95 protein-coding genes, 1 tRNA gene and 3 pseudogenes (1 of these 99 running past the window's edge) are annotated in these 115,343 nt (G+C 59.4%); 50 read left to right on the forward strand and 49 right to left on the reverse strand.

Going from position 1 to position 115,343, the window contains the following annotated elements; genetic code table 11:
* From repA to AB8B33_RS24350, 3 genes are all read left to right on the forward strand, one after another.
* Nucleotides 1-1,167 (forward strand): plasmid partitioning protein RepA (repA, locus tag AB8B33_RS24340; RefSeq protein ID WP_439017307.1); only part of this gene is annotated, 1,167 nt, incomplete at its 5' end.
* Nucleotides 1,164-2,153: a plasmid partitioning protein RepB gene (gene repB / locus AB8B33_RS24345; RefSeq protein WP_439017308.1), complete on the forward strand. Its 990-nt coding sequence runs from the start codon at nt 1,164-1,166 to the stop codon at nt 2,151-2,153. The genes repA and repB, both read left to right, overlap by 4 nt.
* Before the next feature lie 196 nt (nt 2,154-2,349).
* On the forward strand, nt 2,350-3,477 hold the full coding sequence (locus AB8B33_RS24350) for an RHE_PE00001 family protein (RefSeq protein WP_439017309.1): 1,128 nt from the start codon (nt 2,350-2,352) through the stop codon (nt 3,475-3,477).
* A 141-nt stretch (nt 3,478-3,618) separates the two neighbouring features.
* On the opposite strand, the gene AB8B33_RS24355 is transcribed toward AB8B33_RS24350, so the two are convergent.
* The 9 genes from AB8B33_RS24355 to AB8B33_RS24395 all read right to left on the reverse strand — a co-directional run bounded on the left by AB8B33_RS24355 (nt 3,619) and on the right by AB8B33_RS24395 (nt 15,415).
* Complete coding sequence (locus AB8B33_RS24355) at nt 3,619-4,335, reverse strand: Bax inhibitor-1/YccA family protein (RefSeq protein WP_113185105.1); 717 nt, start codon at nt 4,333-4,335, stop codon at nt 3,619-3,621.
* Nucleotides 4,336-4,355: 20 nt separating this feature from the next.
* Nucleotides 4,356-5,123, reverse strand: a complete 768-nt coding sequence (locus tag AB8B33_RS24360; RefSeq protein ID WP_439017310.1) for an anti-sigma factor family protein — start codon at nt 5,121-5,123, stop codon at nt 4,356-4,358.
* Nucleotides 5,110-5,649 carry a sigma-70 family RNA polymerase sigma factor gene (locus AB8B33_RS24365; RefSeq protein ID WP_439017311.1) on the reverse strand — a complete coding sequence of 180 codons (540 nt, stop codon included), beginning with the start codon at nt 5,647-5,649 and terminating at the stop codon, nt 5,110-5,112. The genes AB8B33_RS24360 and AB8B33_RS24365 overlap by 14 nt, the downstream gene beginning before the upstream one ends.
* A gap of 232 nt (nt 5,650-5,881) precedes the next feature.
* Nucleotides 5,882-7,132 (reverse strand): oxalate decarboxylase family bicupin, encoded by a 1,251-nt coding sequence (locus AB8B33_RS24370; RefSeq protein WP_439017312.1) that lies wholly within the window; start codon nt 7,130-7,132, stop codon nt 5,882-5,884.
* Between the two features lie 31 nt (nt 7,133-7,163).
* Nucleotides 7,164-10,280 carry an efflux RND transporter permease subunit gene (locus tag AB8B33_RS24375; RefSeq protein WP_439017314.1) on the reverse strand — a complete coding sequence of 1,039 codons (3,117 nt, stop codon included), beginning with the start codon at nt 10,278-10,280 and terminating at the stop codon, nt 7,164-7,166.
* A gap of 3 nt (nt 10,281-10,283) precedes the next feature.
* Entirely contained in the window at nt 10,284-11,471 is a 1,188-nt protein-coding gene (locus AB8B33_RS24380; RefSeq protein WP_113324425.1) for an efflux RND transporter periplasmic adaptor subunit, read from the reverse strand.
* A 341-nt stretch (nt 11,472-11,812) separates the two neighbouring features.
* Nucleotides 11,813-13,429, reverse strand: a complete 1,617-nt coding sequence (locus AB8B33_RS24385; protein ID WP_439017315.1) for an MFS transporter — start codon at nt 13,427-13,429, stop codon at nt 11,813-11,815.
* Complete coding sequence (locus AB8B33_RS24390; protein ID WP_113324419.1) at nt 13,426-14,574, reverse strand: HlyD family secretion protein; 1,149 nt, start codon at nt 14,572-14,574, stop codon at nt 13,426-13,428. Before AB8B33_RS24390 ends, AB8B33_RS24385 begins: the two co-directional genes overlap by 4 nt.
* A 7-nt stretch (nt 14,575-14,581) precedes the next feature.
* Nucleotides 14,582-15,415 carry a formate/nitrite transporter family protein gene (locus AB8B33_RS24395; protein ID WP_439017316.1) on the reverse strand — a complete coding sequence of 278 codons (834 nt, stop codon included), beginning with the start codon at nt 15,413-15,415 and terminating at the stop codon, nt 14,582-14,584.
* A gap of 529 nt (nt 15,416-15,944) precedes the next feature.
* Here AB8B33_RS24395 and AB8B33_RS24400 point away from each other — a divergent pair.
* The gene (locus tag AB8B33_RS24400) at nt 15,945-16,415 is read left to right on the forward strand and encodes a DUF992 domain-containing protein (RefSeq protein ID WP_439017317.1); all 471 of its coding nucleotides are present in this window, start codon (nt 15,945-15,947) and stop codon (nt 16,413-16,415) included.
* Nucleotides 16,416-16,752: 337 nt separating this feature from the next.
* Nucleotides 16,753-20,064 carry a Ti-type conjugative transfer relaxase TraA gene (gene traA, locus AB8B33_RS24405; protein ID WP_439017318.1) on the forward strand — a complete coding sequence of 1,104 codons (3,312 nt, stop codon included), beginning with the start codon at nt 16,753-16,755 and terminating at the stop codon, nt 20,062-20,064.
* Nucleotides 20,065-20,161: 97 nt separating this feature from the next.
* Here traA and AB8B33_RS24410 read toward each other — a convergent pair whose 3' ends face one another.
* Nucleotides 20,162-21,052, reverse strand: coding sequence for a LysR family transcriptional regulator (locus AB8B33_RS24410; protein WP_439017319.1), 891 nt, complete (start codon nt 21,050-21,052; stop codon nt 20,162-20,164).
* A 103-nt stretch (nt 21,053-21,155) separates the two neighbouring features.
* Here AB8B33_RS24410 and AB8B33_RS24415 point away from each other — a divergent pair, with 103 nt between their 5' ends.
* Both AB8B33_RS24415 and AB8B33_RS24420 read left to right on the forward strand, forming a co-directional pair.
* Nucleotides 21,156-21,422, forward strand: a complete 267-nt coding sequence (locus AB8B33_RS24415) for a helix-turn-helix domain-containing protein (protein ID WP_439017320.1) — start codon at nt 21,156-21,158, stop codon at nt 21,420-21,422.
* 262 nt (nt 21,423-21,684) lie between these two features.
* The gene (locus AB8B33_RS24420; RefSeq protein ID WP_439017321.1) at nt 21,685-21,990 is read left to right on the forward strand and encodes a hypothetical protein; all 306 of its coding nucleotides are present in this window, start codon (nt 21,685-21,687) and stop codon (nt 21,988-21,990) included.
* Between the two features lie 44 nt (nt 21,991-22,034).
* On the opposite strand, the gene cueR is transcribed toward AB8B33_RS24420, so the two are convergent.
* The 5 genes from cueR to AB8B33_RS24445 form a co-directional block, all read right to left on the reverse strand.
* Entirely contained in the window at nt 22,035-22,427 is a 393-nt protein-coding gene (gene cueR, locus AB8B33_RS24425) for a Cu(I)-responsive transcriptional regulator (RefSeq protein WP_439017322.1), read from the reverse strand.
* Between the two features lie 12 nt (nt 22,428-22,439).
* Complete coding sequence (locus AB8B33_RS24430) at nt 22,440-24,989, reverse strand: heavy metal translocating P-type ATPase (protein ID WP_439017323.1); 2,550 nt, start codon at nt 24,987-24,989, stop codon at nt 22,440-22,442.
* Between the two features lie 109 nt (nt 24,990-25,098).
* Nucleotides 25,099-27,708 carry a malto-oligosyltrehalose synthase gene (gene treY / locus AB8B33_RS24435; RefSeq protein ID WP_439017324.1) on the reverse strand — a complete coding sequence of 870 codons (2,610 nt, stop codon included), beginning with the start codon at nt 27,706-27,708 and terminating at the stop codon, nt 25,099-25,101.
* 62 nt (nt 27,709-27,770) lie between these two features.
* Entirely contained in the window at nt 27,771-29,852 is a 2,082-nt protein-coding gene (gene pbpC / locus AB8B33_RS24440) for a penicillin-binding protein 1C (protein WP_439017325.1), read from the reverse strand.
* Nucleotides 29,849-35,329, reverse strand: coding sequence for an MG2 domain-containing protein (locus AB8B33_RS24445; protein ID WP_439017326.1), 5,481 nt, complete (start codon nt 35,327-35,329; stop codon nt 29,849-29,851). The genes pbpC and AB8B33_RS24445 overlap by 4 nt, the downstream gene beginning before the upstream one ends.
* 203 nt (nt 35,330-35,532) lie before the next feature.
* Between AB8B33_RS24445 and msrA the strand changes: the two genes are divergently transcribed.
* From msrA to AB8B33_RS24480, 7 genes are all read left to right on the forward strand, one after another.
* Nucleotides 35,533-36,243, forward strand: coding sequence for a peptide-methionine (S)-S-oxide reductase MsrA (gene msrA / locus AB8B33_RS24450; RefSeq protein WP_439017328.1), 711 nt, complete (start codon nt 35,533-35,535; stop codon nt 36,241-36,243).
* 225 nt (nt 36,244-36,468) lie between these two features.
* A complete protein-coding gene (locus AB8B33_RS24455) occupies nt 36,469-36,909 on the forward strand; it encodes a response regulator (RefSeq protein WP_439017329.1) in 441 nt (146 codons plus the stop codon).
* Nucleotides 36,910-37,769: 860 nt separating this feature from the next.
* A complete protein-coding gene (locus AB8B33_RS24460) occupies nt 37,770-39,107 on the forward strand; it encodes an O-antigen ligase family protein (protein ID WP_439017330.1) in 1,338 nt (445 codons plus the stop codon).
* Nucleotides 39,108-39,292: 185 nt separating this feature from the next.
* Nucleotides 39,293-40,417, forward strand: a complete 1,125-nt coding sequence (locus tag AB8B33_RS24465; protein ID WP_439017331.1) for a glycosyltransferase family 4 protein — start codon at nt 39,293-39,295, stop codon at nt 40,415-40,417.
* A 224-nt stretch (nt 40,418-40,641) separates the two neighbouring features.
* A complete protein-coding gene (locus AB8B33_RS24470) occupies nt 40,642-41,646 on the forward strand; it encodes a glycosyltransferase family 2 protein (protein ID WP_439017332.1) in 1,005 nt (334 codons plus the stop codon).
* On the forward strand, nt 41,633-42,262 hold the full coding sequence (locus tag AB8B33_RS24475) for an acyltransferase (protein ID WP_439017333.1): 630 nt from the start codon (nt 41,633-41,635) through the stop codon (nt 42,260-42,262). The genes AB8B33_RS24470 and AB8B33_RS24475 overlap by 14 nt, the downstream gene beginning before the upstream one ends.
* Nucleotides 42,214-42,858 carry an acyltransferase gene (locus AB8B33_RS24480; RefSeq protein ID WP_439017334.1) on the forward strand — a complete coding sequence of 215 codons (645 nt, stop codon included), beginning with the start codon at nt 42,214-42,216 and terminating at the stop codon, nt 42,856-42,858. The genes AB8B33_RS24475 and AB8B33_RS24480 overlap by 49 nt, the downstream gene beginning before the upstream one ends.
* An 8-nt stretch (nt 42,859-42,866) precedes the next feature.
* Here the strand turns inward: AB8B33_RS24480 and AB8B33_RS24485 are convergent, their stop codons facing one another.
* On the reverse strand, nt 42,867-43,628 hold the full coding sequence (locus tag AB8B33_RS24485) for an SGNH/GDSL hydrolase family protein (RefSeq protein WP_439017335.1): 762 nt from the start codon (nt 43,626-43,628) through the stop codon (nt 42,867-42,869).
* Nucleotides 43,629-43,807: 179 nt separating this feature from the next.
* Between AB8B33_RS24485 and AB8B33_RS24490 the strand changes: the two genes are divergently transcribed.
* The 15 genes from AB8B33_RS24490 (at nt 43,808) to AB8B33_RS24560 (ending at nt 59,644) form a co-directional block, all read left to right on the forward strand.
* On the forward strand, nt 43,808-44,680 hold the full coding sequence (locus AB8B33_RS24490; RefSeq protein WP_439017336.1) for a class I SAM-dependent methyltransferase: 873 nt from the start codon (nt 43,808-43,810) through the stop codon (nt 44,678-44,680).
* Complete coding sequence (locus AB8B33_RS24495; protein WP_439017337.1) at nt 44,677-45,546, forward strand: ABC transporter permease; 870 nt, start codon at nt 44,677-44,679, stop codon at nt 45,544-45,546. The genes AB8B33_RS24490 and AB8B33_RS24495 overlap by 4 nt, the downstream gene beginning before the upstream one ends.
* Entirely contained in the window at nt 45,543-46,889 is a 1,347-nt protein-coding gene (locus tag AB8B33_RS24500; protein WP_439017338.1) for an ABC transporter ATP-binding protein, read from the forward strand. The genes AB8B33_RS24495 and AB8B33_RS24500 overlap by 4 nt, the downstream gene beginning before the upstream one ends.
* Before the next feature lie 15 nt (nt 46,890-46,904).
* Complete coding sequence (locus AB8B33_RS24505; protein ID WP_439017339.1) at nt 46,905-47,645, forward strand: methyltransferase domain-containing protein; 741 nt, start codon at nt 46,905-46,907, stop codon at nt 47,643-47,645.
* 71 nt (nt 47,646-47,716) lie between these two features.
* Nucleotides 47,717-48,523: a class I SAM-dependent methyltransferase gene (locus AB8B33_RS24510; protein ID WP_439017340.1), complete on the forward strand. Its 807-nt coding sequence runs from the start codon at nt 47,717-47,719 to the stop codon at nt 48,521-48,523.
* Nucleotides 48,523-49,407 (forward strand): class I SAM-dependent methyltransferase, encoded by an 885-nt coding sequence (locus tag AB8B33_RS24515; protein WP_439017341.1) that lies wholly within the window; start codon nt 48,523-48,525, stop codon nt 49,405-49,407. Before AB8B33_RS24510 ends, AB8B33_RS24515 begins: the two co-directional genes overlap by 1 nt.
* A 2-nt stretch (nt 49,408-49,409) precedes the next feature.
* Nucleotides 49,410-50,744 carry a glycosyltransferase family 2 protein gene (locus tag AB8B33_RS24520; protein ID WP_439018840.1) on the forward strand — a complete coding sequence of 445 codons (1,335 nt, stop codon included), beginning with the start codon at nt 49,410-49,412 and terminating at the stop codon, nt 50,742-50,744.
* Nucleotides 50,741-51,874: a glycosyltransferase gene (locus AB8B33_RS24525; protein ID WP_439017342.1), complete on the forward strand. Its 1,134-nt coding sequence runs from the start codon at nt 50,741-50,743 to the stop codon at nt 51,872-51,874. Before AB8B33_RS24520 ends, AB8B33_RS24525 begins: the two co-directional genes overlap by 4 nt.
* 7 nt (nt 51,875-51,881) lie before the next feature.
* Nucleotides 51,882-53,072: a glycosyltransferase gene (locus AB8B33_RS24530; protein ID WP_439017343.1), complete on the forward strand. Its 1,191-nt coding sequence runs from the start codon at nt 51,882-51,884 to the stop codon at nt 53,070-53,072.
* An 18-nt stretch (nt 53,073-53,090) separates the two neighbouring features.
* Entirely contained in the window at nt 53,091-54,929 is a 1,839-nt protein-coding gene (asnB, locus tag AB8B33_RS24535) for an asparagine synthase (glutamine-hydrolyzing) (protein ID WP_439017344.1), read from the forward strand.
* Nucleotides 54,930-55,020: 91 nt separating this feature from the next.
* Nucleotides 55,021-55,953, forward strand: coding sequence for an NAD-dependent epimerase/dehydratase family protein (locus AB8B33_RS24540; protein WP_439017345.1), 933 nt, complete (start codon nt 55,021-55,023; stop codon nt 55,951-55,953).
* A 44-nt stretch (nt 55,954-55,997) separates the two neighbouring features.
* Nucleotides 55,998-56,879, forward strand: coding sequence for a glycosyltransferase family 2 protein (locus AB8B33_RS24545; protein WP_439017346.1), 882 nt, complete (start codon nt 55,998-56,000; stop codon nt 56,877-56,879).
* Nucleotides 56,876-57,958, forward strand: a complete 1,083-nt coding sequence (gene gmd, locus AB8B33_RS24550) for a GDP-mannose 4,6-dehydratase (RefSeq protein ID WP_439017347.1) — start codon at nt 56,876-56,878, stop codon at nt 57,956-57,958. Before AB8B33_RS24545 ends, gmd begins: the two co-directional genes overlap by 4 nt.
* A 4-nt stretch (nt 57,959-57,962) precedes the next feature.
* The gene (locus tag AB8B33_RS24555; protein ID WP_439017348.1) at nt 57,963-58,901 is read left to right on the forward strand and encodes a GDP-L-fucose synthase family protein; all 939 of its coding nucleotides are present in this window, start codon (nt 57,963-57,965) and stop codon (nt 58,899-58,901) included.
* A gap of 11 nt (nt 58,902-58,912) precedes the next feature.
* The gene (locus AB8B33_RS24560) at nt 58,913-59,644 is read left to right on the forward strand and encodes a glycosyltransferase family 2 protein (protein ID WP_439018841.1); all 732 of its coding nucleotides are present in this window, start codon (nt 58,913-58,915) and stop codon (nt 59,642-59,644) included.
* Between the two features lie 41 nt (nt 59,645-59,685).
* Here AB8B33_RS24560 and AB8B33_RS24565 read toward each other — a convergent pair whose 3' ends face one another.
* The 5 genes and pseudogenes from AB8B33_RS24565 to AB8B33_RS24585 form a co-directional block, all read right to left on the reverse strand.
* Entirely contained in the window at nt 59,686-59,991 is a 306-nt protein-coding gene (locus tag AB8B33_RS24565) for a glycosyltransferase (protein ID WP_439017349.1), read from the reverse strand.
* A 487-nt stretch (nt 59,992-60,478) separates the two neighbouring features.
* Entirely contained in the window at nt 60,479-61,918 is a 1,440-nt protein-coding gene (locus AB8B33_RS24570) for a class I SAM-dependent methyltransferase (RefSeq protein WP_439017350.1), read from the reverse strand.
* A gap of 192 nt (nt 61,919-62,110) precedes the next feature.
* Nucleotides 62,111-62,761, reverse strand: a pseudogene (locus AB8B33_RS24575) (IS3 family transposase); the annotation flags it as partial.
* Nucleotides 62,762-62,890: 129 nt separating this feature from the next.
* Entirely contained in the window at nt 62,891-64,735 is a 1,845-nt protein-coding gene (locus tag AB8B33_RS24580) for a hypothetical protein (RefSeq protein WP_439017351.1), read from the reverse strand.
* A gap of 129 nt (nt 64,736-64,864) precedes the next feature.
* On the reverse strand, nt 64,865-65,806 hold the full coding sequence (locus AB8B33_RS24585; protein ID WP_439017352.1) for a glycosyltransferase family 2 protein: 942 nt from the start codon (nt 65,804-65,806) through the stop codon (nt 64,865-64,867).
* A 274-nt stretch (nt 65,807-66,080) separates the two neighbouring features.
* On the opposite strand from AB8B33_RS24585, the gene AB8B33_RS24590 reads away from it, so the two are divergent.
* Nucleotides 66,081-66,209 carry a hypothetical protein gene (locus AB8B33_RS24590; protein WP_439017353.1) on the forward strand — a complete coding sequence of 43 codons (129 nt, stop codon included), beginning with the start codon at nt 66,081-66,083 and terminating at the stop codon, nt 66,207-66,209.
* 145 nt (nt 66,210-66,354) lie between these two features.
* On the opposite strand, the gene AB8B33_RS24595 is transcribed toward AB8B33_RS24590, so the two are convergent.
* Nucleotides 66,355-66,430, reverse strand: a tRNA-Val gene (locus AB8B33_RS24595).
* A 159-nt stretch (nt 66,431-66,589) separates the two neighbouring features.
* Here AB8B33_RS24595 and AB8B33_RS24600 point away from each other — a divergent pair.
* Nucleotides 66,590-67,207, forward strand: coding sequence for a class I SAM-dependent methyltransferase (locus AB8B33_RS24600; RefSeq protein WP_439017354.1), 618 nt, complete (start codon nt 66,590-66,592; stop codon nt 67,205-67,207).
* A gap of 11 nt (nt 67,208-67,218) precedes the next feature.
* Here the strand turns inward: AB8B33_RS24600 and AB8B33_RS24605 are convergent, their stop codons facing one another.
* From AB8B33_RS24605 to AB8B33_RS24625, 5 genes are all read right to left on the reverse strand, one after another.
* Nucleotides 67,219-68,244, reverse strand: coding sequence for an NAD-dependent epimerase/dehydratase family protein (locus tag AB8B33_RS24605; RefSeq protein WP_439017355.1), 1,026 nt, complete (start codon nt 68,242-68,244; stop codon nt 67,219-67,221).
* A gap of 399 nt (nt 68,245-68,643) precedes the next feature.
* Entirely contained in the window at nt 68,644-68,967 is a 324-nt protein-coding gene (locus AB8B33_RS24610; RefSeq protein WP_439017356.1) for a hypothetical protein, read from the reverse strand.
* Nucleotides 68,968-69,300: 333 nt separating this feature from the next.
* A complete protein-coding gene (locus AB8B33_RS24615) occupies nt 69,301-69,426 on the reverse strand; it encodes a hypothetical protein (protein ID WP_439017357.1) in 126 nt (41 codons plus the stop codon).
* Complete coding sequence (locus tag AB8B33_RS24620) at nt 69,423-69,761, reverse strand: hypothetical protein (protein WP_439017358.1); 339 nt, start codon at nt 69,759-69,761, stop codon at nt 69,423-69,425. The genes AB8B33_RS24615 and AB8B33_RS24620 overlap by 4 nt, the downstream gene beginning before the upstream one ends.
* Nucleotides 69,762-69,905: 144 nt before the next feature.
* Nucleotides 69,906-70,151 carry a hypothetical protein gene (locus AB8B33_RS24625; protein WP_439017359.1) on the reverse strand — a complete coding sequence of 82 codons (246 nt, stop codon included), beginning with the start codon at nt 70,149-70,151 and terminating at the stop codon, nt 69,906-69,908.
* Nucleotides 70,152-70,680: 529 nt separating this feature from the next.
* Between AB8B33_RS24625 and AB8B33_RS24630 the strand changes: the two are divergent.
* The 3 genes and pseudogenes from AB8B33_RS24630 to AB8B33_RS24640 all read left to right on the forward strand — a co-directional run.
* Nucleotides 70,681-70,915, forward strand: a pseudogene (locus AB8B33_RS24630) (sensor histidine kinase); the annotation flags it as partial.
* Nucleotides 70,916-71,004: 89 nt separating this feature from the next.
* The gene (locus AB8B33_RS24635) at nt 71,005-71,898 is read left to right on the forward strand and encodes a DUF3313 domain-containing protein (RefSeq protein ID WP_439017360.1); all 894 of its coding nucleotides are present in this window, start codon (nt 71,005-71,007) and stop codon (nt 71,896-71,898) included.
* 303 nt (nt 71,899-72,201) lie between these two features.
* Nucleotides 72,202-72,771 carry a hypothetical protein gene (locus AB8B33_RS24640; protein WP_439017361.1) on the forward strand — a complete coding sequence of 190 codons (570 nt, stop codon included), beginning with the start codon at nt 72,202-72,204 and terminating at the stop codon, nt 72,769-72,771.
* Nucleotides 72,772-72,845: 74 nt separating this feature from the next.
* Here the strand turns inward: AB8B33_RS24640 and AB8B33_RS24645 are convergent, their stop codons facing one another.
* From AB8B33_RS24645 to AB8B33_RS24660, 4 genes are all read right to left on the reverse strand, one after another.
* On the reverse strand, nt 72,846-73,607 hold the full coding sequence (locus tag AB8B33_RS24645) for an ABC transporter ATP-binding protein (protein WP_439017362.1): 762 nt from the start codon (nt 73,605-73,607) through the stop codon (nt 72,846-72,848).
* A complete protein-coding gene (locus tag AB8B33_RS24650) occupies nt 73,604-74,644 on the reverse strand; it encodes a FecCD family ABC transporter permease (protein WP_439017363.1) in 1,041 nt (346 codons plus the stop codon). Before AB8B33_RS24650 ends, AB8B33_RS24645 begins: the two co-directional genes overlap by 4 nt.
* A complete protein-coding gene (locus AB8B33_RS24655; RefSeq protein ID WP_439017364.1) occupies nt 74,641-75,663 on the reverse strand; it encodes an ABC transporter substrate-binding protein in 1,023 nt (340 codons plus the stop codon). Before AB8B33_RS24655 ends, AB8B33_RS24650 begins: the two co-directional genes overlap by 4 nt.
* 221 nt (nt 75,664-75,884) lie before the next feature.
* Nucleotides 75,885-76,931 carry a LacI family DNA-binding transcriptional regulator gene (locus tag AB8B33_RS24660; RefSeq protein WP_439017365.1) on the reverse strand — a complete coding sequence of 349 codons (1,047 nt, stop codon included), beginning with the start codon at nt 76,929-76,931 and terminating at the stop codon, nt 75,885-75,887.
* Nucleotides 76,932-77,097: 166 nt separating this feature from the next.
* On the opposite strand from AB8B33_RS24660, the gene AB8B33_RS24665 reads away from it, so the two are divergent.
* The gene (locus tag AB8B33_RS24665; protein ID WP_162747948.1) at nt 77,098-78,045 is read left to right on the forward strand and encodes a dihydrodipicolinate synthase family protein; all 948 of its coding nucleotides are present in this window, start codon (nt 77,098-77,100) and stop codon (nt 78,043-78,045) included.
* A 228-nt stretch (nt 78,046-78,273) separates the two neighbouring features.
* Nucleotides 78,274-79,656: an MFS transporter gene (locus AB8B33_RS24670; RefSeq protein ID WP_439017366.1), complete on the forward strand. Its 1,383-nt coding sequence runs from the start codon at nt 78,274-78,276 to the stop codon at nt 79,654-79,656.
* A 267-nt stretch (nt 79,657-79,923) separates the two neighbouring features.
* On the opposite strand, the gene AB8B33_RS24675 is transcribed toward AB8B33_RS24670, so the two are convergent.
* Nucleotides 79,924-80,907, reverse strand: coding sequence for a zinc-dependent alcohol dehydrogenase family protein (locus AB8B33_RS24675; RefSeq protein ID WP_439017367.1), 984 nt, complete (start codon nt 80,905-80,907; stop codon nt 79,924-79,926).
* Between the two features lie 157 nt (nt 80,908-81,064).
* Between AB8B33_RS24675 and AB8B33_RS24680 the strand changes: the two are divergent.
* Nucleotides 81,065-81,354 (forward strand): annotated as a pseudogene (locus tag AB8B33_RS24680) (hypothetical protein); the annotation flags it as partial.
* 47 nt (nt 81,355-81,401) lie between these two features.
* On the opposite strand, the gene AB8B33_RS24685 reads toward AB8B33_RS24680, so the two are convergent.
* From AB8B33_RS24685 to AB8B33_RS24695, 3 genes are all read right to left on the reverse strand, one after another.
* A complete protein-coding gene (locus tag AB8B33_RS24685; RefSeq protein WP_439017368.1) occupies nt 81,402-81,722 on the reverse strand; it encodes a chaperone modulator CbpM in 321 nt (106 codons plus the stop codon).
* Between the two features lie 2 nt (nt 81,723-81,724).
* Nucleotides 81,725-82,651, reverse strand: coding sequence for a DnaJ C-terminal domain-containing protein (locus AB8B33_RS24690; protein ID WP_439017369.1), 927 nt, complete (start codon nt 82,649-82,651; stop codon nt 81,725-81,727).
* Between the two features lie 259 nt (nt 82,652-82,910).
* Nucleotides 82,911-83,342: a universal stress protein gene (locus tag AB8B33_RS24695; protein WP_439017370.1), complete on the reverse strand. Its 432-nt coding sequence runs from the start codon at nt 83,340-83,342 to the stop codon at nt 82,911-82,913.
* 62 nt (nt 83,343-83,404) lie between these two features.
* On the opposite strand from AB8B33_RS24695, the gene AB8B33_RS24700 reads away from it, so the two are divergent.
* Complete coding sequence (locus AB8B33_RS24700) at nt 83,405-83,665, forward strand: hypothetical protein (protein WP_439017371.1); 261 nt, start codon at nt 83,405-83,407, stop codon at nt 83,663-83,665.
* A 442-nt stretch (nt 83,666-84,107) separates the two neighbouring features.
* Here AB8B33_RS24700 and lysA read toward each other — a convergent pair whose 3' ends face one another.
* Nucleotides 84,108-85,379, reverse strand: a complete 1,272-nt coding sequence (gene lysA, locus AB8B33_RS24705; RefSeq protein WP_439017372.1) for a diaminopimelate decarboxylase — start codon at nt 85,377-85,379, stop codon at nt 84,108-84,110.
* 151 nt (nt 85,380-85,530) lie between these two features.
* Between lysA and AB8B33_RS24710 the strand changes: the two genes are divergently transcribed.
* On the forward strand, nt 85,531-86,454 hold the full coding sequence (locus AB8B33_RS24710; protein ID WP_439018842.1) for a LysR family transcriptional regulator: 924 nt from the start codon (nt 85,531-85,533) through the stop codon (nt 86,452-86,454).
* A 54-nt stretch (nt 86,455-86,508) separates the two neighbouring features.
* Here the strand turns inward: AB8B33_RS24710 and AB8B33_RS24715 are convergent, their stop codons facing one another.
* From AB8B33_RS24715 to AB8B33_RS24740, 6 genes are all read right to left on the reverse strand, one after another.
* Complete coding sequence (locus AB8B33_RS24715) at nt 86,509-87,570, reverse strand: ABC transporter ATP-binding protein (RefSeq protein WP_439017373.1); 1,062 nt, start codon at nt 87,568-87,570, stop codon at nt 86,509-86,511.
* A gap of 21 nt (nt 87,571-87,591) precedes the next feature.
* On the reverse strand, nt 87,592-88,446 hold the full coding sequence (locus AB8B33_RS24720) for a sugar phosphate isomerase/epimerase family protein (RefSeq protein ID WP_439017374.1): 855 nt from the start codon (nt 88,444-88,446) through the stop codon (nt 87,592-87,594).
* Nucleotides 88,447-88,477: 31 nt separating this feature from the next.
* Nucleotides 88,478-89,716, reverse strand: a complete 1,239-nt coding sequence (locus AB8B33_RS24725; RefSeq protein ID WP_113321264.1) for an ROK family transcriptional regulator — start codon at nt 89,714-89,716, stop codon at nt 88,478-88,480.
* Nucleotides 89,717-89,757: 41 nt separating this feature from the next.
* The gene (locus AB8B33_RS24730) at nt 89,758-90,600 is read right to left on the reverse strand and encodes a carbohydrate ABC transporter permease (RefSeq protein WP_113321265.1); all 843 of its coding nucleotides are present in this window, start codon (nt 90,598-90,600) and stop codon (nt 89,758-89,760) included.
* Nucleotides 90,597-91,526, reverse strand: a complete 930-nt coding sequence (locus AB8B33_RS24735) for a carbohydrate ABC transporter permease (RefSeq protein ID WP_113321266.1) — start codon at nt 91,524-91,526, stop codon at nt 90,597-90,599. Before AB8B33_RS24735 ends, AB8B33_RS24730 begins: the two co-directional genes overlap by 4 nt.
* Before the next feature lie 68 nt (nt 91,527-91,594).
* Entirely contained in the window at nt 91,595-92,893 is a 1,299-nt protein-coding gene (locus tag AB8B33_RS24740; RefSeq protein ID WP_113321267.1) for an extracellular solute-binding protein, read from the reverse strand.
* Nucleotides 92,894-93,168: 275 nt separating this feature from the next.
* Here AB8B33_RS24740 and AB8B33_RS24745 point away from each other — a divergent pair, with 275 nt between their 5' ends.
* Entirely contained in the window at nt 93,169-94,215 is a 1,047-nt protein-coding gene (locus AB8B33_RS24745) for a Gfo/Idh/MocA family protein (RefSeq protein WP_439017376.1), read from the forward strand.
* Nucleotides 94,216-94,230: 15 nt separating this feature from the next.
* Here AB8B33_RS24745 and AB8B33_RS24750 read toward each other — a convergent pair whose 3' ends face one another.
* The gene (locus tag AB8B33_RS24750; RefSeq protein WP_439017377.1) at nt 94,231-95,367 is read right to left on the reverse strand and encodes an ROK family transcriptional regulator; all 1,137 of its coding nucleotides are present in this window, start codon (nt 95,365-95,367) and stop codon (nt 94,231-94,233) included.
* A gap of 211 nt (nt 95,368-95,578) precedes the next feature.
* On the opposite strand from AB8B33_RS24750, the gene AB8B33_RS24755 reads away from it, so the two are divergent.
* Together AB8B33_RS24755 and tkt are read left to right on the forward strand one after the other, a co-directional pair.
* Nucleotides 95,579-98,605 (forward strand): alpha-mannosidase, encoded by a 3,027-nt coding sequence (locus AB8B33_RS24755; protein ID WP_439017378.1) that lies wholly within the window; start codon nt 95,579-95,581, stop codon nt 98,603-98,605.
* Between the two features lie 147 nt (nt 98,606-98,752).
* The gene (gene tkt, locus AB8B33_RS24760) at nt 98,753-100,783 is read left to right on the forward strand and encodes a transketolase (protein WP_439017379.1); all 2,031 of its coding nucleotides are present in this window, start codon (nt 98,753-98,755) and stop codon (nt 100,781-100,783) included.
* A 106-nt stretch (nt 100,784-100,889) separates the two neighbouring features.
* Here tkt and AB8B33_RS24765 read toward each other — a convergent pair whose 3' ends face one another.
* The 5 genes from AB8B33_RS24765 to AB8B33_RS24785 are packed head-to-tail and all read right to left on the reverse strand — an operon-like array spanning nt 100,890 to nt 106,098.
* Nucleotides 100,890-101,651, reverse strand: a complete 762-nt coding sequence (locus AB8B33_RS24765; protein ID WP_439018843.1) for an ABC transporter ATP-binding protein — start codon at nt 101,649-101,651, stop codon at nt 100,890-100,892.
* A gap of 5 nt (nt 101,652-101,656) precedes the next feature.
* Nucleotides 101,657-102,505, reverse strand: coding sequence for an ABC transporter ATP-binding protein (locus AB8B33_RS24770; protein WP_439017380.1), 849 nt, complete (start codon nt 102,503-102,505; stop codon nt 101,657-101,659).
* Nucleotides 102,498-103,409, reverse strand: a complete 912-nt coding sequence (locus tag AB8B33_RS24775) for an ABC transporter permease (protein WP_439017381.1) — start codon at nt 103,407-103,409, stop codon at nt 102,498-102,500. Before AB8B33_RS24775 ends, AB8B33_RS24770 begins: the two co-directional genes overlap by 8 nt.
* Before the next feature lie 4 nt (nt 103,410-103,413).
* On the reverse strand, nt 103,414-104,475 hold the full coding sequence (locus AB8B33_RS24780; RefSeq protein ID WP_439017382.1) for an ABC transporter permease: 1,062 nt from the start codon (nt 104,473-104,475) through the stop codon (nt 103,414-103,416).
* Nucleotides 104,476-104,496: 21 nt separating this feature from the next.
* On the reverse strand, nt 104,497-106,098 hold the full coding sequence (locus tag AB8B33_RS24785; RefSeq protein ID WP_439017383.1) for an ABC transporter substrate-binding protein: 1,602 nt from the start codon (nt 106,096-106,098) through the stop codon (nt 104,497-104,499).
* A 123-nt stretch (nt 106,099-106,221) separates the two neighbouring features.
* Here AB8B33_RS24785 and AB8B33_RS24790 point away from each other — a divergent pair, with 123 nt between their 5' ends.
* Genes AB8B33_RS24790 through AB8B33_RS24800 form a run of 3 tightly spaced genes read left to right on the forward strand, consistent with a single transcriptional unit; the run spans nt 106,222 to nt 109,005 of the window.
* A complete protein-coding gene (locus AB8B33_RS24790) occupies nt 106,222-106,932 on the forward strand; it encodes a GntR family transcriptional regulator (RefSeq protein ID WP_113323840.1) in 711 nt (236 codons plus the stop codon).
* A 13-nt stretch (nt 106,933-106,945) separates the two neighbouring features.
* Entirely contained in the window at nt 106,946-107,854 is a 909-nt protein-coding gene (locus tag AB8B33_RS24795; RefSeq protein WP_113323839.1) for a dihydrodipicolinate synthase family protein, read from the forward strand.
* 11 nt (nt 107,855-107,865) lie between these two features.
* Nucleotides 107,866-109,005 carry a mandelate racemase/muconate lactonizing enzyme family protein gene (locus tag AB8B33_RS24800; protein WP_037109672.1) on the forward strand — a complete coding sequence of 380 codons (1,140 nt, stop codon included), beginning with the start codon at nt 107,866-107,868 and terminating at the stop codon, nt 109,003-109,005.
* A gap of 178 nt (nt 109,006-109,183) precedes the next feature.
* On the opposite strand, the gene AB8B33_RS24805 is transcribed toward AB8B33_RS24800, so the two are convergent.
* On the reverse strand, nt 109,184-109,567 hold the full coding sequence (locus tag AB8B33_RS24805; protein ID WP_439017384.1) for a nuclear transport factor 2 family protein: 384 nt from the start codon (nt 109,565-109,567) through the stop codon (nt 109,184-109,186).
* A 275-nt stretch (nt 109,568-109,842) separates the two neighbouring features.
* On the opposite strand from AB8B33_RS24805, the gene AB8B33_RS24810 reads away from it, so the two are divergent.
* From AB8B33_RS24810 to AB8B33_RS24830, 5 genes are all read left to right on the forward strand, one after another.
* Complete coding sequence (locus tag AB8B33_RS24810) at nt 109,843-111,180, forward strand: epoxide hydrolase family protein (protein ID WP_439017385.1); 1,338 nt, start codon at nt 109,843-109,845, stop codon at nt 111,178-111,180.
* A gap of 301 nt (nt 111,181-111,481) precedes the next feature.
* Nucleotides 111,482-112,627, forward strand: coding sequence for an extracellular solute-binding protein (locus AB8B33_RS24815; RefSeq protein WP_439017386.1), 1,146 nt, complete (start codon nt 111,482-111,484; stop codon nt 112,625-112,627).
* Nucleotides 112,627-113,517 (forward strand): ABC transporter permease, encoded by an 891-nt coding sequence (locus AB8B33_RS24820; protein WP_439017387.1) that lies wholly within the window; start codon nt 112,627-112,629, stop codon nt 113,515-113,517. Before AB8B33_RS24815 ends, AB8B33_RS24820 begins: the two co-directional genes overlap by 1 nt.
* Nucleotides 113,514-114,335 (forward strand): ABC transporter permease, encoded by an 822-nt coding sequence (locus AB8B33_RS24825; protein WP_113323833.1) that lies wholly within the window; start codon nt 113,514-113,516, stop codon nt 114,333-114,335. Before AB8B33_RS24820 ends, AB8B33_RS24825 begins: the two co-directional genes overlap by 4 nt.
* Nucleotides 114,336-114,359: 24 nt before the next feature.
* On the forward strand, nt 114,360-115,343 hold the 5' portion of the coding sequence (locus AB8B33_RS24830) for an ABC transporter ATP-binding protein (protein ID WP_439017388.1). 96 nt of this gene lie beyond the right edge of the window; 984 of the gene's 1,080 nt are visible here — the first part of the coding sequence; its start codon is at nt 114,360-114,362; its stop codon lies off the right edge, out of view.

The following is a 115,343-nucleotide window of genomic DNA, read 5'->3' on the forward strand; positions in this document are numbered from 1 at the left end:
GTTCGCATCGAACGGCACGCCACGCAGCTTTCACGCCAGCTGAAGCTGCTGCGAGAAAGGCTCTTCCCGCCGCTTTCGCAAAAGACGCTCCGGACATTCACCTCGGGTGAGGCGGCGCAGATGATCGGCGTCTCCGATGGCTATCTTCGCCAGCTTTCCTTGGACGGTAAGGGTCCGCAGCCAGACGTCTCGCAGAATGGTCGTCGCTCCTACACGCTCGGCCAAATCAACGAGTTGCGCCAACATATGGCGAAGATCAAGCCGAAAGATGCGCTCTCCTACCTGCCCCGGCGGCGCGACAGCGAAAAGCTGCAGACGATTGCGATCACCAATTTCAAGGGCGGTTCGGCCAAGACGACGACGACGCTTTATCTGGCACAGCATCTGGCGCTGGAAGGCTATCGTGTTCTGGCGATCGATCTCGATCCGCAGGCCTCGCTTTCCTCCCTGCTCGGCGTTCAGCCGGAATTCGATCTCGGCGACGGCGACACGCTCTATGGTGCGATCCGCTACGATGCGCAACGGCGCCCGTTGAAGGATATTGTCCGCAAGACCTATTTCGACGGTCTCGATATGGTCCCGGGCAATCTCGAACTGATGGAGTTCGAGCATGAAACGCCGCGTGCCTTGAATGATCGCCAGAAGCCGGAGGAGCTATTCTTTCGGCGCGTCGGCAATGCAATCGCCGAGGTTGAGGCGGATTACGATATCGTCGTCATCGACTGCCCGCCACAGCTCGGCTATCTCACGCTCGGCGCCGTCTGCGCCGCCACGTCGCTTCTCATCACCATCCATCCGCAGATGGTTGATGTCGCCTCCATGTCGCAATTCCTGTTGATGACGTCCGACCTCTTGTCGGTGGTGCGCAAGGCCGGCGGCGACCTGCAGCATGATTTCATCAAATATGTCGTCACCCGCCATGAGCCTTTTGACGCGCCGCAGTCGCAGATCGTGGCACTCTTGCGCAGTCTCTTCGGGGATGATGTGCTGACAGCGACCATCCTGAAATCGACGGCAATTGCCGATGCGGGCCTGACCAAGCAGACGCTCTATGAAATTGAGAAGGGGCAGGTTCGCCGCTCCACCTATGACCGGGCACTGGAATCGGTTAACGCCGCCAACGGCGAAATTATTACCAGCATCCATAAAGCATGGGGCCGCACATGAGCAGACGAGATCGACTGAAGGGATTGTTCACCGACACGGCGCAGGAGTTGGCCGCGGCCAACTTCGAGGAAACCGCTGCGCGCGGTGCAGCCGGTCCGGTGCGCACCATGGCCCTGACACTCGGCCGCATGGAGGAAGAGAGCAGGGCGATGGAGGAGGCCCTGCTGTCAGGCGAACATATCGTCGAACTCGACCCTGAGCTGATCGATTCGTCCTTCATCCGCGATCGCCTCGCTGATGAGCCGCTCGATCTCGAAGACGAACTCGTGCAGTCGATCGCCGAGAACGGCCAGGAAGTGCCGATCCTGGTGCGGCGCAATCCGCATCACGACGGGCGCTACCAGGTCGCCTATGGCCATCGCCGCCTCCAGGCCGTCAAGCTGCTCGGCCGCAAGGTGCAGGCGGTCATCCGCAAGCTCGACGATACAGATCTCGTCATTGCGCAAGGCATCGAAAACTCTGCGCGCCGCAATCTGTCCTATATCGAGCGCGCCGTGTTCGCGCTCAATCTTGAACTGAAGAAGTTCGATCGCCCTGTTATCATGAAGGCGCTCTCGACCGACAAGACGGAACTGTCAAAACTCATCTCCGTGGCAAGGGCTATTCCCGCCGATATCATCCAGGCTGTCGGAGCCGCCCCCGGTATCGGCCGCAGACGCTGGATGGCGCTTGCCCAAGACTGGACCGAAGCCGCGGCATCACGTCTGACCAAGCTGATTGGCTCTTCCACCTTTAACGCCGTCGAGAGTGACCGCCGCTTCGAGCTGGTGATCGCCGAGCTTTCGAAGAAGGAAGGGACAAAGCCCGAGGGCACGGAATATGACTGGAAGCCTGCCAGCGGCGGCAAGATCGCCGGCCGCATCAAGAGTTCCGGCACATCCTTCACCATCGCCCTGAAGACCGGTGACGCGCCGGATTTCGGCGCCTATCTCTCTGGTCGCCTCGATGAGCTCTATGACGCCTATAAGGCGGGGAAAGCCGATTGAGGCAGGATGGACGGGGTGAGCCGTTTGCCCTGTGCGCGCAATTCATCAACGCTCGTAAATGGTCCCATCCGAAAACCCGGTGGAAACTTCCGGGGCGCGGGGATCGCGCCATTGTCCGTGTCTTTGCGCCATGAGATAACTGACGGAAGGAAACGCGGGTTTCGCTTCCCTTTGTGAGAATCCACCAAGCCTAACAATGCGATACGATATCGACTCCGCAATGCTCCAAACGCTGCTTCCAGCCATTGCCGGGGCGGAAGATGGCTTGGCACGGCTTGATGAGCGGGTAGCGCGCTCGCCGGTAGGGCAGGGCTTTGCCGAGCGCAGCCATTATCTCGATGCGGCAGGCGCCCTGTGGGTGGCGGGCGAGCTTGTGCATATCGAGGACCTCGTTTTGCACGATGCGCATATGGATAGCCGCGCGCCAAGCCATGAACTGACGATTGCCCATTCCGTGCTGCGTACCCGCAGGCGCATCGAGACGGCCGATCCCGGCTGGGCGCTAAGCCCAGCAGGTCTTAGTGTTTTGACTGCCAGCACATTGGAAGGGCAGGAGAGGCTGCCAGACGCGGGAAGTGCGGAGCCTGGGAGCGAGCCTGATGATGAGGACGATGAGGCGCCGCTTGCCGCCGAAATCGCCGCGCTCGATGCGCTGCTCGCCCGCTCGCAACAACTTCTCGACCGTCATGCCGGAAAGCCTGTTGCGGAAGAGCCGGAGGGGGCCGCGCCCTCGCAGCGCGATGACGATCCGCTCGGCCTGTTCGGTGACGACGAATGGAACGAGGAGGAACGGCTTCGGGAATGGCGTGGTCTGATCCCGCTCGTCGAGGAGCTGCCGCCCAGCCTGGCCGCCGCCATCCTCTTCGACGCCTGGGAACGGATCGAGCCGCTGCGTCGCCAACATTGGCTGGGTGGCGTGCTGATTGCCAGCAGCCTGCGTCTCAGAGGCAAGGTCGCCTCGCATCTCTTTTCTTTTCACACAGGGCTGAAGCAGATCCGTCATGAGCGCCGCCGCTCGCGTGACCGGGTCACACGCCTGCAGGCCTTTCTCGATGCGATGCGGGAGAGTGCGATCACCGGTCTCAAGGAGATCGATCGCCTGTCGCTGGCGCGCACGCAGATGGAGCTGCGCTTTCGCGGCCGACGCTCCAATAGCAGCCTGCCGCAGCTTGCCGATTTCATTCTGTCGCGGCCGATGGTGTCGGCCGCCATGATCGCCCGTGAGCTTGGCGTCACGCAACGTGGCGCGCTGAACCTGATCAACGAGATCGGCATTCGCGAGATCACCGGTCGCGGCCGCTACCGGGCCTGGGGTATCATCTGAAACCCACGGGCCGTTGCCACAAACGAAAACGGCCGGGCGTCAAGCCCGGCCGTTTCTTTAGGGTGAGCACCCGATCCGCCATCCTGTCACAGATTTCGAACCGGGCGCTCTGCGCTTCCATTGCCCCCAGAAGCGCAGTCCTTATTCCCGCTCGCCCGTGAAGTTGAGCAGAAGCTGGAAGATGTTGACGAAGTTCAGGTAGAGCGAGAGCGCGCCGAAGACGGCCAGCTTCTGGTTCGATTCCTGATCGTAGTTTTCCGAATACTGTTCCTTGATGCTCTGCGTGTCGTAGGCGGTCAGGCCGACGAAGACGACGATGCCGATCACCGAGATGGCGAATTGGAGGGCCGACGAACCCAGGAAGATGTTGACGATACCGGCGATGATGATGCCGAACAGGCCCATCATCAGGAACGAACCCATCTTCGAAAGGTCACGCTTCGTCGTGTAGCCATAGAGGCTTATTGCGCCGAACATGGCAGCTGTGATGAAAAAGGTCTGCGCGATGCTCGTCTTGGTGAAGACCAGGAAGACGGAGGCGAGCGACAGGCCCATCACGGCGCAGAAGGCCCAGAACGTCATCTGTGCGGTGCTTGACGACATCGACTGGATGCGGAACGAGAAGAAGAACACGAAGGCGAGCGGGGCCAGCATCACCACCCACTTGAGCGGGGTCTGGAAAATCGGCACGTAGAGCGCCGGCGTCGAGCCGACGATGAACGCAACGATACCGGTTATGACGAGGCCGAGCGCCATGTAGTTGTAGACGCGCAGCATGTGCTGGCGCAGACCTTCGTCGAAAAGGGTCTGTGTTTGGGCGCCGGAGCCGTAACCATAGCGGGGATTGATCGGGTTCATGACTGATCTCCTCGGTTGAACTAGTAGAGCGAGCGGGCAAGCCGTTCGGCTGCCTGATCGAGATTGGTGCCGCTGTTGTCGGCGATCAGCGCATAAGCGACGTCGCCGATCTGCCAGTAGGCGGCCTCTGTCTTTTCAAGGGCAACATGGCTGACCGGCTTCACCTCGAAGGCGCCCGGCCGCACCGCGAAGAGCGACAGGCGCTTGCCGTCGGTCTCCTCGATCGCCATTTCGACGCTCGGGCCAAAATCCGACGGGAAGATTTGCACATCGGCAACCTTCCAGCCCTTTGGCAGCTCGGGCATCACGATTGCGGTCGCAGCGCGGATTTCCTCGGCGCTATAGGCCGGCGCCGTCTGCGACGGGATGGTTTCACGAAGCGCTGCCGTGCGATAGGCGCGCACCGCATCCTCGACATAGGGCGGGGCCGGAACAGAAGCCGAAACCTCCGTTGCCGTAAAGGCGCCGAAGGAATTATGCGCCACCCAGCCGGCGGCAAGCAGAACACCGACAGCAGCGATGCGCTGCACCGAATGCAGGATGCGACCATAGGAAAGACCGCGTTCCAGCTTTCGGGCGGCATCGCGCGTTTCGGGGCGGCCAAAGGCGCTTTCGCCTGCCAGCGCCAGGCGCAACTCGCCCTTCATGCTGAGATCGGCCATGACCTTGGCGGCGATCGCCGGATTCTCCGACAGATAGGATTCCACCTGGATACGCCGTGCAACATCGAGCTCGCCGTCTACATAGGCGTCGAGATCGGCATCGATGATTGGATCAATCGCCTTCATTGCCGTTCCCTCCAACTAATTTCAGATGCGCAATGCGCGGCATCTTCTCTTCGAACTCGCGCAACTGGGCGCGGGCGCGAGAAATACGCGACATCAGCGTGCCGACAGGAATGCCGAGCGCATTGGCTGCTTCCTGATAGGACAGATCCTCGATCGCCACGAGATGCAGCGCTTCACGCTGCTCTTCCGGCAAATTGAAAAAGGCGTTGCGCACTTGCTGCAGGCGCACCGCATGCTCCTGTCCGGCCGGCAGCGACTGCTCCGCCTCGACCGCCGCCTCGTCATGGCGGCGCGTTAGCGAGCGGGTCTGCCGCACGCGGTCGATATGCGCATTGTGCAGAATGGAAAGCAGCCAGGTGCGCAGGTTTCCGCCGCTGCGGAAGCTCTTGCGCTTCTCGAAGGCCCGAACCAGGGCATCATGCACAAGATCCTCCGCCTCGTCCGAATTGCGCACCAGCGAGCGCGCGTAGCGACGAAGCGCTGCGAGCTGACCGATGACATCGAAGGGGCGTTCTTTCCGTTCCATGATTGAGTATACGAAAGCTTCGCAGATTTTATTCCGAAGCGATGCAGATTTTTTTATATCGGCCGGCAAGGGAGTGCGGTTTTCGGCAAACGCCAAAAACCTCCGCCCTTTGCCACGGCGGAGGTGGTATCTCGCAGCCTCAATGCAAGGAAGTAACCCTTGGGCAGATACCCCGGGGTCAGCCCTGGGGCATGATACCCGGGGGTCAGCCCTGGGGCATGATACCCGGGGCTCAGCCCTCGGGCATGATCCCCGGCTGGTCGGAAGGGAATTTCGCAATGTCCTGGACGCTGACATTGAGATGTTGGGCAACGAGGGCGGCCGGTGTATGCGTGAGCCACGAGGAGAGCCCGACTTCCTGATATTCGGCGACCTTGAAGACGGCGACGAATTGCAGATCGGTCTTGCCGGTATTCTCGATGATGTGGCCCTGGCTGCGCTTGACATAGCCGATATCGCCTGGTCGGAAATCGGCGGTCTGGCTGCGCGGGCCGGCATCGAACACCGTCATGCGGCCTTCGCCCTTGATCCAGTACTGCCATTCGTCGGCATTCGGATGCCAGTGCATTTCACGCACGCCACCCGGCTTGATCGTCTCGATCGCCGCAGCGATCGTCTTGGAGACCTTGAAGATGCTGCTGTCGGCAAGCTGGATCGTGCCCGACGTATTCTGCTTCAGCGGTGCCGATGCCGTCAGCCGGTAGGTGAAAGGGTAGGGCGGCAGGCCAGCAGAAGCAACGGCTTCCTGGTCGGCCGAAAGCGGACCCGGCTCCTTGCCCTGGAAGATCCAGAGATCCTGCAATGGGATGTTCTTGAAAGTGTCCTGCGGTACGCCGAAGTTCTTGGCAAGCAGTTCGGGCGACGTATGTGCCAGCCAGTCGGTCAGGAGCAGCGTGCCGTATTCGGACTGGTCGCCCTCGTCGAAGACGAGGACGAATTCGCAGCCCTCGGGCCCAAGGCCCTGCAGTGAATGCGGGAAACCGGCTGGAAAATACCAGAGATCGCCTGCCTCGACGTCCTGCACATAGGCGCGGCCCTGCGGATCAAGCACGGTCACCCGGCAGCGGCCATTGGTCATGATCGCCCATTCGGAGGCCCGGTGCCAGTGCATCTCGCGGATGCCGCCGGGGCCAAGGCGCATGTTGACGCCGGAGACCGCTTCGGAAATTGCAAAATCGGCCTTCGTCACCTGCCGTGCCCAGCCGCCGTTCTGGATGCGCTTGGGCGCATTGTTGAACGAGCCCCAGAAGAGCTGCATGTCGCCGACATCGGTTGCCGGCGGACTGCCGAACGAGGGAAACTGGTCGTTGATGGCAGGGTTCTTCGGGCCGGGATCGGAAAGGCCGGCTGGATTGGCGTTGATCGCGCCCTCGGCCGGCTGGTCGGGATTGCCGAAACTCGCCGCGCGCGCAGCACCCGCCGCAAGTGCCGTTCCGCCCATCGCTCCGAGGGCAAGGACCGTACGTCTAGAAAGAGGTTCCATTGTTTTAATCCTTTCGTGTCGATTGGGAGGGTTATTCCGCCGGGGCGTCTGCGCGGGCGATGGCGATGGCGGGTCGTTTTCGGCTGACGAATTCGCTCAGCTTTTCCAGGTAGAGGTAAACGACCGGGGTGGTGTAGAGCGTCATCACCTGGCTGATGAGCAGACCGCCGACCATGGCGTAGCCGAGTGGCTGGCGCAGTTCCGAGCCGGTGCCGTGGCCGAGCATCAGCGGCAGGCCGGCAAGAAGTGCCGCCGCTGTCGTCATGATGATCGGGCGGAAGCGCAGGAGACAGGCCTGACGGATTGCGTCGTCCGGCGACAGTCCCTGCTCGCGCTGGGCGGCGATGGCGAAGTCGACGATCATGATGCCGTTCTTCTTGACGATGCCGATCAGCAGGATCACGCCGATCAGCGCGATCACTGTAAAGTCGAAGCCGAAGGCCCAGAGCATGGCGAGAGCACCGAGGCCCGCGGAGGGGAGCGTCGACAGGATCGTCAGCGGGTGGAAATAGCTCTCGTAGAGTACGCCGAGGATCAGATAGATCACGGCAATCGCTGCAAGCACCAGCAGCGGTTCGCTTGAGAGCGAGCTCTGATAGGCCTGAGCATTGCCCTGGAACGTGCCGATGACGGTTGCCGGCTTGCCGAGATCGGCCTCAGCCTTGCTGATCGCGGCAACCGCCTGGCTGAGCGCGGTCCCCTTTGCAAGGTTGAAGGAGAGTGTAACGGCCGGAAACTGGCTCTGGTGGTTGACGGCAAGCACGGCCGTCGGCTCCGTCGTCTGCTTGACGAGCTGGCTCAAGGGAACCTGCTCGCCGGTCAGCGGCGATTTGATATAGAGACCGTTGATCGCCAGCGGCGACTTCTGGAACTGCGGCGCAAGCTCGAGAACCACATGGTAGCTGTTCAGGTCGGTGAAATACTGGGTGACCTGGCGCTGGCCGAAAGCATCGTTAAGCGTATCGTCGATCGTTTGCGGCGCAATGCCGAAGCGCGATGCCTGGTCACGGTCGATCGTAAGCGTCACGGTGGCGCCGCTATTCTGCTGGTCGGTGGCGACATCGGTCAGTTCCGGCAGCGTCTTGAATGTGGCGAGCAGCTTGGCTGCCCAGTCGTCGAGTTCTCCGGCATCACCGTCCTGCAGCGTATATTGGAACTGCGTGGCCGAGGCCCGTCCGCCGACATTGATATCCTGCGCTGGCTGCAAGAAGAGTTCTGCACCCTGCATCTGCGCGAGTTTCGGACGAAGCCGGTTGATGATTTCGCTTGCCGAGGCATCGCGCTGGTCTTCAGGCTTCAGCGTGATGAACATGCGGCCGTTATTGACGGTCTGGCCCGCTCCGCTGCCGACGGCCATGCCGACGGTCGCAACTCCGGGATCGCTGGCAACGATATTGCCTGCTTCGAGCTGGTGGCGCGACATTTCGGCAAAGGAAATATCCTGCGCGGCTTCGAGTGTACCGGTGATCAGGCCGGTGTCCTGGATTGGGAAGAAGCCCTTGGGAATATTGACGAACAGGAAGCCGGTTGCCGCGAGCGAAGCGATGAAGACCGTCATGGTCAGCCGGTGATGGCGCAGCGCAATATCGAGCGTGTAGCGATAGGCGGCAAGAAGCCCGTCGAACGCCTTCTCGCTCATATTGTACAGCCTGCCGTGGCGAGCGTCTTTTTCCGGCTTCAGGAAGCGTGAGCTCATCATCGGTGTGATGGTCAGCGAGACGATTGCCGAGACGACGATCGTCATCGTCACGGTGATTGCGAACTCCCGGAATAGCCGGCCGACAATGCCGCCCATCAGGAGCAGCGGAATGAAGACGGCGACGAGCGAGATACTGATCGAAATGATGGTGAAGCCGATTTCGCGCGCGCCGTCGATTGCCGCCTGTTTCGGCGTTTTGTCCATCTCCATATGGCGATGGATGTTCTCGACCATCACGATCGCATCGTCGACGACGAAACCGACGGCGATACTCAAGCCCATCAGCGAGAGATTATCGAGGCTGAAGCCAGCGACATACATCAGCGCCAATGTGGCCAGGAGCGCCAGCGGCACGGTGACGCTCGGGATCACCGTCACCCAGACATTGCGCAGGAAGATGAAGATCACCATGACCACAAGGGCGATGGTGATGACAAGCGTCGTTTCGACATCCGCCACCGAGGCGCGGATCGTGGTCGTCCGGTCGCTGAGGATGGAGAGGTGGATGGCGGCCGGTGCGATCGCTTGCAGCTGCGGCAGGGCAGCGCGGATCGCACCGACCGTATCGATGATGTTGGCGCCCGGGAGCTTGAAGATCGGCAGGAGGATCGCCCTCTTGCCATCAGCCCAGGCCGCCAGCTGATCGTTCTCCGGTCCGTCGATCGCCTGGCCGATATCGCTGATGCGGACCGGGGCGCCGTCGCGATAAGCGACGATCGAATCGTTCCAGGGGGCGGCCTTCAGGAGCTGGTCATTGTCATAGATCGTGTAGGTGTGCTCTCCACCCTGCACACTGCCTTTCGGTGAGTTGCTGGTGATGCCGGTCACGGCGCTGCGGATATCCTCAAGCGAAAGTCCCATCTCGGCGATCTTGCCGGGATCGATCTGCAGCCGTACGGCCGGCTTCTGCTGGCCGAAGATCAGAACCTGCGAAACGCCGTCGATCTGGCTGACATGCTGCGCGAGCACGCTTTCGGCAAAATCGTCGACTTGCGTCAGCGGCAGGGCATCCGAAGTGAGCGCAAGAACCATGACCGGCGGATCGGCGGGATTGACCTTGCGATAGGTTGGCGGCGAAGGCAGGTCCGTCGGCAATTGCCCGCCGGCTGCGTTGATTGCGGTCTGCACGTCCTGGGCGGCGCTATCGACGTCGCGCGACAGATCGAATTGCAGAGTGATCGCGCTCGAGCCGAGCGTACTCGTCGAGGTCATCTGGGTGACGCCGGGGATCTGCCCGAACTGCCGTTCCAGCGGCTGCGTTACCGCCGATGCCATCGTCTTCGGATCGGCGCCGGGGAGCTGTGTCGAGACCTGGATTGTCGGAAAATCGACTTGCGGCAGGGGTGCAACCGGCAGCAGAGGGTAGGCGACGATACCGATGCCGAAGAGGCCTGCCATCATTAGCGAGGCGGCGATCGGCCGCTCGATGAACCAGGAGGAGATCGACATGGCCTACTCCTTGCTGGCGGCTTGCGTAGCGGCCGCCTGTTGAATGCTGACATGAGTGCCGACATCCAGCCGATACTGGCCCGACGTGACGACCTGTTCGTTGCCGGAAAGGCCCTTTTCGATGACGGCGTGGCCGCTCTCGATCGGCCCGGGGGTGACCTTGCGCACGGCAGCCGTGCCGGTGGCATCGATAACGTAGACGAAGAAGCCGTCCTCTCCCCGCTCAAGCGCTGCGGAAGGAATGGTCACGGCCTTCTGGAGCGTCTGCTGCTTGACCCTCAGCGTCACGAATTGACCGGGCCAGAGCGCATCATCCTTGTTCTCAAAAATCGATTTGATGCGGATCGTGCCGCTTGCCTGATCGATTTCGTTGTCGATGAGCGAGAGCGTGCCTGACGCAAGCTGCTGCGACTGGTCCATCGACATCGCCGTCACCTCGACCGGGCCGGCCTTCAGCGCGTCGCGCACTGCATCGAGATCGTCTTCGCGCAGTGTTGAGACAACCGTGATCGGCTGTGTCTGGGTGATGGTGACGATCGGTGTCGTATCGGTCGTCTGGACTTCGTTGCCGGGATCGACCCGACGGATACCCGTGCGGCCGTCGATCGGTGAGCGGATCTCGGTATAAGAGAGCGACACGTCAGCAGCCTCCTTGGCGGCCTGATCCTGCGCAAGTTGTGCCTGTGCACTTGCCACCATGCTTTGCTGCTGCTCGACGGTTTCCTGCGTGACGATCTGCTGCTGGCCCAGTTTCTGGTCCTTGCCGAGCAGATATTGGGCGTTGGCGAGATCGGCCTGGTCCTGCTTGATCTTGGCGGCAGCCTGATCGTCGGCTGCCTGGAAGGGGCGCGGGTCGATGATGGCGAGCACATCGCCCTTCTTGACGGCCTGCCCCTCGTTAAACATCACGCTCTGGAGCTCTCCGTCGACCCGCGTCGTGATATTGACCGTATAGTTCGCCTGCACCGTGCCAAGGCCGTCGAGATAGACAGGCACGTCGGTAACGGCTGGGGTCGCGACCTCGACCGGCACTGCCGGCGTGCCGGGCTCCGGTGCGGCAATGGTCGGCTCGGTTCCTGCAAACCAGAAGGCTGCGGCCGAACCGCCCGCAATGGCGAGAATGGCGGCAGCAGCGAGGATCGCCGGTTTGCGGCGACGACGGGGTTCAATCACGGTACGGATGGATGTCACTGCCGGCTCCATAGACTAAAGGTTGAATTATGCTGCAACGGCCGCCGGCATTGGGCGGCCTCCGTATCTGTCTCCTGAATTGACGGGCTGGTGCCAAAACCAGGGGTCAGGCTGCCGATTATCGGCAGGCCGACCGGCGCTTCTGTGTCCTGCCGGATCAATTCAATGCGAGAAGGCTACGTCCGGGCGGGCACTGGCGCATCTATACGCAGGTCTAGTCGCCGTTCCCCATAGGTATACGCTCCCGCCTCCGGGTAGCCGCCGGCACGCAGAAGGACCGGCGCGAAAAGCATTCGCACCGGCTCACTGCACCTATTCGAAGGAATATCGGGCGTCGCCGGTCAGCCGGCTGAGGCCGGATGTGCGTCGGCGGCCGGCGGGTTCTTGCGGAAATCGGGATGCAGCGGTCCGAAGGGCATGGCGCCCATGCAGGCCACAAGCGCAAGGCCGGCGATTGCAGAACAGAAGGACAGGACGAAGATATCGGCATAGGCGAGTACACTTGCCTGCGCATGGATATCAGCCGCAACGGCTGAGAGGGCTTCGAGACTCCCGCGATGGCTTGTCCCGAACAGCGTCTCCAGCTTTGCCAGTACGCCGTGAAGATTGCTCGACGATCCCGAGATCGGCCCCGTCAGGATATTGGAATGGTACTGCTCGCGTTGCCGGAACCAGGTGTTCAAGAGGCTCAGGGCTAGTTCGACGCTGCCGAGCCGGATCACCTGGATATAGGCGGATACCGCCGTCGAGCGTTTCGGGTCGGAATTGGCGATCAGGTAGACGACGGTTGCGAAGAAGGCGAAGGATTGCCCCGCCGTATGGAGGAGCACGGCCGGCAGGAAGTTAAAGGGCGCCCATGTAATGGAGAGGTTCGATCCCCAGAGAGAGCCGAGCGCCATCGCCGATAACCCCATCATGATGCAAAGGCGCGCATCGATCCGGCGCAGCAGGAAGATCGCAAACGCGATGAACAGAAAGACCGGGATGACCGCGCCGAAAATGTAGAGTTCGGATATGGCGATCGGCCGCAATCCGACGACCGACTGCAGGAAGCCCGGAATGGAAATCGAGGCGCCGGAACTCGCAAAGGTAAAGGCGATGATGATCGCATAGCCGATGCCGATATTGCGCGACAGGATCACGCTCGCATGCGCCCAGGGGTTGGTGACGACACTCTCGTTGATGAGGAAGCCGATGAAGAGAATCGTGCCGCCTGCCAGCAGCGAGGTGACGATGCCGGAATTGAACCAGTCCAGCCTGTTGCCCTGATCGAGACCGACGTAAATCATGGTCATCGAGCATCCGAGCAGCATCATGCCGCCCCAGTCGGCATCCTTGAGCAGGCTCGAATTGATCTCTTCTTTGGGAGCACCGATGATGAGGAGAAGGGCAATGATCGGCGTGACGATTACATCCTGCCAATAGGCCCACTGCCAGCCGAGATAATCATCATAGATGCCGACGAGCACAAAGCCGAGATTCTGCGATAGCGGGACGCGAAGCGCGTAGATCGAAAGTCCGATCAGCCAGTATTTCATGTCGAGATTGCGGAAGATAACCATGATGGTGGCCGGGATGAAGACGCCGAGCAGCAGCGCTCGCGCCGCATGCAGCGCAAAGAGTGCGCCGCCGTCATGGACCATGGGAATAATGAGCGAAATGCAGGCATAGACCAATGTCGTCGGGATCATTACGCGGCGCACACCGAAAACGGTGGCGATCCAGGCGACCGCTGATGAAATGAGGATCTGCGGTGCGTTGGCGACGGTGCTGAGCCATGAGGCTTCGTCGAAGCCAAGCGAATAGGCGCCACGGATATCGGGCAGGCCGACAGCAAAGACACGCGTATCGAAGCCAACAACGAAGGAAGCGAGCAACAGGGCTGCGACGATAAGATACGGATGGCTGGTCGTCGTGCCGCTGGTCAGCGGACCAAAGGCGCGCGGAGCCGAGCTCATTGGTCCGGGTCCTGCTTGGTATCCACCCTGACGACGGCCGACATTCCGGGCTTCAGCCGATCAACTAGTGGCTGGCCGGGATCGAAGACGATCTTGACCGGGATGCGCTGGACGACCTTGGTATAGTTTCCGGTCGCGTTGTCGGGCGGCAGCAGCGCGAAGATCGAGCCGCTTGCCGGAGACAGGCCGACGACCTTGCCATGCAGCGACTGGCCGGGGAAGGTGTCGATGGAAACCTCCGCAGCGCGGCCCGGCGTGATCCGGGAAAGCTGTGTCTCCTTGAAATTCGCGGTGATATAGACGCTCGGAAGCGGCACTTCCGACACGAGGCTGGTGCCGGCCGCGACAAAATCGCCTTCATGGACGAGCCTGCGGCCAATGACGCCATCGAAAGGCGCGTAGATGCGGGCATAGCCCTGGTGGATCAGGGCGGTATCGAGCGATGCCTCAGCCGCATTCACCTGCGCCTGCAGCAGCGGAGATTGTCCGTTCAGAACGTTCAACTGGGCCTTTTGCTGCGCGATCGAGGCTGCCGTCGATTTGACCGAAGCCTGGGCCTGCAGATAGGCGGCCTGCGCCTGCTGCAGCAGCTGTTGCGAGGTCGCGCCGCCAAGGCTGGTCTGGCGGTGGAACTCCTGCTCCGTTTGTGTCTGCTGTGCCAGGGCCGATGCGTTCTGCGCTTCAGCCACCTGCACGACGGCCTTTTGCAATTCGATCTGGTTTGCGAGATTGGCAAGCGATGCGTTTGCGGCTGCAAGATTGGCCTTCGAGGCGGCGACCGCGGCGTCATATTCCCGCGGATCGATTTCAGCGAGCAACTGGCCCTTCGTCACCGCCTGATAATCGGTGACCGGGGTGCTCTGGACGATGCCGCTGATCTGGGCGCTCAGCGTCGAGACATCGGCGCTGACCACGGCATCGTCCGTCGATTGATGCGATGCGCCCGCCACCCAACGGTTCCAGTCGACGCTCACGATGGCCACTCCGGCGCCCACGAGCGTGATGGCGAGAAGGGGAATGGCAAGCCGTCTCAACGACACCACGGCTCCCGGGGAGGGCGCAGCCGGCGCGGCGGGAGCTTCCGGCGGCGGCGAGCGCGCTGGCTCGGATGGGCTAAGGCTGGTGACGGTGATCTGCTTGGCCATGCGCGCCTCACTTCTTGCTGTGGTCAGCGGAAACCTTTGCGCGGACGCGAACCGGGGCCGGGACGAAGGAGACGTGGCCGGTGCCATGGACCTGTAGCCAGTAGCCCAGCGCCATGAAAACCGCGCCGCCGATGAGGTTGCCGAGCGTGACCCAGACGAGATTATGGACGGCGGCAGCAAGCGTGATGTTTGCGGGATGCTCACCCATCAGCGCCATCGAGAAGGTGAACATGTTGGCGACGCTGTGTTCGTAACCCGCGGCCACGAAGATCGTAATCGGCCAGAAGATCAACATGATCTTGGCAGCGGCATTTTCCGTGCGTCCAGCCATCCAGATGGCGAGGCAAACAAGCCAGTTGCAGAGAATACCGCGGGCAAGAAGCTCCAGCGATCCCGCCGACATCTTGGCCGAGACAATCGAAAAGAAGGCCTGGCTTCCGTCGCCCAGAAGCACACCGCCGCCGGCCAGATGGAAGAGGCCGGCGAGTACCACGGCGCCGATCAGGTTGCCGATCCAGGCCGCGATCCAGACAAGTAGCATATCGGCAACGCGGCTGCGCCGCGTCAGCACGGCAAGCGGCATATACATCGCCGTTCCCGTGAAAAGCTCGCTGCCGGCAAAGACGACGATTGTCAGGGCAGAGGAGAAGACCACGCCCATAACGAGATGCGCCCAGGCCGGATCGGCATGAGCGCCGGCGGTAAACATGATGATATCGCCGAAACCGATATAGGCGCCGGCCATCGCCGCCCCGATCAGGAAGGCGGGAAAGTGGCTACGGACCTCGTCGGCTTTCTCTTCGCCGGACTGGGCAAAGTGATCAATCGAATCCTGATACATGACAGTACCTCGTCTCTCTGATGATCGAACCGGGCTTCGTCCCGGACGCTCGAAAAGCTAGTCGCGCAAGCCGCATTGCTGAATCATACCTACGTCTAGGCTATCTCCGGACAGGCCGGGACATCTGTTGTCATGCTCGCATGCTACTTCGGTCGCGACGGAAAATCGCGCAATGCTGAAAAAAAGAGGCCGCCTTCCGATACGGAAAGGCGGCCATTTGCGGATCCTCGGGCAATCCGTGACTTCGGGCGGAGGGGAGGGACACCGGGAAGCCTTAACCGAGATTTCTATCGCCTGTCAGGAGGAGGCCCCAGGCGACGGGTAGCAAGTTACGCCCAATTCCTACCGGGCGGAACTAAACTTACGTATTGGCCCGCCTAGACCAGCGCGCGATTTCATCCGATCCGGCCGCACCCCTATTCTTTTCGTCGATCGGCGAGCCCTCGTCGATGATGTCAGCCAGTACCCGCGGTCAGCTCCCATGAACTGCGCTGCCGATAGCAACTTTCAACTTCGAACAGGATCCATCATGAAAACCGCCCTTCTTTCCCTCCTCGCAGCCGGCATGCTGGCCGCCCCTGTCGTTGCAAACGCCGCCCAGGCCGATGTCGGCAAGCTGGATTGCGACGTTTCCAAGGGCATCGGTGTCATCGTCGGCTCCAAGCAGGATGTCGACTGCACCTTTACGCCGAGCGCTTCCGGCGATGCTGGCCAGCACTATGTAGGCACCATCACCGATTTCGGCCTCGATGTCGGCACCGTGGAGAAGGGTCGGATGGTCTGGCTCGTCTTCAACGCCACGCGCGAACCGGCTGCCGGCCTGGAGGGTAACTATGCCGGTGTCACGGCTGATGCGAGCGTCGGTATCGGCGGCGGCGCCAATGTACTGGTCGGCGGAACGAGAAGGACCGTCTCGCTGCAGCCGGTTTCGCTCGAAGGCGATGTCGGCGTCAATCTGGCCGTCGGTGTCACGGCCTTGAAGCTGCAGCTCGCAGAGTGAGTGGGATCGTGTCGATTTGTCACTGCGTAAGTGCCACTAGAGCGCTTGCGTCAAGATCAAACCTTTCCACGACCTAAACTACACCGGAGCTTGGCAAATCGTAGACGAGGACTCCGGATGTCTTTCATGCGGTTTCGACTTCAACCGCATGAAAGCCCCACAGTTTGGTGCCATCTACTAGCAGAAATGCGAGTTGGCGCAGCCAATACCTTTGCGCATCCTTGCAACCGTTCCGACGGAGCGGAGCTAAGAGCGATATCCGTCGCCGTCTTGTTCAGGCGTAAGAGTGTCTCCGCTTTCGACGAACCCATAGGTTTCGTTCGCAAGAGGCTTGCTCGTGGCTATATCGCATTTCTCCGTCAGAATCGTCTCCCGCGGCTCCGGCCGTAGCGCGGTCCAACTGGCGGCCTACTGTCATTGCGCCAGAATGGAATTCGAACGGGAAGCGCGAACTATCGACTACACGCGCAAGAAGGGGCTGTTGCACGAGGAGTTTTCCATTCCTTCGGACGCGCCGCAGTGGCTACAGTCGATGATCGCTGATCGTTCCGTTTCCAGCGCATCCGAGTCCTTCTGGAACAAGGTGGAGTCCTCCTCGAAGCGAGCCAATGCACAGCTTGCCAGGGAGGTCACAATCGGGCTGCCGATCGAGCTCTCGTCCGAGCAGAATATCGCCCTAATGCGCGACTTCGTGGCGACCCATGTCACTACGAAGGGCATGGTTGCCGACTGGGTCTATCACGACGCTCCGGGCAATCCGCATGTGCATCTGATGATAACGCTGCGGCCGCTGACCGAGGATGGATTCGGACCCAAAATCGTCGCCTTGCTCGGTCCTGACGGTCAACCGATCCGCTATGGCGCCGGCAAAATCGTCTACGAGCGCTGGGTGGGCGACATCGATGAGTTCAATGCATTCCGCGACGGCTGGTTTGCCTGCCAGAACCGGCATCTGGCGCTTGCCGGTCTCGACGTCAGGGTCGATGGGCGCTCCTTCGAAAAGCAGGGGATCGAGCTGGCGCCAACCGCCCATCTGGGTGTTGCCACGAAGGCGCTTGCACAAAAGGCCTCGAATTCCGGTCAAGCCGTTGTGCTCGATCGACTGGAATTGCAGGAGGAACGGCGCATAGAGAATGCTCGTCGTATCCGTCGCAATCCCGATATCGTTCTTGACCTGGTCACGCGGGAGAAAAGCGTTTTCGACGAACGTGATGTGGGCAAGGTGCTACATCGCTACATCGATGATGCCAAGGTGTTCCGAAGCCTGATGGCGCAAATCCTGCAGAGTCGTCAGATATTGATGCTGGAAGGTGAGCGGACCGATTTTGCCACCGGACTGCGCTCGCCGGCGAAATACACGACCCGCGAGATGATCCGCCTGGAAGCCGAGATGGCGAACCGGGCGATCTGGCTGTCGCAGCGCTCATCGCATGGTGTCAGACACAGAGTTCTGGAGGCGACGTTTGCGCGTCATTCGGGTCTGTCTGACGAGCAGAAGGTGGCGATCGAGCATGTGGCCGGCGGGGAGCGGATCGCAACCGTGATCGGCCGAGCCGGCGCCGGCAAGACGACGATGATGAAGGCGGCCCGCGAGGCCTGGGAGGCGGGAGGTTATCGTGTCATCGGCGCAGCGCTTGCCGGCAAGGCGGCAGAGGGACTGGAGAAGGAAGCGGGTATTGTCTCTCGCACCCTGTCGTCCTGGGAACAGCGCTGGAGCCGGGGCCGAGATCCACTCGATGACAAGACGGTCTTCGTTCTCGACGAGGCCGGCATGGTGTCGTCGCGGCAGATGGCATTCTTCGTCGAAGCTGTCACGCGGGCTGGCGCCAAACTCGTGCTTGTCGGCGATCCCGAACAACTGCAGCCGATCGAAGCCGGTGCCGCCTTCCGGGCAATCACCGACCGCATCGGCTATGCCGAACTCGACACGATCTACAGGCAGCGCGAGCAGTGGATGCGTGACGCCTCGCTCGACCTTGCCCGCGGCAATGTCGGTCGGGCCATCGACGCCTATAGGGCCAACGACAAGATCATCGGCTCGGAGCTGAAGGCGCAAGCCATCGCCAGTCTGATCGCGGACTGGGATCGTGACTACGATCCGGCCAAGACCTCGCTGATCCTGGCGCATCTGCGCCGCGACGTGCGCGCCTTGAACGAGATGGCACGCGAACGGCTTGTCGAGCGCGGTATCGTGGAACAGGGCTTCGTCTTTGCGACGACCGAGGGCAAACGCCAATTTGCAGCCGGTGACCAGATCGTCTTCCTGAAGAACGAGGCTTCGCTCGGCGTCAAGAACGGCATGTTGGGCAAGGTGATCGAGGCAGCGCCCGGCCGCATCCTCGTCCAGACCGGTGCGGGCGATGACAACCGGCAGGTGGTCGTGGAGCAGCGCTTCTACGGGCATGTCGATCACGGTTATGCCACGACGATCCACAAGAGCCAGGGCGCCACCGTCGACCAGGTCAAGGTTCTGGCCTCGTTGTCTCTCGACCGGCACCTGACCTATGTGGCGATGACCCGCCATCGCGAGGATCTCAGCCTCTACTATGGCCGCCGATCGTTTGGAAAAGCTGGCGGGCTCGAGGCCATCCTGGCGCGCCGGAATTCCAAGGAAACGACGCTCGACTACGAGGGCGGCTCATTCTATCGGCAGGCTCTTCGTTTTGCCGAAAGCCGCGGTCTGCACCTCGTTCGGGTCGCAAGATCGCTGGTTGCGCATCGGCTGGAATGGATGGTCAGGCAGAAGCAGACGCTCATGAGCCTCGCCAACCGTCTGGCCAGGGTCGGCGAAAGGCTCGGTGTCGCAAGAACCGCATCGACGGCTCACCTTGTCAGCGCAGGCAAGACAGCAAAGCCGATGGTATCCGCCATCACGATCTTCCCTCAGTCGATGGCACAGGCCATAGAGGCCAGGCTCGGCGCCGATCCCGGTCTCCAGAAGGAGTGGGAGGACGTCTCGTTGCGGTTTCGTCTCGTCTACGCGCAGCCGGAGGCGGCATTCGAGGCGGTCAATGTCGACGCGATGGTCCAGGATACAAGGGTGGCTGCGAATACAATATTGAAGATCGCGAACACGCCGGAGCTATATGGCGCCCTCAGAGGCAAGACAGGCTTGTTGGCCCGTAAGAGCGACAAGCGCAATCGGGAAACTGCTCTTCTCAATGTTCCCGCCCTATCTCGCTCTCTGGAGCGCTTTCTGAATATACGCGTTCAGACCGCGCAGAGGGCTGAGATGGCAGAGTACGCTCGACGGCAGAACTTGTCGGTTGAAATCCCAGATCTGTCGCCGAATGCGAAAGCTGTTCTCGAACGCGTTCGCGATGCAATCAATCGAAACGATCACTCCGCTGGTCTGGAATATGTGCTTGCTGACGGAGCCGTGAAGGCCGAGCTCGAAGGGTTTGCACGCGCCGTTTCTAAGCGATTCGGAGAGCGTACTTTTCTCGGAATAGCGACGAAGGATGCTGACGGTGAAGCGTTCAAGACCCTTACCGCCGGATTGAGCACTACGCAACAGCTGGAGATCAAAGCCGCCTGGGCCTCGATGCGGACCGTCCAACAACTGTCTGCGCATGAGCGTACTGTCATGGCACTCAAGCAGGCGGAGGCAATTCGACAGACGAAGAGCCAAGGACTATCCCTGAAATAGCCTATTGATGAATGCAGTCCGCAAAGCCCACTCGTGGCAATCTTGCCGAGCTCAACTGATACTTCGACTAACCACCGCGACAGCGATTGACGATATCTTATCGTCCCGGCCGCGCGAGCGATCGTGCGATATCGATGATGTCGTCGCGTGAGGCCGTCGGATCCTCCCGGTTCCAGGCGACACCAAGCCCGATCTTGAAATCGATCCCCCGCACCTTCTTCAGTTCAAACCCGCGGTTCGGCAGATCCTGCGTCCATTCCGGCACGAAGCCGATGCCAAGCCCGGCAGAAACCAGCGACACCAGCGAGAACGTGTCGTCGCAGGTGTAGGCGACATTGTCGGTCAGATCGTGCTCCTCGAATTTCTCCGCGAAATAGCGCTCACTGTAGGAGAGGTTCTGGCGGGAGAAGGAGATGATCTTCTCAGAGCGCAGATCCTCGATATCGATCTCGCTCTTCAGCGATAGCGGGCTCTCCTTGGCGACGGCCAGCAGATAACGTTCATGGGCAATCGAGAAGAAGCGAAGCGAGCCGATATTCTCCACCGGCCTGATGAAGCCGAGATTGATGCGGCCTGCCTCGATATGGCGGATGATGTCGTCGGTGGTGCCGCTTTCGATATGCAGGCGGATATCGGGATATTTGCGGGCAATGCGCGACAGGAACGACGGCAGCACGCCGATGGTGGCGGGATAAACAGTGCCGATCGCAATCCTCTTCGCCGTCTTGCCAGCCACCGACCGGGCGATCTCTGTCGACAGGTCTATCTCGCTGAGGATCCTGACCGACCGTTCGTAAAAGGCTGCCCCTGCCCGCGTCAGTTCCACCCGCCGTGTCGTGCGCATGAACAGTTGCACGCCGAGTTCCTTCTCCAGTGCCATCACCTGGTTCGACAGGGCCGGCTGGGCGATATGCACCTTGGCTGCCGCCCTGCCGAAATGCAGCTCCTCGGCCACCGCAACGAAGTAGGATAGCTGGCGTAGTTCCATTACCGAAACCCTCCCGTGAAGACGCGCTCAAGCAATCATCACGATTTAATTAGGGACTATCAGTCCGTCGATTGTCAAGCCCCAGATATGCGTTTCTCGTGGAATGGATGTTCGAGAAACAATCGGCTGGAATCTCAGACGTCTGCGTGTAGCCAGGGGGCTTTCGCAGGAACGCCTTGCTTTGGAGTCTGAGATTGATCGCTCTTACGTCGGGCGTGTGGAGCGAGGGAAGGAGAACGTTACCGTTTCGACTTTAGAGGCTTTTGCGCGAGTCCTGGAGGTGGACGTCTCAGCGCTGTTCGCCCCAATCGATCCCGGTGCGCAAAAGCCGACGGCGCTTCGATCCGGCAGAAAACGAAAGCGATTATGAATTTCGATAAGTATCTGTCGCCCACGCCCGGGAAGTCTGGATGCGACCGACCGATTTTGAGGCCGCGTAGCTTTGGGGGAACGCTGCAGATGCCAGCATCAGAAAACCCGGGTGGCAATCGGTCGCGTATCAATATAGCCAAAATTATCGTTTTCCACGATTGCACAGCTGACCAATTGTCGACAGATCGCGTTCGCCGGTTGTTTATGACAGTTCTATGACAGAGTATGTGCCCCGCTGATTTGCAAGGGGAACACAGAATATGAAAGAGAAGAAGCGGCTCTACGAGGCTCTCGTGGACGGCGCAATGGATGGACTTGTGGGCGATGCGCTTTATGATTTTGTCCGCAAGCGCTGTCCGAAAGCCTCAAGCAAGAAGATCGTTCGCGCCTCGTTGCTGGCGCTCAGCGACCCGCATCTAAAGGACCGCAATATCCTCGATGTCATCTATACGCTGGCGATCAAGCACCGGCTGGATGACACCACCGTCGAGGACGAGCATGACGAGGAGGTCGAGGAACACAAAAGTCTCTCAGACGCGGCCATCAAGGACCAATCGCTTTCCTGATTGCGAGGATGAGAAAGCCCCCTGGATCTGGGGCACCGGGCTCGTTAGGCGGCGCTATCCGAGAGCTCTTTGAGGATCGGGCAGTCGGGACGGTCATTGCCGTGGCAGGCATGAACGAGATGTTCGAGCGTATGTCGCAACTCCGTCAGCTCGCGGATTTTCCGATCGATTTCCGAAAGCTTCGCCTCGGCGATCCCCTTGACGTCGGCGCTTGCCCGGCTTTTGTCCTCGTAGAGCGCCAGCAACTGACGGCATTCCTCCACGGAGAAGCCGAGGCCGCGCGAACGCTGCAGAAAGCGCAGTTTGTGTACGTCCGAGGCCGCATAGTCGCGGTAGCCGTTTCCACCCCGGTCAGGACGGATCAGGCCGATATCCTCATAATAGCGGATGGTCTTTGAAGGCAGGCCGGACCGTTCCGAGGCTTCGCCGATATTCATCGCTTCGTTCCTTTACAGCTTTTCGACCCTCAGCCTCAGCGCATTGCCAATGACGGAGACAGAGGAGAGGCTCATGGCGGCCGCTGCAATCATCGGCGAGAGCAACAGGCCGAAGATCGGGTAGAGCACACCGGCTGCCACGGGGATGCCGAGAGCATTGTAGCCGAAGGCGAAGCCGAGGTTCTGGCGGATGTTGCGCATCGTCGCCTCAGCCAGCCGTCTTGCGCGGACGATCCCGTTGAGATCGCCCTTCACCAATGTAATGCCAGCGCTTTCCATCGCAACATCTGCACCCGTGCCCATGGCGATGCCGACATCGGCGGCTGCCAGCGCCGGTGCATCATTGACCCCATCACCAGCCATGGCAATGACGGCGCCCTTTGCCCTCAATTCATCGACGAGCGCCTTCTTGTCCTCGGGCAGAACATCGGCGCGGACCTCGTCGATCCCGAGGCTCTTCGCCACGGCACGGGCCGTGCGTTCGTTGTCGCCGGTCGCCATGATGATCTTCAGGCCCCTGTCGTGCAGCGCCTTGATGGCAGCCGCCGTCGTTGGTTTGATGCGGTCGGCGACTGCGACGAGGCCGGCCAAAGTACCGTCGATGACGACGAACATGACGGTCTTGCCTTCGCCGCGGAGCACCTCGGTCTGGTCCAGGAGCGCTGCCGGATCGGTGCCGAGATCGGCGAGCAGGGCGGCATTGCCGAGGGCGACGGACGCGCTGCCGACCGTGCCTTTTACGCCCTTACCGGTCTGTGCCTCGAAACCTGTGACCTCGTGAAAGGTGAGGCCGCGTTCTTCGGCCCCTGAGACGATGGCTTCTGCAAGCGGATGTTCAGAGCCACGTTCGAGGCTCGCGGCAAGCGCCAGCAGATGTCTTTCATCAATGCTGCCCAAAGCCACAACGTCCGTCAGCTTGGGCTTACCTTCGGTCAGCGTGCCGGTCTTGTCGACGATCAATGTATCGACCTTGGAAAAACGCTCCAGCGCTTCCGCATCCTTGATCAGGACGCCTTCCTGCGCACCGCGTCCGGTGGCGATCATGATCGACATCGGCGTTGCGAGGCCGAGTGCGCATGGGCAGGCGATGATCAGGACGGCGACGGCGGCGAGCAGCCCATTGGCCAGCCGCGGCTCCGGCCCGACAAAGGACCAGACGAGGAAGGCTGCGATGGCAGCGGCAACGACGGCCGGGACGAAGATCGCCGAAACACGATCGACGGCGCCCTGAATCGGCGCGCGCGAACGCTGTGCCTTGGCCACCATATCGACGATACGTGAGAGAGTGGTATCGGCACCGACCTTTTCGGCGGTCATGATCAATGCGCCGTTCTTGTTCATCGTGCCGCCGGTCAGTGCGTCGCCTTTGGCCTTTTCAACCGGAAGCGGTTCACCCGTGATCATCGATTCATCCAGCGTCGACTGCCCTTCGGTGACGGAGCCATCGACCGGTACGCGTTCGCCGGGGCGCACGCGCAGCCGGTCGCCGGTCTGGATCTCATCGACAGGCACGTCGCGCTCGCTGCCGTCGGCATCGATGCGGCGCGCAGTCTTTGGCGCAAGATCGAGCAGGGCGCGAATTGCAGAGCCGGTGCGTTCACGGGCTTTCAATTCCAGCACCTGCCCGACGAAGACGAGCGCCACGATGACGGCAGCCGCCTCGAAATAAACGGGGACGGAGCCGCTATGACCGCGGAAGCTGTGCGGGAAGAGGTCCGGCGCCAAGGTCGCGACGACGCTGTAGAGATAGGCCGTGCCGACGCCGAGGCCGATCAGCGTCCACATGTTGGGGCTGCGGTTGACGAGCGATGCCCATGCCCTGCGGAAGAAGGGAAGTGCTGCCCAGAGGACGACGGGTGTCGCCAGCAACAGTTCGACATAGCTCGCCAGCGGCTCGCCGAGCGCTTCACGCGGCCAGGACAGGCCAAGCATCGGGCCCATGGTAAGGATCAAGAGCGGAATTGAAAGAACAGCGCTGACCCACAGGCGCCGGATAAAATCCACGAGTTCCGGGTTCGGGCCTTCGTCTTCAGGCGGAATGCCCATCGGTTCCAGCGCCATGCCGCATTTCGGGCAGTCGCCGGGGCGGTCGCTGACGACTTCGGGATGCATCGGGCAGGTATAGAGCGTGCCCTTCGGCATGACGGCCGCCGTTGGCTTTTTGCCATGGCGATAGGTTTCGGGATCGGCCTCGAACTTCGCCTTGCAGCCCGCGGAGCAGAAATAGAATTTTTCGCCCTTGTGCTTCAGGAAGTGTTTCGCGTTCGAGCGGTTGACGGTCATGCCGCAGACCGGGTCCTTGGCGGTCAGATAATCCTGCGGCGCCGCCTCGAATTTCTGGCGGCAGCCGTCGCTGCAGAAGTGATAGGTGTGACCTTCATAATCGAAGGAAGGTTTTCCGGCGTTCGGATCGACCGTCATGCCGCAGACGGCATCGCGCACCACCACTTCAGCCTTTTCGTCGTGGCCGCAACCGCATTGCGTGCCGTCGCCATGATGGTGATGGCCGTGATCATGCCCATGATGATCGTGGTCTTGATGATGATCGTGCTTGTTATCCATAAAACTGCGCCTTTCATGCCTTTCTGGCATCCGGACAGCTTTATGAACCTTCCAGCAACTGGAAGGTCAACGTCTTTCTTCGTCCGCGCAGACTTTTTCGAGATTGCCGTCAGGCCGGCACGATCAGAGCCGCCGGCTGGTCTCCAAGTAGCGTGGCAAGCGAGATCTTGTTTCCCGGCTCCAGCATCTTGCCGGTCAAGAGATCGGCCTTGAGACCGTGCATGGGCGAGGGCACTGATATTGCCGTATCTTCCCAGAACTCCGGTCCGGCAAAGAGCACGCCGGGATCGAGCCAGCCGAACATCAGTCGCGGCACGACCGTAATGGCGAAGTTCTCCTGATGCAGACGGGCAAAGGCGACGACGTGATCACTCCTGACACCATTGACGTCAACCGGAAGGTACTCGCCCTTTGTGAAAAGCCGGGCGCGCTCCATCCGCAGCCCCAGGCCGATCTGGATGATGCGCTGTTTCAATGCCGCGACCTGCAGCCGCGCGAGCGCACCCCCTTCGGCAAGCCAGCCGCTCAATGTCTCGAAATCCGGCCCGCGCCTGTTATCGGGATCGACGAAACTGAAATCGAATCCCTCTGCCCCCTGGTAGATGTCGGGAATGCCCGGCGCCGTCAGTTTGATCAGCGTCTGCGATAGGCTGTTGACGTAGCCAGCTTCGATGAAGGGCTGCAGGACGCGAGCGAAATCCTCGATGAATGCGTCGTTGTCGGTTGAGAAGAGCGCGGCCGTATAGGTGCGCACCGCCTCTTCATAGTCCCTGTTCGGCGCCGTCCAGTCGGTGCGCAGTTTGGCTTCGCGAATGGCCTTTTCCGCATAAGCGGTGAAGCGGTCGCGTAGCGCATCGGCATGATGGCGGTCGAAATCCTCGGGCCAGGCGCCGGCAAGCGCCTGGTAGAGCATCCATTCCAGATTGGGCTCGGGTGCTGCGCCATCCGTAAGCTCGGTGCGGTGGCTTTCATTCAGTCTTCGCCAGTGTTCGACGGCGTCGGCAAAGACGCCGGCGCCTTCGCTCACAGCATAAAGCCGCGCCCGCGCATCCTCGCCGCGCTTTGTGTCATGCGTCGATGTTGCCGAAAGACCTGAGGGCTGGGAGCGCCTGCGCGCTTGCATGAATTGGTGAAACGCTTCGATGCCGCCTGGCACATGATCCGGCTCGCCGCCGACCTCGTTTAACGCCAGCAACCGATTGTAGCGATAGAAGAGCGTATCCTCCATTGCCTTGGCCATGACGGGGCCGGAGAGTTGCTGGAAGCGGAGGCGGAATTCGCGAGCCGCCTCGTTGTCGATCGTGCCTTCGAGTATGGCCGCGATGCTCTGCAGTGGCTGCGCATAATCCAGATGTCCGGCGGCCACCATCTCGGCTTTTTTCAGGAGATCCGCGTCCCGCGTATCGAGCGGGCCATCGGTCCCATAGGTGCGGTAGACGGAAAAGGCGATCAGAAGCTCGCAGATCGCCCCGGTGATTTCCTCCATAGACAGTTCGGGAAAGAGGCCTGCTGCAATGCGTGCGAGGCGGGCCGTCTCGCCGGCGAAATTCTGTTCGACCATCAGCCGCTTGGCCGTCCGCCACCCGGCTTCAAAATCGCCATTGCCATCCGCCAGTCGGCGATAGGCTTCATCGAGCTTCTGCAAACCATTGCCGTCCACGAAAAGCCCACTTAAGGCTGTAATGAACTCGTAGCCGGTCGTTCCCTGCACCGGCCAGTCGGCGGGAAATTCCTCACCTGCGCCGAGAATCTTTTCGACGACGATATAGGTGTCCGCGCCGGCAGCTTCGCGCAGTCGGTTGAGATAGGCTCTCGGTTCCGCCAGCCCGTCGATATGGTCGATGCGCAGGCCCTGCACCTGGCCCTGACGCACGAGATCGAGAACCAGCCGGTGGCTCTCATCGAAGACCCTGGTATCCTCGACCCGCAGGCCGACCAGCCCCGTCACTTCGAAAAACCGCCGATAGCTCAGATGCTCCGAGGCCTCCTGCCAGCGCTGAAGCTGCCAGTGCTGTCTCCCGTGCAGCCGTGTCATAAAGGCATGGTCTTTCGAAAGCGCTGCAAGCTTTCCACTCAGGCTTTTGAGATCGCCGGCCTCGAAGATCATATCGCGCAGGCCACGATGCAGGTCACCGCCGTCGACAGAGGCCGTCAGTTCCGCCATCCCGGCGAGAACCGGATCATCCAGTTCCGCCGAGAGCAGAGGGTAGCTTTCCATGCTCAGCGGAAAGAGGGTTTCAAAATAACCGATCGCCAAATTGCCGTGCGCCTCGTCGATGGTGATCGTCAGTTCGCCGGCAGCAACGCTTTCATCGAAGCTCTTGCCGAGCTGGGGCAGGGTCAGCCGCTCGCGCCAGTCTATGTCGAAATAGTCTGCAAACGGGCTATGCCTGCCGAATTCCAGGACGCTCCGCCACCAGGCATTCTCCAGTGAAGCGGCCATATGGTTCGGAACGATGTCCAGGATCAGGCCCATGCCTGCTTCTGACAGCGTTTCCGTCAGGCGATCGAAGCCCGCCCTTCCTCCAAGTGCCGGATCGATCTCGCTGGCATCGGTCAGGTCGTAACCATGCGTCGATCCCTTGGTGGCCGTGAAGACCGGCGAGGCGTAGAGGTGGCTGATGCCGAGCGACCTCAGATAGGGTACGAGCCCGCATGCGTGATCGAATGTCATGCCGTTGCGGAACTGGACCCGGTAGGTCGCGGAGGGGAGCGTCATGGGGTCATTTTTGCCGTTTGGAGGAGACATCTTCCAACGGTTGTGAAGCGCTTTTGTTCCCGTCAGTCGACGAAGACGCCGACACTTGCTGCCCGGCCCACGGAATCAATTACCGTCAGCTTGGAATAACCGCCGCCATCAGGCATCCAGCTTTGCGTGCGCCGGCGGGAAAGATCGGGCAGCGGCTTGCCGTTGGCAAGCCAGCGGAAAGGCGCGCGGCCGCCCTGCAGTTTTAGCATCAGCGGCGAAAGATCGCCCGCCTTTGCCCCAAGATCGACATGGGCGCCCTCCGGCGGATAGACGATCTGGGGCGACGGCTCGCGGCCGGACGCGACGAGCAGCCCGTTGGCATTGACGGCAAATCGCCTCTGGCTGATCGGCAGCTCGGTCTGGGCTATGCGCACGGCCCCTGCCGGCGGGCGTGGCAGCGGCGTGGTGGCGATGCCGGACTTCGCAAGCGCCTCAAAGAGGATGGGTGCGGCCGTGCCATAACCCGTCAAACCGGGTACGGCACTGTTATCAGGCCGTCCGACCCACACACCGAGCACATAGCGTCCGTCATAACCGACCGACCAGGCGTCGCGATAGCCGTAGCTCGTGCCGGTCTTGTAGGCGATGCCGCGTTGGGGCGCGCCGGCCGGCGGTATGACGCCCGAGAGTATGTCGGCGACATTCCAGACCGCGACCGGCTCCAGCAGGGGCTCGCCATCGATCTTGCCCGGCGCATTCGTTACACCGTCACCGATCCTGACCGGCTGGCCGCGATTGGCAAGCGCTGTATAGAGCTGCACGAGATCCTTCAGCGTGATGCCGACGCCGCCAAGGCCAATCGCCAGACCCGGCGTCTCGTTTGGCGGCAAAATGGGGCGCACTTCGGCGCGGCGGAAACGCACCATAAGGCGAGACGGGCCGACCGCGTCGAGCAGCTTGACGGCCGGCACGTTGAGGGAGAGCTGCAGGGCCTCGCGCACGGTCACGTCGCCCTGGTAACTCATGTCGAAATTGCGCGGCCGGTAGCCGAAGAAATCGGCCGGCCGGTCCTCGATGATCGTCTCCTGGCTGACCAGTCCCTGCTCGAAGGCAAGGCCATAGATGAAGGGTTTGAGCGTAGAGCCGGGCGATCGGTTGATACGCGTCATGTCGATCCAGCCGGAGCGGCTGGCATCAAAATAATCAGCGGAACCCACCTCGCCGACGATCTCGCCGGTCTCGGCGTCCGCCATCACCATGGCGAGCGACAGTTTTGGTCCGAGCTTCATCGTCGCGGCACGCGCGACGGATTCGAGACCCGTCTGGACCTGTTTCTTCAGCGTCGTCTGATACTGGATCGCTTTCGGATCCTTGCGCAGGGCGGCTTCCGCGACATGGGCGGCAAGGGCTGGAAGCTGCAGCCTGCGGGCGGGAATGGCGACACCCTCGGCGCGCTCGGCCTCGCCATCGCCGACCACCTCGGCCACGGCGATACGGTCGAGCACCCGCTTGCGCGCCGCTTCCGCAGCTTTCAGGTTCCGGTCGGGGCGGCGCTTTTCGGGCAATTGCGGCAGCGCGACGAGCAGGGCGGCTTCGGCCACCGTCAGCCGCTTCGGCTCCTTGCCGAAATAGGCAAGGCTTGCGGCGCGCACGCCTTCCAGATTGCCGCCATAGGGCGCATGGGTGAGATAGAGATCGAGGATTTCACCCTTCGAAAGCCGCCGCTCGATCTGCACTGCGCGCATGATCTGCAGGAGTTTCGCCGAAAACGACCGGCTTTCGCGCGGCTCGATCAGCCTTGCCACCTGCATGGAGAGCGTCGAGGCGCCAGACACGATTCGGCCATTGCTGACGAATTGCAGTGACGCGCGCCCGAGCGCCCAGATATCGATGCCGGAATGCTCGTAGAAACGCTGATCCTCATAAGCGACCAGCATGCGGATGAACTGCGGATCGACGTCGGAAACGTCAGTCTTCAGCCGCCAGCGCCCCTCCGGCGTCGCAAAGGCGCGCAGCAATTGCCCGTCGACATCAAGCACTTCGGGCGAGACGGCCTCTGCTTGCTCCAGCGGCGGCGGATAAGCACGGTCGGCGGCATCGAGCGCGAAAAGACCTGCGCCGGCGATGATGATGCCGGCCGCTATCCCGATCGCAAACTTCTGCCACCGCCTCATTGTTGAGCCGCAACGACCTCCATCTTGCCGGTCGCCGTGCGGGCGGACATATCGGGACGGTACATGTCCTCGACCGTCGCTGCCGGATGATCGTAGGCGCCAGGTGTTACGGCGCGAACGACATAGGCGACGTTGAAGTCACGCGCTGAACTTTCGTCGCGGTTGAAGGCGGCGACGAAGCGGTCGTAGCGGAATTCCGTATGGGCGGCGGACATTTCGCCAACCCAGTCGAAATTCGTCATCTGGGCGCTGTCGACAAGGCTCGGATTGTCGATCTCGAAGCCGGCCGGCAGGAGATCGGTGATGACGATGCGCGAGGCCCAGTCGTTCTGCTCGGTCACATGCAGCACCACGACGTAACGCTCGTTCTGCTGCGCCTCGCTGACATTCGCCTCCTCGCCATCGAGCGTGTAATAGGTCCGCTCGATGGTAAAGCCGTTGCCGCCGGCCGGCAGCGGCTTGACGGGGGCGGCGACCGTGGTGACGACGGCCGAGACCGTGTCGCTCGTCGCGCTCGTCAATGTCAGCGGATGGTCGATCAGCGCATCGCCGGTCATCTTTGCCATATAGGCGCCGGTCCGCTCAGCGCCGTTGACGTTGACCTTCAGATCGTCGTCGCCGTTCTGCAGGGCACGCGCCGCCAGAAGCATCCAGGCCTGTTCCTGGGTGCTTGTATATTTGCTGCGATCCCATTCCCGCGCGACCGCCTTGGCGAGTTCCGGAATGACGGGCGGGACCGGACGGCTTTCGGCGGCAAGCGCCAGGATCGCCGCGCCGTCGCGCAGCACCGACCCATAATCGGTGCGCGAGAAGTTCACGCGGGTCACCATCGACTGTTTCGACATTTGCAGCGCATCGACGAAAATGTTCTTCGAGCGCGTTGCATCGCCATAGAGCGCCAACGCCGCAGCGATATGGGCCTTGGCAAGCGGCGTCGGGAAGTCGTTGATCATCGTGTCGGCATAGTAACGCAGGTCGCTGACGGCCGCCTTCTTGTTGCGGGCAAGCACGTAGAGGGCGTAGGCGATCTCATCACCCTTGCCTTTCACATCCGTCGTATACGAGAGTGAGTTCTGCAGGTTTTCCAGCGCCTGCACCAGAGCGCGATCCGGCACGTCGTACTTCTGCTCGCGCGCCCGCGTCAGGAAATCCGTGACATAGGAGTCGAGCCAGAGGTCGCCGGAATCCGGTCCCCACAGACCGAAGCTTCCCGCATAGGCCTGGTAGGACAGCACGCGGTATATCGCATCCTGCACGCGCTTGTGGATGTCGTCATCCGTCTCATCCATACCGGCCTGCTTGGCGACCTCGGCCAGATAGAGCAGCGGCAGCGCGCGGCTCGTCGTCTGTTCGGCGCAGCCGAACGGATAGCGGTCGAGTGTCATCAGCAGTGCGGGAATGTCGAAGGCGGCCGAGCGGGTGACGTTGACGCTGACCGAGGCACCCGGAAGCACGCTGTCCGCAAGTAGGTTCTTGTCGATGGTCAGGCTCTTGCCGGGTGCAAGCGCAATGACGCGCCGTTCGGTGATCGGCAGCGAGGAGGGCCGTACCGGTACATCGACCACCTGATCGAGCGAAAGCCCCTGATCATTCGACAGGTTGATTGCCACACTGCCATCGCCCGGCTCGCCGCCGACAAGCGTCAGCGTCAGGTCGGATTTGGCGCCGGCCTCAAGCTTCAGCGTTTGCTCGGCAGGTCCGTCGATGCTGAGCGCGCTGTTGCCGGTGAGCGTCAGCTTGTAGTCGCCGGTCGGCGCATCGGTATTGGCGATGTCGAGCCGCAGATTGGCCTTGTCCCCAGGCGCCAGGAATTTCGGCAGGCTTGCGGTGACGACGACAGGATCGCGGATGATGACGTCCTTGGCGCTATGGCCAATGCCGGTTTTCGTCCAGGCGAGGGCCATCACGCGGGCGGTCCCGTTGAACTGCGGGATGTCGAAGCTGACTTTCGCCTTGCCTTCGGCATCGAGCTTTACCGGACCGGAGAAGAAGGCAACAAGCTTTTGCGTCGGCGGGCTCGCCTGCAGCGCGATCGCGCCGCCATCGCCACCGGTGCGCAGCTTGCCGGTCGCGCCCAGCGAACCATCGATCAGCCGTCCGTAAAGGTCGCGGATTTCGAGGCCGAGCTGGCGCTGGCCGAGATACCAGTCCTCAGGGTTCGGCGGCTCGTAGCGGGTCAGGTTCAGGATGCCGACATCGACGGCAGCAACCGTAATATAGGCTTCCTCATTCGCGCCGGCGCCTGTGACCTGCAGGCCGATATCAAGCGGTCCGCGCGGCAGCATCTTCTCAGGCGTATCGATCTTGACCTGTAGCGCACGCTCAGCGGGATCGACCTTCAGCCATTTGATGCCGATCGAGCGGGCCGGCATATGGGTGTCGAGCGAATCGCCCGGCCGGAAGAGGGTGGCAGTCACATAGGCGCCGGCACCCCAGTCGGCAGTGACCGGAATATCGACCTCGCCGCCGGTTTCGCCCATGGTGGCGTTCTCGACGGCAATCAGCTTTTCCGTGCCAGCCATGATCATCAGCTCGCCGCCATAACGCGACGTGACCTTTAGCTTGGCTGTCTCGCCGACATGATAGCTGTCCTTGTCGAGAGCGATTTCCAGGCCGTCAGGCGTTTCCGTCGAAGTCGAGGCGACGAACCAGCCGGCATCGAACTCGACGCTGGAGGTCGGACCGTCGGCGTCAGGGCTTTCGACCTCGAGCCGGTAACGGCCCCAGTTGACCGGTGCCTGGATCTTGCCGCCATTTTCAGCCGTTGAATCCACCGAGCCTGAGGCGACCTCTTCGGGTGTATAGGTGGGTTCATATTTCCAGGCTGTGCCTTCGCGATACCACTGGTAATCGCGGCGCAGCTTGTAAAACTTCCAGCGCAGGCCCTTCATCTCCTGCTTCTGGCCCTGAGTATCGAGGCCGATCACCGTGAAATTCGCGAGCGCGTTCTCCGGCAGGTCGCCGTCGAATTCAGGCTTGATGCCGATTGCGGTCGCGTCGGTCTTGACCGGGATCTCCAGAGAGCGCTCGATGGCTCGGCCGCCCGGCTCCTGCATGCGCAGATAGACGGTGGCATTCAAGAGCTGGGTCGTGGCCGGCAGTTCGCCGATCGTCAGATCCGTCGAGGCTTCGCCATTCTCGTCGAGTGCCGGCAGGCCGTCGATCGGCTGGCGCGAATCCTCGCTCGCCTCTTCGTCGGCAAGGCCGAACTGATAGCCGGGATAGGCGGCATTCTCGCGCGTCGGCTTGACAACGACGTCGCCCTCAATCGTCAGGCCCGCCGCTGGCGCGCCATAGAGATATTTGCCGGAAATATTGATCGTCGCGGCCGTATCCGTGCCGATCTCCTTGGAGTCGGTCTTGATCTCCATGTCAGTGCGGTCAGGCACGAAATCGTCGACGAGGAAGGTCTTGGTGGCGATCGCCGAGCCCTTCGGGTCGGTATAGACGTTCATCGTCCAGGTGCCGCGCATGGCGTTTTCCTGCGTTTGCAGGTCCACCACATAGCCACCGAGATTGCTCGTCTGGCTGACGATGCGTCGGTCTTCCACACCGTCCGGCCGTGAGAAGATGAAGGTCAGCGGCAGGTTTTCGATCGCCTTGCCGTCCGTATCGCGGGCAAGGGCTGCGGCATGGACGATTTCGCCGGCGCGGTAGATGCCGCGTTCGGTCCAAGGCAGCACGTCGATGGCGCCCGGCGCGGCGCGTCCGGTCACGCCACGGTCGGAAAGATCGAAGCCGGCGCGCGTCATGTCGAGAAAGACATAGTCGGACGTGCCGTTTTTGGCGCTGATGACCGCCGGCGTGAGTGCTGCGGTGCCGCGCATCAGACCGGCCGTGAAGGTGGCCCGGCCGTTCGCGTCGGTCGTGGCGGTTCCGAGCACTTCATTGTTCTTGGCAAGAAGCTGCAATTCGACGCCGGCCATCGGCTTGGCAGATGCGAGCGAGCGGGCAAAGACGTTCAGCCCGTCAGTGCCGGCATAGGTGGTGATGCCGATATCGGAGACGAGGAACCATTGTGTGGCCTGCGAATCCCAGTCCTGCGCGGGGCCGGTCGATGGGGTTGCGACCATCACATAGATGCCGGGCTTGCGCTCGGGCAGCGCCTCGTCGACCGGGAAGCTGGTGACGACATCCTTGTTGAGTTCGTTGGCGATCTCGATCGATCCCTGCCAGACGAGCTCGCCGCTCTGGTCCTGGATATTCTGGGCGCTGTAGCCGTCGAGCTGCGTCAGGAACTGCGAGCCGGTCAGGAGCGGTGCGATGCCGCGATCGCCGATCCGGTAGAGCTTCAGATTGGCAGAGGCCATGTTGACGGAGACGATCGGGATGCCCCGGCGCGCCGTCGACGGCAACACGAAGCTGTCGCCGGTGAAACGCACCATCTGGCTGCGGTCCTTGATATAGACGTCGATCGTGACGGGGGCTTCCAGAACCTCGTCGACCGAGGAGGGCAGGCCGGTGCGGAAGCCGATCTTGTAGGTCTCGCCGTGGGTGAGGCCCTCGACGCAGATCTGCTTGTCTTTGGCTTCCATCGCCTTGGGCGCAGCACCGTTCAGCGTCACGAAGGGCGCATAGTCGACCGTCTTGACCAGCGCCTCGGAGAAGGTGACGCAGGCGCGCGGCGTGGCGCTATCGGCATCGACCGTATGTTCAGTGATGCGGAAGCCCTGCGTCTGCTTGAGCTGCAGGTAGTCCGCTTGCACATCCTTGGCGCTGACGAGCGCAAGGCTTGCCTTGTAGCTATTCAACGCATCGCGATAGTTGGCATTCTTTTCTAATGCCTTGGCAAGCACCGCAAGCGCATCGGCGCGCTTATTGGTGGTGCGCGTCAGCTGGTAGCCGTTCAGCGCGTCGATCACCGCCTGACCGAAGACGCCGCTGTCAGGCGCACCGAGCGAGGTGGCGGCACGCGCCGTCTCGATCCAGAGGTCGCCATCATCAGGCGTGATCGACAGGGCACCATGGAAAGCCTTCAGCGCATCGGAAAGATTGCCGCCGGTGAGATCCAGGCGCGCGCTTGCCGTCAGGCTGTCGACGCCCTGGCCCTGCTGGTCGTCGGCAAGCGTCAGATCGTTGCGGAAATTGCGGGCCTGCTGGACAAGATCGTCCGAGAGGAAGGGCAGGCGAGGGGCAGCGCCAATATCCGGCTCTTTCGGCACGCTCGCAGCCGTCGTTTCGACGATCCGGCCGGCAATCGCGCCGGGGGCGGCATTCATCGTCTTGAAGTCGGACTTCAGGAAGCACCACTTCACCTTGGGATTATAGGTGAAAGCCTTGCAGCTCTTGTCGCCGACGCAGGCCGCCTTGCACTGATCGAGCGAGAGATTCTGCTCGGTGCGCAGGTCGAAGCCGAAATAATCAGCGTCCTTGACGGTGACGATGTCGCGCTTGGCGTCGGCGGCAAAAGCCGACTGGCCTGCAAAAATCATAGATGCGACGATGACGGAAAAAGCGAAGAACGAGCGCACAGACATTGGTTCCCCCCGGATGCTGGCTCTGAGCCGGCCGGCACTGTCCCCACTCGCCAGGGAATTGTCAACTCACCTTGCCGCCTGTTCCGGTTTCGCACATTCGCTTTCGTCCAATTGTCACATCGGTGTGAGTGAACAGCTTGTGATTTGCGGCTTTTTCGCCGATCGGCGAGGATTTAGCCATATAGTTCCCGGAGGTAGCCCCCATGCCCATATCCACGTCAGGCAAGGTCCTTGCCGCGCTTTTCGCAACCGCAGCCCTTTCGCTCGGCCTTGGTTCCGTCGCCACCAAAGCGGCGGAAGATGCCGTCGTCATTCCAGCCCCTGCCATCGACGAGGCGGGTAAGTCCGGCACGGAGACGGCCGTCTTCGCCGGCGGCTGTTTCTGGGGTGTCCAGGGCGTCTTCCAGCATGTGAAGGGGGTCAAAAGCGCCATTTCCGGCTATGCTGGTGGTGAAGCCGCAACCGCCCAATACGAAACGGTCAGCTCCGGTGCGACGGGCCATGCCGAATCCGTCAAGGTGACCTTTGATCCGAGACAGGTCAGCTACGGCAAGCTCTTGCAGGTCTTCTTCTCTGTCGCGCACAACCCGACGCAGCTCAATTTCCAGGGACCGGACGAAGGCACCCAATACCGCTCGGCACTTTTCATCTCCGACCAGCGACAGCGCAAGGTCGCCGAAGCCTATATCGCCCAGCTCGACAAGGCGCATGTCTTCAAACAGCCGATCGTCACCAAGGTCACCGACTATACCGGCTTCTACCCGGCCGAGCAGTACCACCAGGATTTCCTGACGCTGAACCCGACCTACCCCTATATCGTCTATAACGACCTGCCGAAGATCGAAAACCTGAAGCAGATCTTCCCGGCTGACTACAGCAAGGATCCGGTTCTGGTGCTGAAGGCCAAGGGCTGAGAATCCTGCAAAATCAGAATTTCAGAAGGCGGCTAGAGTCGCCGCCTTTTACGAACTGCAAAAAATGTAAGAATTTATCAATATTAACAAAAGTTTAATCGAGAAATACTGCGTTTCATGCCGGAACATATCGTCGCATCGCCCGTTTAAGCTGCGAGCCTCGTCGAAGCGATCTGTCTTCAACGAAGCGGAGTCTCCTAAAGTAAAGCGTAAAGGGGATCTGTCATGGCCACGAATGTCATGCGTAGCTGGCAACGGGAACATCTCATGGAACAGCGAGTGCTAATTGTCGAAGACGAATTGCTGATCGCCCTCGATCTCGAAATGACGATCGAGAACATGGGCGTGCATGTCGCAGGTCTCGCATCGGATCGCGAGGGGGCCCTCAGGCTTGCGCCGCTCGCAGACATCGCCTTCGTCGATGTCAATCTCTCAGACGGCGCGACCGGCCCTGAGATCGGCCGGCAGCTCGCGGAAGACCACGGCATTTCCGTCGTCTTCATGACTGCTAATCCCGAAGTAGTTGCAGACGGCGTGCGCGGCGCGCTCGGCGTGGTGCAAAAACCGGTCATGCCACGGGTGGTCGAACAGCTCCTAAAATACGTGGCAGCCCGCCGGGCCGGGATGCTGGCTGTGGTGCCACAGCAGATGATGGTGTTTGCTTAGTGCCCGTGGACGTCTCGGAAAGGCCTTGGGTTCCAGATCGAGCAAATGAACTTGGGCTTTCCACTTGGTGGCACTGAACGAATGTAGTTGCAAATCCCTTTCGGGTCGCACTGTTCAACCGACGAACGGAGCGACTGAAAGCTCCGCCTCCAAACCTCTTCCGATGCCAAGAGAGCCAACCATTCCGAACAGCTTTATAGCGGGTCTTTGATTGGTCGGGGTGCTTTACATCCGTTGCTGGGGAGCTAGTAGGGCTTCGGACCGTTCACGAAGGATCGGACCTCCGCCAATCCATCATTTGTTGACCTAAAACCAAGCGGGGCCGCTTGCTACATCTCAAGAGAGAACGCATGTTACGTTTCTATATCTTCTTTTTTAGGTCGCTGCATGAGTGAAAAGCCTACACGCCACTACACACCTGAGAACATTGTAATCACCATAGGCGCGGCATTAATTATCGTCGCTCTCGGGCTACGGATCGGAAGTAGCGTTGAAGTATGGTCGTTGATGACACTATCATTCGTCTGCATTGCCGTTATCGGCGGGTGTCTTATAACCGCCGGTCTTCTTGATAAACACCAAGGATCGAAAAACCGAATGCGGTCTGAATTTTCACTGGACAATAACGTTGTTTCCCCCGCAGATGGACTTGAATACCTGTCAATCGTTCCCTTGACGAACGCGCGTGACCCTTCATTATCGGATCAAGCTGCTGAGACACCCGAGTCGTGCCAACGAGGTCGAATGTTGGCGACCTTGAAGAAACCCTAGATCGCTTCGAAATGGATCGATGGGCCTATCGGGTTCGTAGTAAGACAATCTCGATCAGCCGATTGCGCAAGAAGGATCAACTATTCTTTATGGTAGCGAGCGAAGAGCTGATTGCCACGCCCCCCCGCCTCAAGCCCGTCCTTGTCATCCTATGGCTGCTGCTGATTTCGGCGCCCATTCTGGAAAGCGATAGCTATCGCTATGCGGCGCTGTTGCTGATCGGGACGACCTTTGTTTGGTTCAAGCCGAATTTTAGTCTGCTGAAGCGAGACTGGCTGGCCAATGCCTGCCTTGCCTGGGGAGCCTACGCGCTGCTGCGCTTCCTCTTCGGCCTGATTGTCGACGGCGAGAAGGGCGCGTCCGACTGGCTCTACGCCTTTCCGCTGTTTTTCCCCGCTGTCGGCATCGCGCTTTATTCCAGCCGGAAACATGTCGAAACGGTCTTTGCGATCTATTTCCCAATCGCCCTTGCCGCCCTGCTGATCTCCACCGACTACCGGCTGATCCTGGAAGGTAACGCACGTATTTCGCCGCTCTTCCATCACAACCTGATCCATGGCGCGATTGGCTGCGGCTTCCTGATGATCGGCGCCTTCTATTGGCTGTTGCACGCCTGGGAGACCGGCAAGCTCGCGCGCCGTTCCGGCAACTGGATAGCCGCCGTCGCCGTATCTGTCATCGCACTCTGCCTTTTCAATATTTATGGCTCCAAGGCGAAAGGCGTCTGGCTGAGCCTCGTTCTCGTCGGGCCGCTCATGCTGGCCTCGCTGCTGCTTTACGCAAACAGACGCCGCGCCGCGTTGGTAGGAGCTGCGGTCGTCGCTGTCATCGCAGCAGCGCTTTTTGTCGGCGGCGATGATATCTGGAGATTTGCCGGCCCGACCTATGAGGCAACCGCGCGGATCGAGACGGCGATTTCCATGCAGGGTGGTGTATGGAACGCTGTTGCCGCCGCAATCGCCTCGGAGGATACGCCGAATGCCATGAGCGAGCGCCTGCAGTTGTGGGCGAATTCCTGGGAAGTCTTTTCCCAGGCGCCCGCCTTTGGTGCGGGCAACCACTGGCTTACGCTCTGGCAATCGACCACCTATTCCAAAGTTCCCTATACGCTGCTTCACAATGGCTATTTCGAAATGCTTGTCCGCCATGGGTTGTTCGGCATGATCGTCTTCGCCATTCTGGCGGTCGCCATGTACAGGCGGGTACTATTTGCACAGCGTAAGAAGCTGATCAGCCTCAGCACGCTTCTGGCCTACAGCATGGTGACGCTGTTCTTTCTCGGAACGATCCTGTCGAACTCCAACAACCGGCTGGCTATCGGCGAATCGTTTTTCTTCGTCTTCTCAGCCGTGGCGTTCGCCTGCGGGATCATGTTGAGGAAGGGAAGGTCACTACATAGTTCGAGCACACGAAATCGCCCGAACTGATCCGTGGGTCAGTCGCGTGGATTTCACGACATATTTTCCTTGTACAAAATGCGCTGGGCCGGTCGAGGCTCTGATTGCAGGTGTTGGCGTAGGGCCTGTGATCAGATAGAGGGGCGTCAGCAGGAGCTATGCTACCTAAAATGCCGGGGCTCCCCAGCACGTCCCGGCCGATATCGAAAGCGCGAATGAGAGTCCTTCATTTCTTCAAGACGTATTGGCCGGATACGTTCGGCGGCGTTGAACGCACTATCCATGCGATTGCGAAAGGTACGCAAAAGTACGGTGTTGAGAGTGATGTCCTGTCGCTGAGTCAGACACCGCAGGCGAACACAAAGCTATTTGATGGCCACATGGCGTATAAGGCCAAGCTTGATTTTGAGTTCGCTTCCACAGGTTTTTCGAGAGCCGTTTTCCGGCGTTTTCAGGAGCTGAGCGCAACGGCCGACGTCGTTCATTTTCATTTTCCCTGGCCACTTATGGATGTAGTGCACCTGCTGTCGCATCATCACAAACCGACACTCGTCACGTACCACTCCGATATCGTGAAGCAGAGGTCACTTCTGCGACTCTATAGGCCCCTAATGAATAGCTTCCTTGGAAGCGTTGACCGCATTGTCGCGACCTCGCCGAATTATCTGGATACGAGTAAGGTTCTTCGAAAATTCAAGTCGAAGACGTCTGTTATTCCTTTGGGGTTGGCTGAGGCGGACTATCCAGATGTCGATGGCGCGGTTAGGGCCTATTGGAAGGCGACGCTGCCTCCGCGGTTTTTCCTTTTTGTCGGGGTCCTGCGCTATTACAAGGGGGTTCATTTCCTGCTTGAAGCCGCGGCCAAGACAGGTCTTGACGTGGTAATTGTCGGCGAGGGACCGCTGAGACGAAATCTGGAAAAACAGATAGTGCGGCGAAACATCACCAGCGTCCGATTTCTAGGAGCTCTCCCGGATGTTGACAAGCGCGCGATCTTCGATCTCAGCCTCGGTCTAGTGTTTCCGTCACATCTGCGCTCCGAGGCGTTCGGACTGTCTCTCGTCGAAGCCTCCATGTTTGGCAAGCCGATGATATCCTGCGAAATCGGTACGGGAACGAGTTTCGTTAACCTGGATGGGAATACTGGCTTGGTTGTCCCGCCAGGCGACGTTGATTCCCTCGCCAGCGCTATGGTGAGACTCTGGGAGGACGAGCGATTGGCTCTGTCGTTCGGTGTGAATGCCAAGCGTCGATACAATGAGCATTTTAGAGCTGAACAGATGGCTGTAGCCTATCTGGAATTATATCGTGAGTTGGTTGAGCCTACAGAGCGCATATAGGCGTATTTGAACTCTACCGGTAAGTTTGTTGGATCTCCGACTTACATAAGTATTTGCATAGCTCGGGAAGGCCGCACAATTCGCTTGCAAATGCACGGAGCCTCAACTATTCGGCTCACTTGCATTGAGCTTAGGTCTGGCGGTCGTAGCGACGAACACATAGGGTTTGACCGTCAAACGGTCCTTTAAGGCACGCCATATATCCGAATAAGTCGAGGCCAATCTTGAGTATTAGCTCAATTGAGTCGTATGCGAAAAACAACAGGACGCCGGTAGCAGTATTCGCTTATAACCGACCGGAGCATACGGAGCGTGCGCTGCTCGCTCTTTCGCGATCACGACGTCTTCAGGACTGCGATTTCTATTTTTTCTCCGATGCAGCCAAGACCGAAAGCGCGCGCGCGAAGGTCGCTGAAACACGTGAAATTTTGCGCCGCTGGGCACAGACGCTGAACGCGACGGTGGTTGAGCGAGAGGCGAACATCGGACTTGCGCGTTCGATTTCAGCCGGTGTCAGTGAACTGTGCTCGCGCTACGGGCGGGCAGTCGTTGTCGAGGATGATTTAGTTGTAAGCCCTGATTTTTTGCACTTTATGATCGAATCGCTTGATCGTTATGAAAACGAGCCTGGCGTCGTTCAGGTGGGCGGTTTCACGATTAGTCCGCCGGAAGATCCGGTTGAGGACGCCTTCCTTTTGCCAGTAACAACGACGTGGGGTTGGGCAACGTGGCAGCGAGCTTGGAAGGATTTCAATCTCGATGTTCCCGATCTGGAAGCTGCGCGCCGAGATGGTGAGTGGATGCGCCTCTTCAACTTCGACGGCAGTTCCGCTTATACGGCGATGCTAGAAGATCGGATTTCCGGACGTAATGACTCCTGGGGTATACTCTGGTGGTTTGCCGTGTCGCGCAAACGGGGGCTTGCCGTCTATCCTTCGAAAAGCCTGGTATGGAATGGTGGCTTTGACGGATCCGGCGTGCACTGTGGCGTCGACGATTTCCTCAATCAGGGCGATGCCACACTTTACGCCGGCTCCGCTCTGCCGGAGCGCCTCTTCTTTCCTGCGCAAACGGCCTTCGAGGAGAGCCACTTCACGCAACTGAAGGATTTTTTCAGAAAAACACAGGCCCCGGCGGCGTCGTTGGATGTGCCGGCAGCCGGAGTGATTGCGTACCTGAAGACGTTTGCCCGCAGGGCACATAGGAAACTCATCAATGCGTTTTCGTGATAAACTCAAGCGAAGAGCATTCGGCTGGCTGTCGCGTGAACTTGAGCGCGAGCGTAGGCGCGCTCATGGCGCTGAAGCCTGCTTATTAGGTGAGGGATCTTCGTTAACGCCAGAAGCCGAAGTCAATAATTTTTCGGGTGGCCCGGAGACGATAACCGTTGGATCCAATTCCTTTGTCCGCGGCAGATTGGTAACTTACGGCCATGGTGGCCGCATTTCCATTGGTGATTGGTGTTACGTGGGTCACAGAACCGAAATCTGGTCTATGGAGTCAATCAAGATTGGCAATCGCGTTTTGATTGCGCACGACGTGAATATCCATGACGGGACCGCGCACTCAACCAATATGGCAGAACGTCACAATCACTTTCGAGATATAATTACACGCGGCCACCCGAAAGAGCATTCGCAGCTACCTGGAATTGTTTCGCAGGAAATTGTGATCGAGGATGATGTTTGGATCAGTTTCGGCGTTACGATATTACGGGGTGTTCGGATTGGCAGAGGCAGTGTCATTGCTGCTAAAGCGATTGTCACCAAAGACGTTCCACCAGGAGTTGTATATAGATGCGAAGTATCGCCCGTAATCTCGCCGCTAAAGCACTACGACCAATAATTAATTTTGTGCGGGAAAGCCAATCGCGCGACGCCAGTACCAATCCGTCCAATGCAACGAGTGATGGCACCATACTCCTCGGTTATGTGTTGGATATACGATCCGGCAAAACGGAAGGGCGAGTCAAAATCGGATCTAACTCAGTCCTGAGTTGCAGGGTGGTCTTAGAGAACGCGCAAGGCCATGTCGCGATTGGCAATGATACGTTTATTGGTGGATCAATGCTCATTTGCGCGACAGCCATCGAAGTTGGGAACAATGTGCTGATCTCTTGGGGTTGTACGATCGTCGATCATGACTCCCATTCCCTTGATTGGAGGGAGAGATCAAAAGATGTCGCAGACTGGCGAGCGGGACTAGCGTCCGGCGGTCTGACTCAAGCGGCACAGCTGAAAAATTGGGATATTGTCGAAAAGCGTCCTATCGTCATTCGCGACAAGGCTTGGCTTGGTATGAATGTGACTGTGCTTAAAGGTGTAACGATAGGTGAGGGCGCAGTTGTTGCCGCCGGGTCGGTTGTTACAAAGGATGTCCCCGACTGGACCCTTGTCGCCGGAAATCCTGCCCGACAGATCAGGGAGCTGGAGAGAAGCTAAGTGCGCTCTCAATTGACGTCTTTGAGTGCCTCGCTTTTAAGTACATTCATGATTGCTTGTCTCAATTCAGCATAGGTTTTTGCAGTTGGATGAACCCCATCTGTTGTGGAGCCCGAGTTGGCAAGCCCATGGCCGTCTCCAGCCAAACTTACCGGCAAAGGCACGATTGACACGCCCGAAGTGGCGCTGATCTCGATTATTTTCTGATTCATTTGATTTATCATGTCGACATCGAAATATTTACTTCCCAATTCCTTTCCATTTTCAACGGGAAGAACGGGTATCAAATAAACGGCGCGGGCAAGCTTTTTTGACCTATCAATGATTTCCTTATAGCGGATTGTCCAGTTCTGCAGGTAGTCCGATCTACCCGCGCTGTCGGAGTTGACTAGACCGGAATAGGCGTCGTTGACGCCAATCCCAAGGACTATTGTATCGATCCTTCCTTTGTAAGGACCAAGTCCGTCAAGTACCACGAGTGTCGAATCGACACCCCCGCCTCCAATACCGGCATCAATTATTGGAATTGACGACGGTCCCGTGTAAAGCGCTTCAACAATGCTGTCGCCCAGCAGAACATTGAACGATGCGCTCAGCCCTGCAATCTGCGGAAGTTCAAGGCCGATAATGTTTGTTCGTACAAGGGCGTGTGATGACACAACCTGCGGAGAAGATGTCGGGTTGCTCTGGAGCGATTTGGTTCCAACAAACAAAGCTGAGAATACTAGCGCGCCGCAAAAAATTCCCGTGATAGCTGGATGTATCTTCATTAACTCGCCACTCTGGACATACGCGTGCTCCTCCTATAGCAGTTCCGTCCGACTGGGTAGGGTGGAAATCGAGGTACGCGCCCATAATGGTTGAAAGCGCTTGTGCAGCTTTCATGTGGCTGTTTTTTGCCGTATTCGCAGAAACAAGCCTCGACTAGTTGAAAGATTAAGGACTGCGAATGCAACAAATGAGCTGGGAAGAGTCGGTACAATGGCTGCGCGATCAGAAAGATCAGCAGGCAGTTGTGCGCGCCTGCTACTTCGACGATCCGCTGCAGGATGCGGCCGAGCGCTTTTGGGCAAGCACGGAGTGGAAGGCCATCGCCGCCCTTCTTCCGACGCCCGGCGGAAAGGCGCTAGACCTGGGCGCAGGCCGCGGCATCAGCAGTTATGCCATGGCGCGCGACGGCTGGGACGTGACGGCTCTCGAGCCCGACCCCAGCATGCTGGTCGGTGCCGGTGCCATTCATTCCCTCTCGGCCAGCAGCGGGCTGACCATCAAGGTTGCGGGCGACTATTCCGAGAAGCTGCCCTTTGCCGACAATACCTTCGATGTCGTCAACGCCCGCCAGGTACTCCATCACGCCCGCGATCTGCCGCAGACTTGTCGCGAAGTCTTCCGTGTCCTCAAGCCGGGCGGTGTGATGATCGCCACCCGCGAGCATGTTTTGAGCCACCGCGAAGATCTGCAAGCTTTCCTCGATGCGCATGCGCTCCATAAATTCTATGGCGGTGAAAATGCCTTCCTACTTCAGGAATACCTGTCGGCGATGACCGATGCCGGACTGCATCTCGATCAGGTGCTCGCTCCGCTGGATTCGCCGATCAATTACTTCCCGATGACGCCCGATCAATGCTTCGTCCATTGCACGCGGCCGGTCGCCGCCATGATCGGTCGGCCGCTAACCAATCTCATCTTCAGCAGCAGGCATTTCATTGGCCGGATGCTAATGAAGCGTTTGGTGGCCGCACTGAATGCGCGTGACCAGACGCCCGGCCGGCTTTACTCGTTCCTTGCGGTCAAGCCGATTGCTGCAAGCGGGCGCCGATGACTGTGGAGCCTGTAAGCAAACCCGCAAAGATCGTGCGAACCTATGAAGCGGTCGGCGACGTCCTGGGACCTGTCGGTTCCGTCGTCCTTGCTGCCCGTGAGCTCTCATGGTCGCGGCATGTGTTGTGGCACCTTTTCAAGCGAGATTTTGTCGCCGGCTTTCGTCAGAAGCTTCTTGGGTACCTCTGGATTGTGTTGGTCCCGTTGCTCGGCATTGCCAGCTTTGTGTTTATGCAGCTGACGGGCATCCTGAACCCCGGCAATATGGAAATACCCTACCCGATCTATGTATATCTCGGCACGACGATCTGGGGCGTCTTCATTTCCGCTCTATCGGTTGTCGCCAATGGACTGATTGCCAATACCGACCTCGTAATGCGCACAAATATCCCGAAGATCGGCCTTGCCGTCACCGGGCTTGCCTCGCTGTGCTATAATCTCCTCGTCAATCTCTTGGTGCTCATTCTGCTTCTACTAGTCTTCGGGCGGTTCCCGTCGGTCTGGGTCGTCCTCTATCCCCTGACGGTCTTACCGATCATGGCACTCGGAGTGGGAATTGGTCTGATGTTGTCAGTTGTCGGTGCCGTGGCGCGCGACGTAACAAGCATGTTCGTGACGCTGATCAACCTTGTCATGTATGTGACGCCGGTCGTTTACACGGCCGAGTTTGCTAATCCCGTTCTCCAGCAGGTTGTTTTCTGGAATCCGCTGACCTATCTGGTTGACGCGCCGCGCAGCATCGTCGTGCTCGGGACCGTACCGTCCTGGCTCGGCTATCTTGCAGCCTCGCTGTTTTCGGTCATCGTGCTGTGGATCGGCGTTCACGCCTTCTATTTGATCAAAGACAAGGTTACTGAGCGGCTATGAGTGCTTATAACTGGGCGATCCGCGCGGAGGGGGTTTCGAAAAAATTTGGCCTGACCCTGCGGCAATCCATGAAATATGGACTTCGCGATTCTGCCCGCAAGCTCGCGGGCCGTCCGAGCACGGCGGATGTCCTTCGGGAAGGCGAGTTCTGGGCCGTCAACGATGTCAGTTTCCAGCTGAACAGCGGCGAAGCGCTCGGCATCATGGGTGTCAACGGCTGCGGCAAGACCACATTGCTGCGCATCCTGAACGGCGTCTATGCACCTGACAAGGGGCGTATCCAGATCCGCGGCCGTGTCGGCGCGCTTATTGCCGCCGGAGCTGGCTTCGCGCCCATGCTAACCGGACGCGAGAACGTCTATGTCAACGGCGCGCTGCTTGGTCTGTCGACGCGAGAGATCGATGGGCTCATGGATGAGATCATTGCATTTTCCGAACTGGATCACTTCATCGACCTGCCCGTGCGTAACTATTCGAGTGGCATGTATGTCCGCCTCGGCTTTGCGATCGCGGCGCTCAGCCGTCCCGACGTGCTGCTGATGGACGAGGTGCTGGCAGTCGGCGACTTGAATTTCCAGAAGAAATGTTTCGATCATATTCTGCAACTAAAGCGCCAGGGAACGGCGATTATTCTGGTATCCCATTCGCCAGGGGCAATTTGGTCGGTTTGTGACAGGGGTCTTTTCATGAACCGCGGCTCAGTCTTGGTCGACGGTCCTGCGGAAGATGCCATACGGGCCTATGACGATCAAAACTCTCGAAACGCCTCGATCGCTTCGAGCCGCTTTGATCGCGCGGTTTCGGCTCACGACAAGAAGGCCTCCGAGGATGAGGACAAAGCGGAATATGGTCATACCAAAGGCGGCACCGGTGACGTTATTTGCACGTCGGTAGAGGTGATCGGTGAAAATGGTCGAAGGTTTGGTGGTGAATTTCGGTTTAAGGAAAGTATCGAAATCGTTGCCGATATCGAGATAAAAGAACCGCAAGAAAATCTTCTAATCCGTTATACAATAGATGCTGTCCATTATAGATTTATCGCTACGCTGGACAATTATGAGCAGGGTTTTGACTTACCAAAGGTCATGCCAGGCCATTATGTGTTGAGAGTTAGGGTTCCGGCGCCGAATTTTAGGCCAGGTGCCTACGTCGTCAATATAGGAATTACGCGTAAAGAGGTGGGCGCGCACCTGTTCTACTGGTTTGGCGCAGGAAGATTCGTGGTCTTGCACCCCAAGGACTTGTTTCTGTATGCCGATAACAATGCGGTGATGCATCTGGACAGCACGTTCGAACTCACGCCCGGTCTCCAGGCTTCGCCAATAGCTCCGACGCTACTGTGAATGGGGGCAGCTAGCATGAATACTTTTTTCAAAAAGACCGTGGACGAGTGCGGCGTATTCACGATGACGACGGAGGATGTTCGAAAGATCACTCCTCCGGAGCTTCCATTGAAGTTTCTTTCTGAGTTCATGGCGGATGGCCGAACCCCGGCGCGAGCTATGACGGACGAGGCGATGATCAAATTTCTGCCCGCTCTTCAAGGAACTGGTACGATACTGGAGCTTGGTGCGGGCAGCGACTATTACAAGAAATTCCTGCCGTCGGATCAGTCATATCTGACAAGCAATTTGGTTTCTGGCTTCGATATGGTTCTGGACATGACGAAGCTAGATCTGCCAGACGACTCTGTCGATGCGCTTGTCTCTGTGTTCGCCCTGGAGCATCTATTCGACTTTCAGGCTGCATTCGAAGAGCAATATCGTGTGCTGGCCCCAGGAGGTCGGTTTCTTTTGATCGTACCGTTCATGTACTATTATCATGCCGCTCCGGACGATTTTTTCAGGTTCTCATCCTCGGCGCTCGATAAGTTGCTCTCCCCCTTTCGCGTTCTATCGCGTCAACCTATCGGCGGACGCTGGCTGATTTTTGCCGAATTCCTTCACGAAAAGAAGGTGATGGGATCGAAACTAGGTTCTATTGCCCGTGTCGCATTACGATGCCTCGCTTTGCCTTTCCTTACAAAAGGGTTGAAGGAAAACGATCCAAGATATGCATTGGCGTTTGCCTATTTGTGCGAGAAGGAAAGAAGGAGTTGAGCGGGAGAGGTTTTCGACGCAGAGTTGCGACATTGCTTCGGCAATTGGCGGATAACATTTTTGTCGAGCCCGTGATAAGCGAGATTCACGGCAACCAGCCCTATTCGGCCGACGGTTGGGATCATATCCCGCAAGGCCACTATGATTATGTTCCGAAAGGAAAGTATGTCTATGGCCCGGTCGATCGATTCCTGCTGGTCCCGAAAAACCGCTATCGCGCGGTTTTGCTTCCAGACCAGACGCGTAGCGCTGACCTCGGGGTAGGCTGGCTGACGGAGGACAATTCGGCCGAAGGTTATGACCTGCTATGGGGCGACAACTCCAATCTCGCCGCTTTCAAGGCAGAAGGCAACCACGCGCGTGACAAGCTGACGATAGAGATCGTTGACCAAATCGAGGTATATTTGCCGGAAGGCGGAAGCGTCTGCGATATAGGCTGCGGTGTCGGCGACCTGCTGCGCGAGGTGCGCCACCGGAGGCCTACTCTTGCGGTTTTCGGCCTGGATTTTTCTGGAAAGGCTGTCGAGGGTGCGGCTCGGGCCATGCCCGACGGCGCATTCCAGCAGTTCGTCATCCACCAGACGCTGCCCTACGAGACGGCATCCTTCGATGTGGTTCTTTGCACTGATGTGCTAGAGCATCTTGAGTATCCGAAGCTCATTGCTGACGAACTCGTACGCATCTGCCGTCCGGGCGGCACGGTGGCGATCGTCGTGCCTGATGGAATGGGGGACCAGTTCCTCGGCCACAACTGGTTCTGGAGCGAGGAGAGCTTTGCCGTCATGCTTGCCGAGCTTGGTGCCAGGGTCTCGACGCTGCCTGTCACGAAAGAACTGATGGCGGTCATATCCCGCCCACATGAAACTGGGACACAGTGATGCTGACACGCATAGTCAACCGTCTCGAGCGCCGCAGGCGCGAGAAGTTCGAAGCTTGGATGAAGGCGCGCTCGCGGTTCTCCAAGGCCGCCGGCGCTGATGATGTGCGCTGGCTGCTTCCGATTGTCAAGGAACTGGTGAGGTCGAGCGGGATAGAGGACAATGCGGAACTGCGTCACTCGGCGCAGGAGCTTCTGTTGACGCAGTTACCGAAAGAGGCCTGGGTACTGGCTCCGGGACTTGAGAAACGCGCCGAACCGGTGCGTAGCACCTGGACGTACCAGAACGAAGTGATGAAGTGGGACATCGCCGAAACCGATCTGGTACTGGACGTTGGATCGGGTGGCTATCCATTTAAGCGCGCCAATCATCTCGCCGACAAGTTCCCCGAGGAAACGACGCATCGCGTCGAACCCATGGTTCTCGACGGCCGTACGTTTTTCGAGGTCGATATCGAGAAGCTGCCCTTCGAGGATGGTGCCTACGACTTCGTATTCTGCTCGCATGTGATGGAGCACCTCGACAATCCCGGCCGGGCAATGCGCGAACTGTCACGCGTCGGCAAGCGGGGCTACCTGGAAGTGCCCACGCGTCTTTCGGATGTGATGTTCAATTTCACCCGGCTGCAGAACCATCATCGCTGGCACAGCATTAGGCTTGGAAATACGCTATGCCTGATAGAATGGAACGAAAGCGAGCGCCGTGAACTCGGAAACGAATTCTTCGAAGCGCTTCAAAGCGCTTATACCAATCCGTTCCAGGACTTTTTCGAGCGCAACCGCGACCTGTTCTTCACCTCTTTCCCCTGGGAGGGCCAGATCGACTTCCTGGTTATCGGCAAGAATGGCGAAATTCTTGATTCTTCCTCCGGTCTTGGCACGTGAAGATGAATGCCGGGGCGGAGATTGGCGCTGCGACAGAGGCGGCCGGGTCTGGCCGTCAGACCGTGCATGTGGTCATTCCGGTATTCAACAGGCTGCATTTCACTCGCGCCTGCATCGCTTACCTCCAGGCCCAGACGTGGAAGCCGATCAATATCATCGTTTCGGATGGTGGCTCGACGGATGGAAGTGTCGCAACCATTCGCACAGAATTTCCTGACGTAACGGTGTTGACAACGGACAAGGAGCTCTGGTGGTCGGGGTCGATGGCACTGGGCATAAACCATGTTCTCTCGCTTGGAGGTCGACCGGACGATTTCGTCCTGATGATGAACAACGACACGATTCTGGTTCCCGACTACGTCGAAACGCTGGTCAAGGCGTCGCTCGAGCATGATGCGGCGGTCGGCGGGCTGATCGTCGACAGCCGCGACCATGCGCAGATTCTCGATGGCGGCGAATATGTCGACTGGGAGCACTATACTTTCCCGGTCAGGCAGCATGCCGATCCCGGCGAGATCTATCGTGACGACGTGGATGTGCTTCCGGGTCGGGGCAGCATCATCCCGCTGCGCATGATCCGCGCCGCGGGGAATGTCGATGCCGAGATGCTGCCGCATTACCTCGCCGACTATGAGTTCTTCTGCCGGTTGAAAAGCCACGGCTTCAAACTGGGCGTGACCTATGAAACCCGCATCATGGCGCATATCGAGGAAACTGGCATCGTGCCGACGCAGGGGCGCCGCACTTTTCGCTCCATCTGGAACGAGTTGTTCTCGCGCCGGTCCATGAGCAACGTGCGTGACCATTGGCGCTTCATCGGCCGTCATGCGCCGGCTGCCTACCGCAATCGCAACCGCATGCGTCTGATCAAGCGCGTCGTCATCGATCTGACCTTGCGCACGGGGGCAAGGCCTCTCTTTTTGCCGATCTTCTGGCTCACTTCTCTGCCCGGACGCACCATCGCGTATGTCCGCAACCAGCGTCGGATGTTTCGGGAGTTCTGGAAGGCGATCGGAACCGACGGTGCCGATGTGCTGTGCCGTCCTGAGATATTTCCAGGCGTGATCCGCCTGCCGTTGTTCCTGGTGGCCGCCACCGGGCCGGTGCAGGAAGCGGACGTGCAATCCGTCGGCCTGGATGTGGCGACGCTGCGGAAGCGCGGTCTTCTCCGCACGCTGCAGAGTGAGGCATGGTTCGGGCTGACGACGCTCGACTTTTCTAACCTCCCCGATCGCGCCCAGCTGGAGCGTCTGCGCCGGCTCGCCTGGAACCCGATACCGAAAATTGGCAGGAAACGGGCCTGGCGCCGGTCGATGCGGGAGCTACACAGATTGTGAACGGACCAGAGCGCACACTTCGCATCGGAATAGAGCTGATCAGTGATCCGACCTGGATGGGCGGCGTGCTGTATCTACAAAACCTCGCCATCTGCCTTTCGCGGCTGCCGGCCAATGAGCGCCCGCATGTCGAGCTCCTCGGGGCGCCGGATGTGGTCGGCAAGTTCCTTGCCGAAAATCATCTGGCGGGTCCTCTGGGTGGCAAGACAGACCTGCTGAAGCGGATTGCGCGAAAGATCGGCCTTAAGATTGCCGAGCCGCCGATCGATATTGTCTATCCGGGCTTCGGGCGCGAGGTGGAAGGCGCGGTGACCATGCGCTGGATCCCGGATTTTCAGCACCGCTACCTTCCCCATCTGTTTTCGGCAGACGAGATCGCCGCGCGCGACCGTTCCATCGCGGAATTGGCGGCAAAGCCCGGTGTGATCGTTGTCAGCAGCGAGGTTGCCGCTGTCGATTTTCGCTCCTTCTATCCCGGTCAGCCCGCGACGCCGCGCGTCTGGCATTTCTGTTCGCTGCTGGAGACCTCAGGGGCGGCTGACGATTCGATAGTCGGGAAGTTCGGACTGCCGCCAAAATTCCTTTATCTGCCCAACCAGTTCTGGGCGCACAAGAACCATATCGTAGTGCTGAAGGCGCTCACAATGCTTAAGCGCGATTATGGTCTTACCATCCCACTTGTTTGCACAGGGGCGCAGTCTGACAGGCGCAACGAAAGCCATTTTGCCGGGCTTCTCGCCTTTATCGAGGAGAAAGGTCTCCGGGATCAGGTCAAACTTCTGGGCCTCATCGACCGTCTTGCGCAGGTGGAAATCTTCCGGCGCGCCGCGGCGATCGTCCAGCCGTCACTGTTCGAGGGCTGGAGCACGGTGGTCGAGGATACGCGCGCCATAGGTCGCCCGATCTTCCTGTCGGACCTTCCGGTCCACCGTGAGCAGGATCCTGCCCGCTGCACCTATTTCGATCCTCACGAGCCCTCCGATCTGGCTGCAAAGCTCGCCGCCGCCTGGGCCGGGCTTGCACCTGGGCCGGACCGGGCATCGGAACTGGTGGCGCGGGGCGAGATGGAAGGCCGCATCCTGGATGCCGGCCGGGTTTTCCATGACATCGCCCGGCAGGCGATGGGATAGGCCGTGCATGAGGTTGAAGCTACGGATCGAGTTTTTGGAAGACGCGCAGTGGCTTGGCGGATCGATTTATATCGACAATCTCCTTGCTGCGCTGTCCTCGATGCCTGTCGGAGATCGACCTGATGCGCGACTGGTATTCCTATCATCGGGCGAAACCGCGCTCGCTCGGCGAATGCTTAACTATCCTGTGCTGGCGCGTCAGAAAGCCGGACGCTGGTCAGTCGGATTGATGGCCCACGCGCGGCGCCTTCACCGGGCGATCCTTCGCCGGGCGCCCGCCCTCGGCGCATCCTGGCCGGCGGCCCGTGACACCGTCTATTTCCCGGCATTCGATGCCTCGCAGCGCTGGCGCACCAATCTCTACTGGGTGCCCGACTTCCAAATATTTCATTTCCCCGAGCTTTTTTCGCCGGAGGAACTGGCGACCCGCACCCGCAGCATCGGCGAGATCGCGGCCACAAAGGGTGTCCTGCTCCTGTCGAGCCATGCCGCGCTCGCCGATTTCCGCCGGTTCTTTCCCGATGCGACGGTCGTGCCGCGTGTCTGGTCGTTCTGCAGCAGCATCGACGCCGGTGAGGTGGGCGACGGCAAGCAGATACTTGAATCCTACGGTCTGCCGGAACGCTTCGTCTATGTTGCCAACCATTTCTGGAAGCACAAGGATCACGAGACGGCCTTCAGGGCATTGAAAATCCTGAAGGATCGCAACGTGATCGTCAGAATGGTCTGCACCGGCCTGCAATCGGATCGCCGCGATCCCGGCTATTACGACAGGCTCGTCCAGAGCCTCGCCGATTGGGGAATCGCCGATCAGGTGACGATCCTGGGGCTCGTGCCTCGGGACCATCAGATCGAACTTTTTCGTGCAGCAAGCCTCGTGCTTCAACCCTCCCTGTTTGAGGGGTGGAGCACCGTGATAGAAGATGCTAAGGCCCTGGGTAGACCCATCCTGGCATCCGACATCGCGGTTCACAAGGAACAGTTGAACGATCTCGAGCAGTGTCATCTGTTCAGGGTGGCGGATGCGAACGATATGGCTGAACGGATCGAGCAGGTATTACCAGGATTGGCGGCCGGGCCCTGTGTCGAGACGGAACGCGCGGCAGCCGATAGGCGCAATGCTGCGAGGGTGGCATCCGCGCATGCGTTTGTCGCCATTGTAAACGAAGCGGCCGGCCGTGCGCCGAAAGCGGGATAGAGGAATAGGAAGGCGAGCATGTGCGGCATTAGCGGTATGATTTCAAACTTGGCTCTGACAAAGGCGGACATAGCCGGCGTCGGCCGGATGAACGCGCTGCTGGAGCATCGCGGTCCCGATTCGGAGGGCATGTTCAACGACACAAATGTGATGCTCGCCATGCGTCGCCTGTCGATCATCGATCTCGCCGGCGGACGCCAGCCGCTTTTCAACGAGACGCGCGACATCGTCATCATTTGCAATGGCGAGATCTACAATCACGATGCCTTGCGCGAGGAACTGCGCGCGCTCGGGCACCAGTTCTCCTGCCTGAGCGATGTCGAGACGATCATCCATGCCTACGAGGAATACGGCGTCGATTGCCTCGCCAAGCTGCGCGGCATGTTCGCCTTTGCGCTCTGGGACAAGCGTAACGGGACACTGCTCCTGGCCCGCGACAGGATGGGGGAAAAACCCCTTTATCTGCATCGCGGCGATGCCGGGCGGATCTGGTTCTCCAGCGAAATCCGAAGTGTTTCCTCCGTGATGCCTAAGCCGCTGAAGCTGACACCGGAGGCCTTCAACATGTTCCTGACGTTCCAGTACGTCCCGGAGCCGCTGACCCCGCTCCAGGGTCTCGAACTGTTGCCAGCTGGCCACTATCTGCTGCTGAAGCCCGGCGCGCTCGATGCAGCGCCGCAATCCTACTGGGATCTGTCCGAGGTCCGCGAAGATGCCGGCAAGCCGGTCGCGGTTACCGAGGAAATTCTTGACAATGCCTGCCGTCTGATGGGCACGGCGGATGTTCCCGTCGCCGTCGCGCTCTCTGGTGGCATCGATTCCAGCCTGGTCGCAGCGCTGACGGCGAGGCATTTTCCGGGCCAGTTGCACGCGTTCACGATCGGCTACAAAGGCCGGCCCGAGACGGATGAGCGTGGTTTTGCCGAGACCCTTGCGAAGGATCTCGGCATCGGCTTCACGGAAGTGGAGTTGGACACGGACCAGGTGATTGACGGCTTCCCGGCATTGGTCGACGTCATGGATACGCCGATTGGCGATATAGCCGCCTTCGGCTACTACTCCGTTGCCAAGGCCTCCCGCGAGGCCGGATATCCAGTCCTGATGTCCGGCATGGGTGGCGACGAATTCTTCTGGGGCTACGAATGGGTGCGCGAAGCCATGTCGCGCAACGAGACACTGCTGGCCGGCAAGAAGGTGAAACTGCCGTGGTGGAAACGGCTTATGGGGCATAAGCCGCCCGAAAAGCCGGATTTCTTCGGGGTCCACCCCGATCTGCGCAACGGCGACGCCTGGTCGCGCAAGCTCATGCCGGAAAAGGCGCTTGAACATCTGCCGGAGGGCTACTGGCTGAAGGAGGCCGCGCTCGATCTCTCGCGGCCCCTGCATCTGGCAATCTCGAACCTTTTGAACCGCACCTGGCTGCGGTCGAACTGCCTGGCCCTGTTCGATCGCATGAGCATGGCGCATTCGGTGGAGGGCCGGTTGCCGCTTCTGGATGTCGAGCTCGTAGACCGGGTGACGGGTATGCGTAACAGCGGCCTCGTCGACTGGCACAAGCCGCACAAGTGGCTCTTGGTCGAAGCCCTGCACGACGCTTTGCCGGCCGATGTCCTGTCTCGCAAGAAGCAGGGTTTCACGCCGCCTGTGCGCGATTGGATGCACGGCATCGTGACCCACTTCCTGCCGCTCGTCGAAAACGGTGCATTGGTGCGCCAAGGCCTGATCGCGCCTGAGAAGTCCCGGGACCTATCCGCCTACAACCTGCCTTTCCTCTACAAGCTCGTACTGCTTGAATGCTGGACGCGTTTGCACATAGAAGGAAAACCTGTAGGCGAGTTGAGTCGCAAAGCCGCCTGAATTTGACTGGGAGGGTCGCGTCCGCCTTTCCCGGCAAGCAGCGCAAGAGGGAATATCGGCCGCGGTGGGCGGCTCCCGGAAGGATCGTTGAGTGCGCAGAGTGACTGATATCGCGTTGGTAACGGGTGCCTACGGCTCGATCGGCCGGAATGTGGCTATTGCCCTTGCGCAGAAGGGTTGGACCGTTCATGGCATCGGTCACGGCAGTTGGGGCGTCGAGGAACAGCGCTCCTGGGGCATCGAGCGCTGGGCCGAAAACGATGTCTCTCTTGCAGAGCTGCGCTCTCTGGAAATCCGGCCGGACCTCATCGTTCATTGCGCAGGCAGCGGTTCCGTGGGTGCTTCGATCAGCGACCCGCATCTGGATTTTCGCAGAACCGTATCAGCTACGGCCGACCTGCTAGAATTCGTGCGCCGCGAATGCCCGCAAGCGACTCTGGTCTATCCGTCGAGCGCCGCGGTCTATGGGATCGCCGAGCAGTTTCCAATACGGGAGGATGCGCCCCTTCGTCCTGCTTCCCCATACGGCGCACACAAGCGTTTGGCCGAGGAACTGGTTCGCGACCACGCACGGCTTTTCAACCTCAACGCAGCTGTGGTGCGCCTGTTCTCGATCTACGGTGAGGGTTTCCGCAAGCAACTGCTCTGGGATGCCTGTCGCCGCATCTGTGCCGACGAAACTGAGTTTTTTGGCACGGGACTCGAAACACGCGACTGGCTGCATGTTTCCGACGCAGCGGAACTCATGATCTGTGCAGCAGATAACGCCGGCCCGCATTGCCCGGTGGCAAACGGCGGGTCTGGTGTTGCTGTCACCGTCGCCGATGTCGTCGGCGAGCTCTTCGAACTTATGGTCAAAAACGACCGCCCGGTGTTTTGTGGCACCGAGCGGCATGGCGATCCGCGCGACTATCAGGCCGACATATCCCGAGCAGTGGCTTGGGGCTGGCGACCCTCCGTTGACTGGCGGGCTGGATTGGCGCGCTATGCCGCGTGGTTCCGCAAGGAGAGTGGTCTGGTATGAGGGCGACCCTATCTGCGCTCGGCCTCGGTACAACGCTGAGGCGCATGGCGGGGCTGCGTCTCGGTCTGTTTCATCAGTATCCCCCGCGTCCGCTCAGTATATCGACGATCGCGCAGTCCGGCGACGATCGCAATCTCCCGCAGATCAGTCTCGTAACGCCGTCCTTCAACCAAGCCCGCTTCGTCAGCATGACGATCGAAAGCGTCCTGTCGCAAAATTACCCAGCTTTGCAGTATATCCTACAGGATGCAGTATCTTCCGACGGCTCGCAGGCAATACTTGAGAATTATCTCGGTCGCGGTGTTGACATCATTGTGGAAGCCGATAAGGGACAGACAAATGCGCTGAACCGTGGTTTTGCCCGTAGCTGTGGCGAGATCATGGCCTATCTGAATTCCGACGATATGCTGCTACCCGGGACGCTTCATCTGGTTGGTCGCTACTTTCGCGACAATCCATCGGTCGAGGTGATTTATGGAAATCGTCTCATCGTTGATGAGCAGGGAAACGAAATAGGTCGCTGGATATTGCCGGGGCACGACGAAGAGGTCTTGCGGTTTATCGATTATGTGCCTCAGGAGACGATGTTCTGGCGGCGTAATCTATGGGATAGGGCGGGAGCCGGTTTCGACGAGCATTTCCATTTCGCGATGGACTGGGATCTGATCCTGCGTTTCATGCGAGCAGGGGCGGTGTTCAATCATGTGCCCGGGCTGTTCGGATTGTTCCGCGTTCATGGCGATCAGAAATCCCAAAAGGAGTTTCGCCAGCGGGGCGCGCGCGAGATGGCGGAACTCCGTCATTCCCACGCTGATGGCAGGATGAATACGACGCAGCGTATCATGTGCCATATCGCGTATCTCTTGAAACACAAGCGTGCCGATGATGCTTACAGGTCGCTTTACGGAAGAATGGATAGGACATGAAAAAGGCGCTGATCACAGGTGTAACGGGGCAGGACGGCTCATATCTGGCGGAGCTCCTTCTGGAGAAGGGGTACGAGGTTCACGGCCTGAAAAGGCGCGCGTCGCTCTTCAACACCGACCGCATCGACCATCTGTATCAGGATCCACACGAAACCGGCCGCCGCTTCATCCTCCACTACGGTGACATGACGGATTCTTCCAGCCTGACACGCATCATCCAACAGGTCCAGCCGGACGAGATCTACAATCTTGCGGCCCAGTCGCACGTCGCTGTCTCCTTTGAGGAGCCGGAATATACCGCCAATTCCGACGCTCTGGGCGCCCTTCGCATTCTCGAGGCGATGCGTATTGTCGGTATCGAAAAGACCTGCCGCTTCTATCAGGCCTCGACCTCTGAGCTCTACGGACTGGTGCAGGAAACCCCGCAGCGCGAAACCACGCCGTTCTACCCGCGTTCGCCCTATGCCGTTGCCAAGCTTTACGCCTACTGGATTACCGTCAATTACCGCGAAGCCTACGGCATGTATGCGTGCAACGGCATCCTGTTCAACCACGAGAGCCCGGTGCGCGGCGAGACCTTTGTAACGCGCAAGATCACGCGCGCGATCGCCCGCATCAAGCTCGGCTTGCAGGATTGCCTGTTCCTCGGAAACATGGATGCCAAGCGCGATTGGGGCCATGCCAAGGACTATGTAGAGATGCAGTGGCTGATGCTGCAGCAGGAGAAAGCCGAGGACTTTGTAATCGCGACCGGCATCCAGTACAGCGTCCGCGAATTCGTCGATGCCGCCGCGCGCGAGGTGGGCATCGAGATCACCTGGAAGGGCGAAGGCGTCGACGAGAAGGGTTATGATCCCGCTGGCAAATGCATTGTCGCCGTCGATCCGCGCTATTTTCGCCCCACCGAAGTCGAAACCCTTCTCGGCGACGCCACGAAGGCGAAGGAAAAACTCGGATGGACGCCCAAAATCACCTTCCAGGAACTTGTGCGGGAAATGATGCGTGAAGACCTTAAGTCGGCTGAGCGCGACGAACTGGTCAAGCGCCACGGCTTCTCAGCCTATGACTATCACGAGTGAGCCGATGGACAAGCTGGCGAAGATCTATGTTGCCGGGCATCGCGGCATGGTCGGATCGGCGATCGTACGGCGGTTGCAGGGCAACGGCTACGGCAATATCGTCACCCGCACCCACTCGGAACTCGACTTGACCAACCAGCAAGCGGTCACCGCATTTCTCGCAGAGGAGAAGCCCGATTTCATTTTCATGGCTGCCGCCAAGGTCGGGGGCATCCATGCCAACAATACTTTCCGTGCCGATTTTCTCTATGCGAACCTTCTGATCGAAGCCAACATGACCCACGCGGCTTGGCAGGCCGGCGTGCGCCGCATGTTGTTTCTCGGCTCCAGCTGCATCTATCCGCGAGATTGCCCTCAGCCGATCCGCGAGGACTACCTGCTGACAGGTTTGCTGGAACAGACCAATGAGCCCTATGCAATTGCCAAGATTGCCGGTATCAAGCTGTGCGAGAATTACAACCGCCAGTATGGGACGCAATATGTCTCCGCCATGCCGACTAACCTCTATGGTCCAAACGACAATTACGATCTGAACAATAGCCATGTGCTGCCTGCGCTGATCCGCAAGGCGCACGAGGCTAAGGTTCGAGGCGATCGCGAACTGGTCGTCTGGGGTTCGGGCAAGCCCATGCGCGAGTTCCTCTATGTCGATGACATGGCGGATGCCAGCGTGTTCCTTATGGAAAGCGGCATTACCGAGGGACTTTACAATATCGGCACCGGTACCGACGTGACTATTCGCGAACTGGCGGAGACGGTTATGCAGGTCGTGGGCTTTTCCGGAGATATTGTTTTCGATCAGACGAAGCCAGATGGCACGCCGCGCAAACTCCTAAATGTTGATCGCATGAAGAACCTCGGTTGGCAGGCAAGCACGTCTCTAGTAGATGGCATAGTCAAGGCCTACGCGGCTTTTCAAGGGCGAGTGGGGGGTAAGCTATGAGCGCACCCTTGGTGACGATCGCTGTTCCGTCCTTCAATCAGGGCCGATACCTCGATCAGGCACTACAGTCCATCTTTGAGCAGGATGTGCCGGTCGAGGTCTTCGTCATGGATGGAGGGTCCACGGACGGTTCGCTTGACATCATCCGTCGATGGGAACATCGGCTGGCCGGTTGGAGAAGCCATCGCGACAATGGGCAGGCGGCTGCCATTAATGAGGGCATTGCGTGCGGCAGCGCACCATACGTGGCTTGGCTGAACAGCGACGATTGGTATCTAAAAGGCGGGCTGGCGCACCTTTGCCGCGCGCTTTCGGACGAGGCTCAAAATGCGCCGATGGCCTATGGCCTCGCGTTGAACGTTGTCGAGAAGAGCGGACGACGTTATCCGGTGTGGGTGGAACCGTTTAGCGAGCGCAGGCTGGCGCTGCGCTGCATCATCTCTCAGCCCGCGACGCTCATCCGCCGCTCGGCCTGGGAAGCTGTCGGCGGTGCCGATCCGGACCTGCATATGGTCATGGATTACGACCTCTGGTGGCGTCTTTTCAAGGCACGCGGCGCGCTTTATTTTGTGCAGCAAGATGTCGCTGTCAACCGGGAGCATGAAACGACTAAGACCAACACCCTGCGCCGTCGGCATTACAGCGAGGCGATCCGCACAGTCCGGAAGCATCACGGCAGCGTGCCGATCAAGTGGTGGCTGATGCAGCCGTATGCCGTCTGGTACAAGGCCCTGATGGGTTAGATCCGATCCTCGGAAAGCGTTAACCGCATCCTTGGTCAGCGTCAGCTTAGGGTCCTGTAAAGATCGACATATTTGGCAACCATGCGCGCTGCCGTGAAATTTTCTATATAGCGATGGAATGCTGCAGCTCCATAGCGCTGCGTAAGTTCGGTATCGTTCGCCAAATCGTTCATTGCCTTCGTCAGTTGCCGGGTGTCATCCGGCGCAACGACGATTCCGGTGACACAATTGAGATGACCTGCTTCGCTGGTTCGTATCTCGCAGCTGAGAATCGGCTTTCCGAACCTTTCCGCCTTCGCCAGCGACAGACCGAAAGCCTCCGATCGGAGACGCGAGGGGAAAACCAATCCAATGCAGAGTTCGAATAGCCGCCTTCGAACGGTCCGCTTCCGCGCCTACGTTTCGTCTTCAGCTTGCCTGACGTAATGCGGCCCGAGGATAGGAGACTTGGGGGAAGTGCACGTCGAATTGGTTCACTTCCGCTATCCTCCGTGTTTCCGTCAATTTATTCCGGTCACTTCGCGAAGACGCTCTTCATCGTCTTTGGACGTGTTAAACTCGGTCGGGATGTTACTGAGAAACAGTCGAAACTCGGCGAAGGTGCGCGGGCGGTAGTTTGGAGTGTTGACATCCACTGGCGCCATGTGGTCTCGCGCTTGCTATAGATGTGATTGGTGTAGCCCGCAGTGCCTCTCACCAACATACCTTAAGAATACGGGCAACGCCTTTACTTTGGCGATTCGTGACAGTTGCGCCCTGTTCATCCGGCTTGGCGGCAGCAGCTTCTCGAAAAAGCCTCTACCTTCCTTATGCTCTCTTGCTTTCCGAACATCTTTAAACGATGAAGCGATCAAGCGGATTGGACATCGATAGTCGACTAACCTCGAAGTGCCCTTCTTCGAAGGTACTTGCAGGCGTTTCGCGCTGGATTTCCAACGCGAACGTCTTGCGCGCAGGCACTTCGCCGATATTCACAGATACACGACGCCAATCGGCGTTCGCTTCAAACCTGCTGGCCGGCTTGCCATTTAAGACAACAATGAACGATGCTGGGTGGACAGACCGCACATCAAAGGTAACAGACTTCGAGAGCAGTCGGCGAAAGAACCAGCGCGCACGTTTGAAAGCCCGGCGATGCACCTCCTTCTCCCGCGGCATTCGCCAGCCATTCAAGAGATCAAATTTAGTGTGTGGCGCCGATAGTTTTCTATTCACATACTCTTTGGGGATGAAGTCTGCTAGGCTGGATATCGCTAATGCCTGATCTGTGAGCAAGCTAGCAAAATGATCTGGCTGCAGGGCATATCCCTTGATTTTGCCTCTGCTGCCTGGCACGGTTTTCAGTTTTTTCACTCGCATCGCTAACGAGCCAGAGCGCTGCCTCAGTCGATCCGCGTCCTGTAGACCCCATTTCAGAAGCTGAGTGGCATTAGGCCCATTGCCATCTATCCCGCCATACAGTGTGTGGGTATAGAGATCGACCCTCACGCAGTCCGAGTGCAGGATTAGTGTATCTGTAAAATCCCTAAAACGTGGCACCTGTTCGTTGACGCCAAGCAGGACGGCCTCGTCCGCGTCGAATATCTGCAACTCCTGTGAAATCGACGTATTGTCGGGCCGAAATGAATCACAGGTGGTGATTAGCGTCCCTCCGGGGCGCAGAACGCGTAATGCTTCAAATATTACAGTCGGCAAATTGCGCATGTGGTGCAGCGCTGCATTGAAGAAGACCATGTCGAAGGACTCATCGGCGAATGGCAGTGCGTGCGCCATCCCGCCAACCCATCGAATTTTCGGAAAGTTTGCCGCCCCTACTTCTTGTAAGATCGGACTGAATTCAATGGCGGTAACATTCGCTCCCTTGCTAGCCAAACGATGACTATCATACCCAACACCGGCGCCAACATCGAGGACGGCCTTGCCGTTCAAATCGATATCGGCCGTCAACTCGTGAACTTCCTCCCATTCCGCATATCGGTTGAGGAAATAGGGTCCGTGCCTATCTTGGACACTTGCCAGGAATGCAACCTTGTCGGTCGATGTGTAGTAGCCGTAGCAAAGCCCTTCAATCTCTTCCACCGTTTCGGGAGCCAGCCCAACAGATTTTCTGTTTGGAACATTTGCTGCGATCTCAATTAAACCTAGTATGTCTTCAGACTGATATGCCCCAATGAAAGGTGAACCCAGAATCTGAGGAAACTTATGACCACATTCCGAGCATGATAGATTGTTTATAGCGCCACCGCAAAACGGACACTCTAAATCGCTTGTCATCAAACAATCCGAAAGAGGAATGGCTATTCTCGCCCAAATTGAGTGACAAAAGCTGTTCTTGTCAACCAGTAAGTGAGGTGATTGAACGAATGACAGTCGCCAATATCCATCAGAAGAAGATCGGTGCGGTGACCTGATGAAGTGCTACCCGATTTTGGGCCAGCGGGAGCGGGAATTTTCCGGGGTTAAGGCTCAGCTCGGCGGGGGTGCCAATGAACCGCTCATCAGCGCGATCGGCACCTTGTTGCCGATCGCGCTGTGTGGCCGGAATTCGTTAAAGTCTCTACGCCAATCCTCCATCTTCAAGCGCGCGTCGTCAAGGCTCATGAACCAGTGAGCGTTCAGGCATTCGGCGCGGAACTTGCCATTAAAACTCTCGATGTAGCTGTTGTCGGTCGGCTTACCTGGTCGCGAGAAGTCGAGCACGACGCCCTTGTGATAGGCCCAGAGATCAAGATCTCGCGAGATGAATTCACTGCCACTATCGACGCGGATCGACGTTGGATACCCGACCTGGCGGCACACCCGCTCGAGCGTCTGAACCACATCCTCACCCTTGTAATTGAAGCGTGCATCGACCGCCGGCGAGAAGCGGGAGAAGGTATCGACGACCGTCAGAACCCTGATCTTGCGGCCGGTAGCCAACTGGTCATGAACGAAATCCATGGCCCAGACATGGTTGGAGTGCGTTGGCTCCGTGCGGTCGGCCCGCAGCTTCGCCTTGACCCGACGCTTGGGAACCTCGTTGCGGAGTTGCAGGTCCATCTCCTTGTAAAGGCGATAGATTCGCTTCGGGTCAACGGGCCAGCCGTCACGCTTGATCAGGACATGCACACGCCCATAAGGGTCCGCAGGACGGCCCCTAGCGCCTCCCTCCGTTCAATGGATAGGATTTCACTATCAAAGTCTGGGATCAACCACCTAGTGCATCCTGGGTCTGAGGTGTGTTCTACGGAATTTCGTTTGATGGGTTTAGGGCAATTTAGCGCGGCAGTACTGGAAGGCCTTCTTTCCGCTTCCGATACCTGCGGTAAACGGCTTGCATGAATTCGCCTCTATCTCAAATCCGTACGCCGCCACCGCTTCCGAGGCAAACCGTATGTAATTGCGATTTGAGAGATCGACATCAATGACGTCCGACGGACGGTCCCCAATTCGGCAAAGCTGATCGCTATTCTCGATCGGATCGACAGTCGCGCGAAAATGCATGCGATCCACAACGGACCGTAAAAAGTCGCAGCCGCTTGGTGTCCGCGTCAAACCTAGTCTACTTGCCATATCGTTATAGTATTGCATCTCCAAGGCGTGCCGGTTGTCCTCGCCATTCGTAAACACATAGATGGGGCCTCCACGGTTTCGCGCCGTGTCGCGCACGCGATCCGCATAAACCTCCGTTTCAGGAAAGCTGCCCTTGATGCCAAGAAAGGCAGTTTGCGGCGGAAACAACGTCGACAACCAACCCAAAGGATTGGTTTTGGATACAAGGAGGACCGTCGCCCTTTCGGGTTGTTCTAGGGCAGTAAGGTTCGTGTGGTATAGGGGATACGCCCAGCCTTCATGGCCCCATGTGCGACCGCCAATTACCACAATTGCTGTAGCAAATGTGAGAACCCAGGCGCAGATCCGACGGGCGCGCAAATAAGGATACAGTTGGAAAAGAAGAATGAATGTGGCAAGCGGCGACAAAACCTCGAAAGCAACAGTATATCTGTAAATGCTGAAAACAATCATCCAGATAAAGAAAGCAGATGAGACGAAGACTACTATGAACCTTGAGCGGGCGTCCATTGGCCTTCCAGGACGTCTCGCAAGTCTTCGCCACAGCGACTGGCAGATCCAAGCGATAAGAAAAACATAAACGACAGACCAAATTATCTGATAAACGTGCAATTCGCCCACGCGGCGCGAATTTATTGAAAGAATAAATGGCCACGTTGCGTACTCTATAATTCCACGTGGCAGCCAGCGCACGTCGGCAACATTTATCGGCTGGGCCAAAGGGTTAGGGAAGAGATTGCCGAACTGTGGAAAGAGCGGATTTCCAAACTCCTTCCACATCAGGAACATCCAGATCCCACCCGATGCCGAGAAGCCGGCGAGTACGGCGACCCCAAATAGAAAGCTGGTGCAAATCCTCTTCGTATTCCCGCCCGGGCTGCACACAAGCAGAGAAAGGCAGATCGCCAGAGCAGAAGTAGCGTTAGTGAGCTTCAGGCCAACAGCCAGCCCTACTAATATCCCTGAGAGAAAAAGTAAGCATATGGCTCTCGGGCCGAAGTGGTCGAGCACTCTCCATTGCGAAACGATCAAATATACGGCACTCAAAACCAAGAGTGCGGTAGTATTGTCTCCCATGCCGTTGCCAACTTCGGAACGGAAGTTTGCGGTGAGGCATCCGGCAAGCGCGAGTAAAATAGGCAGCCTATGCTGATCCTCCGGTGCGAGCGCCGTCAATACCTGGCGCGCTATCCCAAGAACGAGCACAAAAGCCAGCCCGTGCATGGTACCTTGTAGAAAGGCTGACAAGCGCGAAGGAAGATACTCGTTCAGCCAATAGGGCAAAAAATCCAAAAAAGGATTGAAATACCCTTGGAAGCCGCCCGCTCCCAGATCCATTCCGAACTTACCATTCAGGAGCGCAAATGGACCATATCGATGATAGTTGTATAGGTCCCAGTTCGCATCAGCGCCCAAGTAAACAGCATATAATCCGAACATAAACGGCACTATGATGACCGCGTATCGCGTGGCTTCGCGTTTGTTCAACCCGGAAAGGATAAAGCTTCGCCTCGGCTCTTCTTGATTTTGTGTAATCACAAGGTTCCCCAACCATGGGTAGGTCTGAACACCCACCATTTTCCAAAGCAAAATTAATCGCCAAGCCGCATCGAACCGGACGCCGTAAATCCGATAATACCAACAAGGCCAAAGCGGAGGAAAAGCGGCTCAGTCATTCGAATGGATCCTCCACGAGCCTGGTATCGACAAATAAGCCAATCGTCTCGTTTCGGTGCGGCCACGCGTGACAATGTCCAAAACGAGCCCACATGTCAGCAACAGCATTCCGAATAACGTTATTGACGCGCAAAGAAGGGCGGTCGGCAACCTGGGTACAAGCCCAGTTTCGAGATACGTCACCAGCAAGGGCACGGCTAAAACGAGCGCGACGAAAATGCAAACTATGAAGCCAGACGCGAAAAAGGGCAGCGGTTTCTCCGCTTTATATAGCCGACCTATGGTCAGTAATATTCGCAAACCATCCCGATAAGTATTTAACTTACTGGTCGAACCAGCCGGTCGCGCTCGGTACACTGTATCTATTTCGGCAACAGGCATCCGCAATTCTAGCGCATGAATTGTGAGTTCAGTCTCTGTTTCAAATCCGGCAGCGTGCGCAGGAAACGATTTCACGAAGCGCCGTGAAAATACGCGGTAGCCCGACAGCATGTCAGTCAACTGACGCCCAAAAAGGGTGGCGACACAGGACGTTAAGAGTTTATTTCCAAAGCGATGGCCTGGCCGATACGCCGCGTTATGATCGGACCGTCTGCATCCAACCACCATATCAAGGCCCTTTGACGTAAGCTCGTTCACCAACACAGGTGCAACAGATGCGTCATAAGTGTCGTCGCCATCAACAAGAACGTAAATGTCTGCCTCAATATCTGCAAACATGCGGCGAATGACGTTTCCCTTGCCTTGTTCGCGGACGGTATTGACGATTGCGCCCGCGGCCCGCGCGCGCAGAACAGTTTCGTCGGATGAGTTGTTGTCAAAAACATAGACGGTCGCGTCAGGTAAGGCGGACTGAAAGCCCTTAACCACGGCCGTAATTGTTAGCGACTCATTGTGACAGGGAACTAAGACGGCAATGGTTCTATCTTGCATATCGGTCGCCAACTGTATGCTGGAAAATGGATAAATACTTCGCCTGCGCCCGTATTGGCCGGAATTGGAGCGTCGGTATATGACCGTGTCCAGACTCTAGTCAATTGAGATCCGCGCAGGAGATCGGTGGCTTCATAGTTGACTGCACGGTCTTCGGCAATACTGCCCGATTCTTTTGACCGCCGCTGCCGGTTTCTTGGGCGTAGAGCTAAACTCGTTGATGTCTTGCGGGTCAAGCCGTTCGTGATTGAGGGCTTGAGCATAAGGTGCGGGAATGGTGCAACGAGGCCGGCTTGCCGCAATACTCGTCGCACGGCCTTCGGAAAGCGGCGCCTCGGCTTCCGAGCTGCTGGCGATCTTCGGCTGGACCGGCCTCAAGACGGCGCAAATCTACGTCGAATAAGCAAACAAAAGGCGGATGACGGCGAACGCATTCGACCGTCGAGAACGGCCCATGGAGACGGAACGTGTCTCACTTTCGCAGCCTCAAAGTTCAGATGAGACAAACGAGGAAAAAAGCGATGCATAATCAAAGGGAAATATTGGGATGGTGGGCGATGAGAGACTCGAACTCCCGACATCCTCGGTGTAAACGAGGCGCTCTACCAACTGAGCTAATCGCCCTCGATGCTCTGTGTCATCGTTCGGTGCAGCGTCTCTAACGATATTGAGAAAGAACCGCAAGCCTCTTTTTGAGTTTCTGTGCAATTTGCTTGTGGGCGCCGCTCTTCCCCATGGCGGGCATTCTCTGTAGAGGTGCGGTTGAAAAAATTCGGAGCGAAAATGACGACGCGAGAGCAGCGAGCGGCCCTTCGGCAGAGCACCCCCCGGACATTTCTGGATTACGCCCACACAGAAGAAGCAAAGTTGCTTCCCGATCGTGGCAAGCTTCTCGACAAGCTGCCGAAAGGCGGGATCGTGGCTGAGTTGGGGGTTGCAGAGGGCGCGTTTAGCGAGGAGATCGTTGCACGCAATCAGCCGCAGCGGCTCTACCTCATCGATCCCTGGAATATGGACCGATACTCAGAAGGTCTTCAAATCATCAATAGCAAATTTGGACCGGAGATCGCCGAGGGTAGCGTTGTCATTCGCCAGGGTACGTCGCTCGACATGCTGTCCCAGTTCGAGGAGAGCACGTTCGATTGGGTCTATATCGACACCGATCACTCCTTCGCGCTGACATGGCAGGAGCTCCTGTTGGCGGATCGCAAAGTGAAGCCGGATGGCAGAATCGCCGGCCATGATTTCTGCACGGGTAATACGGTCAAACCCGTCGTCTATGGGGTTGTCGAGGCGGTCAACAAGTTCTGCGTGGAATACGGTTGGCGCTTCGAATTTCTGACGCTCGAGCCGGATGCCCACTTCTCCTATTGCCTCAAGCGTATCGACACATCGCGATAGCCGTCAGCAGTTTACATATCGATCGTGCCGAGCCCCTGCCTGGCTTCGAGATACCACTCGACGAAAGCCTTGGCGCCTATTTCTAAAGGCGTGTTCGGCTGGTAGCCCGTCAGGGCCAGAAGAAGGTCGGGGCTCGCAAACGTACGGGGCACGTCGCCCTTCTGCATGGGAAGCATGACGTGCTTTGCTCCGTGCCCCATTACATTCTCGACCTTCTCGATGAAGTCCATGAGGCTGACCGGTTGCCCGCCGCCGATATTGACGATGCGGAAGGGGGCCTGATGCGAAAGGGTTTCAATTCCTGTATCAGTGACGCGGTTGGTTTCTGACGGAATGACGTCTGACAACCTGACCACCGCTTCGACCAGATCGTCAATATAGGTGAAATCGCGGCTCATATTGCCCTTGCCGTATATCTCGATCGGCTTGTCCTCGATCATGTTCTTGACGAACTTGAAGAGCGCCATGTCGGGCCGGCCCCACGGGCCGTAGACGGTGAAGAAGCGGAAGGCCGTGGTCGGAATCTTGTAGAGATGCGAATAGCTGTGCGCCATCAACTCCATCGACTTCTTGCTGGCGGCATAGAAGCTCAGTGGCTCGTCGGCGCGGTCGGTCTCGCGGAAGGGGACGGTCGTATTGGCGCCGTAGATCGAGGAGGTCGAGGCAAGCATGAGATGGCGCAGCTCGATGCGACTGGCCAGCTCCAGAATGTTCCAGGAGCCCTCGATGTTAGAACGCAGATAGGCTTGCGGATTTTCGATGCTGTAGCGCACGCCCGCCTGTGCGGCTAGATGAATGAGAACATCCGGATTTGTAGCTGAAACGGCGGCCTCCAGCGCTGCCTTGTCTTCGAGCATGGCAACGACTGGACGGAAGGCAGGATATTGCGTCAGTGCCGCGTGACGCATCTCCTTCAGCCTGACATTGTAATAGGGCGTCAGTCCGTCGAAGCCTGTTACCTCATGCCCATCCTGCAACAGCCGGCGGGCCAGCTGAAAGCCGATGAAGCCTGCCGTTCCTGTAATGAAGTAGCGCATTTCTACCTTTTTCTCGGGTCTCCTGCCGATGGCAAGTAGCCGAATCCGTATTTGATCGCTTCACTTACCGGATAGATGCTCCCGAGATCAACAATCACCTGGATCTTCGGGGCTTTTATGCGGTCCAAGACGAGCGCACAAACGGTGCCGCTTCGATTATAGGAGCCGATGTCAGTAGCAATCTCCTGAGATCGTCGCGTGAGCAATCGGCTCGAACACCTCTGAGAAGGCGTTCCTCACAGATTGACGCGGCCGATGCCTGCTGGATCACCGCCGCGATGGCCCCGAGACGGAGCGGCCCTTCCTATAACAGAATAGATTCAGGTTCAGGGAACGGAGCGCCAATAGCGATATGCTCCCTCTCGCGATCAACACCGAAATCCTGATTGCGTGAGTGCTTCATCGCTTGAGCACCCAAACAGTCTTGCCGTTCTGCGACGCTTCGATGCCGGCTTTCGTCCGGGTCAGTTGAAGGCATTTTTCAGCGTCTCCCGGCCGCGGCTTTATGCAAATCCCGTCCGGAATGGCCCTCCAAGTCGGGTTTATGCTCACCAGGCTGTCGCTGATCGTTCCGCCGCCGTCCGGACGAAACACGAGGATGTTCGAGGCTTTTCGTTTGACGACGACCATCTCCCACGGCTTGCCGTCGGCGATGACGCTGGAAAGAGGTTCTTCGGCCCGCGCCGGTGCGCCGGCAAAAATTGCAAGGAAGAGCAATGGCATGAAAAATCGGCAAGGGGACCGGTCGCTTGGCAAGCGAACTATGCGCATTACGTGTTCCTTTGCGTGAATAAATCCCCTGATGGCAGGTCGTGATCAAGGGATAAAATTGAGTGCGCGGAATTTGGCCATTCCCTTCCGCCGGTGGTGATATTGACGCGATATTCTCCAACGGGTTCGGCAATGTCATCACGAGATCTATTTTGATCTGTTAAGCGCACCGGGCAGTGTATCTCCACATAACGGTCACCCGGCGGGATCATGCGGCATGTCTGTGGCAGCGTAGGTTGGCGCAGGCGCTGCGCACCGGAGAATCCCATATCGTTTGGGGCATCGTCAGAGCGCAAGCCGTTCCGAAATCAAAATGAGCATCACGATTGGACCGCCGAGAAGCGCACCGAACAGGATCGTCGCGAAAAACAGATTTGCGAGCATGTGAAGCATGGTCTTGCGCGTCGTCATGGCTGCACGCCGACCCGTCTTGCGGGGTCAAATGGCCCGGGACCCAGTTTCATCTCGGTCATCCGCACCTTGCTTGTCCACATATCGACGATCCTTCCGTCCCTTCTGAGGATGAGGATGATCAGCCATTGCCCGATGCCGGGCTTGCCGCATGCCGCATCGAGGATCACGACGGCAAGTTGAATGGATCCGATAACCAGGAGCGCCGCAGCTGGTCTTGCTGTCCGTTTTGAAGCCATAGCCCTGTTCCAAAAGTTGAGGTCGGATGAGGTCATGCCCTGCCCGTTTCCAAGTTGCATGGCTTTCCATTTGGGCTTCGACAATTGCAGAAACATGACTGGGTTTGCTTTTCTGCGTGTAATGCTGCCGCCAATGCGAAAGGAACAGATGGAGTCGTATGGAGCGCACGGACGGGCATGAGACGGCTGAGCGCACCCACCTCACCACGATGGGAAACTACCAGCTGGAGATTCCGGCACTCAGTCGAAGCTGAAATGTTGAATAGCGATCGAAACGACAACTGCCAAAATAGTCGACAGTAAAAGAATGCTCGATGCCGCCAAGAGCGAGCCTGTCACACTCAGTTCGTGGGAGAACCCTGCAACATGACCGATTGCAGACACAACTGCTGCAGTCAGCGCAATCAGGGTTGCCAAACCGAAGAAGAGCACGACGGCAACAAAGCCATCGATCACAGCTTCTATCAGGGAGTTCCCATCGTTCATGATTAAAATCTCCACGCCTGCCGCGTGTCCCTGGGCGCATTTCAGCAAAAATGTATATAAGTGCAAACTAAAATAAAACAGCGTCTCCGAAACGTTATACGTGGGTGCCCAGAAATACCGCGCCGGCAACCCGCGAAACGAGATTCGTAGATTGTCACAGATTTCGCCATTTGCAGGAGGCAAGATCCGTCGTGTTGACCGGCCTCACCTTTTGCTACCTCGTCAGGGCTGAGTGTGGGGGCGTAGGTCAGTTCCCGCCATCCCTACGATCGGCGGCGCCCTGTCGGATTTCTCGACAGCGAATTGAAAAAGGTGCCTCCCGGTCAGGGAAAGACACCCTTTTCGTGCCGACTCTGAAGGCGCCAGCAGGACAGAGATTAGCGGAAGGAGCGCGGTCTGTAATCGGACCAAGGTCCCATACTTCCATCTTTCATTCGGGTCAGTGACCGACCTGTGCTTCGGTAGTAATCAAGTCGATGAAATCGTCGCTGTCCATCACCGTTGAAACGATGCCGTTCTCAACAGCAAAGGAATGATCGAGGTCGTGGTCTTGTCGGGCGGCAAAGTGATCGTCGCCGACGAAGGCCCGGGCATCGCTCCCGGAATATGAGCACCTTGTTTTCGAACCATTTTGCCGCGTGGTTCCCAAGAGCCGGGGCGCGGGTCTGGGGCTCAGCATCGTCAAGCAGATCGCCAAAAACCATGGTGGAAAAGTCGGCATCGAAAGCGGTCCGTCGGGAACAAAACTATCGATTCAGCCCTAAGATGCTGCAAGTGGTGGGCCATGTAATTGTGTGGCAATTGTTCGCACCGAATGTCCGGTCATCGTCATGACTGGAGGCCAACGAGATACATGCCCAGCAATTCGCATTCACGTCGTCGATTTTTCAACCAGCCACTTTTCAACCAGCCATCTAGGGCATCGCTCCTGGGATTTATTGCCTTGCTGATAACGGCAACCGTTTCCGGATGTGCTGCCGTACCGCTCAAGGAAGCGGGAACGCTTGCCTCCTACAGGAACCTCGGTCCGTCGAAGGGAACGCTCGCCAAGAAACGGCTCTATGTCGACGGGCAGCAGCTGGCACGGGTAAAGACCGTCGCCATCGTCCCGACGGTCTTCTCTTTCAGTGCTGCGTCCAAAATCAAGTCGGAGGCCGACCGTTCCCTGGTTTCCAATGCTCTCGACCGGGCACTGTGCGTGGCACTGAGTGACAAATACCAGATGGTCCCGGCCGGCCAGCCGGCGGATCTGACCGTTCGCTCGGTCGTCGCCGACATCGTTCCGACCAACAAGGCAGTTGCCGGGGTCGCGACCGTCGTCAGCGTCGGTTCGGGCTTTGCCCTGCCTGTGAGCGTACCGCGCCTCCCCTTCGGCCTTGGCGGTCTGGCGATCGAAGCCGAAGCTACCGACGCCACGGGAATGCAAAATGCCGCAATGCTATGGGCGCGTGGCGCAAACTCCATTCAGGACAATCCCCGCGTTTCCGAAGTCGGGGACGCCTATGGTCTCGCAACGAAATTTGCCGACGACTTCTCACGGGTGCTGATCGCCGGAAAGGAACCGAAGGGACTGAACCTTTCGCTTCCGTCGAGGCAGCGCGCCCGGTCCTGGCTCGGCGGAAAGCCGAAATATGCTGCCTGCGATGCGTTCGGCCGCGCACCCGGAGTGCTTGGCGTGCTCGCTTCGAAGTACGGCGCTCCGCCGCAGTGGACGGAAAGGAAGCCAAAGCCCGCAATGACGCATTGACGGACGGCCATCCAGCAACTCTGCGAAGGTTTGGAAGAGGCGCCGAGGAGATCGACCAACCTCGCTGGTCGAGGACGGGCGGAGACAGTGCCGGAATCCCGCGGCATTGCTCTGCCCGCCTGCACTTTGCCTGCAGGGAGCGTCAGATCCTGACGATCTCGCCGAATGGCGACTTGCCTCCGTTGACAAGTGCTCGATCGATCCAGGAAGACGTCGCAGGGGACGACCTGATGCAACATTCTTTCCTTTGCACAGAGACATTGTATTCTGATGTCGCAGACACACTTCGACTTGAGGAAAAGTATGCGTGTCGACCATTTTGAAATTCGTTCGAAGACTGGATCTAGCCCGGCCGGCGACCTGAAGCGCCAGGTCATGACATGCCGGAACGGTCGGCGCCATCTGAGATGCATGGCGCTCAGCGTGATCATTGTTGCCGCATCATCTTTGAGCTCGCCGGCATCCGCCGCCAATGTTCTCGAACGGGCGATCGAGGCCGCTCAGCCCTGCAAGCCTTTGAAGGTCAGGCAGGAGGTTTTGGGCGTCAAGGTCGAACTGGGTATCGACGAGCTCGACTTCGTCAAAATCGACACGATCGAGATCAGAGTGAACGGGGATTTGGCCGAAGCAAACGCACTCGGCACGCTCGCATGCAAGACGTCGGACGATGCCCCTCTCAAGGGCGGCTTTTCAGCAAAGGCCCGAATTCACCTGCAGGCAAATCTCGCCACCTGCATAACGAACGCAAGTTCGATCGATATCGTCGAGGCAGAGGGAGAGTTTGGTGACGTTGTCACGACGTTCGAACCCGAGATTTCGGCCGCCCTTCGCAAGGGTGTGGAAAAGGCGCTGAAGAAGCTCTGCGCGAGCTGAAATCGAAGGGGATATGTGAAACGAGGCGATCGGTCTGCAAGCCGGCAGCTCCGTGCCTCAGCCACGCGGCGTCGTCAACGGAGATAGTGGATGTGCGGCCGGGCGTGATAGGGCGAGGCTTCGACGCGCGCATCCACCGAGAAAACATCCCTGAGGACCTCTTCGGTCAAGACTTCGGCCGGTGTGCCGGACGCAACGATCTTCCCGCTTTGCATGACGATCAGGTCGTCACAAAACATGGCCGCATGGTTGAGGTCGTGCAGGGCAATGATGCTGGTGACCGGCAGACCGGAAACGAGCCGCATGAGGCTGATCTGGTGCTGGATATCGAGATGGTTGGTCGGTTCGTCGAGGATCAGTTCTTTTGGCGACTGCGCCAGAGCTCTTGCGATATGGGCGCGTTGCTTCTCCCCACCGGACAGGCTCTGCCAGCGATCATGTCGCTTGCCTGTCATGCCGGCCCGCTTCAACGCTTCCTCAACCGCCTGATCGTCGGCGAGCGTCCAGCCGGAAAACATCGAGCGGTGCGGAAAGCGTCCGAGCTTGACGACATCCACGACCCTCAGATCGGCGTTTGTTGTCGAATTCTGTTCGACGAAGGCGACGCGCTGCGCGATCGTGCGGCGTCCGATCGTCCCTATGTCCCTCAAATCGAGCGAGATGCGCCCGGAATTGGGGCGCTTCAGGCCGGCGAGAAGCCGCAGCAGCGACGTTTTTCCAGAGCCGTTCGGGCCAAGAAGGCCGAGCATCTTTCCCGGTGGCGCTTCGAAGGAGACGCCATCAATTATGGTCTTCCTGCCAATTTTCCAGACGAGGTTTTCGGCTTTGATGCTCATGATGCGCGCTGGAACCGGTAGAGAATGACGGAGAAGAAGGGAACGCCAACCAGCGCCGTGACGACCCCGATCGGCAGGACCTGCTGCGGGATGAGCGCGCGCGAGGCAATGTCGGCAAGCACCATGAAGATTGCGCCGACAATGGCGCAGGCTGGGAGAAGCCGGATATGAAGCGGACCGACGACGAAGCGCGCCGCATGCGGCACAACCAGACCGACGAAGCCGATCGAGCCGACCATGCTGACGATCGTGGCCGTCATCATTGCGGTAAGCGCAAACAGCACGATGCGGACCCTGCCGACGTTGACACCGAGAGATGCGGCTGCTTCGTCACCGAAGGCAAAAGCATCCAGAACCCTGGCATAGAGCAGGCAGACGAGAAGCCCGAAGCCGACGATGCCGGAAACCAGCATGAACTCCGGCCAGCGCACGCCGCCGAAGCTGCCGAGCAGCCAGAACATGACGTCGCGAGCCTGCTGCGCATTGCCGGAAGTCGTGACCACATAGGATGTGGCGGCGTTGAAGAGCTGCGAAGCGGCAACACCTGCGAGAATTGTCCGGTCAGCGCAGCCACGCGTACCGTTGGACAGCAGCGCCACGAAAAAAAATGCCGCAAATGCGCCGGCAAAAGCCCCGGCCGACAGCGAAACCGCACCTGCACCAACGCCGAGAATGACGATGGCGACTGCGCCGGTGGACGCGCCGGCGGAGATACCGAGCACATAGGGCTCGGCCAGCGGGTTGCGAAGCAGCGATTGCATGATCGCACCCGACAGAGCCAGTCCCGCGCCGCAGAAAGCGGCCACGAGCGCGCGGCTGAGGCGATAATCCCAGATCACGGTCTCGTGGATGCGGTTGAGTTCCACCGCCGTCCATCCCAGCCTGTTCGTGACGGCGGAAAAAGTCGTGGTAAGCGGGATCGGCAGGTCGCCGATCCCGACACTGATGCCGACGACCAGGCCGACCGCCACAAGGGAGGCCAACAGGAGGACACCGAAGGGGGCAGCCTGCTGGAAGGAGCGGTTCGAGGCGGTCACTTGATCAGGCCGAGCGCTTTCAGTTGTTCGGCCACCTGTTCGGCGCCGTAGATGGTGCGGATCGTCGGGTTCATGGCCTGGCCGTCCATGACGACGATTGCCTTGTTTTTCACCGCTGGCATCTGGCTGACGGCCGGATCGCTGTTCAGGAACTTGATCTTGGCCTCCGGCTTGTCGAGTTCCCAGCGGTTGCGGTCGAGATTGGCCACGACGATGACATCCGGATTGGCGGCTATGATGCTTTCCCACCCGAGTGTCGGCCATTCGGCTTCTGCGGTGACGGCATTCTTGCCGCCGAGGAGATCGGCGATGAAGCCGGATGCGGCGTTCTTGCCCCCGAGATAGGCGTCTGCGGAAGGAGACTGGCTGGAGAACCAAAAGACGTAGGAAAGCTGCTTGCCATCCTTGGACACGCTGGTACGCAATGCCGCTTCACGCTTCTTGAAGTCGGCGATCAGCGCCTGACCACGATCGGCGACGTCAAAAATCTGCGAAAGCTCGTCGATCTCCTTGTACAGCAGATCCATGTTCCAGAGCTGGTCGCGGCTGCCGTACTCGTTCTTGACCTTTTCGGTGCTGAGGCAGGTACTGGGCGAAATGTAGCTTGGTATGCCGACCTTGTCGAAGTCCTCGCGCTTGGCGACCTTGCTCGTCGGTCCGATCAGGCTTGGCAAGGCCGCTGCCACGAAATCCGGGTTCTGCGCCAGAATCGACTCGAAGGTCGGAAACTCGACAGACAGAAGCTTGACCTTCTCATTGGCTTCGGCGAGCTGCGGCAGAACCTTGCTCGGCCAGAATGCGGTGCCGGCCATTTTGTCTTCCAGACCGAGAAGCAGCATGATCTCCGCGCTGTTCTGGCCAAGTCCGATGGCTCGCTCCGGAGCCCTGGCGATGGTGACCTTCGCGCCGCAATTGTCGATCGTCAGCGGATACGTGGTCGGCGCGGACAATGCCGGCGTCGCGATCAGGCCGAGTACGGTGAGCAGTCCGGGAACCGTAAGGGACTTGAGAACTTTCATGAAAACTTCCTGTTCTTCGAGCCCCCAACACGGGGATTCTAAGGGCGCGGGCGGTATAACCCACTTGCCCGAGGAAAAACAAGAGTAATGCAGTCACCTTTGGCAATGGCAGATGCTGGCTCCCATTCCCCCAGCGGCCGGCCTGCTTGAGAAAACGAGGAATGAGCTCGTTAGGAGCGGTCCCCAAATGTAGTACTGGAACTGCCGGCCGATCAGCGACTTCATCGCGTTGCAATGGAGGCGGGGGGCTTTGCGGACGACTTTCGCGGTATGAGGGTGGGCGCCGAAACGCGGATCCGGTCCTCTGCCGAAACAGCGCCACTTGTGAGCAGATCTAAAGCGTTGGACGCGATCTGCTCAAAGGGGACGCGCAGTGTCGTCAGCGGGGTCGCAAGATGGCGGACGATCGGGATATCGTTATATCCGACGACCGAAACATCGTTGGGTACGGAAATCCCAAGGCGCGAAAGACCGGAAAGAGCGCCGATCGCGGTATTGTCGTTCACGGCAAAAATCGCCGTAGGACGATCTTCCAAGCGCATGAGCTGCTCGGCCGCATCTGCTCCCGTGTCGATTCCAAAGGTCGACGGAACAATGCAGTCCGGACGGAGCAATACCCCTGCCTCTTCCAGTGCCTGCCTGTAGCCTTCAACGCGTCCGAGCGCGCTGGAGGCGTATGAAGGACCGGCGATCACGCCGATACGACGGTGACCAAGGTCCAGGAGGTGGCGCGTCGCCAGATAACCACCCAGCCGGTCGTCGCCAATCGAAGAAAGGCTCCGTCCGTCGGTCCGCAGAGCCAGGACAAGCGGCACGCCCCGGGCCACCAGCTCATCAGGGAAGTCATCGTCTTCGCGCGCGGTCGAGAGGATCAATCCGTCAACGCCACGCTTTAGAAGTGACTCGGCGGCAAGTCGATCGGCTTTGGGCTTGTCATCGGTCGTCGCGACAATGGCAAAGCGACCGCTTTTGCTGCACGCCTTCGCCAGGGCCTCGTAGAGCATCGCCATGACCGTATCGGTTAGCCGGGGAACAATCACGCCGACTGTCATCGTGTTGCCGCGTCTCAGGCTCGCAGCTGAGACATCTCGGACATAACCCATGTCTTGCGCGATCTTGCGAACGCGGCGCGACGTTTCGTTGTCGGACCGGGGAAGCCGCTCGTCGAGGATGCGTGATACCGTGGATTTGGAAACGCCTGCGGCCGACGCAACATCCAGGATGGTGACGCGTGTCTGGCGGTTGCCTTCTTCGGCCTTTGAATCCATTTCACTTTTTCCCCATCTGCAGCGCTCTCGCGATTGAGGCCCTAAGCATGCATTAAAAAAAATGTTGACTCCAGCAAAATCGGAAACGATAGTGGGAACGTTCCCATTAACGATCCCATCGCTGATCGCACAGGCGAACAGCGGCTATCTAGGAGGAGATACCCCGATGCAAGCTATGGATTTGAGAGGCCTGAGCCCGGCACCCGTCACCGCATTCACCCGCGACGGAGAGGTCGATTACGCGGCCAATGCCCGTATCGCCAAGTGGCTTGCCGGCATGGACGGCGTGAAGAGCCTCGTCATTCTTGGCCATGCCGGCGAAGGTACGTTCCTGACCGAGGAAGAGCGCCTGAAGCTCATCCGCACCTATGTTGAAGCCGTCAATGGTCAACTTCCCATCATTGCAGGTATCACCGGTGAGGGCACCAGGGTTGCGGCGGAAGAAGCCAAGAAGTGCAAGGCTGCCGGTGCGACCGGCGCGCTCGTCTACCCGAACCACGGCTGGCTGCGTTTCGGCTTTCAAAAAGGCGCGCCGCAGGATCGCTACAAGGCGATTTGGCAGGAATCAGGCCTGCAGTGCATCCTGTTCCAGTATCCGGATGCCACAAAGGCTTCCTATGATATCGACACGCAGCTTGCGATCGCGACCCAGGACGGGGTCGTTGCCACAAAGAACGGCGTCCGCAACATGAAGCGCTGGTACGTCGAGATTCCGGAACTCAAGAAGGCCAACCCGAACCTGCAGATCCTGAGCTGCCATGACGAATGGCTGCTGCCGACCATGTTCGACGTTGACGGCCTGCTTGTTGGCTACGGCAATATTGCACCGGAGCTGCTGATCGACCTGATCAAGGCAGGAAAGGCGCAAAACTATCCGCAAGCCCGCGAGATCTTCGAACGTCTCCTTCCGGTCACCCGTGCCGTCTATCACCGTGGCTCCCATATGGAAGGAACCGTGGCCCTGAAGCTCGGCCTCGTCCATCGTGGTGTGCTTGACCATGCCACCATCCGCGAGCCGCTGAAGAATCTGGGCGAAAAGGCAGAGGCCGAAATCTTCGCCGCCTTCGAGGCTGCGGGCATCGGTCGGGTCGAGCAGTTGATCGCAGCGGAATGATTGAGAACGCCCCCGTCGTTCGAACGGGGGCGTCTTCTTCGGGGAGGAAAATTGCGGTCGCATCGGGAGTGACGCGCCGCCGCAGTCGCACGGTCTGTTACGCCGTGCATACTTCGCCGACGAGAGAGCTTCCGGATCCGCAGCCGCACCCAAAGGATCCTGAAGTGAGCCATCCAACGTGTAGGTTCGAAGCCAGGCCGGGAGAGGGCCGGGCACAGGGAGGAAAACATGAATATGGAACAGCGCATAACCGCGCCGTCACCGGTTGTCGATCCACAAGCAGAAATCAGCGCCCGCCTTGAACGGTTGCCAGTGACCCGGGAGGTGTTCTGGGCCCGAAACATCGTCGGCGCCGCGACATTCTTTGACGGCTACACCGTGATCGCCATCGCCTATGCGATGCCGGTTCTTGTCCGCGAATGGGGTTTGACGCCAGGACAGACGGGAATGATCCTGTCGATGGGTTACCTCGGACAATTGATCGGCGCGGTCTGCTTTGGCTGGCTCGCTGAGCGGATCGGCCGCCTGAAAGTGCTGCTATTTACGATCCTGCTATTCGTCAGCATGGACATCGCATGCCTCTTTGCAGCCGGCGCCGGCATGATGATGGCATTCCGCTTCGTCCAAGGCATCGGAACCGGCGGCGAAGTTCCGGTCGCCAGTGCCTATATCAACGAACTGATCGGCTCGAAGGGGCGCGGCCGCTTCTTCTTGCTGTATGAGGTCATGTTCCTTCTCGGCCTCGTCGGCGCGGGCCTGATTGGCTACTTCATGGTCCCAGTCTACGGCTGGAAGGCGATGTTTGTCGTCGGCCTGATCCCTGCGATCCTCATGATCCCCCTGCGCTGGTTCCTCCATGAATCACCCCGCTGGCTGGTCGCCAACGGCCGCTATGAGGAAGCCGACCGTATTGTCACCAAGTTGGAGAACAGCGCCCGTGCCGGCGGCAAGGAACTGCCGGAGCCGAAAGTCGTGGCCGCTCCTGCCCGCCGCAGATCCGACTGGCGCGAACTTTTCCAGGGCATTTACCTGAAGCGCACGCTGTCGATCTGGGCCATGTGGTTCTGCGCCTATATGGTCGCCAATGGCACGATCACCTGGCTTCCGACCCTCTATCGCCAGACGTTCAACCTGCCGCTTGAAACCAGTATTTTTTACGGGTTTGTCACCTCGGTCGGTGGCGTGATTGCGGCCGTTATCTGCGCACTGCTCATCGACAAGGTCGGCCGTAAGCGCTGGTATACAGGCGCCCTTTTGATCGCACCGATCCCGCTTGTCATCCTCGCCTGGCTGGGTGCGACGTCGGCGACACAGGTTCTCATCCTCGCCGGCCTCGCCTACGCCATCGTCCAGACCGTAACGTTCTCGCTCTACCTCTATTCGGCGGAGATCTATCCGACCCGTCTTCGTGCCATTGGCACGGGCACAGGCAGCGCCTGGCTGCGTCTCGGGTCCTCTGCCGGTCCTATCGCGGTAGGATGGGTCATGTCATCGATGGGCATCCATTATGTATTCGGCGCCTTCGCAGCAATCCTGCTGGTCGGCGCCCTGGTAACGGCCCTTTTCGCGGTCGAAACCAAGGGGCGCGTCCTGGAGGAATTGTCGCCGTAATATCTACCGTCCGCCTTCGAAAGGAGCCGAGAAGGCTTGGCGGGTAAGCACCAAGCCTTCTCGTATATGTGGACATGCAAAATCCTGCATCCGTTTGGTGGTTTCGGTTGATTGATCCGGGGTTCGATCCCGCTCAAGGCAACGGCCAAACTCGTCAAAGGCGCGACCCGACATCTCTTCGGTGCAGTTCTCCGCCGGTTTCAGGTGAGGAAGCATCGAGCGAATTCGGATGATGCCGCGATTGCCGCTCCGCGATAGCGGTGCCCTTCAAGGTGTCAGGACAGCCGCTCCGCTCAGGCGGCCGGCACGCAGATCGTTAAGCGCCGCATTGGCATCTCCAAGCCGATAGGTTGTCGTGTGGGTGCGCACATCCGCCTGGCGGGCGACGGGGAAGAATTCCTCGGCGTCTTTCCGCGTCAGATTGGCGACCGAAACCACGCTTCGCTCGCCCCAGATCAGCGCATAGGGCATTGCGGGCAGATCACTCATGTGGATACCACCACAGACGACCCGGCCTCCCTTTCGCACCACCTTCAACGCCGCCGGCACGAGTTCGCCAACCGGCGCAAAGATGATCGCCGCATCGAGCGCGACGGGCGGGCGCTCGTCCGAGCCTCCAGCCCAGACGGCGCCGAGACCGAGTGCGAAGCGCTGTGCCGCCTCGTCGCCGGAGCGCGAGAACGCATAGACATCGCGACCCTGCCAGTGACAGATCTGCGCGATGATATGCGCGGCCGCGCCGAACCCGTAGAGCCCGATCCTCTTGCCTTCGCCGGCCTTCTTCAGCGAACGCCAGCCGATCAGGCCGGCACAGAGGAGCGGGGCAAGGGCGACGGGATCGGCCTGGCTGTCGAGCACAAAGGCATAATCGGCATCCGCAACGACATGGGTGGCAAAGCCTCCGTCGCGGGTATAGCCGGTAAATTGCGGTTCATCGCAAAGATTTTCCTCGCCGCTCCTGCAAAACGAGCAGCAGCCGCATGTATGGCCGAGCCAGGGCACGCCGACCCTTTGCCCCACGCGCGACGGCGCTATTCCTTCCCCGACAGCCTCGACGATGCCGACGATCTCATGGCCGGGAACGAGCGGCAGCTTCGGGTTCGGAAGATCGCCGTCGCAGACATGAAGGTCGGTCCTGCACACCGCGCAGGCCTCGACCCTCAGCATCAACTGTCCTTTTGCGGCCACGGGATCCGGCCGGTCGACCGGACGCAGGGGCATCCCGATTGCCTCCAGGATCATAGCTTTCATGAACTGTTCCTCATCTTCATGATGCCATGATCCTGAAATCGCGGCAAATCGGCATTGACGGTTGTCAAAGACGACCCGCGCCCGTGCTTCTTCGCCCCTATGGAAATTTCCCTTCACGGGAGATGTTGATCTGGCGCAATGAGCCGCGCCGCGTGTCGTGATTGGCATCCTGGTCGGCATTGAGCGTGGCTGGCAGGAGCGAGAGGCGCCACTCGGCGAAAGGGTCGCCGGCGTTCGCAACCTAGGCCTCTCAAGTTTCCCGGCGGCCTATGCGGCTTGCCTCAGCCCGCAAAAGGACCGATCCTGCCGACGACGGTCTTTGTGTTCTTTTGCATCACAATTCTCGTTTTCAGCTCCATGCAAGCGGCGCGCGACGAATTACAGCGCGACCGCTGCCATTGCCGCGATATCGGTTTCGTGCTTGGTTACAGCGCCGTGGTTGCCGACCGTGCAAAGCCTGACCTTGATCGTCGTCAAAATCCGCAACGAAGCTATCAGCGGCCGCTATCGTCGAGCGCGTCGAGCAGGCGTTGCTGGATCTCGGCCTCCTGCCGGTTGATGGCGACGACAAGCTTGCGCATCGCGCCGCGCATGCCGTGGAGCTGGTCGACGAGCTCCATGACGACGTCGACGCCGGCCTCGTTGACGCCCATTTGGCGTGTGAGGTCGAGGATCAGGCGAGCGCGGGCAAGATCAGCATCCCGGAACCGGCGCCGGCCCTTGGAAATATCGGGGGCCAGCCAGCCTTGCTCGACCCACAGATCGAGCTCGGTCACGTCGATTTTGAGGTAGAGACGGAATTCGCGATCGTCCATGGTCAGGCCTCCATGTTCTTTCTCGGATCCTGTGTGCTGGCTGCCGCCCAGTCCTTGGCGAAGGCGGTCAGTTGCTCGTCGGGCTGTTCGGGCAGCATGATCTTCAGCGTCACATAGACGTCACCGGCGTCGCCGCCGCGCTTGGCAACACCCTTGCCCTTGAGGCGCAGCACCTTGCCGCTGCTGGAATTTGCCGGCAGCGTCAGGTTGACCGGCCCCGAGGGCGTCGGCACGCGCACCTTTCCGCCGAGTACCGCTTCTCCCAACGTGACGGGCAGATCGAGGCGGATGTCGTCGCCGTCGCGGGTGAAGAAACGGTGCGGGCGCACATGGACGTCGATCAGCGCATCGCCGGCCGGCCCGCCGCCGAAGCCCGGTTCTCCCTTGCCGCGCAGGCGCAGCGTCTGGCCGTCGCGCGTGCCGGGCGGGATCTTGACGTCGAGTGCCGGCCCGTCCGACAGCCTCACCTGGCTCTGCGTGCCGTTCACGGCATCGAGGAAATCCACCTCCATCGAGAAGCGCCGGTCCTGGCCCTTTGCGCGGAACTGGCCGCCGCTGCTGCTGCCGCCAGCGCGGCGCGAGAAGAAGCTTGCGAACAGATCGTCGGCGTCGCCAAAATCGGCAAAGCCGGCGCCGTTGTGATAGGCGCTGCCAGGGTCGCTCGAGGAGGCATAGTCTCGATAGTAGCTGCGAGGCGCCTGTTCGGCTCCCGTGACGTCGATCTCGCCACGATCGAAGCGACCGCGCTTCTCTTCGTCGCTCAGGATTTCATAGGCAGCAGAAATCTCCTTGAACTTCGCCTCGGCCTTCTTGTCGCCGGGGTTCAGGTCGGGGTGGAGCTTCTTGGCAAGCTTGCGGAATGCCCCCTGAATTTCCTTCTGGGTGGCATCCCGTTTCACGCCCAGAAGCTCGTATGGATCTTGGCTCATACATGTCTCCGTGTAAGGGCAGCGAATACTGCGGACTGGAATCCGCCTTGATATAGGTTGCCGGTCCGGTGTCGGGGAGGGGAGGAGGGCAGCGTCCTGTCATTCGGCCTGAATTGGCGTGACGTCGTGCGAAGGCTGGCCATCATGCTGGTACCTTCGCGTCATGTGCAGGGAGAAGGTCGAGGCGAAGGCGGAAAACACGACGCGCCGTTGCCGAGATCACAATGCTATCAGCGCGCCACCGCAGCCGCCGCGCGGCTCAGCTTATGCCCGGACTTTGCTTGCGATCGACGAGGACCGAGCATTTGGCGTGACGCACCACGCGGTCGACCACGGCCCCGAAAATATAGTCGGTAATATCTGCGACATGGGTTGAAAGGATGATGAGGTCCGCCTCTTTCTCCCGCGCGGCGGCCAAAAGCACCCTTGCCGCGCTACCGGTATGGACCTCGACCAGGGCAGGGATCTTCATCTGTCGGCAAAGCAAGGTCAGCTTCTCCTCGGCATCCTTTATGGCGGCGGTCTCGAAGTCTTCCGGCAGGCTCGCCGTCATGTAGTGCGGCATGGTTTCGACGGCGTGGATGACGAAGATCGAGCCATCCTCGTCGAGGAGGCCGGCTGCCTTGTTCAGGATGCGTTCGGCTGTTTCGCGAGGGCCATTGCCTATTGCGCAGACTATCGTTCGGTACATATCGGATCTACCCTCATCCGCCAGATGATCGTGCGATTTTAGCCTCCTGCATGGATCATACATTGACCGACATCAAGAAACGGTCCTGCATCAGGTTTGATACGGAACAGGGGCGGCTGTGCCAGATCGCTGACGGCACCATCACGCAGCAGACGAATGTCGCCATCGCCATCAGGCTTTCGCCTGAGGAGGTGCGGTGGCTTGAGAGGCGGCTGGTCTGGGCACGAACCGTAACAATGACTGCTCTCGTCAAGGAGCTCCTGGAAGGGAGAGCGTCTGGCCGTTCGGATGTGAGCGAGCTTGACAAGTGCGCTCGTCGATGAGAACAAAGAGCGAACCAACGGGAAGGTGAGCATTCATGATACGTTTCGCGCCGAAGATAGAGCAGGACGCTGCCCCAGCAATCAAAATTGTAAAGCCGAACGCCAAGATACGATCCGACATCGAGCTCTCGGACACTTCCACCGCTGCCGCTAAGAACGAAACCGACAAGATAGACGGGCAGGCTGCCACGACGACATCAGGACCTGCCGGGCCTGCCGCAAAACTCCTTGAGTTATCAGGCGAGGAGCTCCCTGCGAAAGGCAGAAAGCCGGGTTCCCGGAAGCGCAAAGAGGCAACAAGCCCCAAGCCGCCCGAAGTCAGCAAGCGGGGGCGCGATCAACGCGTTGGCGATTTGCTGCTCGACCTCTGACGATAGGCTTCGAGTACCCGTGCGGAAGGGCGTTTGCGCTTTTTTGTAATCCTGCCTGGATTTTTCAGGGCTCACGCCGCATCCGTAGAATGAGCCGCGATCAATTCCAGCTCGCAAAGCTCATCGATAGTCTGGCGCCGGCGGATAAGCCGGGAGTTCTCCCCGTCCATGAGATATTCGGCAGCGTGAAGCCGGCTGTTGTAGTTCGACGACATCGACGCGCCATAGGCACCCGTTCCGTGGAAAACGAGCAAGTCGCCGACCTCGGCAGGAGGGAGCGCACGCGTCTCGACTACGCCATCGGCCCCTTGCGTGAATACGTCGCCCGATTCGCAGAGCGGGCCCGCTACGACAGTAGGGCGTAGCTTAGATGGGCTGAGGCTTCGACCATCGTGCGTGAGCACCGAGATCTCGTGGTAGCTGCCATAGAGGGCAGGGCGCATCAAGTCGTTGAAACCGGCGTCAACGAGGGTGAAGTGATTTCTGCCAACCTGCTTGGTTGCGCGGACCTCGGCCAACAGCGAACCGGCTTCTGCCACGAGGAAGCGCCCCGGCTCGATCTCCAGGCGCACGGCATGGCCGAGCCTGCTTTCTGCTTGCCCGCGCACGCTGTCCCACAAGCTGAAATAATGCGCGGTATCGATCGCCCTGTCCCCGTCGCGATAGGGAACTGACAGGCCACCCCCGGCAGAAATCGCCTCGACATCGTGATCCAGATCGCTCAGGAGAGCGGTCATCGCATGACAGACCCGCTCGAGATGGCCGTAGTCGACGCCGGAGCCGATATGCAGGTGAAGCCCGACGAGATGCAGGCGATAGCGGCGAACCAATTCGACAGCCTTGTTAAGCTCCGCATGCCAGATACCATGCTTGCTGTTTTCGCCACCCGTATTTGTCTTGTTGCTATGGCCGTGCCCGAAACCCGGATTGGCGCGAAGCCAGACGCGGTGACCGAGCGACAGCTCCCCGAGCTGGTGCAGCATGTCGATGGAGCCGATATTCACCTCGACCTTGTCCTTGACGACGCGGCGCAAAGTCGGGCGATCGAAAATATCGGCGGTGTAGACGATGCCCGCAGCACCTGAGAGGGTCGGGCTGGTGGAAAATCCGGCCCGCTGCGCGCGATCGATTTCGCCGAGAGACACGGAGTCCACAAGCACACCTTCCTCACGCATGAGGGAGAGGATGTGGATGTTGGAGCACGCCTTCTGCGCATAGCGGATCACGTCGAAGGCGCCGAGCTGCCTTATCCGATCGCGGATCGTCGTCGCGTCGTAGACCCATAAGGGCGTCCCATGCTGGTGGGCGAGAGGGGTGAGGTCATTGGCAGAGATGATGGGCATGGCGCTGATTGTCCGTAGATGGCAGCCCTCCGAACCGAAAGATCGTTTCAAGTTGGGCAATGCGGTTTTCACATACGGGTTGACCACGAAACCGGGCATATGAAAAATATCAATTTTTCCAAACTATATTCAATTCTGATATGAGGTGGGCATGGCTGTTACCCTACGGCATATCGAGGTCTTCAGGGCGGTGATGACGACAGGCAGCGTCACGAATGCGGCCGCTATGCTCGGCACCTCCCAGCCGACGATCAGCCGGGAGCTGGCAAGGTTCGAGCATCTCATCCAGATGAAGCTTTTTGAGCGTGTGCGCGGCCGCCTCCGCCCGACTGCGCACGCTCTGCTATTGTTCGAGGAAGTGCAGCGCGCCTATTTCGGGCTGGACCGGATCATCAGCACGGCGGCGTCGCTGCGCCAATTCGAGCAAGGGCAACTCTCCATCGTATGCCTGCCAGTCTTTTCTCAATCGCTCCTGCCGCAGACCTGCCGGTATTTCATCGAGCGGTTCCCGAACGTGGGCATCAGTATCGTTCCGCAGGAGTCGCCTCTGCTGGAGGAATGGTTGTCGGCGCAACGCTATGACCTGGGACTGACGGAGGTCGATCATGCCCCCCAGGGCACGGAGGTAACCCCACTCCTGACACTCGACGAGATTTGCGTGCTGCCGGACGCTCACCCGCTTCTTGAAAAGACCGTTCTCTCACCGGGTGATTTCGAGGGGCAATCCTTTGTCAGCCTGTCGGCGATGGATAGCTACCGGCGGCAGATCGATCAGATTTTTCGAAACGCCGGCATCATGCGGTGCATGGTCATCGAGACCCACAGCGCGGCATCCGTCTGCTCCATGGTACGGGAGGGAATCGGCCTGGCGATCGTCAATCCCCTGACGGCCCTGGACTATGCCGGCCACGGCCTACATCTTCGCCGGGTGTCATTCTCTATCCCGTTTTCCGTCAACATCGTGCGCCCGATCCATCGGCCGCAATCGCAACTGGTCGAGGTTTTCCGGGCCGAATTGGCGAGGCAAGCAGGGCTGATCGAAGCCCGGCTTGCCACGCTCATTGATTCTCGATGACTTCGTGAAGGCGTATGGGATAGCGGCGTGTTACCGATGCCCCGTCACACGCCATCAGTTCAGCACCGGCTCGCCGGCAGTGATGCGCTGCTCGCCTTCGTCAAACAGGTGGACGCTATCATGGAGCGGAGCGATCCGCAGCACATCGCCGGGGGCTGCCCTGATCCGCTCCCGGAAGACGCAGCTGATCGTCTGCGTGCCGAGACGGGCAACCACCAATGTCTCGGACCCCGTCGGCTCGACAACGGCGGTTGTCACCTCGATGCCGTTGGGGTCGAGTGTGATGTGCTCGGGGCGAATGCCGTAGGTGACGGCACCGGACGGGCGCCGTTCGCTCGGCAGGATAAGCCCGTCTTCGGTCCGGAAGCCTTCATTCGTCATGCTTCCCTTGATGAAGTTCATCGCTGGGGAGCCGATGAACCCGGCAACGAAGAGATTGCTCGGGCGATCGTAGAGTTCGAGCGGCGAGCCCGACTGCTCGATCACGCCGTCCTTCATCACGACGATCTTGTCTGCCATCGTCATCGCCTCGATCTGGTCGTGTGTGACATAGATCGTCGTGGTCTTCAGCCGCTGATGCAGCTCCTTGATCTCGGATCGCATCTGGACACGGAGCTTGGCATCGAGGTTTGACAGGGGTTCGTCGAAGAGGAAGACGGCGGGATCGCGAACGATTGCGCGGCCCATGGCAACACGCTGCCGCTGGCCGCCCGACAGCTGCTTCGGATAGCGCTCCAGGAGCGCCTCCAGGCCGAGGATCTTGGCGGCATTGCCGACACGCTGATCGATCTCCGTCTTCGGCATGCGCTTCAGCCGCAGCGAGAAGCCCATATTCTTGGCGACCGTCATATGCGGGTAAAGCGCATAGTTCTGGAACACCATGGCGATGTCGCGATCCTTCGGTGCCAGCTCGTTGACGATATGCTTGCCGATCTGGATCTCGCCCGAGCTGATGTCTTCCAGACCGGCGATCATTCTGAGAAGGGTGGATTTGCCGCAGCCGGAAGGGCCGACGAGGACGACGAACTCGCCGTCGCGGATATCGACTGAAACACCTTTGATGGCTTTGAACGCGCCATAGTCCTTGCGCGCATTGTTCACTCTAACATGAGCCATTTTCGTCCTCCCCGGTCGCGCTCAAAGCTTGTTCAAGACGTTTCTGAGGTAGGCGAGCCCAAGGCGTTCACCTTCTTTTCGCGCCTCGAGATCCTTGCCCGGCCATCCATAGGCGGCGTCCTCGTGCTCGATCGAAAGGGTGCCGTTGAAGCCGTTGGTCCGTGCCTGACGCAGGAAGCGCGGCCAGTCGAGAAGGCCGTGGCCCGGCAGCTTGTATTGCCACCAGCCCTTGCCGTGATAGCCGACCGCTTGTTGTGTGGCCGCATCGATTGCGGTGTCCTTGGCGTGGAGAATGGCGATGCGGTCCTTGACCGCGTCCATTGCGGCATAGGGATCGACGCCGATGCGGATGAGGTGCGAAGGATCGAATTCGAGACCGAAGCGCCGGTCGGGTATGCGCCTGAAGAGTTCCTGCCACCCCTTCGGCGTGGTTCCGACGAAATTATCCTTGGGCCCCGGCCAGTTTTCGATCGCGAAGACCAGGCCGCTTGACGTCGTCTTGTCAATCAGCCGGTTGGCGAAATCGGCAAAATCATCGTAATTGGCTTCGTCGTCGGCATTGTCGTTACGTCCGGGAAAGATCACGAAGATCGGCACGCCCGCTTCGCCGATCGCCTCGGCAAATTCCTCCGTGCGGGCGCGAAGTTCGCCGCGTTTGCCGCCGTCGGCATCGAGCTGATTGCCGAAATAGGTGACCGAGGAGACGAAGAGGTTTTGGTCGCGGGCAAGTGCCACCGCAGCCTGCACCTTGTCCGGCGTCTTGATATGGCCGCCGACATCGATTTCGATTGCGTCGAAACCGGCCGAAGCAGCGAAATTCACCACTTCTTCTAGCGGCCGGTCGTTGAATGTCGACGTATAAAAACCAATCCTCATCAATATCCTCCCAGCGGCCTTGCCGGCTGTTTCAGTTGTTCAGGCGATCCATGAATTTGAGGGGCGAACGGGTGCGTTGAACGGCGTCCGCGGATGCCAGCATCAGCGCCGCCGCCATCGGCATCGCCGCAGCACCGAGCGCCGAAGCGTCCTCGCCGATCGAGGCACGATGCAGCGAAGGCAGAGTGGTGTCTCCGGCCGTCAGATGTTCGTGAACGTAGCGGAGCAACTCGTCGATCATGCGGATCGGCAATCGGCCGCCGATGATGATGGCATCGGGATCGACGATCATGCCGATATGCTTGACCGCAACGGCAAGGTGAGCGCTCATTTCCTTCAGCCACTTCGACACCAGAGCCTTGCCACGTGCATCGAGTGTGAGAAGGTCCTGAGGCACGCTTGCATGGACGCCATGTTCGCCAAGAAACTTGTAGAGAAAAAACATCGTCACCATCTCACCGAGAAGGTCGACCTTCGGAGCGGTCTTGTCCCGGTCGTCGGCAATCGGCAGCCATCCGATTTCGCCGCTCAGCGCCATGGCGCCGCGGTGGCCGTTGCCGTCGAGAACGAGCCCTCCGCCGAGACAGGCATTGATGGCGATATAAAAGAAACTGCGGCTTTCCGCCCCGAGGCCGTAGTCAAGCTCCGCAAGTGCTGCGGCATTGGTCTCATTTTCGATGAAGACCGGATGCTGGGTCAGGTTTTCGATTGCTGCGCGCACGTCGAATTCCATCCATTCCGAATAATCGTCGGGCATGCCGAGGAAAGGGATCTCTCCGAGCCAGTCGGGCATCGCAAGCCCAATGCCGGCCAGGTGCGCGTCGTCGATCAGGCGGCTTCGCTGGAAATGCGATATCGCATCGGCCGTCAGCTGCATGAATTCGGCGGGCCGCACGTAGCGCTTTTCGTGGTGGACGCGGGCGCGTACGTTGCCGACGGCATCCACAGCCACAATCGTCAGGTGATCGCGATCGATGTTGATGCCGATTGCAAAGAACGCATCGGGGTTGATCTCGAGCTCGATTGCCGGCTGACCCCTCAGCCCATGTCGCCGGCGAGCTTCGATGATCAGGCCTTCGTCGAGCAGCCGATCGACGATTCGGGCGATCGCCGGCTTCGTGAAACCTGTCTGCCGGGCAATCTCGGCGCGCGAAATCGGCGCCTGCCGATGGATGCAGCGCAGCACGACGGCTCTGTTGTGCTCGCCCGCATCCTCGACATTGGCCCCCGTCAGGTCGGGAGACAGTCTGGCGCCGGTCGTCTGGTTCATGGGTTGGGATCCTCTATCAGCCACGGACACGCAAACCGACCCTACCCCTTCACCGCACCACTGGTCATGGCGCCAAGGATCAGCCGCTGAAGCGACAGGAACGCCACGATCGCCGGTACGACGGAGATCAGGCAGGCGGCCGCAAGCAGCTGGATGGACGAGTCGGTCTGCATGCCACGGAAGTTAAAGATCCCGACGCCGATCGGCATCAGATTGTTTTGCGTGAGCAGAAGAAAAGGCACGAGGAATTGCGACCAGCCGGCAATCACAGTGATGATGAAGACGGAAGCAATACCCGGCGCCGATAGCGGCAGGACGATCCGCCAGAAGACCGAGAACCGATTGCATCCGTCGATCATCGCAGCCTCGTCGAGACTGCGCGGAATGCCGTCTATCGTGCTCTTCAGCAGCCATGTTGCAAGCGGCACACCGAGGGCAATATAGACCATTGTCACCGCAAAATGCGTATCGAGCAGGCCGAGACGGTTCATGTAGCGGTAGAGCGGCACCATGATGACTAGCGGCGAGATCATCTGGAACAACAAAAGCCCCATCATCGACAGGCCCTTGCCCCTGAACTGGAAGCGGGAGAATGCGTAGGCTGCGGGAAGGGCGACGACCAGAACACCGAAACCGCTGAAGGCGGCGAGCTTCAAGCCGTTCCAGAGGTAGATCGGGAAGTAGCTGTTGTTGAGGACGGTGACGAAATTATCGATGGTCGGATTGTGCGGGATGTAGCGCGCCACACCACGATAGATTTCGCGCCTGTCGCGCAAGGCCATCGATAAGAGATAGCTGAGGGGGCCGGCGAAGAAGATGAACATCGCCAGCATGAAGAGATAGCTTAGGAAATCGCCGAAGCGCGTGCCGGTGCGCCTGCTCATTGCTCTTCCTCCTTCGGCAGGAACGATGCGTAAACGAAGGCAAGTCCGAGGCTGATGATCAGCATCAGCACGGAGAGCACACTTCCGCCGGAAAGGTCGTAATTGCGGAAGACGATGTTGAACACATAGAGCGAGATCACTTCGGTCGCGCGCCCCGGTCCGCCGCCCGTCAACGTGATGATCGCGTCAAAAGTGTTGAGCGTCATGATCGTGATGAGGATCATGTTGACGAGCATGGCTGCGCGCAGCTGGGGGAGGGTGATGAAGAGGAACTGTTGCGGGCCCGTTGCGCCGTCGACATCTGCCGCCTCATAGAGCGAGGGGTCAATCGATTTGAGGGCTGCATACATGACCACCATCGAGAAGGCCGTGCCGCGCCAGATGTTCGAGATCAGCGCCGACCACGGCGCAATCGCGGGGTCGGAAAGCCAGGCGACCGTCGGCAGGTGCATGAGCCGCAGGATGCTGTTCAGCGCACCGTAGGGGGCTTCGGAAAACAGCATCTGCCAGATGATGCCGCCGGCAATCCCGGGCACCACCCAGGCGATAAGCGCCGTGGTGCGCAGGACGGTCGTGCCGTACAGGCCGCGTTTCTCGCCTCTGATGACGACGACGGCGACGGCGAGACCAAATATCTGCTGTCCGATGACGCTGCCGCCGACGAAGATAAGGGTCGCCCACATGATGTCGGGCAGCTGCGGCGAGCTCAGCGCATTCGATATCGTGCCGAGCGTATAGACCGGATTGTCGCCGATCAGCGTCGCATTGGTGAACGACAGACGGAACACGTCGATCACAGGGTAGAGATAGAAGATGCCGATGACGATGATCACGGGCATGATCCAGGGCAGCGGGGCCCCGGCAAAACGGCGCATGAACGATCTGCTGTGAGGCGGGCTGGCAGCCTCGATGGCAATGGGGCTCATTGGGCTTCTCTGTCCGGGTTTGACATGACCGGCGACGCCCGTCGTGGGCGCCGCCGCGATCTCAATCGTTAGAGACGCTTGTAGGCCTCCATCGTCGCGTTGAACGCGGCGTCCAGAGCCTCTTCCGGCTTCTTGGTGCCTGAGAGAACGTCACCCATCATGATCTGGATCTGGTTGGAGATTTCCGGATAGATCGGGGCGCCCGGGCGGGCCTGACCATTAACGAGAGCCCCCGCAAAGGTCTTGTTGGCTTCGGTCGCGAAGACATCGTACTTGTCGAAGAGCGACTTGCGCGTCGGCAGCTGCTGCTGCAGGGCGTTGGCCGGTCCCATATAGACCTCGCGGGCAAGGTTGGCGCACATCTCCACCTTGTCCTTGTCTTTGCTGAACGAGGCGATCGTCCATCCGCCGGTGCCTGTGGAGCGCTGGTCGGCGGTCGGGCCGGGGATCGGCGAGAAGGTCCAGTTCTTGAACTCGTCCTCGTCGAGCGTGACCTTCAGCTGGGCATATTGCCAGTTGCCGCCGATGAAGAGTGCCGTGGTTCCGGCTGCCGCGGCGGCGTTGAGGTCGTCATAGTTGCCGATGGTGGTCACGCGTTTGGGTGCTGCACCGGAATCAACAAGGTCCTTGTAGTAGGTCAGGGCTTTTAAGAATTTCTCCTTGTTTTCGCCCTCACCGAAGATCGGCTTGCCGGAATCGTCGACGAGCTTACCGCCGAGCGCCCAATAGTTGGCCAGCCAGTCGAAAGTGGACCCTTCGTAACGGCCGGCGTTGAAGAGGATACCTTCCATGCCCTGCTCGACGGAGGAAAGCCCGGCCTTCTTCAGGTCATCCCAGGTCTGCGGCGCATCGGCAACGATGGACTTGTTGCGGTAGAGCACGCGAAGGTCCGTATCCCACCACCATGCACGGATCGTCTGATCCTTGTCGGTAATGCCACTGCGAATGAAGGGGAACAGGTCGGCGACCTCTTCTTTCGAGAAGTAAGGCGTGAAGTCGGCGAGCACATGGTTGACCATGAACTGCGAGAGCACGAAGGAGTCGACCGCGGCGCAATCCGGAGCGTTACCGGCCTTAGCCTGTTCCAGCATCTTGGCCTGTTCGGTACCGATGTCGGCCGACATGAACTGCATCTGCAGTTTCCAGTCGGGATGCTTCTTGATGAAATCGACGAAGAGTTTCTGATAGCCTTCGGCAATTGCCGGGTCGGCGTTGTTGGGGCTGTCGTTCGTGAGCCGGACGACAAGGGTTTTTGGCGCATCGGCAGCGCCTATCCTGTCCTTTGTCGCAAGCTCCTGGGCAAATGCGGTAGGCACTGAAAATAACATTGTGCTCAGCGCTAATGCGCTGATGAACGCTCTCTTCATGATGGGTCTCCTCCCCATTTTAAACGGATACAGCCTGGTGGTCAGTTGACCTCTCCTCATTTCCATGCTGCATTAATTAGATTAAGTTACTTTGATTTGATGTCAAGCCGCAGCTTGGGAGGATTGAGATGCCGGCGACATTCAACACAAGTTAGCGGACCGCAGCCGCATTTCCCGATCACAAAAATCGAGCCATTTCGGTATTCGCGATGGCACGGTGAGGTTTTGCCTCGGCTACGTGAAGGTGGCCGAACCTGACATCTATGGAGGATCAGATGCGCTTACTCATTCTCGGCACTGGCGGAATGGCCAATCAGCATGCCGCAAATTTCAAGGCGATCGAAGGCGTGAGCGTCGTGGGCGGGGTCGATGTCGTACCCGAGCGACTGGCGGCCTTTTGTTCTGAACATGGCATCCCCAATCACTTCAGCACACTCGAGGAAGCCCTTGCCTGGGGCGAGTTCGATGCCGTTGCCAATGTTACGCCCGACCGCATCCACCATCCGACGACGCTTCAGGCGATTGCTGCGGGCAAACATGTCTTCTGCGAAAAGCCGCTTGCGACCGATGCTATCAAGGCGATGGAAATGACGGATGCCATCGAGAAAGCCGGCAAGGTCGGCATGGTCAACTTCACCTATCGCAATTCGCCCGCCCTGCAGAAGGGCCGGCAGATGGTGCTTGCCGGTGAAATCGGCGAGATCAGGCATGTCGAGGCATCGCATCTGCAGAGCTGGCTTGTGGGGCGTCATTGGGGCGACTGGAAGAGCGAGAGCAAATGGCTCTGGCGCCTCAGCAAGAAACATGGGTCGAACGGCGCGCTCGGCGATATCGGTATCCATATCGTCGATTTTGCGTCCTATGGTTCGGGGCTCGATGTCGCCCATGTCTTCGCGCGGTTGAAGACTTTCAACAAGGCGCCGGGCGACAAGATCGGCGAATATGATCTCGATGCGAATGACAGCTTCACAATGAATGTCGACTTCACGACGGGTGCGATCGGCACAATCCAGGCAACGCGAACCGCGGCCGGCCAGATGGATCAGCTGCGTCTCAGGGTCTATGGCGAGACCGGTTCGATCGAGATGATCTACGACACCGGAAAGTCGACGCTTCGCGCCTGCCTCGGCGAAGATGTTCACACCGCAACATGGCGCGACATCCCCTTCGATCCGGTGGAAACGAATTATCAGCGCTTCGTGCAGGCCGTCAGGGCAGGCAGAACGCAGGAACCCTCGTTCCGCAGGGCGGCGAATATCCAGAAAGTGCTCGACAAGGCGCTTGCCTCGGATGTCAGCCACACGGACGAGGCGCTTGCCTGATTCGATACTAGGACGTCAGGCGGAAACCGGTGGCAGCAGGGTGTTGAGGAAGGGCAGCAGTGCCGCCCCCAGCGCCACGCCGCCGCCGCTGAAGCTTGCCGGCTTCATCGGCGAAATCCACGGTGTCAGGAAGGGTCGCTTGGATGTGTCGCGGCGCTCGACGGAGAGCTGGTGGATCAGTGCTTCGATGACGCTTCGCGGCAGGTCGCCGCCGATCATGATGACACCAGGCGCGATAAAGCCGGCCATGGCGATGATCGGGTCGAGCAGGTGGCTTGCCGCATCGCGGATCCACTGTGTCAACTGAGGGGAGGACGGCTCTTCGCCCGAAATGAGGCGCTTGAACTCGTCGTCGCTGACCAGTGCGCGCAGCGCGCCGAAACCGACCACCGTGTTCAGCCGGACATTGTCTGGGCCGGTGAGCATCTCACCGATGCTGCCTGCGCGTCCGTGGACGCCCGAATAAGGAATGCCGCGAACGAGGAAGCCGGCCTGGACATCTTCGTCGATGATGATCATCGCCAGTCCGCCTTCGGGGGCAGGCGCGCCGATGGTACGTTCGGCAAGCAGGCTTGCGGTGCACTCGTTCTCCACGTGACTGACGGGAAGCGTGGAGGCTGCGTCGAGCTCATCGCTTTCCTGCGCGGTCCAGTCGTTTGACCCGATCCCCAGGCCGATGATCGGCATGCCGGCATGCCGGCCGATCATCTTCTGGGTGGCTGAAAGAATTGACGGGACGCGCGCTGCCGCGTCGAGTGGAAAGTAGTCCCGATCGTGGACCTGGCCGCTGAGGTCGATAAGGACGGCTTCGCCTCGGCTCTGGCGAAGCCTGATGCCGATCGAGAATGCCCCATCAGGGCGCAAGGCAAATTCGGTGGCGGTCGCGCTGTTGCCGGCGCCGTTGCGGCGGTGCGACGTCACCAACCCTCCCTCGCTGAGGCGGCGTAGAATATTGGTGATGCCCGGCCCGGTAAGCCCGGAATGCTGGCCGAGTTCCATGCGGGTCAATGGACCGTGCCGGCGGATAGCCTCCAGAATGACGCGGATATTTCTGTCGGCGATTTCTCCCGATCGCAGACCGATTGTTTTACCCCGCGTTACGGCCGTTTCCTCTGTCTGACGTCGCCGCGGCCCGGATCGAAGATACCGCATAACCGTCTTCCCTAAGCACCTCGATGCTTGTGTATCACAGGTAAAACTCTCGCAACCTATTTCTTGTGCGCTTGACTGCAAAACAAAGTTACTTAATCTAAGGGATGCCACGCGCCTCGGTTGGAGGAGACGGGACGCGGTGGCTGCGGCCTATTTGCGCGACCAGGTTTTCTCCCCACCCGTCACTTGCTTATTTTCCATAGGACCCGCCATGTCTCTCACCATTGCCCAACGCCTCGATCGCCTGAAGGTTCGCACAGCCGAGCTCGCTCACTGGCGCGACAGGCAAAGCATCGTGATCGACGGCTGGACCTTCGACGGCGAGCCGATCGCCCATGATCAGGACTGGCCGCACCGCAAGGGGACGGTGCATTTCGCGGCATCGGCCACAGTGCCGCGCGACTGGCCAATCGAAAAGGTTCGCCTGCAGCTCGATCTCGGCGGCGAGAGCCTGATCACGCTGCACTATTCCGGCGGCCAGGCAGAGACATTCGGGCTCGACCCCTATCATCAGGAGTTTCCGATCAAAGCCAGGGAATTCTCGATTACCACTGACAGCGTTGCCCGCTTTCCCTTCGGTGAGCCGAACCGGGCACCGAAGCTCAACAAGGCGCGGCTGATCTGGCTGGACGAACCGGTCCACAGGTTGCACCTCCTGTTGCGGCAGATCGGCGAGGCTGCCGACGTGCTCGAAAGCCATGAGGTCGTGCCGCACCTGATCGAGGCGGCCGAACAGTCGCTGCGCAGCCTCGACTGGCCTTCGGACACGTCAGCCTATATTTCACGCACAGCCGGTGCGGTGATGCAGCAGAAGATCTGGGAACTGCCGGAGCTTGAGGCAAACCCGGCCGGCCTTAATGAAGCGCAGAGCGCTTCGGCCGGTGCCGCCTATGATCAGCTGATCGCGCGATTGAAAGAGCTTCAGAAGCGTTTTCCGCCGAACGGTGAACTGCTGCTGACCGGCCATGCCCATATCGACCTCGCATGGCTTTGGCCCTACGACGAGACGCGTCGGAAGATGCGTCGCACCTTCAACACCGCGCTCTCGCTGATGGAACGGTCGGACGACTTCCGGTTCAATCAATCGACCGCCCATTATTATGCGCAGATGGAAGAGGATGATCCCGACCTTCTCGAACGGATCAAGAAGAAGGTCGCCGAGGGCAAGTGGGAAACTGTCGGCGGCATGTGGGTCGAACCCGACACCAACATGCCAACGGGTGAGAGCCTTGCGCGGCAGGTACTGTACGGACAGCGCTATTTCGAGAAACACTTCGGCCTGCGCCACACGGTCTGCTGGCTGCCGGACTGCTTCGGCTTTTCCGGGGCCTTGCCGCAGGTCCTCCAGCTTGGGGGGATCGACAGTTTCTTCACGATCAAGGTGAACTGGAGCGAGACCAATCATATCCCATCCGACTTGTTCTGGTGGAAGGGGCTCGATGGAAGCAAGGTTCTGACCCATACTTTCGACAACCCGATGCATGGCTACAACGGTTTCGTGCAGCCGGATTGCTTCGTGCCGACCTGGAAGAATTTCCGCGGCAAGACGCAGCATGACACATCGCTGCTCGCTGTCGGCTACGGTGATGGCGGTGGTGGCGTGACACCCGAAATGGTCGAACGCGAAGTGCAACTGCGCGACTTCCCGGCAATCCCCAGGGCACGTTGGGGCACGGTGAAGGGCTTTTACGAAGAGGCCCACCGCACTGCGGCGCAAAAAGAGCTTCCCGTCTGGGACGGGGAAATCTACCTCGAACTGCACCGCGCGACGCTGACGTCGCAAAGCGGCGTCAAGCGCAAGCACCGGCAGGCCGAGCGGTCGCTGATTACGGCCGAGACGATCGCTTCGCTCGCGCATCTCTTGGGTGCCGGCAAACCACAAAGCCTGGAAGCGGATTGGCGCGTCGTCCTGAAGAACGAATTCCACGACATCCTGCCGGGCTCAAGCATCCGCGAAGTCTATATCGACGCCGAGCGGGAGCTCGACGGCGTCATCGACAATGCCGAGGCGGAGAAGGCCAAGTCTCTGAAGACGCTATCAGCTCATCTTCCGGCAGGTGGGGTGACGGATGCGTTGATTGCCGTCAACCCGTCGCTTGCGCCGCGGCCGCTGACCGCCAGGCTTCCCGATGGGACGGTCCTGTCATCTGCCGAAATCGTCGCGCCTCTTTCCGTTGCGGTCTTTGATCGCAAGACCCTCAAGCCCGCCGGCGTGCTGAAAGCCGATACGCGCAGCCTCGAAAACGAGCATCTGTCTGTTGTCATCGGCAAGGATGGCGCCGTTTCAAGCCTCGTTCACAAGGCAACGGCCAGGGAGGCGATCGAAGGAGCTGCAAATCAGCTCTGGGTCTATCCGGCCGACAAACCTCGCAATTGGGACGCCTGGGACGTCGATGCCGACTATGCCGAAAAGGCTGTCCGCCTCGACAGGCCCGAGAGCATCACACTTGCCGAACAGGGGCCACATCGTGCCGCGATCCGCGTCGTTTACCGATACCGAAACTCGACGGTCACCCAGCTTTACGTGCTGACGGCCAATGCCCGCAGGCTCGATATCGAGACGACCATCGACTGGCATGACCGGCGTACTCTGCTCAGAACGCTGAACCCGGTCGCCGTGCGTTCACGCACAGCCACCTTCGAATGCGCCTTCGGTATCGTCGAGCGGCAAACGCATACGAACACGTCCTGGGAGCAGGCAATGTTTGAAGCTGCCGCACATCGTTTTGTCGATCTCAGCGAACCGGGTTTCGGCGTCGCTCTGCTTAACAATGCCAAATACGGGCACAGTGCGCGCGGCAATGTCATCGGGATGAGCCTCGTGCGCTCGCCGATCTATCCCGATCCACTCGCCGATGAAGGCGAGCAGAACTTCACCTACGCGCTGATGCCGCATGAGGGCGCCTGGCATGAAGGCGATGTCCTCCAGGAAGCGATCGATCTCAATCAGCCGCTCGTCACCACCGAGGCCAGTGGCCTCTCGGCAGGCACGCTGTCGCCTCTCGGCGTCGAAGGCATACCAGTCGCCTTTTCGGGACTGAAGCCGGCGGAGGAGGGAGAAGGCCTTATCCTGCGGCTTTACGAACCGGCGGGCCGGCGCGGCCGTCTTTCGCTCGCCTTGCCCTCGGGCTGGCAGGCTTCGGGACCTCTGAACATCCTCGAAGAGCCGATCGAGCGTGCAGGGCCTGCCGACATCATGCCGTTTGAAATTCGGACCTGGAGGCTGCAGCGAAGCTAATCGCGTCAGTATCTGGAAAGGTGTCGCTACGCGTTCCGAATCCATTGTCGATCGCTCCCGGGAAAAGTTTCAACATGTCGCAGTGGCCCGGCTCGCGCCGGGCCCTATCTTCCGGCTGGTCTTTCACCAGCTCTCGAGGAAACGATCATGACGGAATCCGTGAAGTCCGTACCTGCGCCCCGCGATCAGCACCTGCGCGACATGGCCAATTGCATTCGCTTCCTCTCGATGGACGCCGTCGAGAAGGCCAAGAGCGGACACCCTGGCATGCCGATGGGCATGGCCGACATTGCTGTCGTGCTCTTTTCCGACTTCCTGAAATTCGATGCCGAAGACCCCTACTGGTTCGATCGGGACCGTTTCCTGATCTCCAACGGGCACGGCTCGATGCTGCTCTACAGCCTGCTCTATCTGACCGGCTACCGGGATATGACGATCGACCAGATCGAAAACTTTCGTCAGGTCGACAGTAAGACGGCCGGTCATCCCGAATATCGCCATGCCACGGGCATCGAGACGACCACGGGTCCGCTCGGACAAGGCATTGCCAATTCGGTTGGTTTCGCACTTGCCGAGCGCATCATGAACGCCAGGTTTGGTGACGATCTTTCAAACCACTACACCTATGTCTTCCTCGGCGACGGATGCCTGATGGAAGGCATCAGCCAGGAGGCCATATCGCTTGCGGGCCACTTGAAGCTCGGCAAGCTGATCGCGTTCTGGGACAACAATTCGATATCGATCGACGGAGCCACAAGTCTGGCGGAATCCGACGATCAGCCGGCGCGGTTCCGCGCATCGAACTGGCATGTGCAGGAGATCGATGGACACGATACTGACGCCATCCGAAACGCGATCGTCGAAGCCCAACGGATCACCGATCGCCCGTCGCTGATTGCCTGCAAAACCATCATCGGCTTCGGCTTTCCGACCCGCGCCGGCACGCAGAAAGCCCACAGTGATGCTCCAGGTGAAGAGGAGATCGCTGGCGCCCGCAAACTTCTCGACTGGAACGCACCACCCTTCGAGATCCCGTCCGACCTTTTGGATGACTGGAGAAAGATCGGCGCCAAGGGACGCAACACCCGGATGGCCTGGGCGGTTCGGGTCCAGACGGCGAAGGCGGATATCCGGGGGGAATTTGAACGCCGCATGAAAGGTGAGCTGCCCTCGGACTGGACCGGAGCAATAGAGGCGGCAAAGCATGAGCTTCTGTCCGCTGAAAAGGACCTGGCAACAAGGCAGGCGAGCGGGATTGTTCTCAACCACCTTGCTGAGACCATCCCCGAGCTCATCGGCGGATCGGCGGACCTGACACCGTCGAACAACACGAAGGCCAAATCCATGATCGAGATTGCGCCCGGTCAGTATAATGGATCCTATGTCCATTACGGCGTGCGCGAACATGGGATGGCGGCTGCCATCAACGGCATTGCCCTTCATGGCGGGTTGATCCCTTATGGCGGCACCTTCCTGACCTTTTCCGATTACGCCCGGCCGTCAATCCGGCTGGCGGCGATGATGGCGGTGCGTTCGATCTTCGTGATGACCCATGATTCGATCGGTCTCGGCGAGGATGGTCCAACCCACCAGCCTGTCGAACATCTGACGGCCCTGCGCGCCATTCCAGGTCTTGCCGTGTTCCGTCCGGGCGACCCGATCGAGACGGCCGAATGCTGGCAGGCAATCCTTGATGCTCCGCGGCAAGCAGCCTTGATCGCACTGTCCCGCCAGCCCATGCCGCTTCTGAGAAAGGAGCCTGGCTCTCTCAACCTGTCGGCAAGGGGCGGATACGTTCTGCTTGAGGCTGAGGGTGGCGCTCGCGAGCTGACGATCATGTCGACCGGATCGGAATTGCACCTCGCCGTTGAGGCAAGGGCGAAGCTCCAGGCGGAAGGCATTCCAACCGCGGTCGTCTCCATGCCGTGCCGCCTGCTGTTTGAGGCACAGGCACCGGACTATAAGCGTGAGGTTCTCGGAGACGGAACTGCGCGTGTCGCGGTGGAAGCTGCCGTCCAGGATAGCTGGGACCGATATCTCGGGCTCGACGGCCGGTTCGTCGGCATGCACAGCTTCGGCGCGTCGGGCAAGATCGACGACGTCTACAAGAAGTTCGACATCACCACGGACGCCGTTGTGAAAGCCGCGCAAGGGGCACTGGGTTTCCGTCGTCGATGAGTGATCGGCAATCGCGGACGGCTTGCGGTCTCTAACTGCTCATGGGTGCAGCCGAAGCTCCTGCGGCTGCCCTTGGCCACGCCCTCATGTGACGCGAATTCCGGCTCTAGCCGGCGCGGCGCGTGGGTTGGTAGCCCCTGCTGCCGTCGAGAAGCGTGCGTGTATAGGAATGTTCGACATTTCCGCTGAGCAAAGCCTCTCTTGAAGCGATCTCCACGAACATCCCGCCCTGCATGACGGCGACGCGATTGCATAGATGAGCAATCACAGCCATATCGTGGCTGACGAGAATGTAGGTCAGTTTTTCCCTTTCGCGCAGGTCCTTCAGCAGATTGAGGATCTCGGCCTGGATGGACACGTCGAGTGCGGATGTCGGCTCGTCGAGGAGAAGCACACGCGGCTTCAGTATCAGGGCACGTGCGATTGCGACACGCTGGCGCTGACCGCCCGAGAGCTGATGCGGAAAACGATGATAGAAGGATGGGGGCAGGCCGACGTCACGCAACACCTGTTCTACGCGCTCCCTGTGCCGGTCGACGCCATGGATTTCAAGGGGTTCGAGGAGCGTGCGGCCGATCGTGTGACGCGGGTGAAGCGAGCCGAATGGGTCCTGGAAGACCATCTGCTGCTTGGCGAGCTGCGATTTTGAGCGATTGGCGGTGATTGCCTCTCCGTCGATCGCAATCGAGCCATCCCATGCTTTGATCCTGCCGGCCAACGCGCCGAGAACAGTGGATTTGCCGCATCCGCTTTCCCCGACGAGGCCGAACGTCTCGCCCGGAGCAACGTCGAAGGAAACATCCTTGACCACCTGTTTGGCGGAGTGGCCGCTGCCGAAGGAAACGGCAAGATTTTTGACTGACATCATCATGCTCATGCCTCCGCCCAGCTCGGGTCTCGCCTTAGGACCTCAAGGCGGTCTCGAGGGTGGTCGAGGCTCGGCAACGCCTGCAAGAGACCCCGTGTGTAAGGATGGGTTGCCTCTTCGAGCTTTGCGGCTTCAAGCTCTTCGACGATACGCCCGGCATACATGATGATCACTCGATCGCAGAAGCTCTTCACCAGGTTGAGATCGTGCGAAATGAAGATCAGCCCGATGTTGCGCTCGGTGATCAGGTCGTCGAGGATCGACAGGACCTGCTGGCGCACGGTTACGTCGAGAGCCGAGGTCGGCTCGTCGGCGATGATCAGCGATGGGGAGGAAATCAGCATCATCGAGATCATGATGCGCTGTCCCATGCCGCCCGAGACTTCATGCGGATAAAGGTTGAAGACGCGCTCCGGATCGCGAATGTTGACCCGTTCCAGCATGGCGAGTGTGCGTTTGCGCGCCTCGCGGCGGCTGACGCGTTCATGCAGGATGACGGTTTCGGCGATCTGCTCGCCGACCGTCATGACCGGGTTGAGCGAATATTTCGGGTCCTGCAGGATCATCGAAATGCGCCGCCCTCGGATCGAGCGCATATCGGCCTCGCTTGCTCGCACGAGATCGACATTCTCGAAGCGCATTTCGTCGGCAACCACTTTGGCGGTCGCCGGCTGCAGCCGCATAATGGCGCGTCCGGTCGTGCTCTTTCCGGAGCCGGATTCGCCGATGATGCCGACTTTCTCACGCCCGACGGTGAAGGAGACGTTCTTCACGGCCGTGACGACGCCCGACAGGGTCGGGAACTGGACCGACATGTTTTTGACCGAAAGGATCGGCTGGGATTGATCAGGCATTTCGGGGATCCATGATGTCGCGCAGGCCGTCGCCCAGCAGATTGAAGGCAAGGCTGACCACGAGGATTGCGATGCCCGGAACAGTCGTCAGCCACCAGGCGTCGAGCAGATATTGCCGGCCCGACGCTGCCATTGCACCCCATTCGGGCATCGGCGGCTGGGCGCCGAGACCGAGGAAACCGAGGCCGGCCGCCGTCAGGATGACGCTCGACATGTTGAGCGTCAGTCGGATGATGATCGAGGGAGCACAGAGCGGCACGATGTGATGGAGCAGGATGCGGCCCATGCCGGCGCCCTGCAGCTCGGCGGCGACCACGAAGTCGGCGGCGCGGAACGTCAATGTTTCGGCGCGCGCCAGGCGGGCAATCGGCGGCCAGACGGTCAGCGCAATGGCGATGACGGCATTCTCAATCCCAGGTCCGAGCGCCGCAGAAAAGGCGAGTGCGAGAACGAGGCTCGGGAAAGACAGGAAGATATCGGTGATGCGCATCAACACGACATCGACCCAGCCGCCGAGATAGCCGGCAGTGGCACCGATCACAAAGCCGATCGGCGCCACGATGACCGTCACCAGGATGCTGATATAGAGCGTTGTGCGTGCGCCATAGACGAGACGCGAATAGACGTCGCGGCCGAACTCATCGGTTCCGAACCAGTTCGCGGCAGATGGCGGCTTCAGCGCCATCGTCAGATCCTGGGCAATGGGGTCGTAGTTGGCGAGCATCGGCGCGAAGGCGGCGACCAGCACCAGCGCAAGCACAACCAAAAAACCCGCAAAAGCCAGCGGATTTGCAAGCAGGCTCAGCCACAGGACATAGGCCTTGTGGAAGCGTGCCTGCCGGGTCGAGGAAAATTCCTCGTTGATCAGCCAATTGTGGAGATCGTTGAAATAGCGTGTCGCCATGATGTCACCGGGTACGCGGATCGAGGAAGCGGTAGGCGATATCGGACAGCAGGTTGATGACGATCGAAATGATGCCGATCAGGAGCACGCTGCCGAGGATCGCGTTCATGTCCGCGAAGAAGAGAGCCGAGGTCAGATATTGCCCGAGGCCGGGCCAGGCAAAGACCGTCTCGATGAGAACCGTGCCGTCAAGCAGACCGCAATAGGCGAGTGCCACGATGGTCAGAAGCTGCACCCGGATATTGCGGAAGGCGTGTCGCCAGACGATGGCGCGCTGGCCGAGGCCCTTGGCTTTCGCCGTCAGCACATATTCCTGCCGAAGCTGTTCCAGCATGAAGCTGCGGCTCATGCGGCTGAGATAGGCCATGGCCGCATAACCGAGGATCAGGGCAGGGGCTGTGACATGCAGCAAGGCATCGCGGAAAACCTCCCATTCGCCGGCAATGATTGCATCGACGAGAATGGAGTTGGTCGGTCCTTCGACCAGCCCTTCATTATAGACGTCCAGTCGGCCGCTGCCGGGGATGAGCCCGAACTTGGCGTAAAAGACCAGGATGACGATGGTGCCGAGCCAGAAAATCGGCGTTGAATGCCCGAGCAGCCCGACGACACGCGCGAGATGATCGACCCATGTTCCCTTGCGAACAGCGGAGATGATACCGAGCGGAATGCCGAGGCCGGCGCCGATGATCGTTGCGAGCGTCGCAAGCTCCAGTGTCGCCGGGAAAACCCGGGCAAGATCACTTGCCACGGGGTTCTTGGTCACATGTGACTGGCCGAAGTTCAGGTGAGCGACATTGCCGAGATAGGTCGCGAACTGGACATAGAGCGGCTGGTCCAGCCCCATCTCCTTGTAGACCCGCTCATAGGTCGCCTGGTCGGCCTGGTCCCCGATCACGGCAATGACCGGATCAGCCGGGACCATGCGGCCGACGACGAAGGTGATGATCAGCAGGCCGAGCAGCGTCGTCAGGATAACGCTGAAGGATGTCGCCACCTTTCGCACTGCGTCGAGCACGGCTGCTCCGCCGCCCGATGCGGCCTCGGATGTTTGTGAAATGCTCACGTCATTCTCCCTTGGAGGAGGTCACTCGCCCTTGGAAACGGTGTCCCAGCGCGTCAGCCATGTCGAATGGCCGATATAGCCTTTGACTTCCTTGCGAACCGCCTTCGCGTCGGTGCGCAGGAAGGAGGTGATCAGCGGCGGAGACGATTCGAGATAGGCCTTGTTGATCTTCGCATAGAGATCGACCCGCTTCTGCTGATCCGTCTCGTGGGCGGCCGCAGTCACCATATCCTGAATATCCTTCGGCACATCCCAGGCGGTGCGCCAGGCATTCAGGCCCGTCAGCTTGGCGTCGTCGGAATTATTGGCATTGGTTGCATAGGACTGGAGAACCGCGTGAGGATCCGGCAGGCGATCACCCGATCGCGCCGAAAAGATCTCGAATTCGCGCGTGCGGAACTTGCCGATATGATCGCCGCCCTGAAGATCGAGTTTGATGCCGGCCTTGGCGGCATTCGCCTGCAGGGACTGCGCAACCTCATATTCCGGGGTGACCGGCGTTGCGTAATAGACCTTCGAGAAACCATTCGGATAGCCGGCTTCGGCGAGCAGCTGCTTGGCCTTTTCGATGTCGAGCTTGTAGGGATTGACCTCGCTTGCACCCGGCAGGCCGGCCGGAATGATGGTCTGCTGCTTGATGCCGTAATATTTCATGACGGTGTTGGCGAGGCCGTCATAGTCGATCAGATATCGGAAGGCTTCGCGGACCTTGGGATTGGAAAGAACCTCGTCCTTCTGGTTCAGGGCGAGGTAATAGAAACCGAAACCCGGCGTCTTCTGGATGTCGGCCTTGCCGCCGGACTCGACGGCCGCAAGATCCGTGGAGGACAGACGGGTCGCGACATCGACGTCACCCGCCTCAAGCTGCAGGCGCTGGCCGGAGGATTCCGGCATATGGCGGAGAACGACACGCCGCATCTTGGGGGCGCCCTGCCAGTAATCCTTGTTGGCATCGGCGATCAGCAGGTCATTGACGCGCCAGGTGCGCAGTGCATAAGGCCCCGAGCCGGCGTCGTTGGCCTGCAGGAACTCGCGCCCCATATCGCCGTCCTTTTCATGCTCGGCCAGGAACTTGCTGTCCAGGATCGAGGTCGAGAAGCTCGCCAGCGAATAGAGGATCAGGTTGGGGTTCCAGAGGCTGGGCGTCTGGAGGACTACGGTGGTGTCGTCGCTCGCCTTGATCAGATCGTCGACATTCTTGTCCGTAAAGCCCCATTGGCGAAGGTCGACGGATGGCGCGAGCCCCAACTTGACGAGACGCCGCAGCGACCACTCGACGTCCTTTGCCGTCAGCGGATTGCCGGAATGGAACTTGATGCCGGAGCGGATCTTGAATGTGAAGGTCTTGCCGTCCGGCGAGACGCTCCAGCTTTCGGCGACGCCCGGAGCCGGCTTGGTAATATCGTCGGCCGGCAACACGATCAGCCGCTCATAAAGGTTCGCGACAATTTCAGCCGCTTCCAATTGATTGATTTCGTTTGGATCGAGGCCGCGCATCGACGACATGTTCGTCGCGATGACCAGCTGGTCCTTCGGCGTGGCTGCGGCCGCAGCCAGTGGCATCATCAGGCTCACGGCAACAAGCGCCGACGAGATCAATAGCCCGCGTCTTTGGATCTTCATTTTCTTCCTCCCAAGCATCTCTGCAAACACATCAGAGCGAATTTTGATATCGACATCGATCTGAAATCTGGTATATCAGATCTCACAAAACGATTTTGTCGTCAACGGGAGAATTTTCGGCTTATGGAAAATAAGATGGAGGGTGGGGCGGGCGACGACCGCATCGAAAAGATCGATCCGCGATTCCTGACGACCCTTCGTGATCATGTTCATAAGACGCTGCGGGCGGCGATCCTGTCCGGTCGCTTTCGCGCCGACGAGCGCGTCAACGAGCGCCAGCTCGCCGAGCAGCTTGGTGTTTCCACCACTCCGATCAAGGAGGCGCTCCGGCAGCTCGAGACCGAAGGACTGGTTGAAACCCTGCCGCGCCGTGGGGTGCTGATCCGGTTCAACGCCGGATGGGCGGAGGAAATGATCCTGGCTCGCGCTGCTCTGGAATCGATGATCGCGCATCTCGCCGCCAAGCGGATCACCAACGAAGAAGCTAGGAAGCTCAGCGATACGGTCGCATTGATGAAGGCGGCCACGGCCGATGGCGGTGCAGACGATCTCATTGCCCTGAACGAGACCTTTCACGAGCAGATCCACATCGCCTCGCGCTGCCAGTATCTCTCGCGCATGATCGAGCGCCAGCAATTCTATGACGCGAGCATTCGCCGCGTCATTCATTCCGACAACAAGGAGCGCGACAAGGCTCTCGCCGAGCATACCGCCATCGCTGCCGCCATCGTCTCGAACGACAGCGACAAGGCCGAGCGGGTAATGCGCGATCACGTCGTCCGCTCCGGCGAAACCTATCTCAACATCGTATTCAGGAAGAAAGAGGACATTTGACGTGACCGTGGGAATGGACAAGATTCGCAAGGCCCTGACGGGCATTTCCGGCGTTCCGGTGACCCCCTACAAGGCTGATGGCAGCATCGATCTCGCCAAGCTTTCCGCATTGATCGCGCGCCTCGCCAGCGCCCGGGTCCACAATCTGATGGCGGCCGGCAATACGGGCGAATTCTTCACCCTGACGATGGACGAGGTAAAAGCGGTCCATGCCGCCACGATCAAGGCTGCGGATGGCAAGGCTCTTATCAGTGCCGCCGTCGGGCGTTCGCTGGCGGAAGCCAAGGCGCTCGCCCGTCACGCGATTGCCGAAGGCACTGACGCGATCATGGGTCACCATCCGATGGATCCCTTTGCCGGGCCGAGCTACCAGGCGAAATATTTCCTCGAACTTGCCGAAGCGTCCACTGTCCCTGTCATTGCTTATGTCCGCAGCGACACGTTCTCGGCCGCCGATTTCCGCAAGCTTGCTCTGCATCCCAATATCGCCGGCATCAAGTTTGCATCCGGAAATCTGATGCTGCTTGCCGAGGTCATCCGCTCGACGAAGGATGCGCCGGCGATCTGGGTCTGCGGGCTTGCCGAGGGCTGGGCGCCTGCCTTCTATGCCATGGGTGCTCGCGGCTTTACCTCGGGCCTCGTCAATGTTTTCCCCGAGCGCTCGCATGCCATCCATCAGGCGCTGGAAGCCGGCGACTACGCGGCTGCCCGTGCTCTTATCGATGACATCGCCGGTTTCGAAGCGCTGCGCACCAAATATCTGAACGGCGCCAATGTCACGGTCGTCAAGGAGGCGCTCGGCATGCTCGGAACCGATGTCGGCCCTGTTCGCCTTCCCGGCGTTGAAAGTCTGACGGACGCGGAGCGCGCGGAACTGCGCGCAATCGTCGACAATGTAAGCGGCAAGAACCGCGCCGCCTGAGGAAGAATCGCATGCATATCACCGGCTTCAAGACCTACATGCAGCGCGTCGACGACCGGCCGCGGCTGCTCCTGAAAATCGAGACGAGCGAAGGCATTTCCGGTTGGGGCGAGTGTTACAATCACGGCCCCGACTGGGCGCTGCCGCCGCTCTTCGACTACCTCTTCCATCAGATCGAAGGGGAGGACCCCCGCCGAGTGGAATTCCTTGTGCTGAAACTCAATCAGCAGTGCCGTTTTCCGCCGGGCGCGCTGGGGCTTGCAGCGATTTCGGCGATCGATCACGCGCTCTGGGACATCGCCGGCAAGGCCGCCGGCCTGCCGGTTTACATGCTGCTTGGCGGCAACGTTCGGGATCGGGTGCGCGTCTATTGCGGTGTCTATACCGCGCCGGACCCGCAGACGGCGCAGGACCAGACCCTCGAGCTGAACGAAAAATACGGCTACACGGCTTTCAAGCTCAGCCCCTTCCGCCGCGACCTGCATGCCGGTCGCTGGGGCGAGCTTGTAAAGGAAACCGGTGACTGGTTCGCCAAGATACGCGAGATTACGCCATCGCATTTCGAATTCGCATTTGACGCTCATGCGAAGATCTTCGAGCCCTATCAGGCGGTGCAGCTCGCTGCGGCGATTGCCCCAAATGATCCGCTTTTCTACGAGGAGCCGATCCGGCCGGAGCACATTCCGGCATGGGCCGAGCTGAAGTCGAAAGTCTCCGTCCCGTTGGCGACGGGAGAATCTCTCTACAATCGCTTCGAATTCCTCTCCCTGTTGTCGGCCCGTGGCGCTGACATAATCCAGCCCGACATATGCGTTGTTGGCGGCGTAACGGAAATGCGCAGGATCGCAACAATCGCTGAGGCTCACTATGTAACCGTCGCGCCGCATAACCCGATGGGGCCGCTCGCGACCGCGGTCAATATCCACTTCTGCGCCGCACAGCCGAACTTCAAGGTCCTTGAGTTCAAGCCCCATGTCCACGCGCCATGGGCGGCCGATCCGTATATGCCGGTCGATGGCCATATGGAATTGCGGCCCGACCGTCCGGGTTGGGGTTTGGAAATCGATGAAAAGGCATTGCAGACGGAAGACTACATTCATTGGGAGCGGAAAATCACCCGCAAGCCGGATGGATCGACGGCTTATCCCTGATTGGTTCCGTTGAAATGACAAGCTTGCTTTAACGCTAGGGAAGCGCGCGCCACAGATCGTGATCGCGCTTTCCGCACTTCCCAGCTATGCGGGGAACATGGCCACTTTCCCGGCTCTCGATGACGCGCAAATGCTTGCGTCGTGAATTAAGCGGGAATTTGCCCCATCAAGGAAAAGTCTATTTCGTCATCTGCTCTGTAAGATGTGCCCGAGAAGGTGATGGCTCGAAACTATCGGCGAAATATTGCGTTTCACGGGCCACCAGCCCGTCACGAAATTCCATGATGCTGACGGCATGAGAGGGCGTGCCGTCATAGGTGAGTGTGAATTCGGTGACCCACAGATCTCCGCTGCCGATAATTCGTCGGACTGTAAACTGCTTCTTGTTTGGCTGGACGAACCGGCTTTCTTGAATGTTGTGCCTGCCGCGGATCCGCTCCCCTGATTGCGGATAATCCAAAAAGGCATCTTCGTGATAGATCTCGTGTTCGACGTCGAAATCGTTTGCGTCCGAAGCCTCCCAATGGCGCTCCAATGTCTTTTGAATTGTTCGATCTTCCAAGGGGATCTCCAACCCGCGTTTGCGGCCATCATCCTCGGGACAGCAAATAGTCGTGCTTTCGCTGTTCGCAGGGGCGTCATGGGTGCCCCTGCCAATGCAGCCGACCGCGGATCGTTCGAAGGATACGCCTGGGGAGAACTGCCGGCAATCTGCGTCGCCGGTACACGCTGATACACTTCAGCCGATTTTCGAAATATGCGGGACACGTCAATCCTTGAAACCGCTCTTCGTTAACAGGCGCTGCGAATGCGGCCGCAATCGAAGGAGAGTGTTTCATGACGAAGACCGACAATGTTTCAACGCGGCGTGGCATCGCCGATCGAGTAATCGCCATGGCGTTTGGTTCTCTGTTGCTCATTCCGGCAGCCTATGCATTGCCGGCCCATGCCGCCGATCTTGCTTCGGGTGCCGCCACGAAAGCTACGAGTTCAGACGACAGCATCCGTCCGTTCCAGATCCACGTTCCGCAGTCGCAACTCGACGACCTGCGCAGACGCATCACTGACACCCGATGGCCAGACAAGGAGACGGTCGACGACGCCTCTCAGGGTATCCAGCTGTCACAGGTCCAGGAACTGGTTCGCTATTGGGGAACTCAGTACGACTGGCGCAAGGCCGAGGCGCAGCTCAATGCATTGCCGGAATTTGTCACCACGATCGACGGTGTCGACATCCAGTTCATCCATGTTCGTTCGCGCCATCCCAACGCTCTTCCTATCATTCTGACACATGGCTGGCCCGGATCGGTATTTGAGTTCATCAAGACCATAGGTCCTCTCACGGACCCGACGGCATATGGTGGCCGGCCGGAAGATGCGTTCGACGTGGTCATCCCCTCGATACCGGGCTACGGATTTTCCGGGCATCCGGTCGATCAGGGCTGGGGACCGGAGCGGGTCGCCCGCGCTTGGGACGTCCTGATGAAGCGGCTCGGCTATGACCACTATGTTTCTCAAGGTGGCGATCATGGTTCGGTGATCTCCGACGCGTTGGCGCGCCAGGCGCCGAAGGGCTTGCTGGCAATCCATCTCAATATGCCCGCGACGGTTCCGGGCGACCTCATGAAGGCCATCAACAGCGGAGACCCGGCCCCCGCGAGCCTGTCGTCGCCCGAGCGAGAAGCGTATAATTCCTTGAGCACCTTCTTCGGACGAAATGCTGCCTATGGCGCGATAATGGTGACCCGGCCGCAGACGATCGGCTATTCGCTTGCCGACTCGCCGTCTGGCCTGGCGTCCTGGATCTACGAGAAATTTGCCCAATGGAGCGACAGTGGCGGCGTTCCCGAGCGCGTTTTTTCCAAGGACGAAATGCTTGATGACATCACGCTCTACTGGCTGACGAATTCCGGCGCATCGTCATCGCGGTTCTATTGGGAGAACAACAACAACAACTTCAGCGCCGAGGCGCAGAAGACGAAGGACATCAAAATCCCGGTTGGCATCACGGTATTTCCGAAGGAGATCTATCGTGCACCGGAAAGCTGGGCCAAGCAGGCCTATCCCTCGCTGACATACTATCATCAGGTCGAAAAAGGCGGGCATTTTGCCGCCTGGGAGCAGCCCCAGCTCTTCGCCGAGGAAGTGAGAGCGGCTTTCAAGTCAGTACGCTGACGACGTCGAAATAGGTGGTCCTCGCTCGAGGGCCACCCCAACCCGACAAGACGTCGCCGCCGCAAACAAAATTGATGTCCTGTCGATCGGGTTGATGATCCGGATCGGCCCGGAGGCGCCTGGAATTTTGCCGCCCCTTCGTCGAAGATGCCATCGTCGGGGAATGCCCAACGAAAATCGGGAGGCGGCCAGGCACACGTGTGCATTTCTCTTCGCTTCTGTCATTCCGATGTTACGCGCCAGGGCTAGCAAGTCTCAGAACTCATCTGGGCGCAGCCTCGATAGCGAAGGGAGACAGGATATGAATAGACGCGAATTTCTGATCACATCGTCGGCGGCTGCGGGCCTTCTGGTTCTTCCGCGCTTCGCCTCGGCCGCCGCAGGCACGATCGACCTCTACAGCGGCTCGGATTCCAATATCATCGACCTCTGGAACAACATCATCCGTCCGGCTTTCGAAAAAGCTCATCCGGACGTCACGCTGAAGGTCACCGATGCCGGCGACAATAATGGCTTGCGCGCCATTGCCGACCGTACTCTTGCAGCACTTAAGACCAAGACCGATCCGCAGGCCGATCTCTTCGAACAGTTTGATCCGCGCCTTCCGGCCGGTGGTATTGATGCCGGTCTCTGGGTGAAGTTCTCCGCTGAGAATGTCCAGGGCTTCGACCGCGTCAACCCGCTCGCTTTCGATACGCCCTACGCGCTGCCCTATCGCGGCTCGCAGGTTCTGCTTGCCTATGACAAGACCAAGCTCGACCAGAAGGATGCGCCGAAGACCTGGGAACAGCTGACGGCCTGGATCAAGGCCAATCCCGGCCAGTTCATCTACAATCGTCCGGACAAGGGCGGTTCGGGCGGCAATTTCGTCCGCCGTGCCATCCATGAAGCCAACGGCCGCGATCCGAAGAAGTTCAAGATCGACAATTTTACTGCCGACTATGCCAGCCAGACGCTGACGCCGGCCTGGCAGATCCTCAACGATCTCGCGCCGTCGCTCTACCAGAAGGGCGCCTATACCGCCGGCAACACGCAGTCGATCCAGCTGCTCGCCCAGGGCGTCGTCACCATCGCTCCGGTCTGGTCCGACCAGGTCCTGCAGGCGATCTCCCAGGGCGTTCTGCCCGAGACGACCGGCCTCGTGCAGCTCTCCGACCTCGCGCTCTGCGGCGGTTTTTCCGCCATGACGATCTTCACGAACGGCGCCAACAAGGACGCCGCCCTCAAGCTCGCAGCCTTCATGCTGACGAGCGAGATGCAGGAAGCCATCATCACCGAGATCGGCGGCTTCCCGGGCGTTTCCTGGGATCACATTTCTGAAGACCTGCGCAAGAAATATGCCGACGTCATCCCGGCGACCATCCCGACCTTCCCGGGCGGCGATTGGGAAAAGGCGATCAATGACGGCTGGTACCGCAACGTCGCTCCCGGAATGAGCCGCACCTGATGGCGGCGGATGCCGCGCAGCCTGCGGTCGCGCGCCGCGCTCAGTCTCCAGGCAGGGGGAGCCTTTACGGGCTCCTCCTCGTCGGCATGCCGGTCTTTCTGGTCGGCTGGCTGATCATCTTTCCGATCTTCTCGGCGATTACGACCACCATCTTCGTCCGTCAGCCGGACGGGACGACCGAGTTTTCGCTTGCCTCCTACCAATTCTTCTTCACTGATGGTTACAGTCTGGCCAACCTCTGGCTGACGCTGTGGACGACTTTCATCTGCGGCCTGCTTTTGCTTGTGATCGGCCTTCCGATTGCCCTTTACCTGCGCTTTTCCGACGGTCGCCTTGCCGCCTATGTGCAGGGCCTCGCGATCTTTCCCATGTTCGTGCCCTCGATCATCCTTTCCTATGCGCTGATCCGCACGATCGGACCGAATGGCACGGTCGACATCCTGCTCAATGCCGTCGGCCTTCCCAAGCTGCCGAGCCCCTATCTGACGCCCTGGGGACCGGTCATCGGCCTCGTCTGGGACAATCTGCCCTTGACCGTGCTGATGCTGACGGCGGGGCTCACGTCCGTTTCCAATAGCTCCATCGAGGCGGCCCGCGACGTCGGCGCGACGCCTATCAGGGTCTTTGTCTCGATCATTCTGCCGCGCATGGGCAATTCCCTGCTGGTCACCGCTTCCTTTGCCGTTCTCGGCATATTCTCAGCCTTCACACTGCCCTATGTGCTCGGTCCCGCCTCGCCGGAGATGATGGGGCCTTTCATGCAGCGCACCTTTGCCGACATGAACGATCCGCCGAGTGCGCTCACGCAGGCGGTCATCACCTTCGGCTTCTGTCTTCTCTTCGGCATCTTCTACGTCTGGTCGATCGCCCGCAATCGCGAGGGCCGATGATGCGCCAGTCGACCGCCTTGAAATTCGATTGGACAGGCTTTGCTCTTTCGCTCCTGCTCACGCTGTTCATCGCACTGCCGCTGCTGGTTGTCGCCACCTGGGCCTTCACCGAGGTCTGGCGCTATCCTTCCGTCATTCCCCAGCAGTTCGGCCTGCGTTTCTGGTCGCAGACGCTGGCGCGCAAGGATGTCTGGGATGCGCTGTTTCTCAGCCTGCGGCTGACGGCGACGGTGACGCTGCTTTCGGCAATCATCTGCCTTCCGGCCGCCTATGCTTTCGCAAGAATGCGTTTTCCTGGCCGCAATATCCTGTTCCTGTCGTTCCTCGCTTCACATGCCTTTCCGAAATTCGGCCTGCTGGTGGCGATAGCCGGCATCTTCCTGCAGATGGGGCTGATCAGCACCTTCTGGGGCGTGGTGTTGATCCAGCTCGTCGGCACGCTGATGCTGATGATCTGGATCCCGGTTGCCGCCTTCCAGAATGTCGACCGGCGCATGGAGGAGGCAGCACGCGACGCCGGTGCTACGCCGCTTCGCGTCTTCTGGTCGATCACCTTGCCGCAGGCTGCGCCGACGATCTCAGCGGCAGTGCTTCTGACCTTCGTCGGCACTTTCTACGAGACGGAGGGCGCCTGGCTGATCGGTGCGCCGGAGATCCGTACCATGCCGGTGCTGATGATCAGCTTCATCAACAACCAGATCGTCGTGCAATATGGCGCGGTCCTCTCCGTCATGCTGTGGGTGCCGTCCTTTGCGGCATTGATATTTGCGCGGCGCGTCGTCGGGACCGGCGCCTTCGCGCGGGGCTTCGGCGCCTGAACGCCGGCAGAAAGGGTTTCAAGAATGGCACATCTGGCGATCAAAGGCGTTGCGAAGAGCTTCGGCCACACCTTTGCCGTCCGCGACTTCTCGCTCGAGGTCGGTGACGGCGAACTCGTCTGCCTGCTCGGCCCCTCGGGTTCCGGCAAATCGACGCTGCTTCGCATGATCGGCGGCTTCGAGCGGCCGAGCGAAGGCAGCATTCGCATCGACGCCAGGGATGTGACGAACCTGCCGCCGGAGCGGCGCCCGACCGGCATGGTCTTCCAGAGCCATGCGCTCTGGACGCATATGGATGTCTTCAACAATATCGCCTTCGGCCTGAAGCTGCGGCGCCTCCCAAAGGCCGAGATCCGCCAGCGCGTCGAGGACGCTCTCGCCCTCGTCGGTCTTGCCGACTACGGACGGCGCGCAGTGACGCAGCTTTCCGGCGGCCAGCAGCAGCGCGTCGCACTTGCCCGCTCGCTCGTCCTCGAGCCGAAGATCCTGCTGCTGGACGAGCCGTTCGCCAGCCTCGACCAGCATCTGCGCGAGCGGCTGCGGGAGGAGGTCCGCGACATCCAGCAGCGGCTCGGCATCACGACATTGTTCGTCACTCACGGTCAGGACGAGGCCCTGGCACTTGCCGACCGCATCGTCGTCATGCGCGATGGCCGCACAGAACAGGTGGCTCCGCCGAGCACAATCTATCGCGAGCCACAGACGGCTTTCGTCGCGGGCTTCATAGGCTCGATGAATTTCGTTGAGAGCGAGATCCGCAACGGGGTCTGCACGCATCCGCTTTTCGGCTTTTCGATCCCCGTTGCGGATGGTCCGGTGACGCTGGCGATGCGTCCGGAAGCCCTGACGGTGCGCCCTGTCAGCCGGCCGGCAGACGCGACCGTCCACCGGGTCAGCGATTTCGGCACGCACAAGATTGTCGATATCGATCTTGCCGATGGTATCCGGCTGAAGGCAATGTTTGCGCCGACCGATATGATCAGAGCCGGGATGGCCGTCACTACCAGC

Source organism: Rhizobium sp. 768_B6_N1_8, from assembly GCF_051811225.1.
Taxonomy (GTDB): domain Bacteria; phylum Pseudomonadota; class Alphaproteobacteria; order Rhizobiales; family Rhizobiaceae; genus Rhizobium.

Coding starts and splice junctions, on each gene's coding strand:
- lysA (WP_439017372.1), bottom strand. CDS start 85,379: ATGCCCATCATCTCTGCCAATGACCTCACCCCTCTCGCCCACCAGCAT.
- AB8B33_RS24350 (WP_439017309.1), top strand. CDS start 2,350: ATGCGATACGATATCGACTCCGCAATGCTCCAAACGCTGCTTCCAGCC.
- cueR (WP_439017322.1), bottom strand. CDS start 22,427: ATGAATATCGGCGAAGCCTCGGAACGGTCCGGCCTGCCTTCAAAGACC.
- AB8B33_RS24490 (WP_439017336.1), top strand. CDS start 43,808: ATGCAACAAATGAGCTGGGAAGAGTCGGTACAATGGCTGCGCGATCAG.
- AB8B33_RS24415 (WP_439017320.1), top strand. CDS start 21,156: ATGGATGTTCGAGAAACAATCGGCTGGAATCTCAGACGTCTGCGTGTA.
- AB8B33_RS24400 (WP_439017317.1), top strand. CDS start 15,945: ATGAAAACCGCCCTTCTTTCCCTCCTCGCAGCCGGCATGCTGGCCGCC.
- repB (WP_439017308.1), top strand. CDS start 1,164: ATGAGCAGACGAGATCGACTGAAGGGATTGTTCACCGACACGGCGCAG.
- AB8B33_RS24800 (WP_037109672.1), top strand. CDS start 107,866: ATGCATATCACCGGCTTCAAGACCTACATGCAGCGCGTCGACGACCGG.
- AB8B33_RS24555 (WP_439017348.1), top strand. CDS start 57,963: ATGGACAAGCTGGCGAAGATCTATGTTGCCGGGCATCGCGGCATGGTC.
- AB8B33_RS24410 (WP_439017319.1), bottom strand. CDS start 21,052: ATGGAACTACGCCAGCTATCCTACTTCGTTGCGGTGGCCGAGGAGCTG.
- AB8B33_RS24385 (WP_439017315.1), bottom strand. CDS start 13,429: ATGAGCTCGGCTCCGCGCGCCTTTGGTCCGCTGACCAGCGGCACGACG.
- AB8B33_RS24765 (WP_439018843.1), bottom strand. CDS start 101,651: ATGATGTCAGTCAAAAATCTTGCCGTTTCCTTCGGCAGCGGCCACTCC.
- AB8B33_RS24360 (WP_439017310.1), bottom strand. CDS start 5,123: ATGAAGGCGATTGATCCAATCATCGATGCCGATCTCGACGCCTATGTA.
- tkt (WP_439017379.1), top strand. CDS start 98,753: ATGACGGAATCCGTGAAGTCCGTACCTGCGCCCCGCGATCAGCACCTG.
- AB8B33_RS24355 (WP_113185105.1), bottom strand. CDS start 4,335: ATGAACCCGATCAATCCCCGCTATGGTTACGGCTCCGGCGCCCAAACA.
- AB8B33_RS24695 (WP_439017370.1), bottom strand. CDS start 83,342: ATGTACCGAACGATAGTCTGCGCAATAGGCAATGGCCCTCGCGAAACA.
- AB8B33_RS24480 (WP_439017334.1), top strand. CDS start 42,214: ATGCGAAGTATCGCCCGTAATCTCGCCGCTAAAGCACTACGACCAATA.
- AB8B33_RS24690 (WP_439017369.1), bottom strand. CDS start 82,651: ATGAGCCAAGATCCATACGAGCTTCTGGGCGTGAAACGGGATGCCACC.
- AB8B33_RS24530 (WP_439017343.1), top strand. CDS start 51,882: ATGAGGTTGAAGCTACGGATCGAGTTTTTGGAAGACGCGCAGTGGCTT.
- AB8B33_RS24625 (WP_439017359.1), bottom strand. CDS start 70,151: ATGAACGATGGGAACTCCCTGATAGAAGCTGTGATCGATGGCTTTGTT.
- AB8B33_RS24660 (WP_439017365.1), bottom strand. CDS start 76,931: ATGGATTCAAAGGCCGAAGAAGGCAACCGCCAGACACGCGTCACCATC.
- AB8B33_RS24645 (WP_439017362.1), bottom strand. CDS start 73,607: ATGAGCATCAAAGCCGAAAACCTCGTCTGGAAAATTGGCAGGAAGACC.
- AB8B33_RS24675 (WP_439017367.1), bottom strand. CDS start 80,907: ATGAAAGCTATGATCCTGGAGGCAATCGGGATGCCCCTGCGTCCGGTC.
- AB8B33_RS24735 (WP_113321266.1), bottom strand. CDS start 91,526: ATGAGCCCCATTGCCATCGAGGCTGCCAGCCCGCCTCACAGCAGATCG.
- AB8B33_RS24810 (WP_439017385.1), top strand. CDS start 109,843: ATGACGAAGACCGACAATGTTTCAACGCGGCGTGGCATCGCCGATCGA.
- AB8B33_RS24785 (WP_439017383.1), bottom strand. CDS start 106,098: ATGAAGATCCAAAGACGCGGGCTATTGATCTCGTCGGCGCTTGTTGCC.
- AB8B33_RS24640 (WP_439017361.1), top strand. CDS start 72,202: ATGCGTGTCGACCATTTTGAAATTCGTTCGAAGACTGGATCTAGCCCG.
- AB8B33_RS24495 (WP_439017337.1), top strand. CDS start 44,677: ATGACTGTGGAGCCTGTAAGCAAACCCGCAAAGATCGTGCGAACCTAT.
- AB8B33_RS24725 (WP_113321264.1), bottom strand. CDS start 89,716: ATGAACCAGACGACCGGCGCCAGACTGTCTCCCGACCTGACGGGGGCC.
- AB8B33_RS24820 (WP_439017387.1), top strand. CDS start 112,627: ATGGCGGCGGATGCCGCGCAGCCTGCGGTCGCGCGCCGCGCTCAGTCT.
- AB8B33_RS24825 (WP_113323833.1), top strand. CDS start 113,514: ATGATGCGCCAGTCGACCGCCTTGAAATTCGATTGGACAGGCTTTGCT.
- gmd (WP_439017347.1), top strand. CDS start 56,876: ATGAAAAAGGCGCTGATCACAGGTGTAACGGGGCAGGACGGCTCATAT.
- AB8B33_RS24720 (WP_439017374.1), bottom strand. CDS start 88,446: ATGAGGATTGGTTTTTATACGTCGACATTCAACGACCGGCCGCTAGAA.
- AB8B33_RS24520 (WP_439018840.1), top strand. CDS start 49,410: ATGAATGCCGGGGCGGAGATTGGCGCTGCGACAGAGGCGGCCGGGTCT.
- AB8B33_RS24655 (WP_439017364.1), bottom strand. CDS start 75,663: ATGAAAGTTCTCAAGTCCCTTACGGTTCCCGGACTGCTCACCGTACTC.
- treY (WP_439017324.1), bottom strand. CDS start 27,708: ATGACGCTCCCCTCCGCGACCTACCGGGTCCAGTTCCGCAACGGCATG.
- AB8B33_RS24505 (WP_439017339.1), top strand. CDS start 46,905: ATGAATACTTTTTTCAAAAAGACCGTGGACGAGTGCGGCGTATTCACG.
- AB8B33_RS24485 (WP_439017335.1), bottom strand. CDS start 43,628: ATGAAGATACATCCAGCTATCACGGGAATTTTTTGCGGCGCGCTAGTA.
- AB8B33_RS24515 (WP_439017341.1), top strand. CDS start 48,523: ATGCTGACACGCATAGTCAACCGTCTCGAGCGCCGCAGGCGCGAGAAG.
- AB8B33_RS24445 (WP_439017326.1), bottom strand. CDS start 35,329: ATGTCTGTGCGCTCGTTCTTCGCTTTTTCCGTCATCGTCGCATCTATG.
- AB8B33_RS24465 (WP_439017331.1), top strand. CDS start 39,293: ATGAGAGTCCTTCATTTCTTCAAGACGTATTGGCCGGATACGTTCGGC.
- AB8B33_RS24790 (WP_113323840.1), top strand. CDS start 106,222: ATGGAAAATAAGATGGAGGGTGGGGCGGGCGACGACCGCATCGAAAAG.
- AB8B33_RS24365 (WP_439017311.1), bottom strand. CDS start 5,649: ATGGAACGGAAAGAACGCCCCTTCGATGTCATCGGTCAGCTCGCAGCG.
- AB8B33_RS24770 (WP_439017380.1), bottom strand. CDS start 102,505: ATGCCTGATCAATCCCAGCCGATCCTTTCGGTCAAAAACATGTCGGTC.
- AB8B33_RS24600 (WP_439017354.1), top strand. CDS start 66,590: ATGACGACGCGAGAGCAGCGAGCGGCCCTTCGGCAGAGCACCCCCCGG.
- AB8B33_RS24420 (WP_439017321.1), top strand. CDS start 21,685: ATGAAAGAGAAGAAGCGGCTCTACGAGGCTCTCGTGGACGGCGCAATG.
- AB8B33_RS24430 (WP_439017323.1), bottom strand. CDS start 24,989: ATGGATAACAAGCACGATCATCATCAAGACCACGATCATCATGGGCAT.
- AB8B33_RS24610 (WP_439017356.1), bottom strand. CDS start 68,967: ATGCCATTGCTCTTCCTTGCAATTTTTGCCGGCGCACCGGCGCGGGCC.
- AB8B33_RS24570 (WP_439017350.1), bottom strand. CDS start 61,918: ATGACAAGCGATTTAGAGTGTCCGTTTTGCGGTGGCGCTATAAACAAT.
- AB8B33_RS24685 (WP_439017368.1), bottom strand. CDS start 81,722: ATGGACGATCGCGAATTCCGTCTCTACCTCAAAATCGACGTGACCGAG.
- asnB (WP_439017344.1), top strand. CDS start 53,091: ATGTGCGGCATTAGCGGTATGATTTCAAACTTGGCTCTGACAAAGGCG.
- AB8B33_RS24460 (WP_439017330.1), top strand. CDS start 37,770: ATGGTAGCGAGCGAAGAGCTGATTGCCACGCCCCCCCGCCTCAAGCCC.
- AB8B33_RS24815 (WP_439017386.1), top strand. CDS start 111,482: ATGAATAGACGCGAATTTCTGATCACATCGTCGGCGGCTGCGGGCCTT.
- AB8B33_RS24375 (WP_439017314.1), bottom strand. CDS start 10,280: ATGTCGATCTCCTCCTGGTTCATCGAGCGGCCGATCGCCGCCTCGCTA.
- AB8B33_RS24715 (WP_439017373.1), bottom strand. CDS start 87,570: ATGGCTCATGTTAGAGTGAACAATGCGCGCAAGGACTATGGCGCGTTC.
- AB8B33_RS24795 (WP_113323839.1), top strand. CDS start 106,946: ATGGACAAGATTCGCAAGGCCCTGACGGGCATTTCCGGCGTTCCGGTG.
- AB8B33_RS24370 (WP_439017312.1), bottom strand. CDS start 7,132: ATGGAACCTCTTTCTAGACGTACGGTCCTTGCCCTCGGAGCGATGGGC.
- AB8B33_RS24605 (WP_439017355.1), bottom strand. CDS start 68,244: ATGCGCTACTTCATTACAGGAACGGCAGGCTTCATCGGCTTTCAGCTG.
- AB8B33_RS24745 (WP_439017376.1), top strand. CDS start 93,169: ATGCGCTTACTCATTCTCGGCACTGGCGGAATGGCCAATCAGCATGCC.
- AB8B33_RS24590 (WP_439017353.1), top strand. CDS start 66,081: ATGGTGCAACGAGGCCGGCTTGCCGCAATACTCGTCGCACGGCCTTCG.
- AB8B33_RS24635 (WP_439017360.1), top strand. CDS start 71,005: ATGCCCAGCAATTCGCATTCACGTCGTCGATTTTTCAACCAGCCACTT.
- AB8B33_RS24615 (WP_439017357.1), bottom strand. CDS start 69,426: ATGACGACGCGCAAGACCATGCTTCACATGCTCGCAAATCTGTTTTTC.
- msrA (WP_439017328.1), top strand. CDS start 35,533: ATGCCCATATCCACGTCAGGCAAGGTCCTTGCCGCGCTTTTCGCAACC.
- AB8B33_RS24740 (WP_113321267.1), bottom strand. CDS start 92,893: ATGAAGAGAGCGTTCATCAGCGCATTAGCGCTGAGCACAATGTTATTT.
- AB8B33_RS24585 (WP_439017352.1), bottom strand. CDS start 65,806: ATGCAAGATAGAACCATTGCCGTCTTAGTTCCCTGTCACAATGAGTCG.
- AB8B33_RS24500 (WP_439017338.1), top strand. CDS start 45,543: ATGAGTGCTTATAACTGGGCGATCCGCGCGGAGGGGGTTTCGAAAAAA.
- AB8B33_RS24665 (WP_162747948.1), top strand. CDS start 77,098: ATGCAAGCTATGGATTTGAGAGGCCTGAGCCCGGCACCCGTCACCGCA.
- AB8B33_RS24390 (WP_113324419.1), bottom strand. CDS start 14,574: ATGGCCAAGCAGATCACCGTCACCAGCCTTAGCCCATCCGAGCCAGCG.
- AB8B33_RS24775 (WP_439017381.1), bottom strand. CDS start 103,409: ATGGCGACACGCTATTTCAACGATCTCCACAATTGGCTGATCAACGAG.
- AB8B33_RS24545 (WP_439017346.1), top strand. CDS start 55,998: ATGGCGGGGCTGCGTCTCGGTCTGTTTCATCAGTATCCCCCGCGTCCG.
- AB8B33_RS24755 (WP_439017378.1), top strand. CDS start 95,579: ATGTCTCTCACCATTGCCCAACGCCTCGATCGCCTGAAGGTTCGCACA.
- AB8B33_RS24710 (WP_439018842.1), top strand. CDS start 85,531: ATGGCTGTTACCCTACGGCATATCGAGGTCTTCAGGGCGGTGATGACG.
- AB8B33_RS24750 (WP_439017377.1), bottom strand. CDS start 95,367: ATGCGGTATCTTCGATCCGGGCCGCGGCGACGTCAGACAGAGGAAACG.
- pbpC (WP_439017325.1), bottom strand. CDS start 29,852: ATGAGGCGGTGGCAGAAGTTTGCGATCGGGATAGCGGCCGGCATCATC.
- AB8B33_RS24455 (WP_439017329.1), top strand. CDS start 36,469: ATGGCCACGAATGTCATGCGTAGCTGGCAACGGGAACATCTCATGGAA.
- AB8B33_RS24620 (WP_439017358.1), bottom strand. CDS start 69,761: ATGTTTCTGCAATTGTCGAAGCCCAAATGGAAAGCCATGCAACTTGGA.
- AB8B33_RS24730 (WP_113321265.1), bottom strand. CDS start 90,600: ATGAGCAGGCGCACCGGCACGCGCTTCGGCGATTTCCTAAGCTATCTC.
- AB8B33_RS24475 (WP_439017333.1), top strand. CDS start 41,633: ATGCGTTTTCGTGATAAACTCAAGCGAAGAGCATTCGGCTGGCTGTCG.
- AB8B33_RS24670 (WP_439017366.1), top strand. CDS start 78,274: ATGAATATGGAACAGCGCATAACCGCGCCGTCACCGGTTGTCGATCCA.
- AB8B33_RS24395 (WP_439017316.1), bottom strand. CDS start 15,415: ATGTATCAGGATTCGATTGATCACTTTGCCCAGTCCGGCGAAGAGAAA.